Origin of the sequence: Paraburkholderia sp. BCC1884 (genome assembly GCF_900996225.1) — a bacterium.
Lineage (GTDB): Bacteria > Pseudomonadota > Gammaproteobacteria > Burkholderiales > Burkholderiaceae > Paraburkholderia.
In genome coordinates, this window is record NZ_CAAJGL010000068.1 from 740,700 (window position 1) to 856,042 (window position 115,343).

A 115,343-nucleotide genomic window follows, 5' to 3' on the forward strand; every position below is an offset into this window, starting at 1 on the left:
GACATCCGCTACCGCGAGCCGGTCTATCAGGAAGTCGGGAAGTGGTTGAAAGGCGTATTTCCGATTTCGACCGGTTTGGTGGTGGTCGCGCTGGGTCAGCCGCAGTGGCTGATGGAGATCGACGTGATTGCCGTGATTCCGGACGGATGGGTGCGGCCGCAGGCTTAAGGAGCAAAACATGACATTTTCTATCGTCGGACGTTGTTCACGGACGGGACAACTCGGTATCGCGATCAGTTCCTCGAGCATCGCAGTGGGCGCCCGATGCCCGTGGCTGCGGACAGGCGTCGGCGCGGTGGCGACCCAGAACGTCACACTGCCTGCACTCGGCCCGCAGGTTCTCGATCTTCTCGAGAGCGAGTCTCTCGATCCTGCCGCCGCATTGGACCGTGCGCTCGGTGCGAGCGACTGGCGTGAATACCGGCAGGTGACGGTGATCGACAGCCAGGGCCGCACGGCGTTCTTCAGCGGCAAGGAAGCCTTGGGTACGTATCACGCCGTTGCCGGCAATCAATGCGTTGCCGCGGGCAACATGCTCGCCGGGACCGAGGTGATCGAGGCGATGGTGCCGGCGTTCGAACAGGCGCCGGGCGCGCTCGCCGATCGCCTGCTCGCTGCGATGCATGCCGCGATGGCTGCCGGCGGGGAAGCGGGACCCGTGCATTCGGCGGCGCTCAAGATCGTGGGTGAGGTGAGCTGGCCGATGGTCGATCTGCGGGTCGATTGGGCGGAGGACGATCCCATCGGGCAACTCGACGGTTTGTGGCAGGCATATCGACCGCAGATGCAGGACTACCTGACCCGGGCGTTGAATCCGACCGTCGCGCCGAGTTATGGAGTGCCGGGCAATGAATGACAGATCCAGCCGTGCGGTGCTCGAGAAGCTGATCGGGTTCGCTACGGTCAGCCGCGATTCCAACCTGGACATGATCGCGTTCATTCGACAGTACCTCGAGGAACTCGGCGTCGAGAGCGAACTGTTCTATAACGACGAGCGCACCAAGGCGAATCTGTTTGCGACCATCGGTCCGCGTGAGCGAGGCGGCATCGTCCTGTCCGGTCATACCGACGTGGTGCCGGTCGATGGCCAGGCGTGGAGCGTCGACCCATTCCGTCTTACCGAACGCGATGGCCGTCTGTATGGGCGCGGCACCGCTGACATGAAGGGCTTTATTGCATCTGTGCTGGCGGCGGTGCCCCTGTTTCTCGAGCGCGAGTTGAAGCGGCCAGTGCATCTCGCCTTTTCGTACGACGAGGAAGTCGGATGCCTCGGCGTGCGCTCGATGCTCGCGGAGTTGGAGCGGCGTCCGCATAAGCCGATCCTATGTCTGATCGGCGAACCGACTGAACTCAAGCCGGTGCTGGGTCACAAGGGCAAGCTCGCGATGCGCTGTCAGGTGAAAGGCGCCGCTTGCCATTCGGCTTATGCGCCATACGGCGTCAACGCCATTCAGTACGCGGCGCGGATGATCGCCCGTCTGGAAGCGATCGGCGAGGAACTCGCGCAGTCCGCGTATCGCGACGAGCGATTCGATCCGCCGTTCTCGACCGTGCAGACCGGCGTAATCAAAGGTGGCCGTGCGCTCAACATCGTGCCTGCGGAATGTGAGTTCGACTTCGAAGTGCGCGCGCTTCCGGGTTTCGACGCTCACCAGGTCGCCGACGAATTGCAAACCTATGCCGAAACCGAGTTGCTGCCGAAGATGCGCGCCGTGAAGTCCGACGCCGACATCCGCTTTCAGTCGCTCTCTGCTTATCCGGGGCTGGCCACTTCGCCCGACGGCGAAGCCGCGCGTCTGTTGGCTTTGCTTAGCGGGTCCGATGAATTCGGCACGGTCGCTTTCGGTACGGAGGGCGGGCTCTTTGCGCACGCGGGCATTCCCGCCGTGGTCTGCGGACCCGGCAGCATGGACCAGGGACATAAGCCGGATGAATTCGTCAGCGTCGAGCAATTGAGCGACTGCGATGCAATGCTGGCTCGGCTGGTGAATCACCTATCAGCCGATTGTTGAGACCAATGCATCGAAGAGGCGCGGCGGTAGGCGTGGATCAGACACGCACTCACTCGCCGGGCCTTACTCCGATCGACAAGGAGACGAACTTGAATACCTCGCAACACAATGCTTCGCCATTGATCGAAAAACACACCATCGGTTACGTGCCGCCTGAAGATCGCCACGGCAAAGTGCGCGATCTGTTCACGCTATGGTTCGGCGGCAACATCGCGCCGTTGCCCATTGTCACGGGTGCGCTTGGCGTGCAGATCTTCCACCTGAATTTGCTCTGGGGCATCGTCGCGATCGTCGTCGGTCAAGCCATTGGCGGTGTGCTGATGGCGCTGCATTCGGCGCAAGGCCCGCAAATGGGTATTCCACAAATGATCCAGAGCCGCGCGCAGTTCGGTTCATGGGGCGCGCTGCTCGTCACCGTGATTGCGGGCGTGATGTACGTGGGCTTCTTTGCGTCCAATATCGTACTCGCCGGAAAGTCACTGCATGGCATCGAGCATAGCCTTCCGGTGCCCGTCGGCATTGTGATCGGCGCGTTGGGTTCGGGGCTGATCGGGATCATCGGCTATCGGTTCATCCATATCCTGAACCGGATAGGAACGTGGGTGCTGGGTATCGGCATCTTCATCGGTTTCGGCTATATCCTCACGCATATTTCCACCGACGACTTTCTCACGCGCGGCGGGTTCAATATCGCCGGCTGGCTCGCGACCGTTTCGCTGTCCGCGCTCTGGCAGATTGCATTCGCCCCGTACGTGTCCGACTATTCACGCTATCTGCCGGAGAACGTGCGGGTTGCATCGACCTTCTGGGCGACCTACCTCGGCTGCACGATCGGCTCGACGCTCGCGTTCACTTTCGGTGCGGTGGCCGTGCTCGCGGTGCCGCCAGGGGCCGACGCCATGGACGCCGTCAAGCAGGCCACCGGACCGCTCGGGGTGCCGATGCTCGTCCTCTTCCTGTTGAGCGTGATCAGCCACAATGCACTGAATCTCTATGGCGCCGTGCTCGCGGGCATCACGTCGCTGCAGACGTTCGCCTATCGGTGGATTCCTACGGCAAAGTCGCGCGCCGTTCTGTCGATTGCGGTTCTCGTCGCATGTTGTTACGGCGCGATTGGCGCTTCGACGGATTTCGTCGGCAATCTGGTCGATCTCGTGCTCGCGCTGCTGGTCGTGCTGGTGCCGTGGACCGCGATCAACCTCATCGATTTCTACGTCATTCACAAGGGGAAATACGACATCCAGTCGATCTTTCAGGCGGACGGCGGCATCTACGGCCGCTTCAATCCGCAGGCGCTGATTGCTTATGGGATCGGGATCGTCGTGCAGATTCCGTTCATGAATACACCGATGTATGCGGGCCCCGTGCCGAAGTACCTGGATGGAGCGGATCTCTCCTGGGTAATCGGTTTGCTCCTGACGTCGCCGCTATATTATTGGCTGGCGTCGCGAGACACCAACTACCGCCGCAGACAGGCGGGTGCCGGTGTCACGCATCGCCCGGCGAGGCAGTCGTAAGCGCGATCATGCCGCCCGGCTTGCGCGGCGAAATCGGTTTGCCCTACTAGCGCTGCTCGGGTGGAATCGCTTTGATTGGCGCAGAAAATTGCGCGTGGAGGACTGGATCGACTGGACGGTGTTTAATCGTCGTACTGGCCGGATCGTTGGCGAGACAATTGCCGTTTTTCCAGTTCTGCGATGGTCTGATCGGCCGCGGTACAAAACCACCCCCGCAATTTGGACAGACATTGCTCAAGACTTCGTCGACGCACGACATGCAGAATGTGCACTCGTACGAGCAGATTCCAGCTTCAGTTGAATCTGGCGGGAGGGCCTTGTTGCAGTGCTCACAACTGGGTCTGAGTTCAAGCATCGCTGTTTTCCTCGCTGCTGGCGAACGGATTGGTAAATTAGCTGCCATCGTAGTTTGACGGAAGGACGGCAACAATCCGAAAATATGCCTGGAATAGAAAAAAAGATGCCATCATTGCCTCCGAACGAATCGGGGGTTTGGCGCAATGCAGGCACAGCATCTGGCAAGTCGCAAGGAGATGAGGCGGGTCTTTTTCGTCGTTCCGCCGCAGGTTCACATGCTGGACCTCGGCGGACCACTACAAATATTGAGTTCACTGTCGGCGCTGGGCATTGCACCGATCGAGACGGTCTGCGTCGGTCCGCAAAAAGAAATAAAGAGCTTTCAGGGCGTGACGCTGAGTGCCGTGCGGCCACTACCGGCGCGTCTGGGGTCCGGTGATGTTGTGATTGTCGTTGGCTGTAAGTTTTCGCTCGACGAACCGTTCACTCCTGCGCAGAGTCAGATAGTCAAATGGCTCCAAACCGTGGTGAAACCACTGCTGGGCGACATCGTGCTCGCCAGCGTATGCACGGGGGCGTTTCTGCTTGGCGCAGCCGGCCTGCTCGATCAGCGCGACTGCACTACTCACCATGATCACCTGGCGCGGTTGCAGCAGCGTCATCCTGATGCTCACGTGTTGTCCAACCGGCTGCTGGTCGAGGACGGCGCGTTGATAACATCGGCTGGCGTATCGGCAGGCATCGACCTTGCCCTTCATCTGATTGCCTGTCGCTTCGGCGCAGCTACCGCAATCCGGGTCGCACGTGAAAACGTGGTGCCATTCCGCAGGATGAGTCGCGACCCGATTCTCGACGTGCAACTACGCTATCGTGACCATAACCACCTGGCTATCCATGCAATACAGGATTTTCTGACCGAGCAGCCGGGTTGCGCGTTGCCCTACCAGGAACTGGCCAGCCGTTTCGCGCTTAGCTATCGACACCTGGCGCGCCTGTTCCAGCAGGAGTGCGGCATCACGGTAAAGAAATATCAACAGCAATTGCGGCTGGCTTTGGCCCGCAGACTGCTGAAGTGTAGCAGTTTGCCGATCGAGAGAATCGCCGAACATTGTGGCTTCGCCAGCGTGCAAGCTTTCCGCAGCGCGTGGCGTCAGGAGGAAGTGTTGGCACCCTCGCTTTGGCGGATCGAGTGAGAGGGTAGGAAGGTCGTCTCGGGCCAGGTGGGATCGCCGATTAGCCTTGATTCTGCTACAGGGATCGTTCGTTTCAGAAAAATGCGTGGCATTGTCGCCATCTCTACTTCGTCGATCCGCATAAGATGACACGTGCAGGATCGAAGCGAAAGACGGTGCTGATTGCCTATCTATTGCCGTCGAACTTTTCTGCACCGACAAACGGTGCGACGGTTTGGAAGGCAATTCCGCAAACTGTCCGACATTCAAGAAGCAGTCTCCGAGTTCCATGTCGGTCTTATGTCTTCACATAGGGAAGGTGGCAACCATGGCAAAGCAGAATCTGACTTTTCTTCTGAACAGGAATCTGGATTTCCCCGTCACCGATGAACCTTGGACCACCCTCTGCTCCGAGGCCGGCATGACCGCCGAGGTGACAACGGACCTTCCGAAGATGAACCAGGTGATCCAGGAGGGCGGGCCGAATATGGCGTATGTCCCAGGGGCCGCTTTCTGCGTGATGATGAGAAAGCAGAATCCGCACTATCGCGGCCTTGTCATCGCAACGTCGAAGTTCACCGGCCAACCCGCTCAACGCACACTGCTTGTGGTTCGCCATGACGATCAGGCAAATAATCTCGACGACCTCGAAGGGTCAACGTATGGATACCTGAACCGGTCCTGTTCTTCGAGTTTTTTTCCGCCCGCGATCATGTTGAATGAGAAAGGAAAGAAGCTCGAAACTTTCTTCGAACTCAAGCAGGTTGCTGGATGGCAGGATCGGGTCGACGCCGTTCTCGCGAAGTCCGTTCGCGCAACGATGATTCTGGAAGACGTATGGAAGACGACACCTGGGAATGCGCAGACGACGAAGGTTATCGGCGAATATGACACTTGTGTACCAGCAGTCCTGATCGTACGCAAGGATCTCAGTCCGGACGTCGTGACAACATTTCGAGAACATCTCCTGAGCTATATGCCGGACTGGAAAAACGTCTATGGGGCGTTTCGGCCGTTTTATTTCGCTGATATTCAAACCTTTTATCACCAACTTTGCCAGTTGCCTGAAGACGAGGTTTGACCCGTGTCGGCAGGTATTGCGGTCTGCACGGCGGGACCAGGCAGGGGGTAGCGATCGACGTACAGACCGGCGATAACCAGAAGGGTCATGATCAACCCGGTGAGCGTCAGCGCGGCTACCCATCGTTGGGCGTCCAGATCGCCAGGGTTCTACATTTGGCAGCGCCGACAGTCAGCCTTCACATTCAGGAACTGGAGGAGCGCAATGGTGCGCCGCTTCTGTCACGCAAGCGCGGACACGTGCAACCGACGGCGATCGGAGAGACGCTTCTGAGAAAGGCGCGGCACCTGCTTGCCGATGCCGCGCAGGCGCTGGACGATGTCCGGCGGCAAGTGCAGGGGCTCGAGGGCCGTGTCGACCTGGCGCGTCGACGGGCGCAATAGCAAACCTCTTTCCGCAAGCGCTCGAAGCGTTGGGGCAACAGCATCCCGCGATCGATGTCCAGATCACGGTGATGACGTCACAGGGCACGCTCAGCCGCCTCGCGGATGGGTCGCTGGATATCGGACTGGTCGCGCGACTCTAGGAAAATCGCGTGCGGCACCCTGATTGTTCTGGGCAGGTCGATCAGAAAAAGTGCTGTATCCCCGCTGAAGCTCCGGAGACATTTGACGAAGCCGGACAATCATGAATCGACTGATTGGCTGACCATGTCGGCGCGGCGGCAGAATATATGACCGTGAAAACGATCGTGCGTAGCAGAGGCGTTGACGGTCAGATATTTGACCAACTTGCCGGTCTGGAACCGGTGCAGCCGACCTTCACGTCGGAGTTCAACCGACTGCACCTGCAACAGGCTCAACTAAAGCGTGAGGAAATAGCGCCCAGGCGATAGCCCAGGCGTTGCCCACCGTATAAGCCGCTCAGGCCTTGATAAACGCAAGCAGATCGGCGTTGATCTGCTCGGCATGCGTAGTAGGCATCCCGTGCGGCAATCCTGGATAGGATTTGAGCGTCCCATGTTTCAGAAGCTTGACGGACTTTGCTCCAGTCGTCGGGAAGGGGCAGATCTGATCGTCCTCGCCGTGCATCACCAGCACCGGCACGTCGATCAACGCGAGATCGTCGTAGAACTCGGTTTCCGACAGTACCTTGACGCAATCGTATTGCGCCTTGATGCCGCCCATCATGCCCTGCCGCCACCAGTTCTCGCGAATGCCTTCGGAGATCGTCGCGCCTGGCCGGTTATAGCCATAGAACGGCATGGTGATGTCCTGGTAGAACTGCGAACGATGATTCGCCGTGCCTTTGCGGATCTCATCGACAACCTCCTTCGGAACACCGTCCGGGTTCTTTTCGGACTTCATGAAGAGTGGCGGAATTGCGCTAATGAGTACCGCTTTCGCTACCCGTCCGTTGCCGGTGCCGTGCCGGGCCACATAACGCGTGACCTCGCCGCCGCCAGTGGAATGCCCGATATGGACCGCGCTCCTGAGATCGAGCACCTTGACCAGTTCGGCGACGTCGGCGGCGTAGGTGTCCATGTCGTTACCGCTCACAGTCTGTGTCGAGCGCCCGTGGCCACGGCGATCGTGAGCGATTACCCGATATCCCTGATCCAGAAAAAACATCAGTTGGGCATCCCAATCATCGGCGGAAAGCGGCCACCCGTGATGAAACACCAATGGTTCTCCCGAGCCCCAGTCCTTGTAGAAAATCTCGGTTCCGTCTGCCGTTGTGATGTATCCACTTCCCGTGTTCGCTTTCATCTCGTATCCTTTCAGAGTCGCTTCAAAATAGAGGGATGAATGTTTGATCAGCGCTGACATGACTTCTGGAAACCAGTCCTTCGGTATCGATCCAGACAACGGAATTGCAATGGACCGGTGGCCTGGAACGTGGGCACACTGACTCCCCGGCCGTCCTACCCCGGTTTGTCGAAATTGTCTGCCGCTGTCAGCGTATTCGGCTCGCCTCGCCACCACAACGGACGAATGTGACAAAAAACATGGCAAAAACGGCACCGGCGTCGGTGCCACGCATGGATATCGGACTCGCGTGCGATGCGGGCACGTCGAACGCGGGTATCTACGGACTGACCGATCTGTTTACGTACGCAGGAGAGTTTGCGGCGAAGCGGGAAAACGGCAGGACGCAACCCCCTGTGCGAGTCACGCACTGGCGAGCGGATGACGCTGCTACCAGGGTCCGGTGTACTTATGACAGTTGCCCCGGTTCGCCGCACGCGTTGTCGCTGGTGGTGATTCCAGGAAATGTACGAGCTCCTGAGAAGACCGAAGAAGATGGTCCGATGCTCGACTGGCTTCGGGAAAAGCACTCGGAAGGCATCGTGCTCGCCGCAGTGTGCGGTGGCGTCTTTATCCTGGCAAGGACGGGTCTTTTAAGCGGCCGGCAGGCGACCACACACTGGTCATTCAGCGATCGGTTCGCCCTGCAATTTCCAGACGTGCTTACTGAAACCGATCATATGGTCATTGACTATGGAGACGTTGTCACCGCTGGGGGTGTGCTCGCGTGGGCAGACCTCGGCCTGCGACTCACCGAGAGATTTCTAGGCACCGCAGTCATGCTGGAAACAGCACGTTTCATGAACGTCGATCCACCAGGACGCGAGCAGCGCTTTTATTGTGAATTCGATCCGCGAACGAAACACGGCGATCGAACCATATTGAAAGCGCAGAAATGGCTCCTCACCCAGCGCGAGTGTCCGGTCAGCGTGGCGGACGTTGCACGGTATGCCGATCTCGAACCCCGCACGTTTCTGCGCCGCTTCGTTGCGGCAACCGGGATGAAGCCAAGTGAATACCAGCAGAGGCTGCGCATTACCCGGGCGCGCGAAATGCTGGAATTCTCGCAGGCAAGTATCGAAGAAATTTCGTGGAGCCTCGGCTATGGCGACGTCGGCGGGTTTCGTCGCGTGTTCCGCAAAGTCATGGGCCTAACTCCTTCAGACTACCGGAGACGTTTCTGCCAGCCGGGTTCGCAGCGGGCCCCATCGAGTTCCGATGGTTCCGGTCACGGATACCCGTTGTCAGCGGTGACTCCGGAACATTCCTGACCGGAGCACCAAACGCCAACCGCGACTCAGAGCAAACAAACCGAGCCCCCGTTGGCGGGAATAGTCCGGAGCGCCGAGATCGACCACCGAACCAGGCCTCATCAATCAGCCTGCTTCAGCACGGAATCGATCGACCCGGTCGCAAGTGCGAGCGCTGCAGCCGCCGACAACGCACCGCTGTAACTATCGGCTTGCGCGTTCTTCGCTGCCAGCAACTGATTCTGTGCGAGCAGAGCGTCAGTCACCGAGCCGACGCCTTGCCGATACGCGCCGATCGCCGCGTCATACGTCGTCTGCGCGGCGGCGAGCAACTCTATGGCCGCAGCGTGCGCGCTCAGACTCGTTTGCAGTGCGTTCTGCGCGCTCACGATTTGCCGAACGGCTTCTTCGCGGCTGCGCGCGAGGCGGGTCGATGCGCTGTCGGCATCGTTGCGGGCCTGCGCAAGCACGGCCGAGCGAAAGCCGCCGTCATACAGTGGAATCGTGACGCCGACGATCACGCTGCCGCCGTAATGGCCGCCGCTCAGATTCACCGTGGGCAGTTGCTGGCCGACAGGTGGCACCGCCGAGATCGATGTATTGCCGCGGTTGTAAGCGCCTGTCGCCGAGACGAAGACCTTGGGCATGAATTCCGATTCGGCGGACTTCACTCTCGCGAGATTGACTCGCTCGGCGGCGTACGCACTCAACACGTCGGCGCGCTGTGCGATCGCGGTAGAGACGATCTGGTCGATCGAGTCATCCATTTCCTTCGGCAGTGCGCGCGCCGGCATCTCGGCGATGTTCGGTTTCGATAGCGGAGAGATTCCCATCGCCGAGATGAGTGTCAGATAAGCATTGCTGACGGCGCCCTGCGCTTCGACGAGCGTGAGCCTGGCCTGGGCCCGATTCTGATTGGCCTGCGCCACTTCGATGACGGTGCCGACACCATGCCTGTAACGCGACTGCGCAGCGGCGAGGATCGCGTCGGCATTCTCGAGCCCTTGCTTCGTCGTAGCGAGGCGGGCACGCGCGGCCTGGTAGGTATAGAACGCGACACTGACGTCGAAGATCACCTGCTGATGGACTGCCGTGAAGCCGATGTTGGCGATCACCGACGCCTGCGACGCTGCTTCGACACGCGCGGCTCGTCCGCCAAAATCGAACAGCAGCCACTGCAGCGCCAACACGCCGGTGGCACCGTGCCCCGATGCACTAGACGACGAATCGCCGAGCGCGGACGTATTCGAATCGTGCAAACCTGCGTACTGGCCCAGCGCCGCAGCGGACAGTTGCGGAAGATAGGCACTCTTCGCGATGCCGGCGGCGAGCGCCGCATTGCGTGCGTCGTTCCACGCGATGCGGGTCAATGGGTTGGCCGACTCCGCCAGATCGATCAGGTCCGGCAGCCCATAGGCACGGGTGTCGTCCAGCGCTGGTGGCGGCGGTACTGCGGCAAGCGCCGGGTTTGCGGGCAACCGGTAGCCGCCCTGCGACGACATACCCGACGCCGACGCCGGCCCCGGCACGATGGCGCCGCTCGCATCGGTTTGCGGTTGCCACGGACGGTCCGGGCGGTCCGGCGCCATGTCCAGTGACGACGTGGCGCAGCCGGCCAGCGTCGCCGTGGCCAGGATCGCAAGCGCGAAGAGAGAGTTACGCCGGCGCATGAGTCGTAAAGTCCTTCGACGCGTCGGCCGACGCGGCATGGTCGAGTTCAGCGAGGCGGGCATCGCCGAGCTTTAGCAACGCGGCGCGCGCGTCGTGGTCGATCGCGGCGTCCGGCGGACGTGACTCCGCTTGTGCGGCGGGTTGCGCACCCGCAACCGCAGCCGTACCGCTATCGGGCGAAGTCAGCGGCGGACTGTCGCCAAGCCGTCTGAGCCAGCCCTCGATTGCGCTATCGCCGGGAGCGCGTTCGGCAAGCAGGAACATCGGCCCTTCGATTGCGCGGAACTCCGCCAGCACGGCCCGATGCTCCGTGATCCACTGTGCTTCAGGGCGGACCCATGAGGGCTCGTAGTGCATCAGCGCCAAGTCGTCTTCGAGCGCGCCGCGTCGCGCCATCGCGGCTGCCGCCTGCACACGGCGAGCGCCGGGGTGCGCCAGCGCGGCTAGCTGCGTCCATTGCTGCCGCAGCGCGCTCAGCGTGGCATCGACCCGCGCGGCGACGCTGTAAGGCCAGACGCGGGTGAAAATCAGATAGACGACGACATTGCCGAGCAAAATCCCGATCGTGCGGTCTCGCGCGAGCGTCAGATCGAAGGCAGGCGCCGCGCCCTGGATCACGCACAGGAAAAACGCGAAGGCGACCTGAAATCCGGCATAGGCAATTCGGGGCGAACCGAAGGCGATCCACGCCGACATCAGCGCACCGGCGAACGCGAGCGCCATCAGCTCGAAAACGGAGGTCAGCATGGGCGTTACGAACACGATCGCCGCCGTGCCGATGAGCGCGCCGAGCAGGCAGCCCACGATCCGCAGCGTCATTTTTTCGACGGTTTCGGCGGTGGTGCCGAGCGACACCACATAGACGGTGATGAAGCAGGTGTGGATGCCGGGCCAGTCGAGTTGCGAGTAGAGCAGATAGCAGAACATCGCCGCGGCGGTGGTCTTCAGCGCGTAGCGAATGTGATCGCGATTCGAGAACGCGTCCGGTAGAAAAAAGCCGCCGCGTTTGGCGGCGGGCGGCGCAGGTTCGGCATCGACTGGCGTTTCCGCGAAGCGGGTGATCGCATCGTGCAGCGTCGCGCTGACGGTTCGTGCGAGCGGCGTGAGGTCCGTCGCGGCGGGCAGGTCGAGCTCGATGTCGACGGGATAGCCGCCTGCCTCGAGCATCCCAGCCATGGTCTCCAGTGTCTGTGCGACGCTGCGGCCAAACAGTGCAGGTAGTCGCGCCGACGGTTCGCGCGCGACCAGATCGGCTGCGACGAGAATCGCGACGGTAGATGAAGCGGCTTGCCGGAGCGCGGCGACATCTGCACGCGTGGACGATCCGTCGAGCACCGACAGCTTGAGCCACGTGCCGATCTGCTCGTCGCCTTCGCGCAGACAGACGGCGAGCCCATCGCGCGCCGCGTCGGGCGCGTCCAGGCCAGTCGCCGCGAGTCGCAGGCGCCTCGCCAGTTCACGGTTGGCCAGCCGGCGTGGCGACGGTCCCAACACCAGGTTCACACAGATCGATACGCCAACCGGAATCGCGACCATCAGCCACGCGTAGAGCAGGGCGCGCGTCGCCACTTCGCCGAACGGTACGCTGCCGAGCTTGTCGAGTGCATAGCCGACGATCAACGCGATGATCGCTCCGACCGGCCGCAACTTGCTCGCCGACGTCAGAAACAGCAACCCGAACGACAGCACGGCAATGCACGACACGCGCCAGACAGGTTCGTCGAGCGCAAAGATAGCGACGACGAAGACGAGCCCGATGATCAGGGTGACGAGCAACAGCAGCACCGAGCTGAGGATCACGCTGAGCACCCGGTCGGGCCGGTTCAGAAAAAAGACGACGTATGCCGAGAGCGCCGCGTCCGGCGTGCCGTAAGCGCTCGCCACGAGCACCGTCAGCGCGCAGATCAATGCGACGCGCAACGCCATCTCCGCGCGCCCAGGGTGAGGCGCCAGCAGTTTCAGGAGTTCGGCGGCGCCGGGGCGGCCCAGATCAGCGGCAGGCTGCGCCATGCCGGACCTCGACGATTGCGCTTGCACCGACACGGACGAGCCGTCCAGCCGGCTCGTCGAGACGTACACGCACCGGAAAACGCTGGGCGACCCGCACCCAGTTGACGGACTGCTGCACGATCGGCAGCGCGCGCGGCAGGTTGATCCGGTCGGAATCGGACACGCCGGCACCGATGCCGACCACTTTGCCGCGCATGGCCTGGCTGCGGTCGATCATCGAATACACCGTCGCACAATCGCCGGTTTCGATGCGAGCCAGCGCTCCTTCACGAAAGTTGGCGACCGCGAACCATTCGTCCGCGTTGACGAGCGTGAAGATCGACTGGTTCGGCGCAACGGTTTCGCCGGCGAGCACGGAGAGACCCGTGACGTAGCCGTTTTGCGACGCCCGCACCACGGTGTCGTCGAGACCGTGCTGGGCGAGCGCCATCGCCGCCTCGCGTGCATGCACCATGGCGATCGCGTCGGCTTCGTCGCCGATGGTCTGCGCGCTGGCCTGCTTCTGTGCTTGTGCCTGTCTCAGCGACAACGCGGCGTCGCGTTGGGCAACCTGCGCCTGGTCCAGTTGCTGAACGGGAACGTAGCCCTTCGCCGCCAGCGGCGCGAGTCGCTGCACATTGCGCGCCGCCAGATCGTAGTTGTGCGCGGCTTTACCCGTCTGATCGCCGGCGATGACCGAGTTCGCGCGTTCTCCGACGATCGTCTTCCTGCGCGTGTCGAGCGCCGCGCGCGCCAGTTCGAGATCCGCCTGGGTTTGCGCGAGCGCGAGACGGTAGGGAACCGGGTCGATCTCGAAGAGCACGTCGCCCCTGGCGACCCGCTGGTTCTCCTGCACCGCGAGTTTGACGATGCGGCCGCCCACGCGGGATGCCACATGGACGACGTCGGCATCGATCGTCGCATCGTCCGTCGACGGGAAACGCGTGGTGCGGTCGTAGGCATAGACCGCTGCCACGATGCCGATTGCAATGATCACGCATGCAATCGCGCGGCCCTTGAAAGAGGCGGTGCGCAAACCGGCGATTTTCATAAGAGCAATCCTGTTCCCGAAAGCCAGAAAAGCACGGCGAGCACCAGGCCGACGGCAAGGCACACGAACAGCTGATACGGGACGACCTGCATCCATCCCGTCGAGAGAAAAATTCGATGAACGATCAGCGCGCCGACAAGGCCGATTAGCGCGCTCAATAGCCAGAGCGGAAAGTAAGCGCCAAAGATTTCATACGATGGCGCGCCGCGCAGCGCGCAACCTTGTAAGGACAGACTTAATACAGCGATGGCCGGAACGTGCCGCAGACGGCGCACGATCGAGTCGCAGGCATTCCTTAAAATAAACTTGAAAGGCATTGCGGCTTGGGCAGAGTGTTGAACACGTTATCGTCGTGTCAGGCTGACATGCGATCATACCTGCCATCGGCAAGCGAGCTTTGCTACGGTGCCGGATCGCCGGAATTATGTCGAACCCGACAATCTCAGCAGGAGCAGACCGTCATGGCAGAACCGCAAACCATTACCCCGGATCGCCCGAAGCTGGTCTCCATCGACGAGATCGTGAATGTTCTGTCTCATCGTCCCACCGCGACCACGCGAGAGCGTGGCTGGAGCGGCGTGACGGTCGATCTGTATCGGCCGCTCGTGAACTGCTCGGAGCGCTATCCCGCGCTTGATCACCATCTGATCTGCTATTGCCCTTCGGGCAGGGCGAAACTGGTTCAGGGGCGCGATGGCGTGTTTCATGAAGGCGTGATTTCGACCGGGGTCAGTCTGCTGATGCCCGCCGGATACGATTCGATCTGGGAGGGCAACGCGGCAGCCTCGGCGCGGCTGCGCATCCCGACCTCGCTCATCGCCTCTGCCGGCGAGCAACTCGGACAACGCAACGTCTCGCAGTTCGAGATTCGCAATGTGTTCGAGACGCGCGATCCGGTGATCGCTAACGTGGCGCAGGTGCTGTTGGGTGAGCTTGAACGCAAGCCGCATCCCGCCCAGGCGCTGATCGTCGACCAGGTCTCCTGCGTGCTCGCGGCGCACCTGCTGCGCAGTTACAACGCGTTCGAGCCGATGAGCGAGTTTCGGGCCCCGCCATTGGGAAAAGCCGAGTTGGCGCGACTGACTGCGTTCATCGAAGACAACCTCGATCAGACCATCGGACTTGCCGAGCTCGCGGCCATCGTGAATGTAAGCCGCTTTCATTTCGCCCGTCTGTTCAGGCAGAGCATGGGCATGACCGCCATCAGCTTTGTCGAGCAATGCCGGATTCGCCGGGCGCAATCGCTGATCGCCGAAACGGACATCCCCCTTGCCCAGATCGCGCTGATGACGGGCTTTGCCGACCAGAGTCACTTTACGCGGCGTTTTCATCGGCACGTCGGTTGCACGCCGGCCGTATTTGCGCGCGAACGTGGCCGGCGCCGCCCGACTCGTCGCCTGTCCGGCTAGCGGGTCGTCGGCTGGCGGGACACTGAACTGTCATGCCAATACCCGTGGCCGACGTCTGCGCAGACTCGAGTCGATGAGATGATCGAGCGATAGCGCACCCGGACCCCATGCAAGGATAGCCACGGCGAGGCTTGCCCAATAGAGGTGGAAGTTTGCCCAGCCGTCAGGAAACACCAGTTGGATCACGCCCGTCATGAGCAGCAGGGCAAGCGCGCTGAAGCGGCTGGCGAGGCCGATCACCAGCAGCACCGGTAGCGTGATTTCGGCGACTCCAACGGCGAACGCCACGATATCGGGCGCGGGAAAACCGACGAGCTTGCCGAACAGGTGAAGCTTGAACTGGTTCTCGAAGAGATAGAGGGTGCCGCCGGAGAGCGACAGAAAGCCATCCCAACGCGTGAGGCCGGAGCGAAAGAAGGGCAGTGCGAGTGCTACACGCAGCAAGGGCGGCGCTGCGATTCGGGCGACGCTCTCCAGCCTGTCGAGAACCAGCCGGATGAATCGCTCGAATCCGTTCTGCGGCGACGGCGCGACGGCGCTCATGCTGCACGCTCCGCATCGGTATGGAGCGGCGCGCCGAGCTCGTCCCATCCGACAACGAGGCGAGCGTCCAACAGGATCGCCAGCGCGTGGCTCAGGTCGAAACGAGCGTCGTCGTCGAGCGCCGCCTCCGTCGCGCGGACGATCTGCGCGTTCGCTGCCAGCGCCGCGATGAACGCCGCCATCCCCGGCGGCAACACGCGCACCTCCACTTCGGCTCTCGGCCGTGCAATGAGTGCGTCTTCGCCACCGGCATCGATATCGACGATCGTCGGCACGCCGTCTTCGATATTCATTTGCCAGATGGTGACCACGGGAAACGACGATCGGACCACGCGGGCCGAAGGGTGAAGTGCGAGGCGGATCGATGGCACGTGTTCCGGCGCGATACGCGCGAACGCCGCAGGCTCGAGCGGCAAGGCCTCGGCGGCGTGATAGGCCTCCGCCCACGCGCGCTCCAGGCGCGCGACGTCGCGCAGATAGGGGAGCGAAGCGGCCGGCTCGAAGGCACCAACGAAATCGGCGAATCCCACGCCATAATCAAGCATGACCGGCGAGCGCGGCGGCTCGTGTACGACATGAATCCGGGCCATCGCAGCGAAGAATTCATCGCCGACGATGCGACGCGTTACTGGGAACGCAGCCTTCAGCGCTTCGCCGAGGCCGGCGACGACATTGTTTCTGTAGACCGCGAAGCGCCTCTCGGCAGGCTCGCCATCGGGGCCGTTCAAACCGCGCGGAAGCGGACAGGCTGGATCGAGGATTGCCCTGGCAAATTCCAGTTGGCGCTCGCCGAGCGGCTGATAGGCGTTTTCGTGTTTCATCGGCTTCTCACGATCTGGCAGGCCGTTGAACGACGTTCGACCACAACTGCCGCAGACTGTCGACGCCGCCCGCGGTCGAACTCCAGAGCGTCGCGTCGCTGACGAGCAGACTGCCGGGGAACGTGTCCGGCTTCGATTGAAGCAGCGCATCGAAAGCGGTGTGCTCGCGCGCGAAGGGGTGAGGTGGTGCGTTCAGATCGATCTTCTGCCGAGCCAGCACGTCCAGTTTCGCGAGCGCGTCGCCCAACCGTTCGAAATGCGGCAGATGCGGATGCAGATTGAACGTATCGACGCCGCGCAGAAGGCTCAGGCGGTCGAGCGCCGATTCGGCATCGATGGCAGCGGGTGATCCGTCGGCATCGACAGCCGGGTGGAGTCCGAAGCGGTTTTGCACAGGTATCCCCAACCCGGCCAGCAACGAGCGCGCGAATCCGCCAAAACGTTGTTGAGGCGGCAGCGACCTGTCGCCGTGATGAAGGAACTCCGCCACCTGACGTTGCAGCCGCTCGTCATGCGAAAGCTCGGGCACGTCGCCGATGTCGTGATGCGGGCAAATGAACAGGAGATGGTCCGGCTGCGCCAGAAAGCGGCGTACGGCGGACAGTTCTATGTCGCTCGCAATCTGGTTGGTCCGAAACGAGTCGAAGCTGATGACGATGACCGTGTCGACGTTCTCGAGAACGTCCGAATCGAGCGGAGTCGGACGACCATCGTCGACGACTCGCTCGACCTGTACCACCGGTTCGCCGGTCTGCGCGCCGGCAAACTCAACGAAAGCGGCGAAGTTCGGCTTCATGATGTGATCGAGAAAACCCGCCACACTCTGGTCGAAGCCGGCTGGATCGGACAACTCTTCGAACCTTGGATAAGCCAGCCGACGGCTCTCGAAGAGGGTCGGAAACCGGTTCTCGATGACGCCCAGCGGCGCCTCGATCTCGCCGGGTCGACTCCAGGCGTAATAGACAAGTACCTTGCGTTTGATCATCGTATTTCTCTTCTCGCTCGATAGTGGCGCGTCAGCCAGGTGACAGCGCTGTTCTTTGCGCGGTTATTCGCATGGTGTGTCCGGCGCTGCGCGCTGGTTCCTGCAGGATCGCTTCGGCGCGCTCCGCTTCCGCTTGCAACGTCGGCCAGTCGGGTACATTGGCGTCCCATTCGATCAATGCCGGCAGCGGTCCCGTCACCTCACAGGCATAGGCGAATAGATCCCAGACCCTGGCGTCGACGTGCCGATCGTGTGTGTCGATGAGCAGCGCCCGGCCTTTTTCGTCGACCTCACGCGCATGTCCGGCGAGATGGAACTGCTGGACCTTCGCGAGCGGATAGGCGTCGATATAGGCGAACGGATTCCACCGCTGGTTGACCGACGAGACGAGCACGTTGTTGATGTCGAGCAGGAGCCCGCAATCGGTTCGCCGCACGATTTCGGCGATAAAGTCGGTCTCCGAATAACTGCTTTCGGCGAAGGCAAGATAGGTCGAGGGATTTTCCAGCAGCATCTGCAGACCCAGCGCCTCCTGCACCTGGTCGATATGATCGACGACACGATGCAAGGTCTGCAACGTGTAGGGCAAAGGCAGCAGATCATTGAGGAACCCGGCGTCGTGGCTCGACCATGTGAGATGCTCCGAGAACAGTGCGGGAGCATAGCGTGCGATCAGTTCCTTGAGGCGTCGCAAGTGCTCCGTATCCAGAGGCCGATCACTCCCAATCGACAAACCGACCCCATGAAGCGACAGCGGATAGCGCTCGCGCACGGCCGACAGAAAGCGATGGGGCGGACCGCCGGCTCCCATATAGTTTTCGGCGTGCACCTCGAAAAAACCGACATCAGGTTGCGTTTCTACGATCGTGCGGTAGTGCTCCGCTTTTAAGGCGACGCCGCCGCGATGCGGCATTTTTCGGGTATCGGAAGCAACGGACGGCGCGCGCACGGGCGTCTCTCAGGTAAGCAGGGAAACAAGCCGGGGCACGCTTGCGCCCCGGCCGATCAGGATAGCTTCAGACCTTGGGTGTCAGGCTGCCGGCCCCATTCGGCGTGGACATCGCGGTGCAGGTGCCTTTCGGCACCAGCTTGAATGCGTTGCCCTGGTAATCCGTGCTGCTGGTTCCGGCGCAGGTCGTACCGGCACCGGCGTAGCAATCGTTTTGTCCTTTCAGTGCGGTCCCGAAGCAGGGTTCGACCTTGCCCGATTTGACGAGTTGAGTATGCTCCGCCTGGATTTTTTTCTGCGCGGCAGTGAACTCCTGGGCGTCGGCCGGGACCGCGGAAAGCGCACCGAGTGCCGCGGCAAAAGCGCTAACTACGAAAGCAGACGTTTTACGATGGGACATGCTGTTTCTCCAGCTATTAAGGTTGGGAGTCGCGATTTTGGCGTTCTACGACGGTTCTCCTTACCGTCGGCGTAAAAATAGCGGATTGGCAGTCGTGGAAGATTGAACGATGTTGCGCTCGTTGGTTTCCGATTGCTCGGCTGCGTCGAAAGGGGGCGCTGACGTTTGCCTGGCGCCGACAGGAGCGTTCGACTGAAGTGGTGCTTTGTGGTGCGCTGCGGCACCCGGGTCTGCCGCAGCGCATACGGCGGGGGAAAAACTGTTTGCTGCCAGTGAGGCATTGTTGGGCGAGACCCGCTTTCGGGCGTGGCACTGCGCAGGGGCCGATACTTTGGCGAGCGTGCTAGGCGTGCGTCTTATACGCCGGCAGTTCTTTCCCCAATCGCGCGCCCATCTCCGCGCCAAGAGCCTGCAGGCCGCTTAGCGGCCGCACCATGACTTCGAATTCGACGATCTTCCCCGTCTCGTCGAAGCGGATGAAGTCGATGCCTTTGAGCGACTTGTCGCCAACATGCGCGCTGAACTCCAGAACCACGTTCAGCCCATCGTCCGATGCGAGTTGGCGATGGTAAGTGAAATTTTCGAATACCTGAATGACCGTGCCCAATACAAGCGATAACGCGGGTGCCGACACATAAGGCGAGGCGGCCATCGGCGAACGGAATACCACGTCCGGATGCGTGATCGTGCCGAGTTCGCTCAGGTCGCGGCGCTCGATCATCGCGTGCCAATGGGCGAGCGACGGTGCAACGGCGGGATGCAAACCGGCAGGCGAAGGAGAATGAGCGGGAGGAGAGGTCATGGTGGTTTCCTGCCTTGATGTCGTTCAGTGTGATGAATGGCGAAATGGATCGAGCGCACGCGGCGTTCGCCTAGATATTCGCGGCCAGTACGGTGCCCTGATGAATCGCGCGCTTCGCATCCAGTTCGGCGGCAACATCGGCGCCGCCGATCAGGTGCACCGAACAGTTGGCGGCGCGCAGGCCGTCGTATAGCTCGCGCTGAGGGTCTTGCCCGGCACAGACTACGACATTGTCGACCGGCAGAATGTGTGGCTCGCCGTCGATTAGCACTTGCAAACCGGTGTCGTCGATCCTCTCGTAGACGACGTTCGACGACATGGCCACACGGCGTGCCTTGAGTGATGTGCGATGGATCCAGCCAGTCGTTTTGCCGAGTTGCTCGCCGACCTTCGACGCCTTGCGCTGCATGAGATGCACCCGCCGTGTAGAGGCTTCGACGCGTGGCGAGCCTAAACCACCGCGCTCGCCGTACTCTGTGTCGATACCCCATTGCGAGTAAAAGTGCGCGGGTGTCGCGCTGTCGCTATCGCCCTCGTGGGTCAGGTATTCGGAGACATCAAAGCCGATTCCGCCCGCGCCGATTACTGCCACGTTGGTGCCGACCGGCTTGTCGTCGCGCAGCACGTCGAGATAACCCAGCACGCTCGGGTGATCGATGCCTTCGATTGCCGGCACCCGCGGCACCACGCCCGTGGCCAGCACGATCTCGTCGAAGCCGCCGTCGACCAGTTGCTGCACATCCACGCGCGTACCGAGATGCACGTCGACATCGTGCAACTCGAGTTGGCGCCTGTAATAACGGAGCGTTTCGTAAAATTCTTCCTTGCCTGGCACTTTCTTCGCGATATTGAACTGGCCGCCGATTTCCGCCGCAGCTTCGAACAGGGTGACCTGGTGGCCGCGTTCGGCAGCGGTGATCGAGAAGCTGAGGCCGGCCGGACCGGCGCCGACCACCGCGATTTTCCTGGGCTGCGCAGCCGCTTCAAGAACCAGTTCCGTTTCGTGACAGGCGCGCGGATTGACGAGGCACGAGGTGATTTCTCCCTTGAACGTATGGTCGAGGCACGCCTGGTTGCAGCCGATACAGGTGTTGATCTCATCCGCGCGACCCTCGCGTGCCTTGCGAACGAAAGCCGGGTCGGCGAGAAACGGTCGCGCCATCGACACCATGTCGCAATAGCCGTGCGCGAGCAGTCGTTCGGCGACATCGGGCGTATTGATCCGGTTGGTCGCGACGAGCGGAATGCCCAACTTGCCCATGAGTCGTTGCGTCACCCATGCGAAGGCGGCGCGCGGCACCTTGGTCGCGATAGTGGGAATGCGCGCTTCGTGCCAGCCGATGCCCGTGTTGACGATGGTCGCGCCCGCCGCTTCGATCGCTTGCGCCAGTTGGATCACTTCCTCGAGCGTCGAGCCGCCTTCGACGAGATCGAGCATCGACAGCCGATAGATCACGATGAAGTTGGTGCCCACCCGTTCGCGCACACGCCGGACGATCTCGACCGGAAAACGGATGCGGTTCTCATACGCACCGCCCCACGCGTCGTCGCGCTGGTTCGTGCGTGCCGCGATGAACTCGTTGATGAGATAGCCTTCCGAGCCCATGATCTCGACGCCGTCATAGCCCGCATATTGCGCGAGTTCGGCGCAACGGACGAAGTCGGCAATGGTCTGCTCGACCTCGTCGGCGCTGAGGGCATGCGGCGTAAACGGATTGATCGGTGCCTTCAGCGCGCTTGGCGCCACGAGCGCCGGATGGTACGCATAGCGGCCGAAGTGAAGGATCTGCATCGCAATCTTGCCGCCCTCCGCGTGTACCGCACGCGTTACGATGCGATGGCGCTCCGCTTCTTCTTCGCTGGTGAGCGCCGCGCCCGCGCCCATCGGCCGGCCGCGCTCGTTCGGCGCGATGCCACCGGTCACGATCAGGCCAACTTCACCACGAGCCCGTTCCGCATAGAACGCCGCCATGCGCTCGAAGCCATTCGGTGCCTCCTCAAGGCCGACATGCATCGAACCCATCAGCACACGATTGCGTAGCGACGTAAAGCCGAGTTCGAGCGGTGCGTTCAGGTGAGGGTAATGGACCATCGGTAAAGTTCCTCGTTAATGCAACTGGTTGCATTAATATAGCGTCGCCGAACGGAATAATGCAACCAGTTGCATAGATGGAGACTTCAAGGAAAACCCTGTGGCCCCACTATGGCATGATGCAAACCTTGCCCAGCCTTCCACCGATTGACTATGTCTCTGCCTCACGCTCTTCTCACTGCGCTTGCCGAGCGGCCCGGCTCTGGCTCGGAACTGGCAGGCCGCTTCGATCGGTCTATTGGTCATTTCTGGCACGCCACGCATCAACAGATTTATCGCGAGTTGGGCCGTCTCGAGGAGGCCGGATGGGTCGAGTCACTGCCGGCGGAGTCGGGACGCGGACGCAAGCGCGCTTATCGACTGCTGCCTGCCGGGAAGAAAGAGTTGCGGCGCTGGGTTGCCGAAAGCAAAGATCCGATGCCGCAGCGCGACGAACTCATGGTGCGGCTGCGAGCGGAGGCCGTGCTCGGCGCAGCTGGTCTGGAGAAGGAAATCAAGCGGCGCCTCAAGCTACATGAAGAGAAGCTCGATCTTTATCGCCGCATCGAGGTGCACGATTTTTCGATCAATGTCGAATCGCGGGCGAAGCGCTTGCAGCATCTGGTGCTCAAGGCGGGCATTGCTCAGGAGCAGTTCTGGGTCGACTTTTCCCGTGAGGCGCTCGACATTCTGAAGGCGAAGCAGTGACGGCGATGGCGTAGGTTGATGGGGACGCGTATCGGCCTATCGCATTGATCTGCCGACGCATGCCGTTGCCGCGCGCTACCTGAATGGCGGCCTCTGCCATAAGAGGCCGCGGTGCGTGAGTTAGAACCGCGTGCGCAAACCGACCGTGCCGACGACCTGATTGGATGTCGAAGAAGCGCCGCCGGCGGTATTGATGAACGCCACATAATCGTGGCCGATGGTGTGTTGATACATTCCCTCGATATAGACGTCAGTGCGTTTGGACAGTAAATACACCGCTTGCAGGTTGATCTGATTCCATTTCGGATTGGAGCCATACGCGGTGTTACTTCCATTGCCGACATGTCCGTCCGTGTAGGTATCGGCGATACCCAGATTGACGGCTGGTGTGAGCGCGTACTTGGCGTTCAGTTCGTAGTTGTCGAAGCGCATCGAGCCGCTGTTGTTGATATTGACCTGTCCGAACGACGTGGTCCCCTGAAACTGGCTATGGGTGTAGACAAAACCGACGACCGCCGGTCCGAACTTGTAGTTCAGCCCCGCGCCGATCGTTCGCTGCACGTCGGCACCAAGGCTGAAGCCGCCCGTGCCGTTTGCCGTCGATTCGTTGATATCCACGGCGCCTGGACTACCCGAGGTAGTGCCAGTGGATCCGTCGATCTGCAAATAGCCCGCGGCAAAGTTTATCGGGCCGAATGCATAACTGGCGCCCACGCTATACACGCGATTGGCTGAAAACTCCGTGCTATTGGAGAACGCATAAAGGCCGCCAAATGTCAGACCCGCGTAGTTGGCGCTCGTGTACTTGACTGCGTTGTTGATCCGTATCGAGTGGTTGAGGTTGTCGTTGTCGAATGGATGCGCAAAACCGGTATCACCAAACGTTCCCGCCGTGCCGGACAAAGGCGAGACGAAATCGACCAGTGAATCGTATTGGCGTCCTAGCGTGACGGTGCCGTATTGTGCGGCGCTGAGGCCGACGTAAGCCTGGCGACCGAACATCCGGCCATCTTGCCCGAGCTTGCCGTTCTGCACATTGAAGCCATTTTCGAGTACGAAGACGGCCTTGAGTCCGCCTCCCAGATCCTCTGCGCCGCGCATCCCGAAGCGGCTGCCGTTGATGTTTCCGCTGGTCGCCTGGAATAGCGAGCCATGCGTCCCGCCTTTCGATACGTTGTTGGTGTACATGAGACCTGCGTCGATGAGGCCGTAAAGCGTCACCGAACTCTGTGCATGTGCGGCCGACGAAACCAGTGCACCAGAAAAAATAATCACGACGGGAATTCTTTTCACGAGCGCCTCCTTGGACGGAAACCGGACAAAACGGTTTTCAAAGTGTAAGGACGCTCGCCATTATTCAGATTGCATTCCCAGCATGAGACGGCGAGTTGACTATAAGAGGTACCTGTCACATGCCGGTCAAAATCTTTAAGCGGTAAGGCAGACCGGTCGGGCCCTTGAACACTTGACCGAACCCGGCGGCTGTTCCTCGTTGTACGAATGAAACAGAAGCGATCGAGTAGGCATCGTAGAACCGTGGCTGGTTGGCGGCATTGGCCAGATAAGGCGGTGCAGCCTTTCGAAGGAAATATTGCTAAAAGTTTGTATAGATAGAATCCCACGCGAAAAAAATCAGACGGGCAAACAATCCGCCCGTAAAACTCGGGGTTCCAATGAATAACAAAAAGTATTGGTTGATTTCGGCACTGGGCATCCTTGCAGGCGTCGCCCATGCGCAAAGCAGCGTGACGCTTTACGGATCGATAGACGAAGGTCTCGAATCGTCGGCAGACAATCAGACTGTGGCACGAGTGGGAATCTGCACATCGTTCTAACCCGATTGACGGAAAACCGGCAGGCCCCACGTGCCGCCGCTAAAGCCGGTTGCTGCCTGATCGATCCAGCGGCTGCTATTCGTACACCGGTGAACAACGAAAGTACTTACAGAGAGTGCTCGATGGCCTGCCCGAGCAGAGTCAGGCCCAGATCGATTTCTCCTTCACTAACGGTCAACGGTGGAGCGATGCGGAACACGCCGCCCATACCCGGCAATTGCACGATGTTCATGCTGAGCCCGAGGTTCATGCACTCGCGTGTGATCTTGGCACCGAGGCCATCGGCAGGCTCCTTCGTGCGGCGATCCTTGACGATCTCCATGCCGAGAAGTAGTCCGCGTCCGCGAATGTCGCCGATGCACTCGAAGCGCTCCATCAGGTCCAGCAGTCCGCGTCTGAGGCGGTCGCCCATCAGGTTTGCCCGCGCCACCAGACCATCACGCTCGACCACATCCAGCACTCGCAAACCGACCGCGGCGGGAAGAGGATCGGAGACATGGGTCGTATAGAACAGATAACCCAATTCGTGAGCCCGCTCCTCGATCTGCGCGGAGGTCACGACGGCCGCAAGCGGCAGACCGGCGCCGAGCGTCTTCGACAAAGTGAGCATGTCGGGCGTGACGCCATCGCGTTCACAGGCGAACATCGTGCCGGTGCGCCCAATGCCGGTTTGCGCTTCGTCGAGAATCAGCAACATGCCGCGCTCTTCGCACTTGCGTTTCAGCGCGGCCATGTAGCCTTCCGGCAATTCGATGATCCCGCCGGAACTGAGGATCGGTTCCGCGATAAAGGCGGCCAGATTGCCACTGGACTGACGGTCGATGAGATCGAACGCGTAGTCCAGTTCCGCCAGGTAGTCGTATTGACCACTGGTCCCGAAGCGTGGCCGGTAGGGGAACGGGGCAGGGATCGCGTACGATCCCACGGCTGCGGGACCGACGCCTTTGCGACCCGCGCTGTAGGTAGCGGACGCCGCGTTCCCCGTCATACCGTGCCACGACTGCGCAAAGCCGACGATTTCATATTTGCCCGTGACCAGCTTCGCCATGCGAATCGCGGCTTCGTTCGACTCCGCGCCGGTACTGAGCAGGAGCGCCCGGTCGAGCCCGTCAGGGGTGATTTCGGCGAGACGCGTCGCGAGGTCGACGACCGGTCGCGAGAGCATGCCGCTGAAAAGATGGTCGAGCTTGCCGGCGTACTCGTTGATGACCGACACGATCGCCGGATGGCTGTGCCCGAGTACCGCGCTCATCTGCCCCGATGTGAAATCGAGGATGGCGCGTCCATCGGCGTCATAGACAAAGCTCCCTTGCGCGCGCTCGATGATCAGCGGCTCGAACGTGCCGCCATAGCGAATCAGGTGCTGCCTGGCATTGCGCCAAAAAACTGCATCTTGGTTCAGGGACACCTTGCTTCTCCTTGACTGGTAGCGGGAATAGCTTGCAGTCTAGAGGCCTCTCTGGTTTCATAGAAACGAATAGTTCTTATCGAAGATAGAAGCGGGCCTTATACCTTGAGCCTTTCCCTCGAAATCGATCTGCTGCGTTCGTTTGCGGTCATCGCCGAAGTGCGGGCGCTCAGCCGAGCGGCGAACCGGATCGGCCGCACCCAGTCCGCGCTCAGCCAGCAGATGAAGCGTCTCGAAGCGATCGTCGACCAGCCGCTGTTCCAGCGGACGGGGCGTGGCGTGGTGCTGACCAATCCCGGCGAACGCCTGTTGATCCATGCCCAGCGCATCCTGCGACTGCACGACGAGGCGATGGCCGATTTGTCCGGTAAAGGCCTGTCGGGAACGATCCGCTTCGGTTGCCCGGACGACTATGCCGCCGTTTTCCTGCCGCAGTTGCTGCGCCAGTTTTCGAGTCTTCATCCGCATGCACTGGTGGAGTTGGTCTGCGCCCCGACGCCGCGTCTGCTGGAGCAACTGGAGATGCATGCGCTGGACCTCGCCATGATCTCCCGCCCCGAAGACGACGGGAACGACGGCATCATTCGCCGCGAACCGCTGGTCTGGGTGGCTTGCGCGGGACTGGAGTCCGCGCATTTCGACCCGCTGCCGCTGGCGCTCTCCGATGCGGACACGCTCGACCACGTAGCGGCTTGCGACGCGCTGCAGCGTGCGGGCCGGGCCTACCGCGTCGCGTATGCGAGCAGCAGTCTGGCTGGGCTTACGGCGCTGGTGCGATCGGGACAGGCATTCGCGGTCCTTACGCAGACCGCAGTTGCGCCGGATCTTCATATCCTCACCGACGATCCCGACCTGCCGCCTTTGCCGACCATCGGACTTGCCCTGAGATTCGAGCGCGAGCGGCCTGCGCATCTGGTCACGGTATTCGCGGAGCACATCCGGCAGACCCTGCCGCTACTATGAATCCGTCAATGCGAGGCTTCGATCACGCTCCAGATCCGTTCGTCGGCGTCGCCCGTGAACTGTCGGGCGATCACGGCCTGGCAACGGGTGCAGCGATAATGTTCGAGCGCGAGCGTGCCGTTGCATTCCGCAACGCCGATCAGGGTGAGGTCGTCTTGCCGTTGAACATGGACGGGGCGGCCATCGATGTCGGAACAGCCGTCGCAGACTTCCATGGTGCCTCCTGCCTCGGATTGCGGGGCGGCCGGCTCGGTGTCCGCGCCCTTCGGCCAAAAGGAGGCCGCGCAGGGCGGCCTAAGACTGATGCACCCGCCGAGGAGACAATGCGGGCCACTTGAGTATCCGACCCGGCGCCAGGCTCGCGCAAGCGCAAAAAAATAAATCGCGGCAGGTTTAGACCTGCCTGTTGCCGACTCGCACGAATACGACCGTTTATATCCGCAAGTATTGTCCTATCATTTTCGGAGAGCTTGATAAGCCACGCTTGCATCAGGAGGGAGCACCCAAAAACCGCGTGGGATGGGACTGCATCACCATTTAGCCCGGATTTTTTGCCAACAAGAGGTCTCTGTCATGCAAACAGATGGATCGTTAGGCGTGCCTCGTCTGCTTAGTGTCGTGTTCGCGGCCTTGTCCGGCCTGTATCTTCTGATTGGTGGAATCTGGCTGTCCTCGCTCGGCGGATCGCCTTATTACGCTATCAGCGGCATCGTTTTGCTGGTGATCGCGATACTTCTCTATCGTCGGCGAGCGGCGGGGCTGGGGCTCTATGCGCTGTTGCTTCTGTGCACCGTCATTTGGGCCGTGTGGGAAGCCGGGTTCGATTTCTGGGCGTTGGCGCCGCGCCTGGGTGTACTGGTCGTGTTCGGAGTCTGGTTGCTGCTGCCCTTTGTCTATCTGCGGCTCAACGCGCCCGGAAAGCCGGTGGCGCTGGCTCTGGGGGCGGTCCTGATCGTCAGCGGTCTCGTGCTCGTCTATGCGTCTTTCAACGATCCCCAGGAGATCAATGGGACGCTCGCATCGAGCGAGACGCCGCCGGCGGCGGCTGCGGCGGCCAGCAAGGCGGACGGCGATTGGCCTGCTTACGGCCGCACGCAAAGCGGCACACGCTATTCGCCGCTAAAGCAGATCAACTCACAGAACGTGAAGGACTTGCAGATCGCGTGGACGTTCCGCACGGGCGATATGAAGCGGCCGACCGATCCTGGCGAGATAACCGACGAGGTAACGCCGATTAAGATCGGCGACATGCTGTATCTCTGCTCGCCGCATCAGATACTGTTTGCGCTGGACGCCGCAACCGGCAAACAGATGTGGAAGTTCGACCCGGGTCTGAAAACCGATCCCTTGTTCCAGCACGTGACCTGTCGCGGAGTCTCCTACCATGACATGACTGCGGGAGCCGGTGGCGAGAACGCGTCGGCGTCCGCCAATCCCGCGCTCTGCTCGCGTCGCGTGTATCTGCCGGTCAACGACGGCCATCTCTACGCACTCGACGCGCTGACGGGCCAGCGCTGCCCGGCCTTCGGCAACAACGGCGATCTCGATCTGCAGCACGGCCAGCCGGTGACCACGGCGGGTCAGTACGAGCCGACCTCGCCGCCGATCATCACCGACAAGGTCATCGTCATTGCGGGCTCGGTGACGGACAACTATTCGACCCGCGAGCCGTCGGGCGTGATCCGGGGCTTCGATGTGGATACCGGTAAGTTGCTCTGGGCATTCGATCCGGGCGCCAGGGATCCGAACGCCGTTCTGGGCGATGGGCAGCACTACACGTTCAATTCGCCGAACTCATGGGCACCGGCTGTCTACGATGCAAAGCTCGATCTGGTCTACCTGCCGATGGGCGTGACGACACCGGACATCTGGGGCGGTAACCGCACGCCGGAGCAGGAGCGCTATGCAAGCGGCCTGCTTGCGCTGAACGCGTCGACCGGCAAGCTGGCCTGGTTCTATCAGACCGTGCATCACGATCTGTGGGACATGGATCTGCCGGCCCAGCCGACCCTGGCCGACATCACCGACAAATCGGGCAACGTCGTGCCGGTGGTCTACGCGCCGGCGAAGACCGGCAACCTTTTTGTGCTCGATCGCCGCACCGGCGCGCTCGTCGTTCCCGCACCGGAACAGCCGGTTCCGCAGGGCGCGGCGCAGGGCGATCACGTGTCGCCGACACAGCCGTTTTCCGAGTTGACTTTCCGGCCCAGCAAAAAACTGACGGGCGCCGACATGTGGGGCGCAACGATGTTCGATCAACTCGCGTGCCGCGTGATCTTTCATCAATTGCACTATGAAGGCACGTTTACGCCGCCGTCGGAGCAAGGCACGCTGGTGTTTCCGGGCAACCTCGGCATGTTCGAATGGGGCGGTCTGGCCGTCGACACGGATCGTCAGATTGCGATTGCCAATCCGATCGCCTTGCCGTTCGTGTCGAAGCTGCTGCCGCGCGGTCCCGGCAACCCGATCGAGCCCGCCCCGGAAGACAAAGGCGGGACCGGCACCGAGTCGGGTATCCAGCCGCAATATGGCGTGCCATTCGGCGTGACGATCAATCCGTTCCTGTCGCCGATCGGATTGCCGTGCAAGGAGCCGGCTTGGGGCTACGTCGCGGCGGTGGATCTGAAAACCAACCAGATCGTGTGGAAGAAACGCATCGGCACCGTGCGCGACAGTTCGCCGATTCCGCTTCCGTTCAAGATGGGCATGCCGATGCTGGGCGGCCCGATGACGACCGCGGGCGATGTGTTTTTCATCGGCGCGACGGCGGACAACTATATCCGCGCTTTCAGCACGAACACAGGTGAGCAGTTGTGGGAGGAGCGACTGCCCGCGGGCGGCCAGGCAACGCCAATGAGTTATGAAGTCAACGGCAGGCAATTCGTGGTGATTGCCGCCGGGGGCCATGGCTCCTTTGGCACCAAGCTGGGCGACTACGTGATCGCCTATGCGCTGCCCGACGCAAAATGATTCGATGAAATGGCGATTGCGGTTCAATGCCAGACGATTGGCAACCGCGATCGCTAGTCGCCGGGTGTGCGCTCGACGATAAACGGGCGCACAAAATAACAACGCATCGCACCGTCGTGGGACGAGCCGTCTGGCGGACGAATGGCGTTTGCACCGACTTGGACGCCGCAAACGCGGAAAACGCGGGAAACGGCCAATGGCCGGCACTTCTCACTGGGCATAAAAGTCGCTTGGCGAATGGGTCTTCCTCTGCGCGCAAGGAACCCCCACGATGTCCAGCTCAGCGAATGCCGTCGATGAAGTCCTGCCGTTCCCGCGCATGTTCGCGCTAGGTCTGCAGCACGTTCTCGTGATGTACGCGAACGCCGTGGCGGTCCCCTTGATAATCGGCGCCGCGCTTCATTTGCCGAAAGAACAGATCGCGATGCTGATCAACGCCGACCTGTTTGCCTGCGGAATCGCGACGTTGATCCAGACGATCGGCTTCGGGCCGTTTGGGATTCGCTTGCCCATCATCATGGGCGTGACGGCTGTATCCATCTCACCGATGCTCGCGATGGCGGCGATGCCCGGAGTGGGTTTGAACGGCATCTACGGCGCGGTGCTCACCGGCGGCGTCTTCGGCCTGCTCGTCGCGCCGCTGATCAAGTACGTGTTGCGATTTTTTCCAGCCGTGGTGACGGGGTCCATCATCACGATGATTGGCGTGTCGCTGATGCGGGTGGGAATCAGTTGGGCAGGCGGCGGCGCGGCCGCCGACTTTGGCGCGGCCAGGTACCTCGGGGTCGCGGGTCTGGTGCTGCTATGCATTCTCGTCGTGCTCAAATTCGGGCGCGGATTCGTGGCGAACCTCGCCGTGCTGCTCGGCATCGCAGTCGGCTATATCGTGACGATCGCGCTGGGCTGGACCGATTTCTCCGGCGTCCATGCTCAGCCATTCGTGCGAGTCGTGCTACCGTTTCAGTTCGGCTTGCCCACCTTCAGTCTGGTCCCGTGTCTGACGATGTGTCTCGTCATGACCATCGTGTTTATCGAAGCAACCGGCATGTTTCTCGCGATGGGCGCCATGACGGGGCGCCCGATTGGCGCAAAAGAGATCACCCGGGGACTGCGCGCCGATTCGATCGGCACGCTGATCGGCGGTCTGTTCAACACGTTTCCCTACGTGTCGTATTCGCAGAACATTGGCCTGGTCAGCGTGACGGGGGTTTATAGCCGCTGGGTCTGTGTGACGAGCGGTGTCATCATGCTGTTCCTCGGCCTCGTGCCCAAGGTCGCTTATATCGTCGCCTCGGTGCCGCAATGTGTGATCGGCGGCGCGAGTCTCATCATGTTCGGCATGGTCACCGCGACGGGCATCAAGATCTTGTCGACGGTCGATTACGCTGCCCAGCGGCACAACGTTCTGGTTGTCGGTACATCGATCGGCTTCGGGATCATTCCGATCGTGTCGCCGAATTTCTTTCGCATCATGCCGACCGTCCTGCATCCCATCTTTGGCGATCCGATCATGATGACCTCGATCACCGCCGTGTTGTTGAACGCGTGTCTCAACCGGACTTCGACTGCAGCGGCGAGTCTCGATGCCATGCGAGCTGCCGAAAGCGCCGAAGCGATATGAACGCACAGCAGCATCGAGTCGTGGCGTGGCGACTTTGAGTCGCATTTATTTCGCGTTGGTATGCAGCCGTGCGGCGCGCACGAAGCTCTCCACCCGCGCTACCGGAAAATCTCGGCGATGAGATTCGCCACGGTCCGGATGCGCTCGCTGTCGCGCAAAGCCGGATGCAGCACCATCCACACGTCCTGGTCGAGCGCCTTGATGTGCTTCTCGATGCAGACCAGATCGCTCGTCGTGTCACCGGCGAGTTGCGCCAGTATGCCGAGACCGGAGCCGCCGAGCACGCCGTCGAATACCCCCATCCCATAGCTGCTGCGCAGCGATGGCGCGGGCGCGCCGGGCAGCGCTTTCAGCCACTGCGTGGCCGGATGGTCGGGCTGCCGGTCGTCGTAGCCGACGAACGAGAGCTTGTCCCATTCCTTCTTCACGATCGCCGCTTTGTGGCGCAGATAATAATCGCGCGAGCCGAACAGCCCGAAGCGGATCTTGCCGATCCGGCGAACATAAAGGTCGCCTTCTTCCGGACATTCGGACCACAGGGCAATGTCCGCTTCCCTCCGCGCGAGGCTGTACGGGCGCCGCGACGTCAACACTTCGATGGCGAGTCCGGGCAGGCGGTCCTGAAACGAGCCGAGCAACTTCAGCAAAATATACGACGGCCACTCGACCGCGTTGATCCGCACCGTGCCATGCGCGGCTGCGCCGCCGGTCACGTCGGCGGCACGTTCGATACGATGCGCCAACTCTTCCATCTGCTCGGCCCAGGCCAGTACGCGAGCGCCGAACGCCGTCACGGTACAGCCCGACGGCACCCGGTCGACGAGCGGTTCGCCCAGCCGCCGCTCGAGTTCGGTGAGGCGGCGCGACAGGGTCGGCGCGCTCAGGTCACAGGCGGCAGCCGCCGATCGCATGGTGCCGCCTCGTGCTATCGCCACCAGAATTCGAAGGTCGTCCCAGTCTACGTGTTCCATTTTTGAAACGATAAGTTTTGAAATTTGGCATAGCATAACCCAGTCCCCAAGGATAGGATTGGATCTGACCATACTTGCCCAGCGTTGCGCGAAGAGGCCTGACGGATTCGGCAGACGGTGGCAAGTACGGCATTCCTGCCCATCACACGACTCAACGGCTCCCAGTAGACCGAATGAGCGATACGGAGACATCAATGATTCGCCATTTCCAACCGGCGCGGCGCCGCGTCATCGTAGCCAGCGCTGCCTTCCTCGCCGTGTCGATCCTGCCGATGCCGGCAGCCTTTGCCCAGACCGCCCATAAGCCGAAAGTCGCGCTCGTCATGAAGTCGCTGGCGAACGAGTTCTTCCTGACCATGGAAACCGGCGCGAAGGATTATCAGAAACAGAATCCCGCCAAATTCGACCTGATCACCAACGGCATCAAGGACGAAACGGACACCGCGAACCAGATCCGCATCGTCGAGCAGATGATCGTGTCGAAGGTCGACGCGCTGGTGATCGCACCGGCTGACTCCAAAGCACTGGTGCCGGTCCTGAAGAAGGCCGTCGACGCCGGCATCATCGTGGTGAACATCGACAACAAGCTGGACACCGACGTGCTCAAGTCGAAGGACCTGAACATCCCGTTCGTCGGTCCGGATAACGCGAAGGGCGCGCAGAAGGTAGGCGATTACCTCGCCAAGCACCTCAAGTCGGGCGACAACGTCGGCATTATCGAAGGCGTGTCGACCACGACCAATGCGCAGCAACGTACGGCCGGCTTCAAACAGGCCATGGCGACGGGCGGCATGAAGGTCGTCTCGCTGCAATCGGGCGACTGGGAAATCGACAAGGGTAACGCGGTCGCGAGCCAGATCCTCAATGCGAACCCGGACGTGAAGGCTTTGCTGTGCGGCAACGACAACATGGCGATCGGCGCGGTTTCCGCCGTGCGCGCAGCCGGCAAGCAGGGCAAGGTGCAAGTGGTGGGCTACGACGACATCAATGCAATCAAGCCAATGCTCGCGGACGGCCGGGTACTCGCCACGGCCAATCAGTACGCCGCCAAACAGGCTGTGTTCGGTATCGACACGGCTTTGAAGGCGCTCTCCGAACACAAGAAGCAGTCTGAATTGTCGGGCGTCGTCGAAACGCCGGTCGATCTGGTCACCAAGTAAGCCTTCTCGTGTAACGCGTGGCCCGCCCAGGTGGGGGGCCGCGCCGTCTGATTCCTGTCCAGCTTTGTCAATCCGATGTCCACTCCGATCCCATCCCTTGCTGATACCCCGGCCGTGCTGCGTGTTCAAGGCATCGGCAAGACCTACGCCGAGCCCGTGCTCGCCGACGTATCGCTGGAACTGCACGCGGGCGAAGTGCTGGCGCTGACCGGCGAAAACGGCGCGGGCAAGAGTACCTTGTCCAAAATCGTGGGCGGCCTCGTCACGCCGACCACTGGCTCGATGACCCTGGCCGGCGCGGCCTACACGCCGGCCAGCCGCAAAGACGCCGAGGCGCTCGGCGTGCGCATGGTCATGCAGGAACTGAACCTGCTGCCCACGCTCTCGGTCGCGGAGAACCTCTTCCTGAACCGCTTGCCGCAGCGCGGCAAATTCGGCTGGATCGACCGCGCCAGGCTGCGCGAAAACGCGCGGCACGCCATGGCGCAAGTCGGGCTCGACGCAATCGATCCCGACACGCTGGTCGGCACCCTGGGCATCGGGCATCAGCAGATGGTCGAGATCGCGCGCAATCTGATCGGCGACTGCCGCGTGCTGATTCTCGACGAACCCACCGCCATGCTGACCGCCCGCGAAGTGGACCTGCTATTCGAGCAGGTCGAACGGCTCAAGGCGCGTGGCGTGGCGCTCGTGTATATCTCGCACCGGCTGGAAGAATTGAAGCGCATCGCGCGGCGCGCCGCCGTGCTGCGCGACGGCCGGCTCGTGCATGTCGACGAGATGGCCAATCTCAGCACCGACCGTCTCGTCACTCTGATGGTAGGGCGCGATATCGGCGACCGGATCGATCTGGGCGAACGACGCATAGGCAAGGTCGCCTTCAAGGTCAGCGGCATGACCCGCGAACCGGCGGTGCGCGACGTGTCGTTCGACGTCAAGGCCGGCGAGATTTTCGGCATCAGCGGACTGATCGGCGCGGGCCGCACGGAGTTGATGCGGCTCATTTATGGCGCGGATCGCGCGGACGCCGGCAGCGTGTCGATCGGGCGCGAGGGCGCGGCGCCCACGCCGGTGACGATCGCCTCTCCGGCGGACGCCGTGAAGCACGGCATCGCGCTGATTACCGAAGACCGCAAGGGCGAAGGTCTGCTGCTGAGCCAGCCCATCGCCGCCAACATTTCGCTGGGCCATCTGCGCGCGGTGTCGAACAAAGGCGTGGTGGACGGCCGTCGTGAAGCGGCATTGGCGCGTCGGCAGATCGAGGCCATGAGCATCCGCAGTTCGGGGCCATCGCAGCCGGTGTCGGAACTGTCGGGCGGGAATCAGCAGAAGGTGGTGATCGGCCGCTGGCTCGCGCGTGATTGCAACGTGTTGCTGTTCGACGAACCGACGCGCGGCATCGACGTCGGCGCCAAGTTCGATATCTATGCCTTGATGGGCGCCCTGGCGCGCGAAGGCCGCGCGCTGGTGGTGGTGTCGAGCGATCTGCGCGAACTGATGGCGATTTGTGACCGGATCGGCGTGATGTCGGCGGGCCGCATGACGGGTCTGTTCGAGCGCGGCGAGTGGACTCAGGATGCGTTGCTGGCGGCGGCCTTTGCAGGTTATGCCCGGCGCGACGATCTGCTGCAGGAGCCCATCGAACCCGACGCCAAGGCACCCGACGACAAAAGTAAATTAGTGGAGTATCGAGCATGACCGTACAAACCAGCCTGCCTACCGTGCAGAACGAACCGCCCAAGAGCGCCAAGCCGATCGGCACGCGTCTCGGATTCTCGAACTATCTCGGCTTGCTCGGCGCATTGCTGGGAATGATCGTGCTGTTCTCGTTGCTGAGCTCGCACTTTCTGACCTACGACACCTTCAGCACGATTGCCAACCAGATCCCCGATCTGGTGGTGATGTCGGTCGGCATGACCTTCGTGCTGATCATCGCCGGTATCGACCTGTCGGTCGGCTCGGTGCTGGCGCTCGGCGCGGCGCTCACGAGCATCGCGGCCCTGCAGTGGCATTGGCCGGCGCTGCCCGCCGCTCTGCTCGGCATGGCGGGCGCGGCCCTGACCGGCTGCGTGACCGGCGCGATCACCGTGGCCTGGCGCATTCCGTCGTTCATCGTCTCGCTCGGCGTGCTCGAAGCGGCCCGTGGTCTCGCCTATCAGCTGACCAACTCGCGCACGGCGTACATCGGCGACGCCTTCGACTTTCTCTCCAACCCGATTGCGTTCGGTATTTCGCCGGCCTTCCTGATTGCAATCGTCGTGATGATCGCCGCGCAGTTCGTGTTGACGCGCACGGTGTTCGGCCGCTATCTGGTCGGCATCGGCACGAATGAAGAAGCGGTGCGGCTCGCGGGCGTCAATCCGCGCCCCTACAAGATCGCCGTGTTTGCGATGATGGGTCTGCTGGCCGGCCTCGCCGCGCTGTTCCAGATTTCGCGGCTCGAGGCCGCGGACCCGAACGCCGGCTCGGGCATCGAGCTGCAGGTGATCGCGGCGGTAGTGATCGGCGGCACGAGCTTGATGGGTGGGCGTGGTTCGGTGATGAGCACCTTTTTCGGCGTGTTGATCATTTCCGTGCTGGCCGCGGGCCTTGCCCAGATCGGCGCGAGCGAACCGACCAAACGCATCATTACCGGCGCCGTCATTGTCGTGGCGGTCGTGCTGGATACCTATCGAAGCCGGCGTCGCGCCGCCTAATTCGACCGTTCGGTGAACGGTCGGCAGGAGAATCAACGTGTCAAAAGAAAACAGGCAAGGCCGCGTGCTCGTGGTCGGCAGCATCAACACCGATCTCGTCGCGCGTGCGCCGCATTTGCCGCGCCCCGGCGAGACGATCGGCGGCCATGAGTTCTCGCAGGTCGCGGGCGGCAAGGGCGGCAATCAGGCGGTCGCGGCGGCACGCATCGGCGCACAGGTGGCGATGGTCGGTTGCGTCGGTAACGATGCGAACGGCGCGCAGCGCGTCAAGGATCTGGAAGCGGAAGGCATCGACTGCAGTGGGGTCGAGATTCACGCGACGTTGCCGACCGGCGTAGCCATGGTGACGGTGTCGGACGATGGACAGAACACCATCGTCGTGGTTGCGGGCAGCAACGGCGAACTTACGCCGCAGAGCGTGGCACGCCACGAAGCCGCCATCAAGGCCTGCGACGTGGTGGTGTGCCAACTCGAAACGCCTTGGGATTCGGTTCACGCGACGCTCGCGCTGGCTCACCGTCTCGGCAAGATCACCGTGCTGAACCCGGCACCCGCCACCGGTCCGCTGCCGGCGGAATGGCTGCCGCTGGTGGACTATCTCGTGCCGAACGAGGTCGAGGCGGCGATTCTGGCCGGCCTGCCGGTGGAGTCGGAAAGCGGCGCGCGCCGTGCCGCGACGGAATTGCAGCGTGGCGGCGCGCGCAACGTGATCGTCACGCTTGGCGCGCAGGGGGCTTATCTGTTGGTAGAAGGCGGCGAAGGCACGCATTTTCCAGCACCGCAAGTGCAGGCAGTCGACACGACCGCCGCTGGCGATACCTTTATCGGCGTGTTCGCCGCGCAGCTCGCGTCGCGGCAACCGCTGGAAGGCGCAATCAGCCTTGCGCAGCGCGCGGCGTCGATTTCCGTGACGCGTGCCGGCGCGCAGCCTTCGATACCGACACGCGCGGAAGTCGAGCGCGCGGCCTGACCGGGTTGCCGGTTGTGATGTGAGGCAGTCCGTATTGCCACCTGCGGGTGGCTCGACGTTGATTTATCGGCACCATCTCGCGATGGTGTTCCTTCGTTAATCACGCTCCAGCATGGACGAAACATGAAATCACAATACGTAGGCATACTAATGGTGTCGTCGGCGTTGACGGCATGTGGTGGCAGCATTTCGCCGAACGATCCGCTCGCCGGCGCGCCGAAAATCATCATCGATTCCGACTTCAACACGATGGGCGACGACGGCCAGCTGTTTGCCATGACCACGCAGTTGATGGGGCAGGGCAAGGTCAATCTGCTCGGGCTTACCGTGGTCACCGGCAACGACTGGCTGATTCAGGAGGAGTCCGACGCGCTCAAGGCCGTCGAACGCATGGGCGTGCAAAACGTGGTGGGCGTCTACGGCGGCGCGGACTACCCGTTGCAATACGACGTAGCGAGTATTCGCGCGCAACAGGCCGCCAATCCGCAAGGTTATTTCGGCGCATGGAGCCGTCCCGAACCGACCCAGCAGTCGCAACTCGTCGCGCCGCCGGACGGCTTCGCGGTATCGACCAAACTGCAGACCCTGGGCGCCGCGGATTTCATGATCCAGACGATCAAGCGCTATCCGAACCAGGTCACCATTCTCGAAGTCGGACCGCCCACCAATCTCGCCACGGCAATCATGAAGGCGCCGGAAATCGTGCCCTTGATCAAGCGGATCGTCTACATGGGCGGCGCGATGGCCGTGCCGGGCAACGCCAATGCCGTGGCGGAACTCAACTGGTGGTTCGATCCGCTGGCCGTGCGCACGGTGCTGCAGACCTCGATTCCCCAAGCCGTCATTCCGCTCGACGTGACCAACACCGTGCCGTTGACGCAAAGCGTGTACGACCAGATCGTCAACAACCCGGCCAAGCAGACCGCAGTGACGAAAGCGTACGGCATTGCCAACGCGGGTGCCTTCGCCACCAACACCGATCTGTTCGACACGCTGACGATCGCCTATTTCCTCGACCCGACCTACGCGACGCAAACCCGGAGCGCCTACCTCGATATCGACACCGCGAGTGGGGAAGATCAGGGACATGTGACGGTCTACCCGGATCAGCCGGCCTCGGGCGCTTCGCCGCAGAAAATCACCTATGTCACGCAATTCGACAACAACCGGTTTTTCAGCCTGTACGTCGATCTGTTGACGCGCCCCGTGCCGATCACGCTGCCATAACCGGGATATACCGCCCGCGCCTTGCATGACAGCCGATTTGACGTGCTCCCGCGTCTTTAACCAGACGACGGGATTCGCGAAGCACAGTTGTCGCGCGGCACGTTGCGCGTCGGTCGGCTGCCGGCTTTTTCCCGCGCACGAGCGGGGCGCGAAGGCGTAAGCGCGCCCCGAGGCGTCTATGGAGCGACCCGAGAAAAACAGCGTGGTACGCCGTTTGCTGACCGCACATGTTTTTATTGCAAGTTGCCGCCCATGTCTCGAACACACTCTACGTGCAAACGGTGGAGCGCCCGCGAGGTTCGGGTACTACACGAAACGCCGCGCGTGCTCGTCATCGACGATAACGTCAACGCCGCCGAAGCACTCGCCACGTATCTCTCCTACGAAGGCGTGGAAGCCCGTGCCGCCAACGGTTGCGAGCAGGCGCTGCGCTGTGTGAAGGACTGGGTTCCGGACGTCGTCGTGCTCGACATCATGATGCCGGAGCGCGACGGCTACGAAACCGCCATCGCACTACGCAGCTATCTGCCGACCCACAGTCTGGGCATCGTCGCCTTCACGTCGCTCGACGAAGACCACGTCAAGGAGACGGGGACGGCGCGTCATAATTTCGATGGCTATTGTCAAAAAGGCACGACCCCGAGCGCCTTGCTCGCGCTCATGCGCAAGCTTTGGCGCGAGTAGCGCATCGCTTCAGGCCGGCTCGCTCGCAACCGGCTCCTCGACCATCTGCTTGATGATCGCGTCCATCAGGCCGGGAAAGCGGCGATCCAGCTCCGCGCGACGCAGCGAATTCTGATGCACGGTGCCGGCCACCCGCGTGCGGACCAGACCGGCCTCGCGCAGGATACGGAAATGATGGGACACGCTCGACTTCGGGCGGCCGCCGTCCAGATCGCCGCAGGTCGCTTCGTCGACGGACGACAGGCGGCGGACGATTTCCAGCCGGACCGGATCGCTCAGTGCATGAAATAGCCGTCCGAGCGTGAAATCCTCAGCGGCGGGATGGGTATAGGTGCGCATCCTGCAAATGATAAAGCTTTCTGCGATACTTGGTTATTCGATGTTTATCGAAATAACGTACAAGCCTATCCAGAAGGAGTTGAACCTGATGTCTGCATTGTTCCAGCCGTACAAGCTCAAGGACGTGTCCTTGCGCAACCGCATTGCCATTCCGCCGATGTGCATGTACACCGCCGAAGAAGGTCTGATCAACGACTGGCATCGCGTGCACCTGGCCGGTCTGGCGCGCGGCGGTGCCGGCCTCGTGATCGTCGAGGCGACCGCGGTGTCGCCGGAAGGCCGCATCACGCCGGGTTGCGCCGGTATCTGGAATGACGAGCAGGCTCAGGCGTTCGCGCCGGTGGTGGCGTCCATCAAGGCTGCCGGTTCCGTGCCGGGCATCCAGATCGGTCACGCCGGCCGCAAAGCCAGCGCGAACCGTCCGTGGGAAGGCGACGACCACATCGCCGCCGACGACAGCCGCGGCTGGCAGACCATCGCGCCGTCGGCCGTCGCGTTCGGCGGCAACCTGTCCAAGGTGCCGAAAGCCATGACGCTCGACGACATCGCGCGGGTTCGCGAAGACTTCGTCGCCGCGGCCAAACGTGCCCGTGACGCGGGCTTCGAATGGCTCGAACTGCACTTCGCGCATGGCTATCTCGGCCAGAGTTTCTTTTCGACGCACTCCAATCAACGCGACGACATCTACGGCGGCAGCCTCGAGAACCGCAGCCGTTTCCTGCTGGAAACGCTGGCCGCGGTGCGCAAGGTCTGGCCGGAACACCTGCCGTTGACGGCGCGTTTCGGCGTGCTCGAATACGACGGCCGCGACGAGGAAACCCTCGCTGAATCGATCGAACTGGCAAAGAACTTCAAGCGCGAAGGGCTCGATATGCTGAGCGTCAGCGTCGGCTTTTCCACGCCGAAGGCCGCGATTCCATGGGCGCCTGCGTTCCTCGCGCCGATTGCCGAACGCGTGCGCCGTGAGGCCGGTATTCCGGTCTCGTCGGCATGGGGAATCGATACGCCGGAACTGGCCGACCGCTCCGTGAAAAACGAGCAGCTCGATCTGGTGATGGTGGGTCGCGCGCATCTGGCCGATCCGCATTGGCCGTACCACGCGGCGAAGAAACTCGGCGTCGAGCGTCCGTCGTGGACGTTGCCCGCGCCTTACGCGCACTGGCTGGAGCGCTACGCCGTCGCGTAAATGCGGGCATGACGGCGCGCAGTCGGTCGCCGTCCGCGCTAGACCGACTGCAGCGCCCTCAGCATTTCATGGCCGAGCGCCCGTCCGCTCAGCCATGCGCCTTCGACGCGGCCGCCATTGAGCCAGTCGCCACACAGCCCCAGGCCATCTATATCGCGCCACACATAGCCCGGCGCGGGATCGCGCTCGGGCGCGACATCCGCGTGACGCCAGCGATGCGCGGTCCACGCCGCCGGCGTCGGTCCGCCGCAGCGCGCAAATGCCTCCAGCAGCGCCGCCGCTACTTGCTCGGCCGGCGTGTCGAGATGCGCTTCACTCCACTCGGCGGTAGCGTGCAAAAGCCACGTTTCCGGGCCGCCGCGTCCCGGCTTGCTGCTGTCGCGCGCCATCCAGCGCAGCGGGCCGTGATTGACGAAGGCGGCGTCGAACGTGAGCGGCACTTCGTCGTCGAAACGCAGCATCAGCGCCCAGCAGGCCCGCATTACGGTGCTGTGCGCCATCGCGGCGAGTTCAGGCGCCGGCGCGCGCAGCAACGGCGCGACTTGCGGCGCGGGCATGGCCAGCACGATCGCATCGAAGTTGTCGTCGATCGCGCCGTGCTCGGTCGACCACAAGCGCCAGCCTTGCGGCTCGCACAGTACTTTCTCGATCGTGCAATCGGTGGTCAGCGGCAGCGTGTCGGCGAGCAGGCGAGCCGGCGCGCTCATGCGCGGCGTACCGACAAAACGCTCGATATGCGTGGTATGCGCCTTCGGGCTGGGCTCGTCGAGCACGGCAAGGCGCGCGGGCCACGCCGCCGCCGCGCCGGCCCGCTGCCAGCGCGCCACTTCGGCCCGGAACGCGCGATCTTGCGCGGTGAAGTACTGCGCGCCGTGGTCGCACTGCCAGTCGTTCTCGCGGCGCGCGCTCATTCGGCCGGCGGGGCCGCGGCTTCGATCGAAGAGACGCAACCGGCAGCCCGCGTCGCGCAGGGTCGTGGCGCAGGACAAACCGGCAATGCCGGCGCCTACGACCGCGATACGGGGACGGGAATCTGAAATGTTCACGGTGCGCAGCCAGAAAAGGATCGGAAATACGACTCAAAGCATAGTGCATCAAAAAAGTCGTTTCAATTCAGCGCTATGAATCACCAATTCGTTTCACTGTGTCGCAAAGTCGCGTATGCTTGACACGAGAATGCGATCTTGGAGAGTTTCATGGTGACTTCATCTGGCGAGCCGACTACGGCGCAGCAGGGCTACAGGAGCGGCGAGGCGGCGCGTATTGCAAAAATGCCGGTCACCACGTTGCGGATCTGGGAGCGTCGCTACGGTGTAGTCGGTCCGGCCAAAACCGCGTCAGGCCAGCGTCTGTATACGGAAGACGATGTCAGGCGACTCACTTTGATCAAATTGCTGGTCAGCCGTGGCCATGCCATCGGCGCCATCGCGCGGCTCGACCGCGAGCAATTGCAGTTTCTGGCGGCGCGCAACGCCCGCGAAGCCGGCATCACGCTTGACGCCGGCCTCGTCGAGGGAATGGAGATCCGGTTGGGGCTGGTCGGCGGCAATCTGGCGCAGCGGCTGCAGGGCAGTGGCGTCGATCTACGGCCTTATGGCGTGAGCGAGCTAACTCTGTTTGCCGATCTCGGTGAGGCGAAGCAGGGCAGCGAGAACCGCGCGCCGATCGACGCACTGCTGATCGGCGTCGACTCGTTGCAGGACGACGTCGCCGCCCAGATCGTCGCGCTCGGCGACGCGGTGCGCGCGAAGGCGATTGCGCTGGTCTATAGCTTCGGTACCGGCTCGGCGGCCGAGATTTTGCGGGTGGCGGGTGTGCGGCTCTATCGCGAGCCGGATAGTCGCACCGAATTCCGCCAGATGCTCGGCGACCTCTGCGAGCGGGTGCAGATTCGCGACCGCAGCGGCGACGAAGCCGGCTGGTCGCGTGTGCGCCGCCGCTACGACGACCGCGAGCTGGAGGCGATTGCCAACCGATCGTCCACGATTGCCTGCGAGTGTCCGCGACACCTGGCGGAGCTGGTCATGAAGCTGTCGGCGTTCGAGCGGTACAGCGACGAATGCACGTCGCGTTCGGTACAGGACGCCGCGCTGCATCGCTATCTGGGCGACGTCAGCAATCGTGCCTGTGCCATGGTCGAAGCCGCGCTCGAGCGGGTCGCGCGGGAAGAAGGCTGGTTTGCCGGGCCGCCGCCAGAGCCGCCGCAAGCCGTTCAGGAATAACGCGCGTACTGCCGTGGAGGATGCCGGATGCAACCCGATGCTGCGACGGACGCGACTGTCCGCACTCCCACCCCGGATGAGAAAAACGCGCATCTCGCGGCGCTCATCCAGCGCGTGTCGAAACACGACGTCCGGGCGTTCGAAACGCTTTACCGCGCTTCGGCACCTTGGCTGTTCGGTCTCGCGGTGCGCGTCACTCACACCAGAGAGTCCGCCGAGGACGTGGTGCAGGACGGCTTCATCAAGATCTGGCGTTTTGCCGACTCGTACGACCCGGCCCGATCTTCGCCGTCCACGTGGATGTCGGCCATCGTCAAACATCAGGCACTCGACTATTTGCGGCGCAACGCGTATTCGGCGGTGTACGTCGAGGAACTCGACGAGCGCAGCGCGCCGCTCGAAAGCGACGCGGACCCCTGGACGTTTTTCTCGCTGGATGCCGAACGTCTCGACTTCTATCTCGGCCGCCTGACGCCGGTGCAGCGGCAAGCGATTGCGCTGGCTTATTTTCGGGGTCAATCGCAGGCGGAAATCGCCCGCACACTCGACGCGCCGATCGGCACCGTCAAATCGTGGATCAGCCGTGGGCTTGAATCGCTGCGCACGATCATCGATACGCGGCACGCTCCGCCTCATGGCGGCTTCTACTGATTCCGTGCGCCGCGGCAACGGCGCCACCGCAACACTTTATTTTCTGGTCTGCCAGGCTGGCTGGTTCGTCTGCGTGCTGAGCGCGGCGCGTGGGGCGGCGTGGCTCGGCCTGCTGTTCGCGGCATGCGCTGTCGCCTGGCATCTGGCGCGCGTTCCTGAGCCGGGCCGTGAAGCACGTCTGCTGGTGGTGAGCGTGGTGCTCGGCATGGGGTGGGAGAGCGTGCTGGTTTATTCAGGATTGCTTGCCTATCAGACGGGTACGTTGGTCGAAGGAATCGCGCCTTACTGGCTCGGTGCGCTGTGGGCGTTGTTCGCGATTCAGTTCAACGTCGTGTACGTCTGGCTGCGTGGTCGACCGCTGCTTGCCGCGATCCTCGGCGCGGCGGCCGGGCCATTGTCGTTTCGCGCCGGCGCCGCGCTCGGCGCAGTGCATTTCAATCGGCCTGTCGCTGCGTGGATCGTGCTCGCGCTTGGCTGGGCCGTGCTGTTGCCGGTGCTGTTGCGGCTTGCGCAGCATTGGGACGGCGTGCACGGCGCACGCGTGAGCGACTGAAGCGCGCGCGGCACGGCACGAGACGGCGGCAGCACGCGGATGCCATGTGTGGATGCAATGCGTGGACGCGGAACGGCCCTTGCTGGAAAGTCGTCTGGTTGACGTTCCCTTGACCTTCCGCCTATCCGCACCGCGCTAAAGGAGCCGCAAACTATGAAGCCCTATATCGTCGCCCACATGATGTCCTCGCTCGACGGCCGCAGTCTCACCGACGGCTGGCATCTCGACTATGCCTCCGACCTTTATGAAAGTACCGCTGCCACCTTCGAAGCCGACGGCTGGATCTGCGGACGCGTGACCATGCAGGAGATTTCGCACGGCACGGACTATCCGCGCGGGCTCGCCAAAGGCACCGTGCCGCGCGTCGATCACTTTGTCGAGCGCAAGGCGTCGCAATACGCAATATCGATCGATCCGCAAGGGAAAGTCATGTGGAAGAGCAACACGGCGCTCAAGTCGCACGTGATCGAAGTGCTGACCGAACAGGTCGCGGACGACTACCTTGCTTACCTGCAGTCGATCGGCGTGTCCTATGTGTTCGGCGGCAAAAGCGAGATCGATCTCGACAAGGTGATGCAAACCTTGGCGCGCGAGTTAGGCGTAAAGAAGCTGATCGTGGAAGGCGGCTCACACGTGAGCGGCGCATTCGTGAATGCAGGTCTCGTCGACGAAGTCAGCGTGCTGATTTTGCCCTTGGTGGATGGCCGGACCGAGCACCCGTCTTCGTTCGAAGTGGCGATGGACAAATGGCAGGCGCCTGCCTATCTGAAGCTGGCGTCGGTGGAGAAAACGGAGCACGACGCGGTTTGGCTGCGTTATACCAGGCCGTGACAGTCAAGCACGGAGACGCCGTGTAGAGCGGCGTCAATTCAGAGCGAGTTTGATGATGCAACCAAGGACGAACACGAGCAGGACGGCGGCAACGGCCATATTCAGCGGGTAGCGCATGCTTCACCAGAGACTAGCGTTTCGGTGCCCCTATCCTAATCACCTGACGGAAGATGAAAAGTGGTCAGTGACTCGGCAATGTGGGACAACTAACGCAGCGAGCGCATGGACCGCTCACCCTCGTGGCGGGAACGCTTCCACGCGTGGTGGTAAGTGTCAAACTTGCCGTGGCCCTTTTTTCGGCCGGAAAAAATAGCCGCCGGCTCGAACCGGATCACCCGCTTCAGCGGGTACTTCATTTAGCTGGCGAGCCACGCCGTGCCGGCCGCTTTCATGTCGATCTCCAATTGGCTGCCTTTCGTGGCAAAGACACGCTGTACCGGAAAACCGCTTTTGTCGAGGAGATAAGCAAGCGGCGCGTATTCGCGCGGGTAGTGGTCAACGGTCGCGCTATCGATATCGACCACGCCGCGTGGAAAACTAAACGATCCCATGTCGTAAATGCTCTGGCGTTTGATGATTTTCCACGCGCCGTTGCGCTTTTCGACGAGATCGAAGAAGCGGTTGTGCGAACTGCATCCCAGATGCAAATGCACGTTTTCGCCGACGATCACTGCGTTGGTTTCGACAATCGCCTTGTCGCCATTAAACGTCACGACTGGCGAGGCGACGAAGTGCTTGGTGCGCAGGTCCGATTCGCCCATGCGCATCGATGCGTCGATGAATTCGCTGGCGAGGCCTTCGAACCACGTCACCTCGATTTCGCCTTCCGGATGAAACAATTCACGCAACTGGTCCCATTGCGCGAGATCGCGGTGAATCCAGCCGGTCATCAGATCGGCGATCTTCTGGCGGTCTTCCAGGCGCGTTTGAGTGTCGGTGCTTTGCATGATGAATTCTTCTCCGTAAGTGGCGCGCGATCGTGCGGGCAATGTGTCGTCGACCCATAGCCTGGCTGCGAATCGACATCAACTCAAATAGATTGATATGATCGATCAATCAAATCGGATGATCGATCAAATGGACTTGCGTCACCTTCGTTATTTTGTCGCCGTCGCCGAAACGGGGCATTTCGGGCGCGCCGCGCAGCAATTACACATTGTGCAGCCGGCTTTGAGCATGCAGATTCGCGCGCTCGAAGAGGAGATCGGCGGCGCGCTGTTCGTTCGCACCAGCCGGCGCGTAGAGTTGACCGAGGCGGGCGCGTTGCTGCTGGTCGAAGCGCGCCGCACGCTCGCCCAGGCCGAGCGCGCGAAGAACATCGTGCAACGCTCGCTGCGTGGCGAAGCGGGCCAGGTCCGAGTCGGCTTTGCCGGCAACGCCGTGCTCGCCGGCAAGCTGATGGACGATCTGCGCGAATTGCATCGCTGCTATCCGGAAGTGGAACTGGAACTGGTCGAAATGGCGCCGCGGTTGCAATGCGAGGCGATTCTCGCCGGCGAACTCGACGTCGGTTATTGCCCGAGCATTGGCTTCGCACTCGACGCGCAACTGAGCGCGCAAACCATCGGCGTGTGGCCGATGCTGGCGGCGATGGCCGACACGCATGCGCTTGCCGCAAGGAAGCGCGTGTCGCTCAAGTCGATCGCCGCGCAGCCGCTCATCACCTATGCGGCGGATGAGGGCGAAGATATCGCCGCGCTGCTGCATCGGCAATACGGTTTCGACGTGAAGGTGGCGCATCGCGTGTCCAGCACGCTCAGTGTGCTGGCGCTGGCCGCGGCGGGGCTGGGCATTGCGCTCGTGCCCGCGCCGCTCGATCAGGTGGCGATCCCGAGCCTCGTCTATCGACCGATCGTGGAGAAGGATCTGAGCGCCGATCTCCTGTTGGTGAGCCGCGTGAACGAGACGGATGGCGCAGTGCGCGCGTTTCTCGCGCTTACGCGTGGCGTCGAGGCCGTATCAGGAAAGCCCGCGCGCAAGGCCCGAAGCCGCACCGCGCAATGAGATCGGCGGCCCGTCCGGGCCGATCGAAAGCGCTGCGGGTCCGCGTTGGCCACCGCAGCGCCGGCACTTACTGCGGCTGAGCCGGCGGCGGCATGCCGGGGGGCTGCCTGTTCGCCACCGCAAGGTCTTCCGACAAACTGGTGCGTAGTGTCGCGATGGCCTGGTCGGGATTGGCAGGCTTCAACTGCTCGCGCGCCAGCGAGTCATACACGTAGTGGCGCAGCATCGGATCCTGGGTCTTGTTCAAGACGTCGTGATACACGGCGACGATCTCGCTTTCGTGTCCGTTCAGCGAATAGAGACGGCGCAGTTGTTCCAGATCGTTGATCACCGCGAAGCTGGCGCCGTGCGGTCCCATCGGACCACCCATCGGACCACCCATCGGACCACCCATCGGACCGTGCGGACGCTCGCCATGTGCCTGATCGCCGTGCGCATGCGGCGCGTCGGGCGGCGCAGACGCTTCCTGGGCCAACGCGGCCGTCGCGGCCACAGTCAGAAGAGCGGCCAGCGCCGCGCGCAAGATTTCTTTTTTCATGAGGTTGCTCCCATTGAGACGGCACCGGCACTACAGTGCGCCGGTGCATGAGCAAAGATAGTCGAGTTGCCGTTTCGCAGGGTTACTGAAGCCGTCTTGTAACTTACCAAACCTTGCAGACGGCCGGCCGTAACGCGGCGACCTGCTCCGCGAGAGCCAGGGTGTGCCCGCTGGCGCAATGCCTCCGGATAGCGCATGATTGATCCGATGTGCCGTCCGACCCCAGAACCAGCAGGGGACGCGCGGCGCAACCCACGCCACGTGTGCAAGCGTCACAGCGACACTCGGCAACCCACGGCGCTGCACCGCCGGCGAGTCATGAACCGTTAAGGAGGATTTCGCATGGACCGACCTGACGCCGCCAATCCGTTTGGCGATTTCACCAAAATGCTGGAGCAGTTCAAGCTCCCCGGCTTCGATGTACCCGCCATCATGGAAGCGCGACGCAAGGACATGGAAGCACTGGTTCAGGCGAATCAGACCGCTTTCCAGGGAATGCAATCGCTCGCGCAGAAACAGGCTGACATGCTACGCACGACACTGGGCGAAATGCAGTCGCTGACGGGACAGTTGTCGACGGGCGGAGGCACGCCTTCGGCGAAAACCGCCGAGCTGATCCAGCAGAGTCTGCATAAGTCGCTCGCCGACATGCAGCAACTGGCGCAAGCCGCGTATCAGACGCAGGCCGAGTCGTATGCGGTGATCGCAAAACGCGTAGAAGAAAACGTGCAGGAGTTGAAGTCGCTTTTGCAGCAGCAGAAAAAGTAGTGCGCGGCAGCGCGCCGGGACGCTCGCAATGAGCGCTGCGCGTTTCGCAAACTGATCGATGCCGCGAATGACCTCACCGTCATTCGCGGCATTTTTTTATGCGCACGAAATCGGCCGCGCGCCATCAGCTTCTCTTCACACGAAAGCGCGAATGACGCGCTCTTTCATCCGATGAAAACGGCGGTTTGAGCAAAACTTTTCAGCGTGTACTTACATTCTCCGGGCAATGCCAATCGCATCGGAAATAATTTGCTGTGGCCCTGTTATTTCGTACCGATGTTCGCTTTAAACGGGTGGCATCGAAAAAAACGTACGTCTACACAGCGCCCCTCGGCGTTCCAGAGTTCGAAACTCAAACGCGCTCGAACGGCGGCTTGTCCGGCAAAGGTTTAAATCGTCCCGCAAACGATTGCAAGCCGGCCGCGCACTCGCTAAAGTTTCGCGCCGCCACTCCGTAGACGCATTCACGCAGCCCGACTGACGTGATTGCCCTACCGGCACCGTCAGTGCGGAGTGCGCCCCTGGTTTCCCCGCTCGTGATTGGCGCAATACCTCGTCACGAGCGTTTCACCTCGAAGGAATTCTCTTGAAACCGATGCTACCAATCAGCAGCATTGCTCGCGCAATGCTCGGGGCAAGCTGCGCGCTGTCGTTTGCCGCGCATGCCACGCTCGGCCAGAACGTCAGCACTGTGAATGGCGACCAGGCTCGCCTGCGCGCAGTTGCTCACACGGCCACTACGCAAAACGCGTATTCCGTACACCTGATGACGTTGCCCTCAGGCACGGTGGTGCGCGAATACGTCGGTGCCAACGGCATCGTGTTCGGCGTGGCATGGGAAGGCCCGACATTGCCCGATCTGAAAGCCATGCTCGGCAATTCGTTCGATGTCTACGTCGCCGCCACCGCCAGGCGCGGCGGCTCGCCGCTCGCCGTGTCGAATGGCGATCTGGTGGTGTACTCCGCCGGTCATCTGCGCGCCTTCGTCGGTCACGCCTATCTGCCGCAAGCGGTGCCGGCGGGTGTCGACGTCAGCGTCATTCAATAACGGAGCGAATCATGCGTAAGACGTCTTCGTTCATCACGATCCTGTCCGCGACGCTGCTTGCGTTGCTCGTTGCTGCCTGTGGTGGTGGTGGCGGTGGTGGCGGCGGTTCCAGCACGTCGACGAGTGCGTCGGCCGGTTCCACCGTGACCAATATTTCGCCTTCGCCGCAGGTGGTGGCTGCCAATGCGGTGCAGGTCAGCGTCGACTCCGGTGTGAGCAGCGTGCCGAACATGCCCTTCGTGAGCATCACGATCTGCGCGCCGGGCACGACCCAGTGTCAGACGATCGATCATGTGCTGGTGGATACCGGTTCGTGGGGCGTGCGGATTTTTGCTTCACAACTTCCCGCATCGATGTCGCTACCGCAGCAGAAGGACGCCTCGGGCAATCTGGTCGCCGAATGCATGCAGTTCTTCGACGGCCACACGTGGGGCTCGGTGAAGCTCGCCGATCTGCAGATTGCCGGTGAAAAAGCCGCTTCGCTGCCGATTCAGGTGATGGATTCGAACTACGCTTCGATGCCTGCCGAGTGTGCGACCTACGGCACCGAACGCGACACGCCGGCGACCTTGCAGGCCAACGGCATTCTGGGCATCGGCGTGTTCAAGCACGACTGCGGCGCGAAGTGCGTGCAGCAGGCCGTGACCGGCACGTACTACGGTTGCAACGGCAGCGCCTGCACGTCGATTCCGCTGGCCGAATCGCTGCAGGTCGCTAACCCGATTCCGTACTTCACGACCGACAACAACGGTTCGATGCTCAGCCTGCCGACGGTCTCGGGCGGCGCGCAGTCCGTCACCGGGCAATTGGTGTTCGGCATCGGCACGCAGACCAACAATACCTTGGGCGGTGCGCAGGTGATCGGCGTTAGCCCGTCGACGGGAACCTTCACGACCGTGCAGGGCAGCACGTCCTATTCGATGAGTATCCTCGACAGCGGTTCGACCGGTTTGTTCTTCGGCTCTACTGTCATGCCGGTGTGTGCGTCGCCGAATAGCGCTTACTACTGCCCGTCGTCGACCCAGCAGATGAGCGCGATGATTCAAGGTGTGAACGGCGTCAACAGCGCGGTCAACTTTAGCGTCGGCAATGCGGCGTCGATCGCGCAGACGTACTCCGGCGAGTCGGCGTTGCCGTTACTGGCGGGACCGTCTTTCGTGCAGTCGCCGGTGTTCGACTGGGGTCTGCCGTTCTTCTACGGGCGTAACGTGTATGCCGCCGTGGAGCAGCAGGCCACGCCGGGCGGAACGGGGCCTTACGTGGCGTATTGAGCACGAGCCGGAACGCGTCGTGACAGAAAGAAGCCCGCTGCCGGGAATCCGGCAGCGGGCTTTTTCGTCGGATACTCGTCGCATTTCAGGTGCGGGCGGCCGCGCGCTCATGGCGCGAACCGTTTAGCCGCGTTTAGCCGCGTTTCGCCGGGCGTTTGGGCGAAGCGCGCTTGTCCGCAGTGGGTTGCGGTTGAGGCGCAGGCGGAACGTTTTCCCCAGCAGGTGGCGGCGCATTAGGCACTGCGGGTTGCGACACCACATTGCCGGCCATGACAGCCTGTGCAGTCGGCTGCGCGGCCGACTCCACATCCGGCGAAAGAGATGGCGATGCAGGCAGCGGCGCCGGCTGAGAAACCGGCTGAGAAACTGGCTGAGAAGCCGGCTGAGAAACCGGCTCGTCGGCAACCCCGGCGCGCGATTCAACTGCAGTCGCCGCCAGCACTTCCGCACCCTCGGTCGGCGGCGTCGCCGCTTCGCGCGGCCGCGATTTGTCGCCCGTTTCGGCGATCACGCGATGCACGAAACGCAGCTTGTCCAGCACCGGCGCGGCCAGCGTGAACGGATAACCATCCGCCATGCCGAGACTGCGGTTCAAGCTGTTCAACGCGTAGGTGAGCGGAAACCAGCGCTTCATCAGATTTTCGAAGCTCGCGTCTTCGACCGGTGTGCGGTCGGTGAGCGTCGGCTCGCTCGGGTCGTCGGGCAACAGCGCGACGCCGTAGGCGGTCGATGTGTCGAGCACGTCGACGATTAGCATGTAGTGCGCCCACGTCTCGGCCCAGTCTTCCCATGGATGCATCGTGGCATACGCGCTGATGTACGACGCCTGCCAGTCGGCCGGCGCGCCGTCGCGGTAGTAGGCGTTCAGCGCTTCGCCGTAGTCGACGCTCTCGTCGCCGAACAGCGCGCGGAACGGCTCGAGCCAGTGCGGATCGTGCTCCACCAGCTGGCTGAAGTAGTAATGCCCCGTCTCATGACGAAAGTGGCCGAGCAGCGTGCGATACGGCTCGCCCATCGCGGTACGCACCTTCTCGCGGTAGGCGTCGTCCGCTTCGGCGATGTTCAGCGTGATGAGGCCGTTGTCATGCCCGGTCATGACGCGCGAGCCGTCGCCGCCGTCCTCCAGGAACTCGAACGCGAGGCCGTGTTCGGGATCGGCCTGGCGCGACTTCACGTCGAGACCCAACTCGGCGAGCGTGTACAGCAGCCGCCGTTTCGCCATTTCCAGCCGATACCAGTAGAGCCGGTTGTCCGGCGCGCTCAGGTTCGGAATCGTGCGTGTCAGCTGACAGGCGCGGCACAGCACATCGGGCGACTCGGCCGGGATCATCCAGTTGCAGACGTTTTCTACCGCGTAGTTATGGCACTGCCGGAATAACGCGCCGTCGGCGGTCGGGTGCAGGCTGCGCCAATTGCCCTCGCCGGCGTCTTCGAAGGCGCTGATTTCGGCCAGTTCAGGCACGTAGCCCAGCAGGGACTCACAGCGTTCGCAACGAACGTTCTCGTAAAAGACCAGGTGCGAGCAGTGATTGCAGTGGAAGGTTTTCATCGATCGGGACCGGGTGGTGGAGAGCAGTCGTGGGCGAACACCGGCCGCAATCTTCATGCCGCATTTGCCAGACGTCACTGGTTTAACGCACATTACGTGCATGATCGTGCATTCATGCTGCGCCGCTTTGGTGCGTGGCGCGGAAAAAAGCGGGAGAGGTACGCGTTATTCGGGCGACCGGACGTCCGGCAAACGCGGGATAGTTCGCAGCGGGCAATGATCCGGGCTGTGCAGGCGGTTTACGTGGTTTTCTGCGCGGCTTTCACAAACGGCATGAAGCTTGCTTTTTGGCGGGCTGCCATCCTTCGTCCAGGAGTCAGGTGTGTCCATACGCGTCGCGTTGCATCATGTCACACATTACCGCTACGACAGGCTGGTATCGCTGTCGCCCCAGGTCGTGCGTCTCAGGCCTGCGCCGCATTGCCGGACCCCCATCCTGTCCTACTCGATGCGGGTCGAACCGGCGGAACACTTCATCAACTGGCAGCAGGATGCGTTCGCCAACTATCAGGCACGCCTCGTCTTTCCGGAGAAGACGCGAGAATTCAAGGTGACCGTCGATCTGATCGCCGAAATGGCGGTCTATAACCCGTTCGACTTCTTTCTCGAACCGTCGGCCGAACAATTCCCGTTCGACTACGATCCCGGCCTCGCGCTGGAACTGGCGCCGTACCGCGTCAAGCGTCCCATGACGCCGCTGTTCGCCGACTTCGTCGCGAGCATCGACCGCACGCCGACCGCCACCGCCGACTTTCTGGTCGCCCTGAACCAGCGGCTGCAGCACGAGATCCGCTACCTGATCCGCATGGAGCCCGGCGTGCAGACGCCCGAGGAGACGCTCGAAAGCGCAGCCGGTTCATGCCGCGATTCAGGCTGGCTGCTGGTCGAGACCTTGCGGCAACTGGGGCTGGCGGCGCGTTTCGTATCGGGTTATCTGTTGCAGCTGGCGCCCGATGTGAAATCCATCGACGGCCCGAGCGGCACCGAAGTCGACTTCACCGACCTGCACGCATGGTGCGAGGTCTACCTGCCGGGCGCGGGCTGGATCGGGCTCGACCCGACGTCCGGGCTGCTGGCCGGCGAAGGTCACATCCCCGTCGCCTGCACGCCCGAGCCGGGCAGTGCCGCGCCGATTTCCGGCGCGGTCGATGAGTCCGAGGTCGAGTTCGAGCACACCATGTCGATCGAACGGGTGCTGGAGACGCCGCGCGTCACCAGGCCGTTCAGCGAAGCGGTCTGGAACGACGTGCTGAAAATGGGCGCTCAGGTCGACCAGCAACTCGCCGACATGGACGTGCGTCTGACGATGGGCGGCGAGCCCACCTTCGTGTCGGTACGCGATCGCGACGCCGACGAATGGAACACCGACGCGCTCGGCCCGACCAAGCGCGGCTACGCGGTCGCGCTGATGGACAAGCTGCGCTCGCGCTACGGTGCGAACGGCTTCCTGCACATCGGCCAGGGCAAGTGGTATCCGGGCGAGCAGTTGCCGCGCTGGGCCATGTCGCTGTACTGGCGTGCCGACGGCGAGCCTTGCTGGCAAGACCCCGCGCTGTTCGCCGACGAGCGCGAGCCCGGCAACTATACGGCAGCCGACGCGCAACGCTTCCTCGCGCATCTGGCGGGCAAGCTTTCGCTGGAGACGGACGGCATTCAGCCCGGTTTCGAAGACGTCTGGTATTACCTGTGGCGCGAGCGTCGTCTGCCGGTCAACGTCGATCCGCTCGACGCGCGTCTCGACGACGAACTGGAACGCGTGCGCCTGCGCCGCGTGTTCGATGCGGGCCTTGGCGGCCCGACAGGTTACGTAATGCCGCTCGGCCGTGAGCGCGACACGCCGCACGAAGCGCCGAAGTGGGTCAGCGGGCGCTGGTTCTTCCGCGATGAACGCATGTTCCTGATTCCGGGCGATTCGCCGATGGGTTATCGCCTGCCGCTCGATTCGCTGCCGTGGGTATCGAAGACCGACTATCCGTATCAGCACGCCCACGATCCGTTCGCACCGGCCGTACCCTTACGCTCGGCCACGCAGTTGCGCATGCAATACGACGGCGAACAACGCACCATGAGTGCCGCCGATGCGCGGCAAGTGGCGGCGCTGTCGTCGTCGGCGGCGGATTTGCTGAGCGGCATGCCGGGCAGCGGGGCGCTCGCCTACGCACGCGGCGGCCCGGAGGCGGCTGGCGGTACGCCGCCGGCGCGCGGGGTGTCGTCGAAGGAAACCTTGCGCACGGCGATCTGCGTGGAAGCGCGCGACCCGAAACGCGCGGCCGGCCCGAAGGCCGAAGTCGAGGCGTTCGGCAGCGGCCGCACGCTGTTGCATGTGTTCATGCCGCCGCTCACCGAACTCGACGACTATCTCGACCTGCTTGCCGCGATCGAAGCAACGGCGTCCGAGTTGAAGATGCAGGTCGTGCTCGAAGGCTACCCGCCGCCGCGCGACGCGCGTCTGAAGGTGTTGCAGGTGACGCCCGACCCCGGCGTGATCGAGGTGAACATTCACCCGGCGTCGAGCTGGGACCAACTGGTCGATCATACGGAGTATCTGTATCAGTCCGCGTCGGAAAGCTATCTGAGCAGCGAGAAGTTCATGACCGACGGCCGGCATACGGGAACCGGCGGCGGCAATCACTTCGTGCTCGGCGGCGCGACGCCCGCCGACAGTCCGTTCCTGCGGCGTCCCGATCTGCTGGCGAGTCTGATTGCGTACTGGCACAACCATCCCTCGCTGTCTTATCTGTTCTCGGGTCTGTTCATCGGACCGACCAGCCAGGCGCCGCGTATCGACGAAGCGCGCAACGATCAGGTGTATGAACTCGAAGTGGCGTTTCGCGAGTTGCAGCGGCAGATCGATCTGCTTGGCGGGCGCGAGAGCGCGAATCTGCCGGCGTGGATGATCGACCGTTCGCTGCGCAATATCCTGATCGACGTGACGGGCAACACGCACCGCGCTGAGTTCTGCATCGACAAGCTTTATTCGCCCGATGGTCCGACCGGGCGCCTCGGCCTGCTCGAATTGCGCGGCTTCGAAATGCCGCCGCACGCGCGCATGAGTCTCGTGCAGCAGTTGTTGCTGCGCGCGCTGGTGGCGCGTTTCTGGCACACGCCGTACACGCAGCGGCTCACCCGCTGGGGCACTGAATTGCACGACCGCTTCCTGCTCGGCACCTTCGTGAAGATGGATTTCGACGACGTGCTCGGCGAACTGAACCGCACAGGTTTCGCATTCGATAGCGAGTGGTTCGCGCCGCACTTCGAATTCCGCTTCCCGCTGGTCGGCGCGACGACCGTCGACGGCGTGTCGCTGACGATCCGCAACGCCCTCGAACCCTGGCATGTGATGGGCGAGGAGGGCTCGGCGGGCGGCACGGTGCGCTACGTGGATTCGTCGGTGGAACGCCTCGAAGTGCGTGCCTTGGGGCTCAACGACAACCGTCACGTGGTGACCGTGAACGGCGTGCCGGTGCCTTTGCAGCCGACCGGCCGCGTCAGCGAATATGTGGGCGGCGTGCGCTTTCGCGCGTGGGCGCAACCGTCGGCGCTGCATCCCACCATTGGCGTGGACGCGCCGCTCACTTTCGACCTCGTCGATACATGGACCGGGCGCTCGGTGGGCGGATGCCAGTATCATGTCGCTCATCCGGGCGGGCGCAACTACCAGACCTTCCCGGTCAACGCCTACGAGGCGGAAAGCCGGCGGCGCGCGCGTTTCTTCGCGTCGGGTCATACGCCGGGGCCGCTCACGGTCGACATGCCGCAGCGCAGTCTGGAGTTTCCGTTCACGCTCGATCTGCGCTACTGGTAAACCGCCCACACTTAAAACGACACGACCTTGGCCTTTCAATCGACTTTTCCCTTCGAGACGTCCGCCGCGCGCGCGGACGCATCGTCCCTGTTGCGCCTGTTGCCGGCCTACGAGGGACACTGGGACGAGTTGCGCGACGCGTCGGGGGCGTTGCGCGAGCCGTGGCGGCAATTCTTCGAACGGCTCGGCGAAGGCGGGATCGCGCGGCTGGACGATCACCGCGCGTCGATCGCGCAGCAGATCCGCGACAACGACATCAGCTACAACGTCTACGCGGACAACGGCGAGCCCCGTCCCTGGGCGCTCGATCTGCTGCCGTTCCTGATCAGCGAGGAAGAATGGGCGCATATCGAACAGGGCGTGACACAGCGCGCGCATCTGCTCAACGCGATCGTCGCCGATATCTACGGGCCGCAGACCTTGTTACAGCGTGGGCAACTGCCGCCCGCGCTGGTGTTCGGCCATCCCGGCTATCTGCGCCCGGTGAAAGGCTACACGCCGCCCGGCGGGCAGTTCCTGCAAGTGGTCGCGGTCGATCTGGCGCGCACGCCGGGTGGCGACTGGACCGTCATGAGCCATCGCACCGAGGCGCCGTCCGGGCTCGGCTATGCGTTGGAAAACCGCCTGATCGTCTCCGCGCTGTTCGCCGATCCGTTCCGTGCGCTGCGGGTGAGCCGACTGGCACCGACCTATTCCGCGCTGATCGCCACGCTCGTGCAGGCGGCGCAAGCGACGATGCGGCCGGACAGCGAAGGTGCGCAGACCTCGCCTCATATTGCGCTGCTTACGCCGGGGCCCTTCAGCGAAACCTATTTCGAGCACGTATTTCTGGCGCGCTATCTCGGCGTCACGCTGGTCGAAGGCAAGGACCTGACCGTGCGCGACGACAAGCTGTTTCTGAAAACGCTCGGCGGACTCGAGCGGGTGCATGTCGTACTGCGCCGTCTCGACGACGCCTTCTGCGACCCGGTGGAATTGCGCGCCGATTCGAGCATCGGCGTGCCCGGTCTGTTGCAGGTGATGCGCGCGGGCAACGTGATTGTCTCCAACGTGCCGGGTTCGGGCTTCGTGGAGTCGCCGGCCTTGCACGGATTCTTGCCCGGCATCGCCGAAGTGCTGCTCGGCGAAGACCTCGTGTTGCCGAGCGTGCCGACCTGGTGGTGCGGCGAAAAAGCCGCGCGCGAGCACGCGTTCGCGCGTCTGGACGAAGGGTTCATCGTGCCGACCTGGCCGGTGGCCGCGCGCGATGCGCCGCCCGGTGTCGAGCAGGGCAGGCAGAAGCTCGCCACGTGGCGCGAGCGCATCGAAGCCATGCCGGACGCCTACACGATCCAGCAACCGCAGCGCTTCTCCAGCACGCCGCGCTATGAGGACGGCACCATCGGCCGTCGCCCGTCGGTGCTGCGCGTCTATGCGATTGCCGATGCCAATGGCGGCTGGCATGTGATGCCGGGCGGCTTCACGCGGATGGCCGCCGAACGCCAGACGACGGTGTCGATGCAATACGGCGGCAGCAGCGTCGACACGTGGGTCTTGTCGAGTCAGCCGACTTCGACTTTCACGCTGCTGCCTTCGCCGATGCAGCCCGCCGATCTCGCGCGCAAGCATCGCACCGTGTCGAGCCGCGCGGCGGAAAACCTCTTCTGGGCGGGCCGTTACGGCGAACGCGCCGAAAACAACGTGCGCCTGATGCGGCTGATTCTCGGCTCGCTGGAAGGCAACGACGCCGACGCGATGTTCCCCACCCTGGTCGAACTCGCCATGTACTGCGGGCTCGTGCAGTCCGGCGACCTGTTCTCGCCGCATTCGCCACAAGCCTTCGAGCGCGCGCTCGTCGCAAACCTGAGCGAGAGCACGGGAGCGGCGAGCATCGGCCAGAACCTGAACTGTCAGGCACGCTCGAATGGCGAGGTGCGCGGCCGGCTGTCGAACGACCATTGGCGCACGATTCTCGCGGCGCGCAATGACTTCCGCGATGCGCTGCAGACGCTGATGCCGACGCCGGGATTCAGCGCCGCAGGTTCGTCGGGCAATGGCAACGGTTCGAGCAGCCGCTACGATCGTTATGACCGCATCATCCTGATGAACGCGCTCGAGCGGCTGTCGGTGCAGCTATCGGCGATCAGCGGGGCGCAAGGCGATCGCATGACGCGCGACGAAGCATGGCGGCTGCTGTTCGTCGGACGGCATATCGAACGCGTATCGGCGATGGCGGCGATTTTGCGTGTGGTCGCCGATAACGGCCAACTCGCGACGCCCGCGGGTTTCGATCTGTTGCTGCAACTCTTCGACAGCACGCTGACTTATCGTTCGCTCTATCCGGGCCGCTTCGAAGTGCCTGCATTGCTCGATCTGCTCGTCATCGAGCCGACCAATCCGCGGGGTCTGTATGGCGTGTACGAACGTCTGCGTAAGAAGCTCGATGAGATCGCGGTGTCGGCAGGCAGCATGCGACATCGTCCGTTTGCGGAATTGATGCCGCCCGCCGCGTCCTTGCCGACGCTGGAGGCGCTCTGCACCGTCGACGAAAACGGTGTCTACGCCGACCTGATTGCGGTTTGCGATCAGATCGGCAGCTATGTCGGCGCGGCCGCGCATGAAATCAGCGCGCGCTATTTCAGTCACGCAAGCACGGTCGCCTCGCAGGTGTGGTCATGAAGAACGCGCCGACCGTGCTGTCCGTCTCGCATCGCACCACCTATCGCTATTCCACGTACGTGGAGACCGCGCAGCATCTCGCCACGATCCGGCCGATTGCCTGCTCGTGGCAACGCGTGGTGTCGCACAGCGAACAGATCGAGCCCGAGCCGTCGTATCTGACCAGTCGCATCGACGCCTTCGGCAACGACGTGCTGTACTTCGCGCTCGACGCGCCGCACGAGCGCCTGCAACTCGTCAGCGAAACCACGGTGGCGTTGACGCCGCGCTGGACCGACCTCGATGTGGACGCGACGCCGAAATGGGAAGACGTGGCTACCGCGCTGCGATTTCGCGTCGGCGGTCAATTCCGGCCCGAGGTGCAGTTCTGTTTCGCGTCGCCGAACATCGTGCCGCGGCCGTCGCTACGCGCCTATGCGTTGCCGAGTTTTCCGCCCGGCATGCCGATCGCCGCGGGCGCGATCGATCTGATGCATCGCATTCACGAAGACTTCGCCTACAAACCGTCCGCGACGATGTTCGATACGCCCGCCGAGCGCGCCTTCGAACTGAAGAGCGGGGTATGCCAGGATTTTGCACAGGTGATGATCGGCTGCCTGCGCTCGCTGGGGTTGCCGGCGCGTTACGTGAGCGGCTATCTGCGTAACGATCCGCCGCCTGGCCAGCCGCGTCTGATCGGCGCGGATGCGTCGCATGCGTGGGTGTCGGTGTATTGCCCCGGCAGTGGCTGGATCGACCTCGACCCGACCAATGACGTGCTGGCCGATATGGATCACGTGACGCTGGCAATCGGACGCGATTACAGCGACGTATCGCTGCTGCGCGGGATGATTCTGGGCGGCGGTGCGCATCGGGTGGAAGTCGGCGTGACGGTGCTCGCGCTTTAGAGCTTCCTGCGTGCCGCTTTCTCGTCCGAGGAATTGCGTCGACGCTGGCGTCCGATGCCCGAAACTCGCGCATTCATCCTTCTCGGGGGAAAACCCTTGCCGCTCATTCCCATTCAGCGGGAATCCGATTTTTGAAATTCGAGAACGTTCTGGCATTCTGAGTCCGTGATTGATTGCGGGCGGTGTCATCGTGAATGCGGAACAGGGTGTGACGGGAGCTGAACGGGTTTTGCTGGTGCTGGCCGCGCTCGCGAGCCACGGCAAGGCTATGTCGGTGAAGGATCTGCTGGCCGTCACGGGACTCGCGCAAAGCACGCTGTACCGGCAGATCGCCTTGCTCAAGCGTTGGGGTTTCGTCGCGGAAAACGCGGGACATTACGCGCCGGGCCCGATCAGCTTGCAACTCGCTCTCGGTTTCGATGTGAACTCCTTGCTGGTCGAAGCGAGCCGCAGCGAGATGCAGCAACTGGCGCGCGCCTCGCAGGAAAGCATCGGGCTGGTGGTGGCCGTCAAGCATCAGGTGATGTGCCTGGAAATGGTCGACAGTCAGCATTCGCTGCGCTGTTCGTTTGAGAAAGGCCGAGCCGTTCCGCTCAAAGCAGGCGCTTCCGCCAAATCGCTGCTGGCCTTCATGGCCGATAAGGCCCGCACCGAAGTGCTCGATATCGCCTTCGACAACGACCCCGCCGGTCGTGCCGCCATTGAAACCGAACTCGAACAGATTCGCGCCCAAGGCTACGCGGTCAGCGACAGCGAAGTCGACCCGGGCGTGTGGGGCGTGAGCGCGCCGATTTTTCATCGTAGCGGACGCGGCGTCGGCAGCAGCGCGTCGATCACCTTGATGGCGCCGTCCACGCGCGCCCTGGGCCGCGAAAACCTATTCATCGACGGGACGCTACGTACGGCCCGCGCTATTTCCGAGCACATGCAAACCGATTGACCGGACGATACCCTTTACCGCGGGGAGTCAATCCGGATTCCGAATCAACTGATCGAACCATATAAATCGCAAGGAGCCTACCCATGAAGCTGAAACGACTGTTGTCTCTCGCCTGCGTCACGTTTGCCGTGAGCCTGGCCGGATTCTCCGGCGCCGCCTCGGCACAAACGTCGGACGTGCTCAACGTCGCCACCGACGCCACTTTCCCGCCGATGGAATTCACCGAAAACGGCGCACGCACCGGCTTCGACGTGGACATCATGAATGCGCTGGCCAAGGCCATGGGCAAACGCGTGCAATGGACCGACATCGACTTCAAAGGCCTGATTCCGGGCTTGATCGCGCATCGTTTCGACGCGGCGATTTCCGGCATCTACATCACCGACGAACGCGCGAAAGTGATCGACTTCACCGAATCGTATTACGCGGGTGGCCTCGTGGTGCTGGTGAAAAGCGATTCGCCGATCAAATCGGTGGCGGATCTGAACGGCAAGAAGGTCTCGGTTCAGGTGGGCACGAAATCGGTGAACTTCCTGCGCGACAACTTCCCGCAGATCAATCGCGTCGAAGTGGAAAAGAATCAGGAAATGTTCGACCTGGTCGGTATCGGTCGCGCCGACGCTGCGGTGACCGGCAAGCCGGCCGCCTACCAGCTCGTCAGAACGCGCGGCGGTTTCCGCGTGCTCGACAAGCCGCTCACGACCGAAGCCTACGGTATTGCGGTGCGCAAGGACGAGCCGGAATTGAAGACCTCGTTCAATACCGCGCTCGCCAGGATCAAGGCCGACGGCACGTATGCGGCAATCGTCAAGAAATGGTTCAGCGCTAGCGCGCAATAACCGGCTGAGCAAACGAAATGGAACTCGATTTTTCGCCTGTGATTGCCGGCTTGCCGGACATCATGCATGGCGCCCTGGTGACGGTCGAAGTGACCGCCGCCTCGCTCGCGCTCAGTTGCGTGCTGGGTCTGCTGATCGGTATCGGCCGGCTCACGCCGCAGCGGCGCATCGTATATGGCCTGTGCACCGCGTATTTGACGTTTTTCCGCGGCACGCCGTTGCTCGTGCAACTGTTCCTGCTGTTTTTCGGCTTGCCGCAATTCGGCATTCTGCTGCCGGCGTTCGTGTGCGGCATGCTCGGGCTCGGTCTGTATTCGGCGGCGTATGTGTCGGAGATCGTGCGAGGTGCGATTCAATCGGTGGATCGCGGGCAGATGGAGGCGGCGCGCTCGATCGGCATGTCGTCGGGCCAGGCCATGCGCGCGATCATTTTGCCGCAGGCCATCGTGCGGATGATTCCGCCGCTCGGCAACGAATTCATCGCATTGATCAAGAACTCGGCGCTGGTGTCGTTGCTGACGATCGACGATCTGATGCATGAAGGTCAGAAAATCATCAGCGTGTCGTACCGCTCGCTCGAAGTGTATCTGGCCATCGCGCTGGTGTATCTGGTGTTGACGCAGGCGACCAATTACGCGCTGCATCGTGTGGAGCGTCGTTTGCGTGCGGGAGGGATGGTGCAATGAATACAGTGGCCAACATCAATCAGCCGATCGTCAGCATTCGCGGGCTGACCAAATCGTTCGGCACGCATACCGTGCTGAACGGTATCGACTTCGATATCCAGCCGCAGCAGGTGGTGGTGGTGATCGGGCCGAGCGGTTCGGGAAAGAGTACGTTTTTGCGCTGCTGCAACGGACTTGAGCAGGCGGAAGGCGGCACCATCGATATCTGCGGGCATCGGCTGGTCGATCAGGGCGCAATGCTCAAGGAGCGTTCCCTCAACGCGCTGCGCACGGAAGTGGGCATGGTGTTTCAGTCGTTCAATCTGTTCCCGCATCTGTCGGTGCTGCATAACATTACCGTCGGACCGCGCATGCTGCGCGGCGCCAGCAAACCGGAAGCCGAAGCGGCCGCCATGGCGCTGCTGGAAAAGGTCGGACTTGCGCATAAGGCGGACGTGATGCCGGCGAGTTTGTCCGGCGGTCAGAAACAACGCGTGGCGATTGCTCGCGCACTCGCGATGCAACCGCGCGTGATGTTGTTCGACGAGCCGACTTCCGCACTCGATCCCGAACTGGTCGGCGAAGTCCTGCAGGTGATGAAACTGCTGGCAAGCGAAGGTATGACGATGGTGGTCGTCACGCACGAAATGGGCTTTGCAAAAGAAGTGGCCGACGTGGTGGTGGTGATGGACGGCGGCGCGATCGTCGAAGCGGGGCCGCCCGCCGAGATCTTTTCGGCGCCGAAGCAGCCGCGCACACAGGCGTTCCTGCAGGCGGTGCTGTCGCGCGCATGAGAGTTCCATTCGATGAGAAGGTCTGGGCCGGCCGCTGCGACGACGGCGAGCCTGGCGATACGCGACGCGTATTCAACCAGGTTGTGCCGTTCGGCGATGCCCTGGAGACGCGTGGCGACACGCCGGTGATCGTCGGTTTCGGCTCTGACGAAGGTGTGCGTCGCAATCAGGGTCGTGTCGGCGCTGCGCACGCGCCTAAAGAGTTGCGGCGCGCGTTGGCGGGCTTGCCGGCGAGGCTGTCGATGGCGTCGCTTGCCGATGCGGGCGACGTGGTTTGCGACGACGGCGACCTCGAAACCGCGCAGAAGGAACTCGCCGAGGTGGTCTGCGACGTGCTGACTGCAGGCGCGCGACCGATCGTATTCGGCGGCGGCCATGAGGTTGCATGGGGGACGTATAGCGGTTTGCGCTTGCATCAGTCCCGCACCAATGCGGCCGCACCGGGCACGCGCAAGTTACTGATCATCAACTTCGACGCGCACTTCGATCTGCGCCAGAAGCGTCCGGTGAATTCAGGCACGCCGTTCGATCAGATCGCGAACGACTGCGCCGAACGTAGCGTGCCGTTCAACTACGTTTGCTACGGCGTCAGCGATCTGGGCAATACCGCTTCGCTGTTTGCTCATGCGGAACGGCTCGGCGTGCATTACGTGCTCGACGTCGACATGCAGGAGGCGCTCCTGCCGCGTCATCTGCGCGAACTTCAGCAAAAGCTGGACGCAGTCGACGACGTCTATCTGACTATCGACCTCGACGTTCTGCCCGGCGCCACCGCACCCGGCGTGTCTTCACCCGCTGCGTTGGGCGTGCCCTTGCTGGTGGTCGAAGCGATGGTGCAGCGCATCCGCGCGTCCGGCAAGTTGCGCGTGGCGGATATCGCGGAGTACAACCCATCGCTCGATCAGGACAAGCGCACGGCGCGGGTTGCAGCGCGGCTGGCTTACCGGTTGCTTTAACGCACGCCATTCGTATCGTTTAGCGCATGGATGAAAAAACGGCTCGCCGGAGTAGTAGTCCGGCGAGCCGTTTTTTTGGCGGTTGCCTTCGCCGGGAAACGATTGGGTATGCTTCGCGCAACACTGTGGTTCACAACTAAACTTGACGCTGTGTGTATGCACATCTAGACTTCGCATTATGAACCGTCCTCTCTCCTACGATGAATGTAACTGCTTCGCGCTGCGCCAGGCGGCACGGCACGTCACGCAAATCTACGAACGCCATCTGGGCGGCGTGGGTTTGACGGCGGCGCAGTTCACGATTCTCGCCAAGCTCGCGCGCACGCCCAATCTGCCCATGGTCGACCTTGCGGACGCCATGGTGATGGAGCGCACCACGCTGGTCCGCGCCATGAAGCCCTTGCAGCGCGACGGTCTGGTCGTCGCGGAGTCTGCTGAGCACGACGGCCGCACCTTCCTGTTCAGTCTTACGGAGAAGGGCGAAGCAACCTTCGATCAGGCGGCCATCGCTTGGCGTGCCGCGCAAGATGAATTCGAAGCACAGTTCGGGCGCGGGCGCGCCAAAACCTTGCGCGCCGAATTGTTTGGCATCACCGGTTAATTAAAGCAGGCAATCGCTCCAACGGCTTTTGCCGCAGCTATCAATGTGCGTATGCACTTATAGATGAAGAGGCGCTGAGATGGAAAGGCTATTCGACGACGACTGCTTTGCGATCCGCCAGGCCGCGCGTTATGTCTCGCAGATTTACGACCGCCACCTGGCGAATGTTGGACTCACCATCACGCAGTTCTCGTTGCTAGGCCGCGTGAAGCGCACGGGGCCATTGACGATGAAGCAACTTGCCGAAGCCATGCGCATGGAACGCACGACCCTGGTCCGCACGATCCAGCCGCTGCGCCGTAATGGCCTGGTGCGAAGCGATGCGCCGGGAGCGGACCCGCGTGCGTTGTCGATTGAAATTACGCCGGCCGGCGCGACACGCCTGGAAGCCGGACGCGCACACTGGCATGCGGCACAAGCGGAATTCGAACACCGGTTTGGCGAACGGCGCGCGGCTGCGCTTCGTAGCGAACTGTTTGCCATGACGCAGGATTGAGCTCGAAGCCAGAGTCGACATCTGACAATAGACGACAGGCGCGACGCGCCGTTTTTTTCAACTTAGCGAGTGCATACGCACATATCGATACCATGTCCACTACCCCTTCGACTATCGCACCGCCGAGCGCGGCGCAGACCGCCGCACCGGCGCGCCGCATTCCGTGGATGCTGCTGGCGGTCATCACGGTGCTGGTCGTGCTGGCACTTGCCATCTCGTACTGGTTTTTCGTCGGGCGCTTCGTCGAGACGACCGACGACGCCTATGTCGGCGGCGATGTCACTGTCATGGCGCCCAAGGTGAATGGTTTCGTGACGGACGTGCTCGTGCAGGACAACCAGTTTGTTCACGCTAATCAGGTGTTGATCCGGCTCGATGCACGCGACTACGACGCACGCCTCGCGCAAGCCAGCGCGGAAGTACAGAGCGCGCAGGCCGCCGTGACCGAGTTGCAAGCGAAGAAATCCCTGCAGCTTGCCACCATCAACGAGCAGGCCGCCGAAGTGCGTGCCTCCGGTGCCGAGTTGACGCGCAGTGCGGCCGATCAAACCCGTTACCGCGAACTGGTGAAGGACGACGCGGTGTCGAGCCAGGTCGTCGAAAAGGCGGACGCCGATCTCACCAAGGCACACGCTGCCGTGGATCGCAGCAGTGCGGCGCTGACGGCGGCGCAGCGTCAGATTGCCGTGCTCGACGCGCAGATCGGCGACGCCGAGGCGCGCATCGCCACCGCCCAGGCCGCACAACGTGTGGCGGCATTGAACGTCGAGTACACGACGATTCGCTCGCCGATCGACGGCTATGTCGGTAACCGCACGGCGCGCGTAGGTCTGCTGGCGAATGTCGGCGTCTCGTTGCTGACGGTGGTACCCGCGAGCGGGTTGTGGATCGACGCGAATTTCAAGGAAGACCAGTTGAAGAAGATGCAGGTCGGCGACCGCGTCGACGTCGATCTCGACGCCTCGAGCAAGCCGATGCGCGGCATAGTGGAAAGCCTCGCGCCGGCCACGGGCGCCACCTTCAGCGTATTGCCCGCAGAGAACGCCACCGGCAACTTCACGAAGATCGTGCAGCGTGTGCCGGTGCGTGTCCGTCTCGACGTGCCGAAGGACCTGCAAGGCGTGCTGCGCCCCGGTCTCTCGGCTACCGTGAAGGTGCATCTCGACGCGGCCTCGCCGGCGCACGACTGAGCCGATCATGACTGAAGTTCTCGCCAATCCCGCCGACTTGCCGACACGCACCAAAGTCCTGGCGTTCACCTTGATGTGCCTCGGGTTTTTCATGGCGACGCTCGATATCCAGATCGTGGCGTCGTCGCTCAAGGATATCGGTGGCGGCTTGTCCGCGAGTCAGGACGAACTCTCGTGGGTGCAGACCTCGTACCTGATCGCCGAAATTCTGGTGATTCCGATGTCCGGCTGGCTGACCCGCGTGTTCTCGACGCGCTGGGTGTTCGCATTCTCGGCACTCGGCTTCACGATCACCAGCATGTTGTGCGGTCTCGCGTGGGACATCAACTCGATGATCCTGTTTCGCGGTTTGCAAGGCGCGCTCGGCGCCGCGATGATCCCGACGGTGTTCACCACGGCGTTCGTGCTTTTCCCCGGCAAGCAGCGCCTGATTGCGTCCACCACGATCAGCGCGCTCGCCACGCTCGCGCCGACCATCGGCCCCGTCATCGGCGGATGGATCACGTCGCAATGGTCGTGGCACTGGCTGTTCTATCTGAATCTGGTGCCCGGCCTCGTCGTGACGGTAATGGTGCCCAAGTACGTGCACTTCGACAAAGTCGATCTGAAGCTGCTGAAATCGGGCGATTACCTCGGCATCCTGCTGATGTCCGGCTTTCTCGGTTGCCTCGAATACGTGCTCGAAGAAGGCCCGCGCAAGAACTGGTTCGGCGACGACGTGATCGTCTTCTGCACGTGGGTGTCGGCGATCTGTTTTTTCCTGTTCATGGTGCGCGCGTTCACGGCAAAAGAACCGATTGTCGACTTGCGCGCCTTGGCGATCCGCAACTTCGGTATCGGTAGTCTGCTGTCGTTCATCACCGGCATCGGGATTTTCTGCGCGGTGTTCCTGACGCCGGTATTCCTGTCCCGAGTGCGTGGCTTCGATTCGTTGCAGATCGGCGTGGCGTTGCTGTCCGTCGGTTGTTTCCAGCTGATCGCGATGGTGGCGTATTCGCTGGTCGCGCGTTTTATCGACATGCGCGTACTGCTGGTGTTTGGTCTGGTGCTGTTCGGTGTCGGCTGTTACCTCTACGTGCCGCTGACCAATCAGTGGGGCTGGCAGGAGTTGCTGATCCCGCAGGCGTTGCGCGGTATCGGTCAGCAGTTCTGTATTCCACCGATCGTAACGATGGCGCTCGGCTCGCTGCCGATGTCGAGGCTGCGCTCCGCAAGCGGACTGTTCAACCTGATGCGTAATCTCGGCGGCGCAATCGGTATTGCCGTGAGCAGCACGATGCTCAACGATCGTTTGAACCTGCATTACGAACGTCTCGATGAACATCTGAGCGCGGGTCGGCCGGCGGTCGAATCGATTCTGCAGCAACAAGCGGCGCATTTCGCGGCCGTCGGCGGCGATGCGTTGAATGCGGCCAATGCCGGGCTCGGCTCGCTGCATGCGCTGCTGATGCGCGAAGCGCTCGTGCTGACTTTCTCCGACACCTTTCTCGCCCTGTCGCTGTGTTTTCTGGTGGGCTTGCTGAGCGTGGCGTTCTCGCGTCCGTTCGGCAACACCGCGCCGCCTCCCGATGCCCATTGAGGAACTCAACATGAAACCGATGCTTATCAAGGTACTGGCGAGCGCCGCATTGCTGACGCTCGCAGCGTGCGCGGTGCAACCGGCGACACACGCCGATTTGTCGAAAACGGTCACGACGGTCGCGCCGACGCAGTGGAGCGTCGACGCGCCGCAGGACAGCGTCAACGCCAACACTTGGTGGACGCAGTTTGGCGACCCGGTCATGCACCAGCTCGTCGAATCCGTGCTGACCAGCAATCTGGACGTGCAGGCGGCCGTGGAACGCGTCAAGCAGGCGCAGGATCTGGTGACGCAGAACCGCTCGGCCTTGTTACCCGAGCTGGACGCCGGCGCTACCGCTTCCGACTCGCGTCAGAACGCGCCGCCGCCGCTCGGCTACGTGCGTCAGGCCGGTGTCGGCGTGACGGCGAGCTGGACGCCCGATGTGTTCGGTGGCGAGCGTCTTGCCGTGCTGGTCGCGCAGGCGCAGGTGTCGGGTCGTCAAGCGGCATTGAACCAGGTGCGGCTCGCGCTCGCGGCCAACACGGCGGCCGCGTATATCGATCTGCGCTGGGCGCAATCGCAATTGCAGATCCTCAACGACAACGAGCAGATTCGCGCCCGTGCCTTGAAGCTCACGCAGGAGCGTTTGCACTATGGGTTGTCCACGCAACTCGACGTCGCGCGTGCGCAGAACCAGCTGGAAGATCTGCAGTCGCAAATTCCGCGGGTGCAGTCGGCGGTGCAGCATCAGTTGAGTCTGATCGCGGTGTATTCGGGCCGCACGCCGGAAAGCGTCGACGCTTTATTGCTCGCCAATGCCCGCGAGATTCCGGTGCCCGCGCAAAGCGTGCCGCAGATACTGCCATCGGAGGCGTTGTTGCAGCGGCCCGATGTGCGCACGGCTTACGCAACGGTTGAACAACGCGCCGCGGAAGTCGGCGTGTCGAAAGCGCAGCGCTACCCGCAGTTCAAGATCAATCTTGCCGACGGTTTGCTCGCCGCTTCTTATGTCGGGTTGCCGACGCTCACCGACAATCTTTTTAGCGCCGCATTGAGCGCGACGAGCCCGATCTTCAACGCCGGCCGCATCACCGCGAATATCGACGCGAGCGAGAGCCGCATGCGCGAATCGCAACTCGGCCTGCAGCAGACCATGTTGCAGGCGCTCAAGGAAATCGAGGACAACCGTAGCGATCTGGTGAGCGGGGACGTGCAGGTGCAACGTCTGGGCGGCGCGCTCGATGCGTCGAACCATGCGCTGCATCTGTCGACGGAGCTGTACAAGAACGGCGCGTCCAGCTTCCTCGATGTGCTCGCCGCGCAGGAAGCGTATCTGCGCGATTCGGAGTCGTTGAATCAGGCCAAACGCGAGCACGCGCTCTCGGCGGTGGCTTTGTACCGGTCGCTTGGCGGCGGCTGGGATGTGCCTGAAACGGTCACGGCGGTATCGGCGAACAACTGATCGGCGTCGATGCCGATATCGATGCCGCGGCCGGTCAGGCCGCGCAAGCAGTGTTGACTCAACTGGAGAGAAACGATGACGGGCAAACGAGACGTAGTGATCTGCAATCCGGTGAGAACGCCGATCGGCGCATTCGGCGGGTCGCTGAAAGAAGTGCCGGCAACCGGGCTCGGCGCAGTTGCCGTGCGCGAGACGCTGCGCCGCAGCGGACTCGATGCGGCCGCGCTGTCGTCCGTGGTGATGGGTAACGTGATTCAGGCAGGCAACAAGATGAACCCCGCGCGGCAGGCCTCGATCGGCGGCGGCGTGCCGGTAGCGGTGCCCGCGTTGACGGTGAATCGCGTGTGCGGGTCGGGTGCGCAGGCCATTGCTTCGGCGGCGCAGGAAATCTGGCTGGGATTCGGCGACGCCGCGGTTGCGGGTGGCATGGAGAACATGGACCGCGCGCCGTATCTGCTCGACAACGGCCGCTGGGGTAATCGGATGGGCAATGCGCAACTCCACGACAGCCTGTTGCGCGACGGTCTGAACGACGCGTTTTCAGGCGAACATTCCGGCTGGCATACCGAAGACCTCGTGAGCCAGTTCGACATCACGCGTGAAACCCAGGACCGTTGGGCCGCGCGCTCGCAACAGCGGTTTGTCGAAGCGCAGGAGCGGGGCGAGTTCGCGGCCGAACTGATCGCGGTCGAGACGCCGGGGCGCAAAGGTTCGCTGCACTTTACGCGCGACGAGCAGCCGCGTCCGGACACCACCTTCGAAACGCTGGCCAAATTACGGCCCGCGTTCCGCCCGGACGGCACCATTACCGCGGGCAACGCGCCGGGGCTGAACAGCGGCGCGGCTGCGATGCTGGTCGCTGAACGCGGTTTCGCCGAGGCGCGCGGCATCGAACCGTTCGCGCGCCTGGTGGCGTGCGGCGTGGCGGCGGTCGAGCCGGGCATGTTCGGCCTCGGCCCCGTGCCCGCCGTGCAGATGGCCCTGGCACGCGCCGGTTGGCAATTGGCGGAGGTCGAGCGCTTCGAGATCAACGAGGCGTTTGCGGCGGTGCCGATCGCAGTGGCGCGCAGGCTCGGTATTGCCGATGAGTTGATCAATGTACAAGGCGGCGCCATCGCACATGGTCACCCGATCGGCGCAACCGGTGCCGTGCTGACAACCCGCCTCATCCATTCGATGCGCCGCGATGGTTTGAAGCGGGGCATCGTCACGCTGTGTATTGGCGGCGGCCAGGGAATCGCGTTGGCATTGGAAATGCTTTAAGCGAAACTGCGGCTTGTCGGTCTCGGCGATGCGTGGCGCCCGAATGCGTCACGCATCAATCGCGAATCATTCTTCTGCCTTGGCGAAGCCGCCTTCCATTTAAAGCTTTTGCAGCGGCTTCAGTTTCGTTTAGCATCATTGCCACTTTCACAACGACATCATGAGACATGGCACTGATCGCCCGGAACATCCTTGGCATTGCCGTATTGCTGCTGATCGCCTTTATCTTCTCGACCAATCGCCGCGCCATCCGGATGCGCACCGTCATCAGCGCCTTGCTCGCGCAGATCGGGATCGGCGCCTTCATTCTGTTCGTGCCGCTGGGCAAGTCGATCCTGTCGGGCGCCGCCTCCGGCGTGAATCACGTGCTCGGCTATGGCAATGCCGGCATCGAGTTTCTGTTCGGCGGCCTCGTGCAGTCGAAAATGTTCGAGCTCTTCGGCGACGGCGGTTTCGTGTTCGCCGTGCGCGTGCTCCCCGCGATCATCTTCGTGACCGCGCTGATTTCCGTGCTGTACTACGTTGGCGTGATGCGCTGGATCGTGATCGTGCTCGGCACGCTGTTCCAGAAGCTGCTCGGGGTATCGAAGCTCGAATCGTTTTCGGCGGTGACCACCATTTTTCTCGGGCAGAGCGAAATGCCCGCCGTGGTCAAACCATTCACGCGCGACATGACCGGCGCCGAACTGTTCGCGGTGATGTCGAGCGGCATGGCGGCGGTGGCCGGCTCGGTGCTGGCGGGTTACGCCGGGCTCGGCGTGCGGATCGACTATCTGCTCGCCGCGTCGTTCATGGCCGTGCCGGGCGGCTTGCTGTTCGCGAAGATCATTCATCCTTCCACCGAGCCGAGCCGCGTGCATCTCGAGAACCTCAATTTCGACGAGAAGCGTCCCGCCAACGTCATCGAAGCGGCCAGCTCGGGCGCGACCGTCGGCCTCAAAATCGCCGTGATGGTCGGGGCGATGCTGATCGCCTTCGTCGGGTTGATCGCGTTGCTCAACGGCATCGTGGGTGGCATCGGCGGCTGGTTCGGCCATCCGCAACTATCGATGCAGTCGGTGCTCGGCACCGTGTTCGCCCCACTCGCGTATCTGATCGGCGTGCCCTGGAACGAGGCGGCGATCGCCGGCAATTTTCTCGGCCAGAAGATCATCCTCAACGAGTTCGTCGCGTATGCATCGCTCTCGCCCTATCTGAAAGATGCGGCGAGCGTAACGGCGGCCGGCCTGCACGCGCTCGATCCGCGTACCATTGCTATTCTGTCGTTTGCGTTATGCGGCTTCGCGAACTTTGCGTCGATCGCGGTGCTGACGGGCGGCTTCAGCGCCGTCGCCCCGGAACGCCGCGCCGAAGTCGCGCGCTACGGCCTGCGTGTCGTGCTCGCCGCAACGCTCTCGAACCTGATGAGCGCCACGATTGCGGGCATGTTCGTTACGCTGAATTGAATCGAGGATCGCTGCATGAACATGGAACAACTGCTGGAACGCGCCGGTGTCGCGCGAGAAAAGGCCTATGCGCCTTATTCGAAGTTCAAAGTCGGCGCGGCGCTGCTGACCAGAGACGGTCGGGTATTCGACGGCTGCAATGTCGAGAATGCCTCGTACGGCTTGTGTAATTGCGCCGAACGGACCGCGTTTTTCAGCGCGATCGCCGCGGGCTATCAGCGCGACCAGTTTGCCGCGCTCGCCGTGATCGGCGATACGGACGGCCCGATTGCGCCGTGTGGCGCGTGCCGTCAGGTGATCATCGAACTGGGTGGGCCGGAATTGCCGATTCGCCTCGGCAACCTGCATGGCGCGGCGCGCGATACGACGGCGCGCGAACAACTGCCGGACGCGTTCTATCTATGAGCAAGCACAAGGTCATCTACGACACCGACCCTGGTGTGGACGATGCAATGGCGCTGGTGTTTCAGGCCTTGCATCCGGATATCGAACTGCTCGGTCTGACGAGCGTTTTCGGCAACGCGACAATCGAGACGACCACGCGCAATGCGCGCTTTCTGGCCGGCCGTTTTGTCGCGGGCGTGCCGGTCGCGCAGGGTGCGGCGGCGCCGCTCGAACGCACCGCGCCGGACCCGCTCGCGTGGATTCATGGTGACAACGGTCTTGGCAATATCGCGCTGGATATGACGGACGAAGCGGAACTCGATCCGCGTTCCGCGCATCGTTTCATCGTCGACACGGTGCGTGCGCATCCCGGTGAGGTCACGCTGATCGCCGTCGGCCCGCTGACCAACCTTGCGTTGGCGCTGGCGGAAGATCCGCAGATCGCGACGCTGGTCAAACAGGTGGTGATCATGGGCGGCGCGTTCGGCACGGACGGCGTCCTCGGCAACGTCACGCCGGCCGCGGAGGCCAATATCCTCGGCGATCCGCATGCCGCCGATATCGTGCTCGGCGCGGCGTGGCCAGTGGCGATCGTCGGTCTGGACGTGACGCAGCCCACCATCATGAGCCACGAGTATCTGGCCTCGCTGCGCGATCGCGCGGGCCACGCGGGGCAGTTCGTCTGGGAAGTGTCGCGGCACTACGAAGCGTTTCACGAACAGAGCGCGCAACTCGCGGGTATCTACGTGCACGATTCGTCGGCGGTCGCTTACCTGCTCGCGCCCGAGCTTTACACGACGCGCAGCGGTCCCGTGCGGGTGGTGACCGAAGGCATTGCGATCGGTCAAACCATCCAGAAGCCGTCCACCATGCCGGTGCCTGCGCCGGAGTGGGACGATCGTCCCGAGTGCAAGGTCTGCCTGGGCGTGGATGTGCCGGGCATGCTGGCGCTTTATGAAAACACTTTGTGCGGCACGCTTTGAAGCGGGCGAGGCGCAGGGCAACACGCACTGCGCTTGCGCCTTCGGCGCGACGATTGTTCTGACATAAGCCATACGGGGGGCATTGCAACACGCTGCGCCACGCAATCGCGGACGATGCCGATCGTCAATCTTTGCTACATTCTGCACACGCACTGCGTGAGCGTCCCTGAAGCTTCTCTTCACTGGCGCGCCGTGGGCGACCGAAATCTATCGAGAGGCGAAAGATGCGAATTCTAGTAGTAGGGGCGGGCGCCGTAGGCGGCTACTTCGGCGGGCGTCTCGCGGCAGCGGGTCAGGACGTGACCTTCCTCGTGCGTCCGGGCCGCGCCGACAGGCTCAAGCGCGACGGACTCGTGATCAGCAGCGCACGCGGCGATCTCACGCTGAGCGAACCCAGGACGATTCTCGCGGGCGTCGACACCGAGCCCTTCGACCTCGTGCTCCTCAGTTGCAAGGCCTACAGTCTCGACGACGCCATCGATTCCTTTGCACCGCTGGTCGGCGAATCGACGGTGATCCTGCCGTTGCTCAACGGCATGCGCCATATCGACGTGCTCACGGAAAAGTTCGGCGCGGCGCGCGTGCTGGGCGGTCAATGCGTGATCGCCGCCACGCTCAACGCCGAGCAGCACATCGTCCATCTGAACGAGATGCACGCCGTCACGTTCGGCGAACTCGCGGGCGGCACCTCGGAACGTATCGCGGCGATCGAAGCGGTGTTGTCGTCGGCGAATTTCGATGCCACGGTCAGCGACAACATTCTGCTGCGCATGTGGGAGAAGTGGGTGTTCCTTGCCACACTAGCGGCCAGCACGTGCTTGATGCGGGGTTCCGTCGGCGATATTCTGGCTGCGCCGGATGGCAAGCGTGTGATCGAGAACCTGCTCGGCGAGTGCCGGGCGGTGGCGGAGAACAAGGGCTTCACGATGGGCCCGGACTTCGATGCCCGCGCCACGCAAACGCTCTTCACGCCGTCGCCGCTCACGGCGTCGATGCTGCGCGACGTGGAAAACCACTCGCATACCGAGGCCGATCACATTCTCGGCGATCTGATTTCGCGTGGCGGCGACGCACAAAAGGGCGAGCACGGATTGTCGTTGCTGCGCATCGCCTATAGTCATCTGAAGACGTATGAAGCGAGGCAGGCCCGCACGTCCTGAAAGATTGCTGTAGCTAGGCAAGGGCGCGAGGGTCGAGCCGCGATGGCCTAACGATCGGAGGTGAAGCATGCCGAGTCCAACCGGATCGGTGCCCGCGCTGAGCAGCGCGTCGGCCACCATCTTCTCGATCGGCATCGTTTTTCTCGGCTATTGGGGCATGTACGAGCCGACCAAATGGCGGGTCGCCGACCACATGGTGGTGGTGATCGCCCTGATCGGTTTCGGTTGCCTCGGGCTCGTGCCGTGGATGGCGACCAGCCCCGTCGAGCCGGAAACGAACGACGCGCGCATTCGCGTGGCGCGCCATCTGTTTCTCGCCGGCGTACTGGCGATCTGGCTCGCGGTGGCGGTGTCGCTGCTCTTTTGAGGCACCGATCCGGCAATCTGAAGTCCATCAAAAAACGCGCGCCTTGCAACAGCCGGGCGCGCGTTCCTTAACAAGCACGCAGACGCTTAACGCTCGATCTGACGATTCGTCGGCCCATGCATGGCTTGTCGCGTGCGATGACCACTGAGCGCATCGTCGGCGAAAACTGAACGAGGCAGGCGTCACGTCGTGAGCACTGACGCGACGCCCCCAGCGTGGTCAGGGCGAGACGCGAATACACGCCACCCGCGTCGCGCTCGTGCCGTGCGTGACCGGCTGGGGAATTTCCGCGGCGCACGCATCGATCGCATCCGGACAGCGCGTGCGAAACGCGCAGCCGGAAGGCGGATTCAACGGCGAAGCAATCTCACCGCGCAGCAACAGATGGCGGCGCGCACGCTCCACCGCCGGATCGGGCACCGGCACGGCGGACAGCAAGGCGCGCGTGTACGGATGACGCGGCGTGCCATATACCTCGCGCTTGTCGCCGAATTCCATCACGCGTCCCAGGTACATCACCAGCACGCGGTGGCTGATCGCCTTGACGACCGCGAGATCGTGCGCGACGAACAGCAGCGAGAGCGACAGTTCGCGTTGCAGATCGCGCAGCAGATTGACGATCTGCGCCTGGATCGACACGTCGAGTGCGGACACCGGCTCGTCGCAGATCACCAGTTGCGGCTCGCCGATCAGCGCGCGCGCAATCCCGACGCGCTGACACTGGCCACCCGAGAACTCGTGCGGATAGCGGCGCAGATGCTGCGCATTCAGGCCGACGCGTTCCAGCATGGTGAGCACGCGCCGTTGCACGTCCGCGCGCGCGATCTTCTGGCCGTGCGTCAGGAGGGGTTCGGCGACGATCTGTTCGATCGTCATGCGCGGGTCGAGCGAGGCGAGCGGGTCCTGGAAAATCATCTGTACATCGCGGCGCAAGTGCGAGGTGTCGCGACGCGCGCTGGGCAGGACGGTTTCGTCGCCGAGCCAGCGCACACTGCCGCTCGCCACCGGCGCGAGCCCGACGATAGCGCGCGCGAGCGTGGACTTGCCGCAACCCGATTCGCCGACGAGCCCCACGGTTTCGCCGCGCCGCACGTTGAACGACACGCCGTCCACAGCGCGCAACGTGGCTTTGCCGGACCACGGATAGCCGCCGCGCGGCACGCCGAATTGCACCTTGAGATTCTCGACCGACAGCAACGTGGCGGCGTCCTGATTAGCGATAGGAAGGGCGTTCATACGTGTTGAGCCTCGAGGATTGCACCCACCGGCCGGAAGCAGGCGCGCAACGCGTCCGGATCATCCTGTTCGGCGACGAGCGCCGGGCGCGACTCGCGACAGCGCTCGTCGCTGAATGCGCAGCGCGGCGCGAAGGCGCAGCCCGCGCCGACTTCGCCGGGCAGTGGCGGGTTGCCGGGAATGGTTTGCAGGGGCCGGTCGTCGTCATCGTCGCTCAGGCGCGGCAGGGCGTTCAGCAAGCCGAGCGTGTACGGATGCGTCGGCGCGGCGAATAGCGCGGTCGCGCTGGCCTGTTCGACGGTCTGGCCGGCGTACATCACCATCACGTCGTCGCATAAGCCAGCGACGACGCCCATGTCGTGCGTGATCAGAATGATCGCGGTGCCGCGCTCGCGGTTCAGTTCGCGCAGCAATTCGATGATCTGCGCCTGCACGGTCACGTCGAGCGCGGTGGTGGGCTCGTCGGCGATCAGGATTTCGGGCTCGGAGAGCAGCGCCATTGCGATCATCACGCGCTGGCGCATGCCGCCGGAAAACTCGTGCGGATACATGGTGATGCGACGCGCGGCGTCGGGAATACGCACCGCTTCGAGCGTCTCCACCGCGCGGCGGCGCGCTTCGCGGCGCGACATCTTGCGGTGCAGTTGCAGTGTCTCGGTCATCTGCCGCTCGATCGTGAGGAACGGATTGAGCGAGGTCATCGGATCCTGGAAGATCATGCCGATACGGTCGCCGCGAATCTTGTTCAGCGCCGCTTCGTTCATCGTCAGCAGGTTTTCGCCACGATAGGTCGCCGAGCCCGACACCTTGCCGTTGCCGGCGAGCAGACCGAGCAGCGCCATCACCGTCTGGCTTTTGCCCGAGCCCGATTCGCCGACGATACCGAGCGTGCGGCCCGCCTCCAGTGAGAACGACACGCCTTGCACCGCGTCGACGGGGGCGCCTTCGCGACGCGTAAAGCGCACGCTGAGGTCTTTGACTTCGAGTAGCGGCATGTCAGCGGTCCTTCGGATCGAATGCGTCGCGCAAGCCGTCGCCGACGAAATTCACGGCATACAGCGTCACGCACAGCATCACAGCGGGGCAAAGCAGCAGCCAGGCCATCGAATCGAGCTTCTGCGCGCCGTCCTGAATCAGCACGCCCCAGCTCGTCATCGGTTCCTGCACGCCGAGGCCGAGAAACGACAGTACCGATTCCGTCAGCACGATATTGGGCACCGTCACGCTCGCATACACGACGACCACGCCGAACAGATTCGGCACGATATGGCGCGCGATGATCGAGCGCGAACTTACGCCGATTGCACGGGCGGCGTCGATGAACTCGCGCGAACGCAGTGACAGCGTCTGACCGCGCACCACGCGCGCCATGTCGAGCCATGAGAACGCGCTGATGGTCAGCACGACCAGATAGAAGGCGCGGCCGAACATCGTCATCATCAGGATGGCGATCAACATGTAGGGGATCGCGTACATCATGTCGACGATGCGCATCATCACTGCGTCCACGCGGCCGCCCAGATAACCGGCGGTCGCGCCGTACGCGACGCCGATCAGTCCCGACACCAACGTGCCCAGCAAGCCGACTTCGAGCGACACGCGGCCGCCCTGCAGCGTGCGCGCGAGCAGGTCGCGGCCGAGTTCATCGGTGCCGAACCAGTGCATGTTCACGAGCGTGGGTGCGAGACTGATCGCGCTCCAGTCGCTGTCGATAGGATTGTTCGGCAGAAACCACGGACCCGCCACGCAGGCGATCACAATCACGAGCAGCACGATGAGACTGGCAAAAGCCGCGCGATTGCGCACGAAGCGCGCGGCGGCCGTGGCGAGCGGGCCGCGCGAACGCGGCGCTGTCGCGATGGCCGCGAGCGGATCGAGCGCCGCGACAGTCGATTGAATAGAGCGGGGCATGGATCAGTACCGGATGCGCGGATCGAGCCAGGCGTACGCCAGATCGACCAGCAGATTGAACAGTACGGCGACGGCGGTCGTCAGCACGACGAGGCCGAGCACGAGCGTGTAGTCGCGATTGATGGCGCCGTTGACGACCAGCTGGCCGAGACCCGGCAGCGCGAACACCGATTCGGTGACGATCGCCGCGGTGATCGACGAAATACAGATCGAGCCGAGCAGCGAGACGACCGGCATCAGCGCCGGCTTCATCGCGTGACGCAGCACGATCGTGCGGCCCGGCAAGCCCTTGGCGCGCGCGGTGCGGATGAAGTTGCCCGACAGCACTTCGATCATGCTGCCGCGCATCACACGCGCAATGCCGGCCACGTTGATGATCACGAGCAGCACGATCGGCAGCACGCGATAGCGCCACTCGCCGTCGCCCCAACCGCCGGCGGGCAGCCAGCCGCGTCCTTCTGACGTTTTCAGCAGGATCGCGAAGACCCACACCAGCACGGGTCCCAGCACGAACGGCGGGACCACGTTGCCGATATTGCCGAGCACCATCACGAAGTGATCGATGAAGCGGTCACGCCGCACCGCGGCCAACGTGCCGAGCGTGACGCCGATCACGAGCGCGATCGGCACCGACACGCCGCCCACGCCGAGGCTCACCGGCAGCGCTTTCCAGACCAGATCGTTGACGCTCCAGTCGGCATAGCGGAACGACGGCCCGAGGTCGCCGTGCAGCAGCGAGCCGAGGTAATGCAGGTACTGCAGCCACAACGGCTCGTCGAGATGATATTTGGCGTTGAGGTTCGCGAGCACGGCCGCCGACAGGTGTTTCTCCGTGTCGAACGGACCGCCCGGGGTGAGATGCAGCAGCAGATAGCACGCGGTGATCACGGCGAGAATCGTCGGGATCGCCCAGAGCGTGCGGCGCAGCGTATAAGCCAGCATGACGGTGCTCCTGCGCTTAGTGCTTCATCAGATACATGTCCTGGGTGGCGCGCTGGTCGACGTAATTGGTCAGCGTATAGCCCCCGACGTACGACTTGACGAGCCGGTCCGCCGAATACTGGAAGAGCGGTATCAGCGGGTAGTCGTTCATGGCCAGATCGTGCGCCTGGGTGAGCAGGGCGGTGCGTTTGGCGTCGTCGAGTTGCTGGTTGGCCTGATCGACCAGTTTGTCGACTTGCGGATTGCAGTAGCGCTGGTCGTTTTGCAAGCTGTTGCAGCGGATCAGGTCGAAATACGACATGGCGTCGTTGTAGTCGACGAACCAGCCGTCACGCGAGGCCTGCACCTTGCCGTCGTGACGCTGCTTGAGCAGCACCTTGTATTCGACGTTTTCGAGCTTGGCAGTCACGCCGAGCTTGGTGCGCCATTCCGACGTCGCGAATAGCGCGACCTTCTTGTGCAGGTCGTTGGTGTTGTAGGTGAGCGTGAAGGTGAGCGGTTTCGCGTCCGAATAGCCGGCTTCCTTCAGCAGATTGCGCGCGTAGTCGACGCGTTTGGCCATCGGCCAGCTTGCCCAGTCCGGCGTGAATACGGCCGCGCCTTGCGTGCCCTTGGCGATCAGACCGTACATCGGCAATTCGCCGTCGGCGGTCAGACGCCTGGTCAGCAGATCGCGGTCGAGCACCATCGAGAGCGCCTGGCGCACGCGCTTGTCCTTGAAGGCGGGGTCGTCGTTGTTCAGGCTGTAGTAGTAAGAGGCGATCTGCAGGCCGGTTTTCAACTCCGAGCCGAACTGCTTGCTCATCTGCGCGTAGATGCCCGAGGGAATCTGATAGGTGTAGTCGAACTGGCCGGCCTGATACATCCGCAGCGCCGTTTCGTCGTTTTCGATCGGCAGATAGGTCACTTTCGTGATGACGACCTTGCTCGCGTTCCAGTACGTCTTGCTCTTGACGGCTACCAGGCGATTGTTCGGCTGCCAGTCGCTCAGCGTGTACGGGCCATTGCCGACCAGGTTGCCCGGGCGGGTCCAGTCGGCGCCGAATTTCGCCACCGTGTCGCGATTGACCGGCGCCATGCTCGGCATGGCGACCAGTTGCGGGAAGAAGGTGGCGGGGACGTCGGTGGTGACTTCGAGCGTGTACGGATCGACAGCGCGCGCGGCGAGGCTCGTCAACGGTGCTTTGCCGGCGAGAATCGCCTTGGCGTTCTTCACGAATTCCACCAGTACGGTGTACTTCGAACCGGTTTTCGGATCGAGCACGCGTTCCCAGGCGTAGATGAAGTCGGCTGCCGTGACCGGCTGACCATTGCTCCAGCGCGCATCGTGGCGCAGCTTGAAGACCCACGTGTCGGGTCCGGTCCGGGTCCACGATTCGGCGACGCCGGGCACCACCGCACCGGCCGCGTCGATACGCGTGAGGCCTTCGAACATGTCGAGCGCGATCGTATTGCCGGTCCACGATTCGATGTGGGCGGGATCGAGCGACTCGGTTTCGCTCGGCACCTGACGGGTCATTTCCTGGCTGGCGGCGAGCGTGACGCCGGCGGGCACGTTAACGGCAAAAGCGCTGGGGGCAAATGCGAGGACGAGCGCGGACAGCGCCGTTGCGTAGACGAACGGGTTTTTCATCGGTTGAAATCGCAGGAAAGGTCGAGAGGAGAACGCGTGGCGCAAAGCGCCGGTTAGCTGCGTTGCCCGGGCCAGGGCGGCCCTTGTTGCTTGTCCGACATGCAGGAATCCTTACATTGCGTAATGCAAGCAATTCCTGGCCGGGTCGACCGGAAGAAGTGCCTGCTCTTTAAAACAGTCTCGGCGTGCCCACCCAGACAACCACCGACTCGACGCGCGCGGTGTTCACCCAGCTGTGCGGCACCGTCGATTCGTAATGCGCACTGTCTCCCGCGTGCAGCACGAACGTCTTGCCTTCCAGCGTCAACGACACTTCGCCGTCGATCACATACACGAATTCTTCGCCGGCATGCGTGGTTACTTCGGAGCGCTTCTGCCCGGGCGGCATCCTCACGAGGATCGCTTCGAGCTGACGGCCGCCCGTCAGATTGGTCAATCGCGCAAACAGATTGGCCGAGTCTGCAAAACCAAAAAATCTCAACTGATCGCCACGACTCACGCAGCGCTCTTCGCTAGGTGTGTCGACGAAATACTGCACCGTCACCCCGAGCGCGCCGGCAATCCCGGCCAGCGACGTGATGGACGGCGATGCCAAACCGCGCTCGACCTGCGACAGAAATGGCTTGGAAATACCCGCGGCGGTTGCTGTGTCATCCAACGTGCGCTTGAGGCGCTGCCGCAACGCGCGGATCTTGCTGCCAATTTCAAGTGCCGGATTGCTTTTTTGAATTGTCGTGACCATAGCAGGAGGAAATTAGCCCGTCAAAAATTGTTTGATATAAGTAAATATGGTTTGATTCGTCTTCAAGCCGTAGCTGCGGGCCGTTCAGCCTCGGCGATGCAAAGGGACCGGATTTCGAGACAAGTCTCTATGTTGCCAGAATCGAAATGATCTCCGGCCGAATTGACTGGATCATTCCGAGAAACCGCAGCTAAATGCGGTAAAAATTACTCTTTTTATGCCGGGTGGCGTTAATTTTGGTGAACGGGTCACCAGCATACGCAAAGCGGTGACATGAAACTTCTAATTTTGGGCCTAGGCGATGCCCAAGCCAGGCCGTCTGTCTCAGATCGACGGAAGATTGACGTGAGATCAGTGAATTCCCTTAGTGACGCGACATGCATCTGTTTGGACAATCTGCCCCGCTTGCGGACCGGCCCACGTGTACCCATCACACGCTCGTCCGGCCGCTATTTATCATTCCGCCCGCAGCGATCCTGCGCGGTGGAGCATTGTTCGGCGCGTTCCACCCGAGTCGCGGCCGGCGAAAGGACATCACTATCACTGCCGATTTTTCCCCTTGCGAGCCCCCGGCCTCGCGCCGCGCAGTGCGACCACGGGCCGCCGTCCGCTGGAGCACGCGGCGATCCCATCCCCGATCTTTCGCTGGTCCCGGCGCATGAACCTGTCCGCTAGCGCACTGGCTATGGCGCAAACGCTCATGCCCGGAAGCGCCTGCATTGCCGTGCGTTTTGCCAGTTTCCGTATTTCGCGGCGCGCGCCCCGTTCGCGCGCCGCCGCAACCGTTTGAACAAGAGGTACACGATGAATTCATCCAATCCGCAGGACGCGCGCGTCTCGCAGACCCGTTCGTTTTCGACGGTTTTCCTGATCGAAATGTGGGAGCGTTTCGGCTACTACGGCATGGCCGCACTGCTGGTGCTGTTCATGATCGACAAGCTGCAATTCACCGACAGCCACGCCACGCTCACATGGGGCGCATTTACCGCACTGGTGTACGCGGCGCCTTCGATCGGCGGCTGGATCGGCGACAAGATTCTCGGCGCGCGCCGCACGATGATCTTTGGCGCGGGCGTGCTGTCAGCCGGTTATTTCATGCTGGCGCTGCCCAATGAGCAACTCGCCTATATGTACGCGTCGCTCGGCGTGATCGTGGTGGGCAACGGCCTCTTCAAGGCAAACGCGGCGAACCTCGTGCGCCGCATTTATGAAGGCGACGACGCTCGCATCGACAGCGCTTTCACGATCTATTACATGGCGGTCAATATCGGCTCGACGGTGTCGATGCTGGCGACGCCGTGGATCAAGGATCATTGGGGCTGGCATACCGCGTTCGCCGTCTGCTGCGCGGGCATGCTGTTGTCGATGCTGAACTACTTCATCATGTTCCGCACGCTCGCGCATATCGGTTCCGCGCCGGACGCCGAACCGCTGCGCTGGAAGCGCGTTGGCGCGATCGCGCTGGGTGGCATAGTGCTCGGCACGGTGACGATGTTCGTGCTGCAGCACAAGGCGATCGCGGTGGCCTGCGTGTACACGGCGGGCGTCGCGATTCTGGCGATCTTCGGCTACATGCTCGTCAAGTGCGAGCGCTCGGAGCGCTCGGGCCTGGTCGCTGCGTTGATCCTGACGGCGCAAGTGATCCTGTTCTTCGTGTTTTATGTGCAGATGTCGACTTCGCTTACGCTGTTCGCGCTGCGCAATGTCGACCCGCGATTCATTCTGTTCGGCCAGACGTGGTTCACGTGGAGCGCCGCGCAGTTTCAGGCACTCAATCCGATCTGGATCATGCTGATGAGCCCGCTGCTCGCGCTGCTTTACACGAAGCTCGCGAAGAGCGGCAAGGACGTGCCGGTCGCGGTCAAGTACGCCTTCGGCTTCGCGGTGGTGGCGGCCGGCTTCTTCGTGTACGCCGCGAGCGGCAATTACGCGGTGAATGGGCGCGTGTCGTCGTGGTTCATGGTGGGCGGCTACGGCCTGTATTCGCTTGGCGAATTGCTGGTCAGCGGGCTGGGTCTCGCGATGATCGCGCGCTACGTGCCGGCGCGTATGAGCGGCTTCATGATGGGCGCTTACTTCGTGGCGACCGGCGTATCGCAGTATCTGGGCAGCGTGGTCGCGAACTTCGCGCAGATGCCGGCGGGCAATCTGGATCCGCTCGAATCGCTGCCGCTTTACACCCGGCTGTTCACCGGCCTCGGCTGGCTCGCCGCGGCCGGCGCGCTGGTGGCGGTGCTGCTATTGCCGCTGATGCGCAAGCTGTCGCGCGAGCATCAGCGCTGCAGCGACGAAGCGCGTGAAAACGCACGCGAAAGCGCCGCACTCAACCGGGGCGTGACCGAATAATCCGTCGGTCTGTTGCAAGCTCGAAAAGCGGCGCGAAGGCGCCGCTTTTTACGTTTACGCCGGCATTCTCAAAGCCGCACACGGCACACGGTCCAGGCGCTTGCGTCGCCGGCGTGGCGTGGCGCTGTTCGCGGCGATGAAGGTAAGCTTACGGTCGTCGCTGCTCTTTCAAAATAACGCTATCCCCGGATAGTCGAGGTAACCACTCGTATGGACATCCATATCGCGGTCGAGGGGCATCACGATCTGGCCGGACAGATCTATCGCCAGTTGCGTGCGGGCATCCTCGAAGGCCGTCTCGCGGGCGGCACGCGTTTGCCGTCCACGCGCGATCTCGCCACGCAACTGGGCGTATCGCGCAAGACTACGCTGGACGTGTTCGAGCGTCTGCTTTCAGAGGGTTATCTGAGCGCTCGCGCCGGTTCGGGGACCTTCGTCGCCGACGGCCTGGAGCGGCTACCGGTGGAGCAGTCCGCGCATGCGCGCTCGGTCGAGTCGTCACGCGAGCGCGTCAAGGCGAAGCCCAAAGCCGCCGCGCGCGCTCTGCCGCTGTGGGAGGAGATGCCTGAGAGCCTGCCCTTGCCGCGACCGTCAGTGCCGTCGCCGGAGGACTTCATCGGCGGCGCGACCGACAAGTCGCTGTTTCCCTTCGACGTCTGGCGACGCTGTGTGAACCACGCGCTGCGTTCCCAGGCACGCGGAACCGGCACGTATCGCGACGCCGCCGGCGAGCAGGAGTTGCGTCTCGCGATCTCGCGCTACCTCGCTTTTAACCGCGCCGTGTCGAGCAACTGGGAAGACGTGATCGTCACGCAAGGTGCGCAGCATGCGCTCGATCTGCTCGCGCGCATTACGCTGCGCCCAGGTGAAATCGCCGCGATCGAAGACCCCGGCTATCCGCCGGCGCATGCGTGCTTTACGGCGACCGGCGCGACAGTGGTGCCCGTGCCGGTCGACGAAGAAGGCCTGATCGTGAGCCAGTTGCCGGACAAGGCGCGGCTTGTCTACGTCACGCCTTCACACCAGTTTCCGCTCGGTATGCCGATGAGTCTGGAGCGCCGCGTCGAACTGCTCGAATGGGCGCAGAAACGCGGCGCAGTGATCATCGAGGACGACTACGACTGCGAGTACCGCTTCGAAGGGCGTCCCATGGAGCCGCTAAAAAGCCTGGATCGCGCCGGGCTCGTTGCCTATGTCGGCACGTTTTCGAAAACGATTTTTCCGGAATTGCGAGTGGGTTACGTGGTGCCGCCAGCCTCGCTGTTCGGACCGCTTTTCAAGGCGCGGCAGATTGCCGACTGGCACGGCTGCACGCTCACGCAAACCGCGCTCGCTTCCTTCATGCTCAACGGCGATTTCGCCAAACATCTGCGGCGCATGCACAAGATCTACGCGACGCGTCGCGCGATGCTGCTGCAGCATCTGCAAGGCGACCTCGCGCCCTGGTTGGATCCTGTCGTGCCGGTGGCGGGCATCCATATGACAGCGCGTCTGAAGGTGCCGTTGACGGAGCAGGCGGTGGTAAGCGCGGCGCATGAAGCCGCAATCGGACTCTATGGGATCGCGCCGTTCTATCAGCGCGTGAAGCCGCAACCCGGTCTGATGTTCGGCTACGGCAGCATCGCGGTCGAGCATATCGACCGTGCGATGACGAAGCTCGCCGACATTTTGCCGCGTCTCGTACGCTGATCGACGCGCCCGTCAGGTGAAGAAAGTGCCTTGAATCATGCGGCGAAATGACTTGTAACCTGCGTTACGTGTTCGTCTTGCGGACCCCTTCGACACACGTTTACCCTTTAAAACAAGCATCAAAATGTGTTGCGCAGTCTGCGGCGCGCAACAAACCCTGGCTGTTATACACAAAAGATTCGCGCAAATCGCATTGGCGCTTGTAGAATCCGGCGTTGAAGCGTGTACATACCGTGTGCGCTTCGTGCAATTCACTGACCACAACAGGTAGGAGAAACATGCCGACTTCCGCAAAAAAGGTGGCCAAGAAGGCTGCTGCCCCGGTACCGACCAAGAAGGTTGCTGCAAAGAAAGTTCCTGCGAAGAAGGCCGTCGCAGCTAAGAAGGTCGCCGTGAAGGCTTCCAGCGCTCCGTCGCCGATCAAGGACACCTTCACGAAGGCCTCGCTGGCTGCACACGTCGCTGAACGCGCTGCTGTGGAACCGAAGACTGCCAAGGCTGTTCTGGCCGCGCTCGAAGACACGATCCTCGGCGCCGTGCACAAGAAGGGCGCTGGTGAATTCACGCTGTCGGGTCTTCTGAAGATCGTCGTGCAAGCTGTGCCGGCGAAGAAGAAGCGCTTCGGCAAAGACCCGTTCTCGGGCGAAGAGCGTTGGTTCCCGGCCAAGCCGGCTAGCGTGCGTATCAAGGCACGTCCGCTGAAGAAGCTGAAAGACGCTGCTGCAGGCTGATCGATCGGGCTTCTTGCGTCGCCTCGGTATTTGACCGTTGTCGACGCCTGAGCGGATCTGCAACGCGCGTTATCTGAATCCCCGTGGGTGTGAATCCACGGGGATTTTTTATGCGCGTTCGCTGCGGCGCCCAATCTGGACCGAGACGCACCGCGCTGTTGCGGATGCACCGTACTAGCGCATCATGGGCCGCCGCAGTACGATGGCACCGAAGCCATGCCGGCCGGGATGCGCTGTTAGCGTGCATGTCTTGCGATTCGCACGCAAAAAGCTCAATGGCATAGCGCTTGCTTGATCGATTGTCGAACACCGAATGCGCAGCGCATTCGCCTTCTATCCGACAACAAGAGCGGGGCGTGACATGCGATGCTATGACGAGATGCGTCATCATGACGATGCCGTGCGACCACACTACGCGCGCTTTGAGCGGTGGCTGGTGAAGCAGGGCAACGAGGCGATCGCACGCAAGCGTGCGGAAGCCGACCTGCTGTTTCGCCGGGTCGGCATTACCTTCGCGGTGAATGGCGACCTGTCGGGTACCGAGCGGCTAATTCCGTTCGACCTGATTCCGCGCATCATTCCACGCAGCGAATGGCAGACCCTCGAAGCCGGCTTGCGGCAGCGGGTGCAGGCGCTCAACCTGTTCATCCACGACGTCTATCACGATCGCAATATCGTGCGCGCCGGCATCGTGCCGGCCGAGCAGGTCTATACCAATGCGCAGTACCGGCCGGAAATGCAGGGCGTGAATGTGCCGCTCGGTGTTTACGCGCATATCGGTGGAGTCGACGTGGTACGCGCGGGCGACGAGGGCGAGTTCTACGTGCTCGAAGACAATCTGCGGGTGCCGTCGGGCGTCTCCTACATGCTCGAAAACCGCAAGATGATGATGCGGCTGTTCCCCGAACTGTTCGTGCAGAACCGTATCGCGCCGGTCGCGCATTATCCCGATCTGTTGCTCGATACGTTGCGCTCGGTAGCGCCGGAAGGCGTCGACGATCCGGTAGTCGTGGTGCTCACGCCGGGCATGTACAACTCGGCGTACTTCGAGCACACGTTTCTCGCGCAGCAAATGGGCGTGGAACTGGTGGAAGGCAAAGATCTCTTCGTCGACGACAACTACGTGTTCATGCGCACTACGCAAGGACCGAAGCGCGTGGACGTAATCTACCGCCGCGTCGACGACGACTTTCTCGATCCGCTCGCGTTCCGCAACGATTCGGCGCTGGGCGTGCCGGGTTTGCTGACCTCGTATCGTGCCGGCCGCGTGGCGCTCGCCAACGCCATGGGCACCGGTATTGCCGACGACAAATCGATCTACCCGTACGTGCCGGAAATGATCGAGTTTTATCTCGGCGAAAAGCCGATTCTCAACAACGTCCCCACTTTCCAGTGCCGCAAGCCTGACGATCTCGCCTACACGCTCGCGCATCTGTCGGAGCTCGTCGTCAAGGAAGTGCACGGGGCGGGCGGCTACGGAATGCTGGTGGGCCCGGCCTCGACGAAGGCGGAAATCGAGTCGTTCCGCGAGCGGCTGATCGCACGGCCGGCGGGTTATATCGCGCAGCCCACGCTCGCGTTGTCCGCCTGTCCGACGTTCGTCGAGGCGGGCATCGCGCCGCGTCACATCGACTTGCGTCCGTTCGTGCTGTCCGGCAAGACCGTCACGATGGTCGCCGGCGGCCTGACGCGGGTGGCCTTGCAGGAGGGCTCGCTGGTCGTCAATTCGTCGCAGGGAGGCGGGACCAAAGATACGTGGATGGTCGACTGACGCAGTTGCCTGTTCTTACGTTCAGGCAACCGCTCCGCCACCCAGCGCACCGGAGCCGCATGCAGCACGCAGAACGCGCCCGGCGCACAAGGATAACCGGCGCGAGCTTTCGTCTTCGATATCGATTTCGACGAAAGTCTCGCGTCATCAGATACGGAATGCCGTCATGCTAAGCCGCACCGCCGATCACCTCTTCTGGATGGCCCGCTACATGGAGCGCGCGGAGAATACTGCCCGCATGCTCGATATCAATCTGAAGGCGCTGCTATTGCCGCAGACGCCCGAGCAGGAAGCGCGCGCGCAACGCTCGGTGCTGCGCATCTCCGAACTCGAAACCGCGTTCGCGCAGCGCTACGACGAACCGACTCGCGAACACGTGCTCGACTTCATGGTGGCCGATTCGACCAATCCGTCGAGCATCCATTCGTGTTTGCAGGCGGCGCGCGAAAATGCCCGCGCCGTGCGCGGCACCCTGACCACCGAATGGTGGGAAACCATCAACGACACGTGGCTTGTCTTCAATGAGCGGACCGCGGCGGGGCAACTCACCGCGAATCCGGATGAACTGTTCGAATGGGTCAAGTTTCGCTCGCATCTGTCGCGCGGCGTGACGATCGGAACTGCGCTGCAGGACGACGCGTTCTTCTTCACGCAACTCGGCACCTTTCTGGAACGGGCGGATAACACCGCGCGGATTCTCGACGTGCGTTTCGCGGATGTCGAACCCAACTCACGCGATGCCGCCCGCCAGCTCGAAGATTTCTATTACTGGACTTCGATTCTGAGTTCGGTGTCGGCGCTGGAAATCTATCGCAAGGTGTATCGCGATGTCGTCACACCGGCGCGCGTGGTCGAGCTGATGATCCTGAATCAGCAGATGCCGCGCTCTTTGCTGGCGTCGCTGGAAGGCGTCTGCGCGAACCTTGCGATGTTGCGCACCTCGGGCTCGAACCAGTGCGAACGTTTTGCCGGCAAGTTGCGCGCCGAACTCGTGTACTCCGACATCCGGCAGATTTTCGAAGCCGGCCTGCACGCCTATCTGACGCAGTTCCTTGCTCGCGTGTTCGAGCTCGGCAATCTGGTTGCGCGTACCTATCTGATGCTGCCAGTCGCCTGACGGAGTTTTTTTATGTACCTGACGATCCGCCACGACACGTCCTATCGCTACGAAGCGACGGTCCATTATTCGATCCAGCAATTGCGTCTGACGCCGGCAAGCGGCGCTTCGCAGGTGGTGCGGCGCTGGAGTATCGACGCGCCGGGCAAGCTCGACTCGACCTTCGACGCCTACGGCAACGCGCTGCACACGCTGGTCATCAACAAACCGCATGGCGAGATTCGTGTGCATGTGTCCGGCGAGGTGGAGACGATTCCGCTGGTCGACGGCTTTTTGCCCGACGGCGTCGGTCCGATTCCGCTCGAGCACTTCACCTGTTCGACGCGGTTGACCGAGGCCGATGCGGCGATCCGCGAACTGGCGGCAACGGTGCCGACGCTGACGAGTTCGGCGAATCTGCTGGAACTGTCCGAGCAGATCGTGCAGCGTGTGAAGTACAACCCCGGCATCACCGAAGTCACCAGCACGGCTGCGCAAGCGCTCGAGCTCGGTAACGGCGTGTGTCAGGATCATGCGCACCTGATGCTCGCGTGCTGTCGCGTGCGCGGCATTCCGGCGCGCTACGTGAGCGGCTATATCGAACCCGGCGACGTCCCGCACGGTGCGAGCCACGCCTGGGTGGATGTCTGGCTCGAAGGCAAGGGCTGGATTTCCGTCGACGTCACGCACGCCGCGTTTGCCAGCGAGATCTATTGTCGCCTCGCCGTTGCGCGTGACTACGAGGCGGCTGCGCCGGTACGTGGCAGGCGTATAGGCGGTCTGGAGGAGCAGTTGAAGGTGTCCGTGACGGTGAGCGCGCAGCAGTCGCAATAAGCGGCGCGAGAGGTGCTGTGAGCGAGTGTCACCGCTCATAAGGATTCAGTTTGCCTGCGCGTGGGCCGATATACGGAATAGAGGCGCATGCGCGCCGCATTACAATAGCGCCGTTCAGCTGGTTTTTTGCGGGTACTTTTTCTTATGACTTACTGTGTCGCGATGGCCGTCGACGACGGTCTCGTGTTCCTCTCGGACACGCGCACCAATGCGGGTGTCGATCACATCAGCACTGCACGCAAGATGTCGGTGTTCGAGCAGCCCGGCGAGCGCATGCTCGTGCTGCTCGGCGCCGGCAATCTGTCGCTCACCCAGGCGGTGCTGCACGAGCTCTCCGAGCCTACCGATCCCTCTTTGCCCACGCTCTGGAACGCGCCGACCATGGCGGACGCGGCGCGCGTGATCGGCCGCGCGGTGCGCAGCGTGCACCAGCGCGAGGCGGAGGCGTTGCAGGAATTCGGCGTCGACTTCAATTGCAGCTTTATTCTCGGCGGGCAGATCGCGGGTAACCGGCCGCGTCTGTTCATGATTTACGCGGCGGGCAATTTCATCGAGGCGTCCGCGGTAAATCCGTATTTTCAGATCGGCGAGGCCAAATACGGCAAGCCGATCATCGATCGCGTGTTGACGCCGTCCACGCCGCTCGACGAAGCCGCCAAGTGTGCGCTGATTTCGATGGATTCCACCTTGCGTTCGAACCTGTCGGTTGGGCTGCCGCTCGATCTGCTGGTCTATCAGAAGGACGCTTTGCACGTCACGCGATTCGTCTCGATCGATCACGACAACGCGTACTTCGAAATGATCCATCGCACGTGGGGTGAGCGACTGCGTCAGGTGTTCGGCGAGATTCCCGATCCGGACTGGCAGGATTCGCCGAATGTGCCGCTGCTGCAGCGCGAGCGGGCGCTGGTGCTGCATCGCGCGCCGGTGGGCGCGGACGGCATCGAGCACGAACTCGCTGCGAAGCCGGCACAGACGCTGGCGCAGGCGGAGAAGGGCAAGAGTCAGCGAAGGTAGGCGTGCGCGCGGCCAGCCGATGAGGAAGGCCGTGAGAGCACGGTTGTCTGGTCAGACGCCGCGCACTGGGTGGTGCACACGGTAACGAGGTCGTCACGAGCCTGATTTGGGCTGGCTGACGGCCTTTTTCTTTTGTACGCAATGCGACACGCCACGACGCTACGCGTCGAAAGCACGAAAAAAAACCAGCCACCGGCTGACGCCCGTGGCTGGTTTTAAACTGCGTGTTGCTTCAGCAGTCCGTCAAGTTCGATTAGAACTTGTGGCGGATGCCTAGGCTGACCAGTTCTTGCGAGCTGGAAGCCGAGTCGTAGCTGTACGAACCGATTGCTGCGCCAGCGTCGACGAGCACGCCGTTGATACGCTGTTGGCCGCTTGCGTGCTGATACGCGCCGACCAGGTAGATGTCCGTGCGCTTCGACAGGTTGTAGTCGCCGCCCAAGGAAACCTGGTGATACGTTGCGCCCGAATCGCCGCTAGACTTCGTGTAGATGTAGCCCACGCCAACCAGCATTGCCGGCGTTGCCTGGTAACCCAGGTATGCGCCACCAATGTTGTACTTCTCGGTCGAACCGAAGCCCGAGAATGCATCCGGCTTGTACTGTGCGTTGCTGTAACGCAGGTTGGCCGTGAACGGGCCTGCCACGTATTGCACAGCGACCGAAGCGATGCCGATCGACTTGGCAGCAGCGTAAGCGCCGTTGACCTGGTTGTCGAACGTGCCGTCCGACGTGCTGCCGTTCCAGCCCGGCGTTGCCGGCGTGCCACCGAGGCGGCTAGCCAGCGTATTGCCGTTGTCTGCGCGGAAGTAGCCTGCAGCGATGCTGAACGGGCCCGTGCCGTACGTTGCAGCGCCCGACCACGTTTGACCCGAACCCGTCTGACCTGCTACGCCACCCAATGCGTAGAAGCCTTCGAACTGGAAGCCGCCCCACACCGGCGAGGTGTACTTGACGGCGTTGTTCGTGCGCGAGGAGTTGTCGTTGTTGTCGACGTCGCCCGGCGTGGTGAAGGTCGAACCGAAGTAGTTGTCAGCCGTCAGCGGCTGAACCAGGTCAACCAGCGGATCGTACTGACGACCCAACGTGACCGTACCCCACTGATCGCCCGTCAGGCCGACGTAGGCTTGACGACCGAACATCTTGCCGCCTTGACCCAGCTTGCCGCTGTTCACGTCAAAACCGTTTTCCAACTGGAAGATTGCCTTCAGGCCACCGCCGAGGTCTTCCGTGCCCTTCAAGCCGAAACGATCGCCCTGAAGGTTGCCGGCGTACATTGCGACCAGATTCTTGTTCTGGCCGGCGCTGTTCACCGTGTTGTGAGCGTACTGGATCGATTCATCGATCAAACCGTACAGGGTAACGCTGCTTTGAGCATGTGCCACGCCAGTGACGCCGAGGAGCGCCAGCGAGAGGGTAGACAGTGCGATTCGTTTCATCCATTTCTCCACGCAGATGATTAGTTTCGTTGTTGCGGGAAGGAGAATAGCTCAGGCCTCTAATCGACACGACCTGGAAAAAAAAGACTGTCGTCAAAAACTGACAAAACACGCAACGCCTTGTATTTAAAGCGCGTTAACGATTGTTTCTATTTCCGCAATATTAATTCGTTGACTGCGCATTATTGTTGTTTTGTTGACAGTGACTGCTTCGGTACCTGCGTTTTCGCCACTTGTTTGTGGGTTGTTTGTAATCAAGTCGTCTAATCGCCGGGATGCGGTGCAGCAACCACGTAAAAAAGGGGTGCCGCTTCGGTTGACTTGCGCGCTGGACAGAAGTCCGGGCTTGTGTCCAGGCGCAACTCATCAGGCGCTTTCGGCGCAACCATGTGGGTTGCACCAAGGCCAGCCAACGCGTGCGAGTCAGGTGTCGCTGCCGTCGGAATGCCGGCGGGCGACCGCCGCGGCGGCCAGTCCAGCGGCTGCCGCGAACAGGACGGACGTCCACGGATGGCGCCTGACGTAGCGGTCGGCCGCCACGGCCTGGCGGCTTGCGCTGACGAGCGTAACGGCGGCGATGCGGGTCGCCTGTGCTTCGGCCAACACGACGGTGCGGCCAACCTGAAGCGCAGCGGCGCGTGCTGTCGCGCGCCTGCGAGGTTGCACCCGAAAAGCAGCGGCGGGCGATGCCGCGGAGGATCGTCCGTTTGCCGCCGCCGCCGCCGCCGTCGACGCTCGCCTTGCGGTGGCCGCATCGACCCCGAGCGTGGCTGCTTCCGCGCGCGACGCCGCATCGCCGGATACCGTCGATGCCGCCAGCACCGAGGCCAGCTTGGCGCGACTGCCGGGCGGCACGTTATCCTGCATGCCCCACTCGCCGCGCGGATCGTGCATGCGTCCGCGCGCCGCCGAGAATTCCGCGCCGAGCAGCAACACGGCGGCCGAGAAGTACAGCCACATCAGCAGCACCGCGAGCGAGCCCGCCGCGCCGAACGAACTGGCCATGCCGGCGTGCGCTATATATAAGGCAAACAGTTTCTTGCCTGCCGAGAACAGCACGGCGGCGACGATGCCGCCGACAATCGCGTCGCGCCAGCGCACCTTGTCGTCCGGCAGAAACTTGAGCAGGCCGGCAAACGCGAACGCCAGCACCAGCAATCCCACGCCCAGCTGCAGCAGATTGCCGATCACCACGTACGGCGAGTCGCCCCACAGCCACTTGCCGATAAACGTGATCACCGTATCGAGCACCAGCGAAACGATCAGCAGAAAGGCCACGCCCAGCACCAGTCCGAACGAGATCAGCCGCACGCGCACCATCGCCACCACGCTCGACGAACGCGGTCCGGTATAGGGCCACACTATATTGAGTGCGCTATTGAGCGACGAGAAAGTAGCCGACGCACCGATCGCCAGCATCGAGAACGAAATGATCGCCGCGATACCGCCGGCGCTGCCGCTGTGATGCGCATTCTCGACGATGGTCTGCACGCCCGCGGCAGCCTGGTCGCCGAGCAGGCCGTGAATGTGATTGAAGAGTTCGCCGCGCGCCGCTTCGGCGCCGAAGAACCAGCCGGCGACCGCGATCACCATGACGAGCGTCGGCGCGAGCGAGAAAGCCGCGTAGAAGGCGATGCTGGCGGCCATCGCCGCGCAGCGGTCTTCGGCGAACTGTTTGAACGCGCCGATGGCCCAGTTGGCCTGGCTGCGGGCGACGTGCTGGAGGTTGTCGGCGGAAAGCGTATTGATGTCCATGATCGTATTTCTCAATGGAATACTGGCGTCGCGTATGGCGTGTGCGAGCCATTTTGGGTGGCCGCGCCGAAGTCTTTGCACCCCTGCCTTTCGCAAAGCCTGTGCCTGTCACTATAACAAGCGTGTTGCGCGCGCGCCGGGCGTGCGCAGTCGGCGCAGCGCACCGTTAGAATGCCGGAGGACTTTCATAGAGCTATTCACCATGCACTCGCACGAACTCCCGCCGCAACTGGACATCATTCCGACTGAACAATGGGGCGCGCATTTACCTGCGCACGTCGTCGAGCAACTGCCGCGCGAAGGCGTGACGGTGTTCGCCGTGACCGACGACGCCTCCGACACCGCCGAATTCAGCGCGCGTTATGGCTTCGGCCTGGAAGATTGCGCCAACACGATCGTGATCCGCTACAGGAAAGACGGCGCCGAACATTACGCCGCGCTGGTTTCGTTGGGCTCGCTGCGGCTCGACATCAACGGCGCGGTGAAGGCGGCGCTCGGTGCGCAACGGCTCTCGTTCGCGAAGCGGGAAGCGGCGGTGGAGCACAGCGGCATGGAGTTCGGCGGCATCACGGCGTTCGGCTTGCCCGACGACTGGCGCATCCTCGTCGATGCCGCCGTGATGGAGCGCGCCCAGGTCGTCGTGGGCGCGGGCATTCGCGCGGCCAAGCTGCTGCTCTCGCCCGATGTCCTGAAGCAGTGGCCGCGTGTCGAAGTCGCGCCGTTGACGCTGTCCTGAGCGAGGCCTCGGCGCGCTCCGAGTCGGCCTGCCAGCCCTGAAGTTTTTCTCCGTTCCGCCGTTAATCCCTGAATAGACGTGAACCGCTGCGGCGCTCGCCCGCGCGGCACCTCGATCACAAATACAAAGGGATTCGGAGATGGAACGGTTTCGCCTGAAGGTGCGGCTTTGGCTGGCACTCGCGGTCATGTGCATGGGAATCCTGGCGATCGGTCTGTGGGGCGCGTTCAAAACGCGCGACACAATGATCGCCGACCGCCAAGCCGAACTGAAGAGCGTGGTCGGTGTCGCGTATAGCGTGCTGGATCGCTACAACGGCCTCGTCGCATCCGGCGCCATGCCGCTCGCCGACGCGCAGCGCACGGCGATGTCCGATCTGCGCGCCATGCGCTACGACGGCGCGGGTGGCTACCTCGTGCTCGAAGACGCGCACGCTCGCGTGCTCATGCACGGCGTGCGCGCCGATCTCGAAGGCAAGGACATGAGCGGCTTTACCGATCCACAAGGACGCCACGTGTTCAAGGACGGCTCGGACCTCGCCGAGCGCGACGGCGAAGGCTTCATCCATCTGCAGTTTCTGAAACCGGGTACCAACGAGATGGCGCCGAAGATCAACTTCGTGCGCCTCTACAAACCGTGGGACTGGACCATCGTCACCGGCGTATTTACCGACGACATCGACGCCGCTTTTTACACGACGCTCGTGCAATACGTCGGCGCAGCGCTGATTCTGTGTTTGCTGGTGTCGGTCGTGATCGGGGTGATTCTGCGCAGCATTCTGCGGCAACTCGGTGGCGAACCGGCGTACGCGGCACAAATCGCATCGTGTATCGCAGATGGCGATCTCGACGTGGTCGTCGATACGAAGCCCGGCGACGAGACCAGCCTGCTCGCCGCGATGCAGCGTATGCAGCACCGGCTCGCGCAAGCGATCACGCAGATCCGCAGCGGCGCGACCCTGATTTCAACCGTTTCCAACGAGATCGCCGCCGGCAATGCCGACCTGTCGCGTCGCACCGAGCAGCAGGCCACGGCACTCGGCGAAACCGCCTCCAGCATGGAACAGATCACCGCGACGGTGAAACAGAACGCCGATAACGCCAGACAGGCGAGCCAACTGGCTCACAACGCCTCGGAAACGGCGGCGCGCGGCGGCCAGGTGGTGGGTCAGGTGGTCGACACGATGCGCGGGATTTCGCAGTCGTCGCACAGGATTGGCGACATCATCGGCGTGATCGAAGGGATTGCGTTTCAGACCAACATCCTGGCGCTGAACGCGGCGGTCGAGGCGGCGCGTGCCGGCGAAGAAGGGCGCGGTTTTGCGGTGGTGGCGGGCGAAGTGCGCACCCTCGCGCAGCGCAGCGCGGCGGCCGCCAAGGAGATCAAGGCGCTGATCGAAGAGTCGGCCGCGCAGATCGAAGGCGGCTCGCAGTATGTGGGCCGCGCTGGCGAAACCATGCAGGAAGTGGTGCAGGCCGTGCGTCGCGTGACCGACATCATGGGCGAGATCAGCGCGGCTTCGGTGGAGCAGAGTTCGGGGATCGAGCAGGTCAACATCGCCGTGGCGAGCATGGATCAGACGACCCAGCAGAACGCCGCGCTGGTGGAGGAGGCGAGTGCGTCGGCGGAAGTGCTGAAGGCGCAGACGGGGCAACTGAGCGCTGCGATCGCCGTGTTCACACTGCCGGCCGGACGGTAATCCGGATGGTGAGTCGAGCGCTTCAGGACTTGACGAAATAACCCTCGAGAATATCTACCACGCGCCACAGCGAGCAGGGACGCCGGCAATGACCATCGAAGCCGGCGTCTTTCAGCGGGCCGATCGGATCGGCCGGCCAGATATTGCTCATGGCCAGCATCAGCATGTCGACGTTCGAGGGTTCGGCGCGCACGGTGCGCACGAATGCGTAGTCCGCAATGGAGTCGAGCCGCGTGTCGAGCAACAGCGCATGCGGCCGCCACCACGTCAGAAACGATCTCAGCCGGACCAGATCGGCGGCGTGGATCGCTTCATAGCCCTTCAGTGACAGCAAAAGCACGAGCGATTCACCGATCGCCCGGTCGCGATGTCCGATCAGGATGCGTCGCGTTTGCGTCGCGTCCGCTTTGCTGCGTTGCTTCCAGATCGCAAACTCAGTTTCATCGTCAAGCGATACGCGTCTTGTCACGGTGGCCTCCGTAATATTGCGCGCGAGCAATTCAATGCAAGGAACTCGGTTCTATTTTAGGCAAATTCTACCTGCATTCCGCCAGAGCCAGGCGGTGTCCGTATGTTTTACCCGGCCGACATGCCTGCGCGCAGCAGCAGGTGACGATTGCGCTCCGACAGATTCTTCATACGTAGCTGCTTGCCGGCTTTGCGATAGCGTTCGATCAACCCTTGCAAGGCGGCTAGCGCGGAATGATCGGCGAGCAGCAGGTGAGCGCAATCGAGCGTGACCTGGCTGGGATCCTTCGCCGGGTCGAACAACTCATGAAAACGCGCGGTCGACGCGAAAAACAGCGTGCCGCGCGTCACGTAGATTTTGTCCTCGGGATGATCTTCCACGTGCACGTGAATTTCGCGCGCATGCTGCCAGGCGAAGTTGAGCGCGGCGATCACGATGCCGCATAACACGGCGATCGCCAGATCGGAGAACACCGTGATGATGGTGACCGCTACGATCACCAGCGCGTCGTTGCGCGGCACCTTGCCGAGCACGCGCAGCGAACCCCACGCGAAGGTCTGCTGTGCCACCACGAACATCACTCCCACTAGCGCCGCCAGCGGAATGCGTTCGATCAGCGGCGACAGGAACAGGATGTACATTAGGATCATTACGCCGCTGACGACGCCAGAAAGACGCGAGCGTCCGCCCGAATTCAGATTGATCATGGTCTGGCCGATCATCGCGCAGCCGCCCATGCCGCCGAACAGACCCGAAGCGATATTCGCCGCGCCCAGGGCCACGCATTCGCGATTCGGCTGGCCGCGCGTCCCGGTGATTTCGTCGGTCAGATTGAAGGTGAGCAGCGTTTCCAGCAAACCGACGATCGCGATCAGCACCGCGTAAGGCAGCACGATGCGCAGCGTGGTCAGATCGAAGGGGACGTCGGGCAGATGCAGGCTCGGCAGGCCGCCGGCAATGTGCGCCATATCGCCGAGCGTGCGGGTAGGCAAGTGCAGCAACTGGGTGACGATGCCCACGCCGATGATCGCGATCAGCGCGGGCGGCGCGGCGCGAGTCAGACGCGGCAGCAGATAGACAATCGCCATGGTGAGCGCGACGAGTCCGCACATCATGGCCAGCGCGCTACCGTGCAGCCATTGTTCGCCTTGCGGCGTGCTCTGCCGGAAATGCGCGAGTTGCGCCATGGCGATCACGATCGCGAGGCCGTTGACGAATCCCAGCATGACCGGATGCGGGACCATGCGGATCAGTTTGCCGAGCCGTAGCACGCCGAACAGCACCATCAGGATGCCGCTGAGTACCACGGTGACGAGCAGATATTGCGCACCGTGCTGCGCGACCAGCGCGACGATCACGACCGCCATCGAACCGGCCGCGCCGGAAATCATCCCCGGCCGGCCGCCGAACAGGGCGGTGATGGTGCAGATGAAGAAGGCACCGTACAGGCCCATCAACGGATTGAGGTGGGCAACGAGGGCAAAGGCGATGCACTCCGGCACGAGCGCGAACGACGAAGTCAGGCCTGCAAGGACATTGCTTCTGATGCCGGCGAGCTCGGTGAGCCGGCCGTGAGTGGGACTAGCGGTGTTCATTTTTCAACGAGGGAGAGAGAGGGGCGACGTCTTGCGTGATGGCGCGTAGGGCTACGCACGGCAAGGGTGTCGGGCCCGAGGCGGAGCAGCGGTTGCCGCGCTTACCGTTGAGCAAGCTTGCAAAAGGCCTGAATTTTACAGTAGTTCGAAGGTTCGGGCCGGGCGGCCGAACCGTGGTGTCGAACCGCCATGCAGCCCGGCGGCTGCATGGCAGGAAGCGCGCGCGCCTAGATCATCAGACGGGAAACCTTGGTGCCTTCGAGCGAGACGCCCGCCATCAGGCCGCCATTCGTGAGTACGAAGGCTTCGACCGGGCTCGTAGCGGTCGATGTATCCACCGCGCCGTTCGCGCCGACCTTGAGGACGGCGACCGTTGCGTCCGCACCTGCTGCCCAACCTTGGCTGCCGAGAAATTTGTCGAGTGCGTCCTGCGTCATGAACAGGAACACGAGCGCTTTCGACTGGGCGCCGATCTGCAAACCGAACGAGCCGGCGACCGTGCTGTAGTAGCCCGTCGTGTGGCCGCCGACGCGCAGCGCGCCTTCGCCGTACTGTCCGCCGACCCAGAACCCCGCCGAGATCACGTTCGGGAACACGAGGATGCCGCGCGCCTTGCCGACCAGTTCGCGCGAACCGCTCACGTTGGCAAAGAGGCGCGACAGCGTGGAGTCGACCCCCGCGTTGATCGTGTCACGCTTGCCGGCATTAGCCGACGGCGATGCGCTCGAGGAAGGCGACGTGGTCGTGCAGCCCGCGAGTCCCAGGCCGGCAGCAGCGAGAGCGGCACTGGTCGTCGTGATGAATTGTCGTCTGCGCATGATTGTTTTTTTCCTTTTCTACGTTATGGAAGTTACGTTTTCTCGTTTTTAGATCGAGCGGTAGTGCCGCGACGAGGGCAAGGCCACGCGTCAATGGCCTATCAGCATATAACGTGCCTGCCCTCGCTGCTCGCTCGTTGTCTACGACTCCATCGCGGGCCGGATGTTCTGATTGTGATGAAAGAGATTGTGCGGATCGTAGTGGCCCTTGACCACGACGAGCCGTTCGTAGTTCGGCCCATAGGCGTCGGCGACACGTCCGGTTTCCTCCTGCGTCATGAAGTTGACGTAGACGCTGCCGAGCGCGAAAGGTGCGGACGCATCGAAAAACGCGCGGGCCCAGGCGATGCAGCGTGCGTCGTCGCTTGCCTCGTCCCAACGGCCGTGGACGTTCATGGCGTACTGCGCGTCGCGGGCTGGATAGGCGGTGGCATCGACGGCGACGCGCTGCGTCTGCGCACCGATCTGGCCAAAGAAAATTTCGCATTGCGGCGAGGGCAGCTCGGCAATCGCATGGATCAGTGTGTCGATCAGGCCGTCCGATATTTCCGCGAGATTGTGCGATTTCCAATAGTTGCGCGCGCCTGGCGTGAGTAGCGGATCGAAGGCCTGTTGCCACATTTCGTAGGGCATCGGCCCCAACTGTTCGCCGACTGGTGTGCCGAAGGCGCGAATCGACGCCACTGTCGCGGGACCGTTTTCGAGCGGGCCGGAGTAGCAGATCGCGAAGACGATCACGGGTTTGCCATGTATATCGGCCGGTAGAAACGGCAACGGGGGCGCAAGTCGCGACACGACCCACACGCTGAGATCGTCCGGCATGCTCGCCGCCGCCGCGCGATATTGAAGGAGCGCCTGTTTCGCCTGAGCGAATGGCAGGACGACGAGCCCACCGTACACCAGCGGTCCAACCGGATGCAGCGCGAACTCGAATCGCGTGACGACACCGAAATTGCCGCCGCCGCCGCGAATCGCCCAGAACAGGTCTTCATGCGAGCCGTCGCTGGCGTGGAGCAATTCACCGTCGGCGGTGACGACGTCCGCTGAAATCAGATTGTCCACCGTCATGCCGTATTTGCGGCTCAGCCAGCCGAAGCCGCCGCCGAGCGTCAGACCTGCGATACCCGTGGTCGAGTTGATGCCGAGCGGAGTCGCGAGCCCGAAGGCCTGAGCTTCGTGGTCAAAATCATGGAGCGTCGCGCCAGGTTCGACATAGGCGCGCCGCGCGGCCGGGTCGATGCGCACCGATTTCATCAGCGAGAGATCGAGCACCAGGCCGTCGTCGCACAGCGCGCTGCCGCCGATGTTGTGGCCGCCGCCGCGAATCGCCAGTGGCAGACCGTTTTCGCGCGCGAACGTCACGCCCTGGCGGACGTCGGCGACACCGGCGCAGCGCACGATCATCGCCGGATGCCGGTCGATCATTGCATTCCAGATGCTGCGTGCGGCGTCGTAATCCGCATCGCCGGGTACGAGGAGTTGGCCCCGGAGGGTGGCTTTCAGTTCGTCGACGGCGCTGCTGGACACATTAACCATGGTTGATCTCCTATGGAGTAGTGGGAACGCTCTCAGTTCGCCAGCGCGATTCGCTTCTCGATTGCGAAGAAGCATTGAAAGTGAATTGAGAGGTTTGTCTGCGACCAGTAAACGGAGCGGCTCCCCGAAGACAAAGCAAGGTATACCCGCATTTTTGCGGCAATTTGCGCGAGAGCCAGCGCAGCGGCCATCGTCGGGCCTGACAAGCGATCGCCGGACAGGCTCACGCGATGGATGGTGGAAATACTTCGGAAAAAGATGGTGCGCAGAAGTGTTGGATGAGCGGCGATGTGGTGGTTGTCTTACGACAGTTTGGCCGGGCGCGCCGATCCCGGTTGTTTCAATCGCCGGTTTGAGCCGTCATGAAATCAGGGGAAACACGGAGCAGCCTGAAAGCCGGGACGAGCGGTGTCTGTGCTGTTGGCCGCATTCACATTTGAACAGTTTATCTCGCGTGTGCGGAGAGGCACTTTCGTAGTGCGATTGCATAGGTTCTGAAGTCGTTGTCCTCGTTAAATGCGATTGTCTTTGTTGAACCTAATCGGGTCGACGTTGTTCGATTCATCTGATGAAGTGAATGGAATGCGGTCGTGGAATATTAGTTGGGACTGCGTATCTAAAGAAATAATGTCCGGTAATTGGGTCACGTCGGTAATTGACGATCTCTGACAGTTCGGTCGCGCAATTAAACAGCAAATAGCCGGCAATCCTGCATTGCGTGGGTTAGCGCACGGTCAACGCACGACGCTCCGCATAACTTCAACGTCCATCAGGCCACGCTGTGTTGCTTTCGCGATTGATTCGAAACACAGCGGGTTGAGTCTCTCTAATCACGTCAAATCGGACCGGGGATTTTCCGCGTGGGAGAGGTTCGACGTCATGTCTATTTGACGTGGCGTCGGGCAATGTCAACTGGGCTTTGACGTTTCATTTTTTGAAGATGACTACAGATTCGCTCTTAAATTGGCCGGTCTTTCAAGATGCATGGTTAGGAGAATGAAATGAAAAAATCAAACGGGGACGCTCGGGTATTGGGTACGCGTCAGGCGGTGTTGGCGGTTGCCGTGAGTCTTTATGCGGCAATGGCGGGTGCGCAAACGAGTTCCGCGCCTTCTGTTCCCACTACCGCAGGCTCGGGCAAAGTGATGATGGCGCAGTCATTGCCGATCGATTGTCCGTCGTACGACACGCTGGGCTGCAAAAAAGAGAGCACTGGCTTGCTGGCGTCCGGCGAGATCGGCATTGCCGCGGCTGCGGGAGGCTTGGATTCGGTATCGGCTGCGGGTTCGCAGGGCGCCGGTGGGGGCGTGGCCTCGTCGAGTGGCGCGGGCGAAGGCGGCGGCAGTGGCGCGAATGGCTCCGCTGGTTCGAATGGATCAGGCTCGGCCGGGTTGGGTGCAGCGAGTGCCGGGAGCGGCACCGGTGGTGGGAATGGTGCGGGCAGTAGTGGTGGCAGTGGCGGCGATGGTAAGGGCGGGGCAGGGTCGAGTGGCGGAGCAGGTAGTGGGGGAGCGGGAAGCGGAGGGAGCGGGGCGGGAGGAAATGGTAGTGGGGGCGCGGGTAGTGGAGGTAGTGGGAGTGATGGGTCCGGTAACGGAACAAGCGGTAGCGGCGGGTCGGGTAGTAGCGGAAACGGTAGCAGTGGGTCCGGCGACGGAGGAAACGGAAACGGGGGGGCCGGTAGCGGTGGCTCCGGTAGCGGTGGTGATGGCGGTGGCGGCAGCGGTGGTCATGGAGACGGCGGTCACGACGGCAGCGGTCATGGAGACGGTGGCCACGACGGCAGCGGCCATGGAGATGGTGGCCACGACGGCAGCGGCCATGGAGATGGTGGCCACGACGGCAGCGGCCATGGAGATGGTGGCCACGACGGCAGCGGCCATGGAGACGGCGGTCACGACGGCAGCGGTCATGGAGATGGTGGTCACGACGGCAGCGGCCATGGAGATGGTGGTCACGACGGCAGCGGTCATGGAGACGGTGGCCACGACGGCAGCGGTCATGGAGATGGTGGTCACGATGGCAGCGGCCATGGAGATGGTGGTCACGACGGCAGCGGTCATGGAGATGGTGGCCACGACGGCAGTGGCCATGGAGACGGCGGTCACGACGGCAGCGGTCATGGAGATGGTGGTCACGACGGCAGCGGTCATGGAGATGGTGGCCACGACGGCAGCGGTCATGGAGACGGCGGCCACGACGGAAGCAGTCATGGAGACGGCGGTCATAACGGCAGCGGTCACAGCGGCGACGGCGGAAAGGGCGACAGTGGCCCTGGCGGAAGCAGCGGCGGTCAGGGTTCCGGTGGTCCTGGTGGTTCCGGCAACTCAGGCCACGGCGACGGCGGCAAGGGCGGCGACGGCGGCAAAGGCAGCAGCGGTCCTGGCGGAAACGGTGGCGGCCAAGGTTCTGGCGGTCCTGGCGGTTCTGGCAACTCGGGCTCCGGCCACGGCGACGGCGGCAAGGGCGGCGATGGCGGCAAAGGCAACAGCGGTCCTGGCGGAAGTAGCGGCGGTCAGGGTTCCGGCGGTCCCGGCAACTCCGGCTCCGGCCACGGTGACGGTGGCAAGGGCGGCGACGGCGGCAAAGGCAGCAGTGGTCCTGGCGGAAACAGCGGCGGCCAAGGTTCTGGCGGTCCCGGCGGTTCCGGCAACTCCGGCTCAGGCCACGGCGACGGCGGCAAGGGCGGCAGCGGTCCTGGCGGAAACAGCGGCGGCCAAGGTTCTGGCGGTCCTGGTGGTCCCGGCAACTCCGGCTCCGGCCACGGTGACGGTGGCAAGGGCGGCGACGGTGGCAAGGGCGGCGACGGCGGCGACGGCGGCAAAGGCGGCGATGGCGGCAAAGGCAACAGCGGTCCAGGCTCAAGCAACGCCGGCCAAGGCCACGGCGGTTTTGGCGGCGGCTTCGGCGGCTTCGGTTCGGGCCGCGGCGGCAGCAATGGCGGCGGCTACGGCGGCGGTCATGGCCACTAAAGCGGCCTGAAGCAGCGAGTCAGCGGCAGCGCATGGAGGTCATCAACCTCCCACGCTGCCGCTGACCGAACGATCAGAGCGGACGGGTCATCGCCCCGTCCGCTTTTTCCATTAGAAAAACATCCACAGCGCGACGGCTAATAACACGCGAGCAACGTCAACAACCCCCAAAGAACCTCAAGCGCAAACCAACTTTTCCCCATCACCCCCCAACCTCAATCACCCGCTCCTGTACCACCAGAAAAACCTTCTCCCCCGCCACATCTCCATCTTCACGCGCTCCCCCGGTAAAACTACCGAACGCAGGCAGCACCCCACACGCCGCACCGAACCTGAAACACGGAACCCGCACCGAATCGTTGCGCGTCGTCACCCGATAAACCGGATGCACGTGCCCCGCGAGCGCATAGGCGTCCGTCACTTTTTGCGGGTAATGACACAACGCCCACGGCCCCAGTCGCCACGGCTCCTGCACCGTCTCGACATTGAGCGTTTCCGGCAACCCACCCGCATGCCGATCGTGATTCCCTTCGACCAGCACGACGCGCAATGCCGCGTGCCGCGCGCGCCAGACATGCAACGCGTCGAGCGTCTCGCGCGCGTGCGCTTCGCGCGCATGCAGCAGATCACCGAGAAACACCAGCATCGCCGGTTCGAACTCCGCGATCAGAACATCGAGACGCATCAGATTGTCGGCGGTCGATCCAATCGGCACTGGAATGCCGCGCGCACGAAATACCGCGTCCTTGCCAAAATGCGCGTCGGCGACGAACAGGCAACGCAGCACGGGATCGAAACTCGCGCGCAAGCTCGACAACATCAGTGAATGCCCGGCAATCTCCACGGATAACGACTCAGGTCTCATACGCGCGCCGCCTTCTCGAGTTCGGCGAGCATCCGCTCGACACGATCCGCCAGCTTCTCCGTACTGACCTTCTCACGCAGACGTCCGACGATCAACGGAAACGCAAACGGCGTCGGCTTCTTCGGTCGCGTAACGATCACCCGGCTCGCGCTCATCCGTTCGAGCGCGAGGCGAATGCGCTGGGCGTCGAGTTCCTGCAGCAGCACTTCGGTATCGGCCTGATTGAGCAGCAGATTGCCGCTGTCGTGATTGCGGAAGATCTCATAGAAGAGTCCACTCGATGCCTGCAATTGACGCGCGCTCTTCTGTTGTCCGGGATGTCCCTGAAACACCAGTCCCGATACGCGCGCAATTTCCCGGAAACGCCGCATCGAGAGCTCGGATGAGTTGAGGCTCGCGAGAATATCGTGATCCAGGCGCTCCGGCGAGAGCAGGCCGCGCTCCAGTTCCGCGGTCCAGTCGAATGGTTGCGCGGACAACAGCTCGAATCCGTAGTCGTTCATCGAGATCGAAAAAGTACCAGGCTTCTCGCGCGCGACCCGCCATGCGAGCAAGGCGCCTAAACCGATATGCGCCGTGCGCCCCGCAAACGGATAGCAGAAGAAGTGATGCCCCTCGCGCGATTTCAGCAGTTCGACGACCAGCACGCCAGGCTCGGGGAGGGCAGACCACTTCTGCTGCAATTCGAGCAACGGCCGCACGGCGCGCATTTCCGGCTCGTCGTAGATCCCGGCGACGGCGCGCGCGAGCATCGTCAGTGTCGCGTCGGCGAGTTCGGAAGACAAGGGCATGCGGCTACCGGCCCATTGCGGCATGGCTCCGCGTGACGACGTCGCGCGACGTACCCACGCGGTCATGTCCTGCACGCGGATCAATTCGAGTGTGCGACCGCCGAAAGTAAAGATATCGCCGGGTTTGAGCCGTGAAATGAACGATTCCTCGATTGCACCAATCCGGCCGCCCGAGAGATAAGCGACATGCAAGGTGCCGTTCGCGACGATCGTCCCGATGTTGTTGCGATGCCTGCGCACGAGATCTTCGCGTGGCACGCGGAAAAGCCCGTCGCTTTCCCGCACCACGCGATGGTAATCGGGGTAAGCGCGCAAAGCCGTGCCACCGCCTTCCACGAAGCCGAGCGCCCAGTCGAATTCGCTCTGCGTCAATTGTCGATAGGCATAGGTACTGCAAATTTCGCGGTACAGTTCACGCGCTTCGAAGCCTCCGCCGATGGCCACGGTGACCAGATGCTGCACCAGCACGTCGAAGGGTTTCTCCGGCGCTTCGCGTCCTTCGATCTGCCGCTTCTCGACGGCCTCGCGCGCGGCAGCGGCCTCGACCAGTTCGAGCGCATGCGTCGGCACGATCGTCACGCGTGACGGACGCCCCGGCGCGTGTCCCGAGCGTCCCGCGCGCTGCATGAGTCGCGCGACGCCTTTGGGCGAACCGATCTGGAACACACGTTCCACCGGCAGAAAGTCCACGCCCAGATCGAGACTCGACGTACACACGACCACCTTCAGCAACCCTTCCTTCAGGCCACGCTCGACCCATTCGCGCACCTGCTGGTCGAGCGAGCCGTGATGCAACGCAATCAGACCCGCCCATTCGGGGCGCGCTTCGAGTAACGCCTGATACCAGACCTCGCATTGCGAGCGTGTATTGGTAAACACCAGCGAGGTCCGCGCTTCACCGATCGCGTCGGCCACGGGACCGACCTGGCGCATACCGACATGGCCGCCCCACGGAAATCGCTCGATGGTGTCGGGAATCAGCGTATCGACGATCAGCGCTTTGGGCAACGCGCCGTGCACGCTCACGCGCTCCGTTTTGACAGGGGCGAGCAGGACGTCGGCGGCAAAAGGCAGATTCCCGAGCGTGGCCGACAATCCCCATACCTGCAACGCGGGACGCCAATGCGCGAGACGTGCAAGCGCGAGTTGCGTTTGCGTGCCGCGCTTGTTACCCAGCAACTCATGCCACTCGTCGACGATTACCAGCTTCACATGAGCCAGCACGTCGCGTGCATCGGGCCGCGTGAGAATCAGCGAGAGACTTTCCGGCGTGGTCACCAGCGCCGACGGCATGCGCCGGTTTTGCCTCGCGCGCTCGGCGGACGACGTGTCACCGGTCCGCAGGCCGACGCTCCACGGCACGGCGAGTTCGACCGCCGAGCTCTGCAAGGCGCGTGCGGTATCCGCGGCGAGTGCACGCATCGGCGTGATCCACAGAACCGTGAGCGGTTCCGGCTGAGTACGCGGCACGCGGTTGCGTGCCGACGATGTCGGCGATGCAAAAGCTGCCAGTGCGCCGAACCACACAGCCCAGGTTTTACCGGCGCCGGTCGTGGCATGCAGTAAGCCGCTCGCACCTCTGGCGATTGCTTGCCAGACTTCGCGCTGAAAATCGAAGGGCTGCCAGCCGCGCGCGGCGAACCACGCGTCGAGCTTCTCGGCGAACGGGCGGCGCGCGGCGTCGGCGTCGAGTGTGAAGGGAAGCGGTTCGAAGGCCGGTTCGCGCGCGTCCAGGCGTGCCTGTTGCTCGCGACTGCGCGGAATTCGGCGTGGCCGGGGCGCACGCCGCCGCTCGTTGGCGGGTGGCGGCGACGGAATCGCGTTCTCGTCGGGATCAGGCGGCTCGGTCATCGAAAGCGCTCTTTGGCATCGGATACGCAGGTCGGAATGAATCGCAGGCGATATTCTGAGTGGACCGTCCTGGAGCGCCAGTGGTTCACGAGCCGACCCGGCGCGTCGCCAGCAAGTGGCAGGAATCGCCGTGACGGCTGACGCCAGAGTGCCACAGGCGATCCGTTACAATGGCCCGCACTACCCATCTGGAGACTTGCTTTGAAATCTATTGTTGCTTTGGTTGCTGCTGCCGTTCTGTCTACGACCGCAATGGCCGCTGCGCCGACCACTGAAAAACTGCCTTCCGGCGTGATCGTCGAAACGCTGAAGCAGGGTACGGGCGCTCAACCTGCTGCTGACGACGTCGTCACGGTCAATTATCGCGGCACGCTGGCCAACGGCACCGAGTTCGATAGCTCCGCAAAACACGGTGGCCCGGCAACGTTCCCGCTGAATCGCGTGATCCCGTGCTGGACGCAAGGCGTGCAGAAAATCAAGGTGGGCGGCAAGGCCAAGCTGACCTGCCCGTCGGCGACCGCTTACGGTGAACGTGGCGTCGGCCCGATTCCGCCGAATAGCGATCTGACGTTCGAGGTCGAACTGGTCAGCATCGGCAAGTAACGAGCCGCGAACAATACAGCGCGAAACGCGCTGCGAAAAAGCCCCGATGCGGTCAACGCAGCGGGGCTTTTGTTTTGTGGGGCTGCAATACCTTGAAAAGATCGCAAGACGCCGCGTGAATCATCGCCGCGATGTCGCTCTGGTTCTCCCGGTTGTCGGGTTTGCAGTGAACATTTACCGCGCTACGATCACCGGCGTCTCGCACTCGAGTCATTGAACTCACGGTGGAGTGGCCGGCCGAGTCCCGCTCACTCCGGCGGCGCGAAAAGCATCGAAATATAAAGAATGGTGGAGACGACGATAATGCCGACTCCGACCAGCACTTTGGTGCGATTGAATTCCAGGCCGCCATTGATGGCGACCGCAATCCCGACGACCGACGACAGCGTGCCGACTGCGGCCAGCACGACGTGAACCTTGCTGCGTATCAGTTTTCGCCGTTCCGGACTTGCGCCTTCTTTCCATTTTTTGAGTGTCATGGGAAGCATCCTTTGCGTGGGTTCGCGTTGGCGTGCAGGGGCGAGACGCTTTGAAAACGAACTGCACGCAGCCGGACATGCCGGCTGCGTATTACAAATCGATCACAGTGGCACCCAGCATATAGGAGTCGCCTGATCGTGCAAATAATAAAGTCGAGAAATAAAGCCTAAGCTTGTTTCAGGTCGATTGGCGGCGCGGGCCGGCAAACGTCCGACTGCCGTTTCTCAGGCGAACCACGTTTAAAGCGGCGGCGCGCTGAGTCGTTTACTAATGACCTGATTGTTCGCGCACGAGGAGCGCCTGTCATGAATATCGACTTTCATTATGGCGTGGTCTATATCGCCGCTCGCACGGCCGGCATGCCGGCCGCGCAGGCGGTCACCGTCGCCCACGCCTGCCAGTACATCGACGATGCTACTACGGCGGGAATACTGCGCTTTGCCGGCGGCGAGACTTTCGAGCGGTTTGCCACAGCGCACAAGATGTTTGATTACGCCAATACGGAGAACGACCAGAACCGGCTGGTGTGGGCGCCATTTCATTTCCTTCCGGCCGGTGAGGGCGCGACGCTGGAGGAAAAAGCCGTGTGCCGCGCCGACAGCACCGTCGCGCGCGAAGTCGTGCGGCGCGCAATCCGGCAGCGCAACGCGCAAACCTGTCTGCATCGCCTGGGTGTGACGCTGCACACGTATGTCGATACCTGGGCGCATCAGGGCTTTTCGGGTATTGAAAGTCTGTGGAATCGGGTCCGGCTTCTGGAGTCGCAAGATTGCACGCGCAAAGGCTGGCTTGCCAGGCTGACTAGCGCATCGAAGCATCTGATCGAGCGGATTGAAGAAGATGTACTGACGGCGGCGTTGCCGGTCGGTCACGGTGCGGCCTTGCACTATCCGGATCAGCCGTGGGCCAAATGGACGTACATCGACGGTCGACACGAGTTGATTGAGCGGGACAACCTGCCGGCATTCGTGACGGCGGCCGATATGAGCTGCCGCGTGGTGCGTGCATATCTGGCAGGACGAGAGGATTTCGAAACTCAGGCCGGCTTGCCGACAAACGTGAAAGACGCCCTCACGGATCTGCTGGGCACCAATCAGGATCTGGACGACAACCGGCGCCTGCTGAACATTTGCGATCTGGTAAAAGCCGGCGGGATTCCCGGTTTGAAAGAATCGATTCCGGCTTATGTGCCCAAAGGCTCAGGTTCATGGAAGCATCTGGCAACCGGCTTGCTGGCCGACGACGACTCGGGCGATAAGCCTGCGTGGACGGACGCCTTTGAAAAGAGCGATTACCGTCTGTTTCACGACGCGGTCAAGGAGCACCGCTTCGTGACCACGCAGGAAATCCTGCCGTTTTATGGATTGCGAATCGCGTGATCGCGCAGCGTTAGCCGCTGTTATTGCACTCTCGTTTGCTGACGCTGCGCCGCTTCTTCCTGCGCGTGCTTCTTAGCCAGATGGCGGCCGACCAGGCAACCGCCCACGGCACCGATGACTGCGTGGTGTCCGGCGTAATGTCCCGCGACGCCGCCCACAACCGCCCCCTTCACGCAGCCTGCCGCGTTGGCCGTGCCCATTGCTGCCACTGTCACTGTCACTGCCGCGAGTGCGGTTTTGAAGCTTCCTGCTTTCATCTGAAAGTACCGTGCTATTGAGTTGTTAAAAAAGTTGTCCAAAGATGGCGCCGGCCGACTTCTTTTCAATAGCCGCCTTAACGAAGCTGCTCTCGCCATTCGCCGGCGACAAAAAAAGAACGCTAATCCTTTGAATCCGCGAATGCTTGCCTATAGTAGAAGCGGTTATTGCCGCGATGCACAGCGGCGGCCCTTCTTGACGCGCTCGACGGGGAAACGGATATGACGTCATCGAATGCTGCAGTCTATCAGTCCCAGGCCTGCACGCCGGACTCGCTTCGAACTCTGGCCGGCTACCTCGAACGGGCACTCGACGAAGGCGAAAGCGTGATCCTGATGCGAATCGGCATGCAGGTGCGCAGTGTTTATGTCGGCGATCCGTCGGGTGCTTTCGAAGACTTGAAGGATTACGGCGTAGTCGCTGCTTTCGAGGCAGACGAAATGCTGACACTGACCCGGCTGGGACTCAACCGGATCACCGCCGACGAGCAGCAATACCGTTTTGTGCGCAGCGTCCGATACATTGCCGATCGCCAGGCAGTGGTTTTTACCCCGACTTGAGTGCGCGGAAAAGATTCGGCAAGGCGAACGAAAAGGCAGAAGGATTGACAAAGAGAAGAGTCGACATCCGGGTTATCGAGTAGCGAGTCCGAAAGTTTCGTACTCCACGTGGATGTAAAAAAACGTGTTGGTCTCTTTATCGCCACGCGGGTCTGCCTTTCTCGTGTTATTCATGGCATAGTTCGTTCGATTACCACATAAGGAGCAATCAAATGCCTACGTTAGAGCAAATCCAAGCAAAGCTTAAGAAGCTCCAGGCTCAAGCTGATGTCCTTATTGCAAAAAAAGCGCAAGTCGCAGTCGACCAGATTCGCGACTTGATGCTCAAGCATGGCCTCACCACGACAGATATCGAAGCAAAAGCAAAAGCGCGCCGTGCCGCGAGAGGTTTGAACGGTCACGCAGGCAATGGCCGCTCGAGTACTGCGGGTGTAGCCAAGTACCGCGATCATAAAACCGGGGCGACCTGGACCGGCCACGGCCGTGCGCCGGCCTGGATTGCCAGCGTGAAAGACCGCACTCAATTCCTCGTCGAAGGTGCGAGCGAGTTGAAATCGACGGTCAAGGCGGCACTCACACATGCCTCCAGCAGCAAAGGTCAGCCTAAAGGCGCACAGCCGGCCAAGTACCTCAATCCCAAGACTGGCGCAACCTGGAGCGGCCGTGGTCCGGCGCCCGCATGGCTTGCAACGGTTAAAGACCGCACCAGATTCCTGATCGACGGCGCTGCCGCGGCGGCGGGCAAGGCGGGTCACCAGGCTGCAAAAAAGGCCGGCAAGGTGAAGTCGGCGGCAGCTAGCGGTGCTGTGAGCAAGAAGGCTGCGGCCAGGAAAGTCGTCGCGAAGAAGGCGGCTGCTACGAAGAAAACGGCTGCCAGGAAGGTCTCGGCAGTCAAGAAAGTGGCCGCCAAGAAAGTCGTAGTCAAGAAAGCGGTGGCAAAGCCCGCAGCGAAGAAGGCGAAAGCGGCGGTAAAGAAACCCGCGGCCAGGAAAGCGCCGGTGCGCAAAGCGGCCGCTCCAGGCAAAACCGCTACGGCGAGTCCTGCGGCAGCGCCGCAAACTCCGGCCACGTCAGTCAGCGCGTAAGCGCAACGGAGTCTCGAAGTCGATGACCAGTACGCTCGAATCACCCCAGCAGGAAGACCAGGTCGTCCTGCTGGACTCCGTTCCACGTCCGGCGGACGACGCCGCCGAGCCGTTCATGGTGGTCAGCGACCGTCGGGTTATTCTGGCTTACCCGATTGCGGAAGCCGACTTCGAGCGGTTTGGTCCGTTCGACACCGACGACGATCCCTTCTGCGCAGTGCTGTTCGCGGACTGCGTGTTTCATCGTCTGGGGCCACCCGGGGAAGGCGATCTCGAGATTCATCCGCTCGCCTCGCAAGGGTTGGTCGGTTGCTCGGCTCACGAAGTCATCCACTCATCGCTCGCGGCTGAAATCGCGGCGCTGGCTTCTCCGGGACTCACGCCGCGTCATTTCGTCATTACGTTTCAGGCATCGACATTTGAATGCGTCGCGTCCGACTACACCGTAGTCGGCGTCTATGGCGCGGGAGAAATCGCCAGTCGGGAAGCGTTCTCGCTCGTCCGGTAGTCGCCCAACTCCCGGTACTAGCAAGGCGCGGTCCCGCATTGGGCACGCGCCGTGCGTCCTGCGTTCGAGGTAAAGCTCGGGCTCTTCGCGGCCCGCAATCTCCGTCAACCCGCAGGGCGGCCATGCAAAGCGCCCGCTGATTAGCATCGAGGCCACGCATGCTGACGATTCCGATTACCGCCTTCGTCACGCTTATCATCATTCTGGTCATTGCGAATTTATCGAGTGGCGAGAAGAAGATCGAGCACAAAATCGAACGGCTCTACGCGAGTGACGATCCACAATTTCTCCGTTCCATGGGGTTGTTGCTTGGGCCGCCGGTTCTCTCGGGCAATCGCTTCGAGATGCTCGTGAATGGCGACCGGATCTTTCCTTCGATGCTGGAGGGGATTCGCTCGGCGCGCCGTTCCATTACCTTCGAAACGTTCATTTACTGGTCCGGCCCAATTGGCGAGCAGATTGCACAGGCTCTCGCCGATAAAGCGCGCGAAGGTATCGCCGTGCATGTTCTCCTCGATTGGGTCGGCTCGTCGAAAATGGACAAGCGCTATCTGGGTCTGCTACGCGACGCAGGCGCAAAAGTTGTCCAGTATCACAAGCCTCATTGGACCGGGCTGGGCCGCATGAACGATCGCACGCACCGCAAGCTGCTGGTGATCGACGGCCATATAGGTTTTACGGGCGGCGTGGGTATTGCGCCCGAGTGGACCGGTCATGCGCAGGACGAAAAGCATTGGCGCGATACGCATTTCCGCGTGGAGGGGCCAGTGGTCGGACATATGCAAGCGGTGTTCATGGACAATTGGGTGAAAGCGACGGGCAATGTACTGCACGGCCCCGACTATTTTCCGGCCGTCGACCCGGTTGGAGATGGCCTCGCGCACATGTTCAGCAGTTCACCTTCGGGCGGCAGCGACGACATGCAGTTGATGTATCTCATGGCGATCACTGCGGCGACGCATACCATCCACCTCGCAAGCGCGTATTTCGTACCCGACAAACTCACGATCAACGCAATTGTCGAAGCGGCGAAGCGCGGCGTGAAAGTGCAGGTCATCACGCCGGGAAACCATATCGACACGCACACAGTGCGGGAAGCGTCGCGTGCATGCTGGGGCGATCTGCTCGAAGCGGGTGTGGAGATGTTCGAATACCAGCCGACCATGTTTCATTGCAAACTACTCGTGGTCGACGAGTATCTTGTTTCGGTCGGTTCGACCAATTTCGATAGCCGGTCTTTCAAGCTCAACGACGAAGCCAATCTGAATATTTACGACTACGAGTTCGCGAAGTTGCAAACATCGGTATTCGCCAAAGATATCGAGAAGTCGGAGCGCATCACGCTGGAGGCATGGAAGCGGCGTCCGCTCAAGGAACGGCTGATTGAAAAAATCGTGCCGTTGCTGGACACGCAACTCTAATAAATATCGCTAATTGCCTGGATTGAACACGGGTTTATCCGGATCGGCGAGTGTCTTATAGGGGAGTTGCGCGGCACGAGGGTTAGGCGTCGTATCGTCGATGACACGATCCACGTCGGCGGTTTTCGCGAGCTCGCCGAGAAAAGCCGCCTTGTCGAAACCGGGCGCAACGCAGCCCTGCACATAAATAAAACGGCGTTGTAGCGTAAGCCAGAGTGTCGACTGTTCGCGCCAGTGCGTGGCGTAGTTGATATTGGCTAAACGACGCTGAACCGCGTCGGCGATTTCGGCGTCATATAGATAAGCGTTCGACAAACGGCAACGTCCTTCCACCCAGCAGCTATTGCCGCGCTCGATCCGGTAATGGCTGTCGTCGAGCCATTCCTGCTCGGTTTCTAGCGGACCGAGCGGCACGGGGCAATCGCCGATCGCTTTGGATATCTGGAAGAACGGATCATGGCCGCGATTGACGCGCGGCTGTTGCGCATGAGCCTGTATCTGACCCAAGCCCGCACTCGCGCAGCATAGCCAGATTAGAAGTTTGACCCGCCGCATAGAGATTGCACGCTTCATTCTCATCGGCTCCTGTTTCAGCGGTGCGAGCGCCGGTTTTCAACCGCGAACTTGATCAGTTCCGCCTGACCTTCGATGTCGAGCTTACGCTTCAGATTCAGCCGATGTGTTTCCACCGTGCGCACCGACAGCTCGTTACGTTGCGCGATCTGCTTGCTCGACAGACCTTCGGCCAGCGCGTCGAGAATGTCGCGCTCGCGCGGCGTGAGCCGTTCAACCGGCGATTGGATCGCGGACGCCTGAATCAGGCGCGCGCCCAACCCCGCGCTGAAAAACTGCTTGCCGTCGAGCACCGCGTCGATGGCCTGAATGATTTCGGTGGCAGGGGAGTCTTTCAGCACGTATCCGCTGGCGCCCGCGCGCACTGCCTGCGTCACGTATTCGAGGTTGTCGTGCATCGACAGCATCAGCACGCGGATGGCTGGAAAACGCTCATGAAACAGGCCGGCAAGCGCGATGCCGTTCATGCCATTCATACCGACGTCCATCAACACCAGATGCGGCTCTTCGCTCGCAGCAAGTGCGAGCGCTTCCTGGGCATTGCCCGCTTCGCCTACTACTTCGATGTGGCGCACGGCGTCGAGCCGTGCGCGCAAGCCATCGCGCACGAGCGGATGGTCGTCGACGAGAATCAGGCGGGCGAGGGTGGTGTCGTTCATGGTCAGATTTCCTGCAGGGCCGGCGAATGCGGCTCGTGCATGTCCAGCGGCACGTGCGCGGTGAGGAGGGTATGGCCGGCCTGTGAACTGAGCGAGAGCTTGCCGCCGAGCGCGTCGAGCCGTTCGTGCATATTGCGCAGGCCCACACCGGAGCGCCGCCCGACGAAGGCATGCGTTACGTCGAAACCGCGCCCATTGTCCGCGATCGTCAGCGTGACGGCGTCGCGCGAGCGTTCCAGCGTGAGCGCCGCGCTGCTTGCTTTCGCGTGACGCACGATGTTCGTCAGCGCTTCTTGCGCGATGCGGAACAGGACCGTATTCACCGCATCCGGCAGGATCGCCGCGTGCGTATGCGCAATCTGCGTGAAGCCGATCTCGATGCCGGACTGTTCGCTGAGCTCGCGCGTGAGTTGTTCGAGCGCCGCCGCCACGCCGAGATCGTCGAGCATCGAGGGACGCAGTGCGTGGGAAATGCGGCGCACTTCGCGCAGCGTGTCGCCAAGGCGCGTGAGGCTCGTGGAAAGCGCGGCTTCGGCGGCGGGTTCGCGCACTTCACTGCGCTCGAAGCGCGCCAACGCCGATTCGAGCAGCAACTTCACGGAGACCATCATCTGGCTGATGCCGTCGTGCAATTCGCGCGACAGTCGCGCTCGCTCGTTTTCCTGCGATTCGACCACCTGCTGCGTGAGGCGCTTGAGTTTGGCGTCGGCGCTACGGTATTCGGTGACGTTGAGCACGAGCGCGCACAGCGCGATCACGGCGAGGCCGGCCATGGCGATGCCGTCGATCCACTTCATCGTGCGATCGATATTGGCCGCGGCCCCTTCGTCGATATGCGCGAGTGTCGTGTCGACGTCGTCGAGATAGATGCCGGTGCCGATCATCCAGCCCCAGCGCTGCAGCGGCACCACGTAGCCGAGTTTCGAAGCGAGCTTGCCGGTCGACGG

General features: G+C 62.4%; 103 protein-coding genes and 2 pseudogenes (2 of these 105 cut by a window edge). 64 read left to right on the forward strand and 41 right to left on the reverse strand.

Annotated elements, in window-relative coordinates; translation table 11 throughout:
• From FQ705_RS10240 to FQ705_RS10255, 4 genes are all read left to right on the forward strand, one after another.
• On the forward strand, positions 1–168 hold the final stretch of the coding sequence (locus FQ705_RS10240; protein WP_144140403.1) for a RidA family protein. Its footprint begins 270 nt before the window's first position; 168 of the gene's 438 nt are visible here — the last part of the coding sequence; the start codon falls outside the window, past its left edge; it ends in the stop codon at positions 166–168.
• A 10-nt stretch (positions 169–178) separates the two neighbouring features.
• Positions 179–856: a DUF1028 domain-containing protein gene (locus tag FQ705_RS10245; protein WP_144140405.1), complete on the forward strand. Its 678-nt coding sequence runs from the start codon at positions 179–181 to the stop codon at positions 854–856.
• A complete protein-coding gene (argE, locus tag FQ705_RS10250; RefSeq protein WP_144140407.1) occupies positions 849–2,012 on the forward strand; it encodes an acetylornithine deacetylase in 1,164 nt (387 codons plus the stop codon). The genes FQ705_RS10245 and argE overlap by 8 nt, the downstream gene beginning before the upstream one ends.
• A gap of 89 nt (positions 2,013–2,101) precedes the next feature.
• Positions 2,102–3,529: a purine-cytosine permease family protein gene (locus FQ705_RS10255; RefSeq protein ID WP_144140409.1), complete on the forward strand. Its 1,428-nt coding sequence runs from the start codon at positions 2,102–2,104 to the stop codon at positions 3,527–3,529.
• Between the two features lie 46 nt (positions 3,530–3,575).
• Here the strand turns inward: FQ705_RS10255 and FQ705_RS10260 are convergent, their stop codons facing one another.
• A complete protein-coding gene (locus FQ705_RS10260) occupies positions 3,576–3,884 on the reverse strand; it encodes a DUF1272 domain-containing protein (protein ID WP_144140411.1) in 309 nt (102 codons plus the stop codon).
• 145 nt (positions 3,885–4,029) lie between these two features.
• Here FQ705_RS10260 and FQ705_RS10265 point away from each other — a divergent pair, with 145 nt between their 5' ends.
• From FQ705_RS10265 to FQ705_RS10275, 3 genes and pseudogenes are all read left to right on the forward strand, one after another.
• A complete protein-coding gene (locus FQ705_RS10265) occupies positions 4,030–5,019 on the forward strand; it encodes a GlxA family transcriptional regulator (protein ID WP_260854435.1) in 990 nt (329 codons plus the stop codon).
• A 307-nt stretch (positions 5,020–5,326) separates the two neighbouring features.
• Positions 5,327–6,079 (forward strand): phosphate/phosphite/phosphonate ABC transporter substrate-binding protein, encoded by a 753-nt coding sequence (locus FQ705_RS10270; RefSeq protein WP_144140413.1) that lies wholly within the window; start codon positions 5,327–5,329, stop codon positions 6,077–6,079.
• Between the two features lie 140 nt (positions 6,080–6,219).
• Positions 6,220–6,596 (forward strand): annotated as a pseudogene (locus FQ705_RS10275) (LysR family transcriptional regulator); the annotation flags it as partial.
• Between the two features lie 346 nt (positions 6,597–6,942).
• Here FQ705_RS10275 and FQ705_RS10280 read toward each other — a convergent pair.
• Positions 6,943–7,788: an alpha/beta fold hydrolase gene (locus FQ705_RS10280; RefSeq protein ID WP_144142310.1), complete on the reverse strand. Its 846-nt coding sequence runs from the start codon at positions 7,786–7,788 to the stop codon at positions 6,943–6,945.
• A 272-nt stretch (positions 7,789–8,060) separates the two neighbouring features.
• On the opposite strand from FQ705_RS10280, the gene FQ705_RS10285 reads away from it, so the two are divergent.
• Positions 8,061–9,098: a GlxA family transcriptional regulator gene (locus FQ705_RS10285; RefSeq protein WP_222105638.1), complete on the forward strand. Its 1,038-nt coding sequence runs from the start codon at positions 8,061–8,063 to the stop codon at positions 9,096–9,098.
• A gap of 101 nt (positions 9,099–9,199) precedes the next feature.
• Here FQ705_RS10285 and FQ705_RS10290 read toward each other — a convergent pair whose 3' ends face one another.
• Genes FQ705_RS10290 through FQ705_RS10305 form a run of 4 tightly spaced genes read right to left on the reverse strand, consistent with a single transcriptional unit; the run spans position 9,200 to position 14,105 of the window.
• Entirely contained in the window at positions 9,200–10,747 is a 1,548-nt protein-coding gene (locus FQ705_RS10290) for a TolC family protein (RefSeq protein WP_144140417.1), read from the reverse strand.
• On the reverse strand, positions 10,734–12,758 hold the full coding sequence (locus FQ705_RS10295) for an FUSC family protein (protein WP_144140419.1): 2,025 nt from the start codon (positions 12,756–12,758) through the stop codon (positions 10,734–10,736). Before FQ705_RS10295 ends, FQ705_RS10290 begins: the two co-directional genes overlap by 14 nt.
• On the reverse strand, positions 12,739–13,788 hold the full coding sequence (gene mdtN, locus FQ705_RS10300; protein WP_144140421.1) for a multidrug transporter subunit MdtN: 1,050 nt from the start codon (positions 13,786–13,788) through the stop codon (positions 12,739–12,741). Before mdtN ends, FQ705_RS10295 begins: the two co-directional genes overlap by 20 nt.
• Positions 13,785–14,105, reverse strand: a complete 321-nt coding sequence (locus tag FQ705_RS10305; RefSeq protein WP_144140423.1) for a YtcA family lipoprotein — start codon at positions 14,103–14,105, stop codon at positions 13,785–13,787. The genes mdtN and FQ705_RS10305 overlap by 4 nt, the downstream gene beginning before the upstream one ends.
• Before the next feature lie 144 nt (positions 14,106–14,249).
• Here FQ705_RS10305 and FQ705_RS10310 point away from each other — a divergent pair, with 144 nt between their 5' ends.
• The gene (locus FQ705_RS10310) at positions 14,250–15,197 is read left to right on the forward strand and encodes a helix-turn-helix domain-containing protein (protein ID WP_144140425.1); all 948 of its coding nucleotides are present in this window, start codon (positions 14,250–14,252) and stop codon (positions 15,195–15,197) included.
• A gap of 30 nt (positions 15,198–15,227) precedes the next feature.
• Here the strand turns inward: FQ705_RS10310 and FQ705_RS10315 are convergent, their stop codons facing one another.
• From FQ705_RS10315 to FQ705_RS10345, 7 genes are all read right to left on the reverse strand, one after another.
• Positions 15,228–15,740 carry a DoxX family protein gene (locus tag FQ705_RS10315; RefSeq protein WP_144140427.1) on the reverse strand — a complete coding sequence of 171 codons (513 nt, stop codon included), beginning with the start codon at positions 15,738–15,740 and terminating at the stop codon, positions 15,228–15,230.
• Entirely contained in the window at positions 15,737–16,561 is an 825-nt protein-coding gene (locus tag FQ705_RS10320; protein ID WP_144140429.1) for a DUF2063 domain-containing protein, read from the reverse strand. Before FQ705_RS10320 ends, FQ705_RS10315 begins: the two co-directional genes overlap by 4 nt.
• Before the next feature lie 7 nt (positions 16,562–16,568).
• The gene (locus FQ705_RS10325) at positions 16,569–17,546 is read right to left on the reverse strand and encodes a hypothetical protein (protein WP_144140431.1); all 978 of its coding nucleotides are present in this window, start codon (positions 17,544–17,546) and stop codon (positions 16,569–16,571) included.
• A gap of 31 nt (positions 17,547–17,577) precedes the next feature.
• On the reverse strand, positions 17,578–18,459 hold the full coding sequence (locus tag FQ705_RS10330; RefSeq protein WP_144140433.1) for a DUF692 domain-containing protein: 882 nt from the start codon (positions 18,457–18,459) through the stop codon (positions 17,578–17,580).
• 103 nt (positions 18,460–18,562) lie between these two features.
• Entirely contained in the window at positions 18,563–18,895 is a 333-nt protein-coding gene (locus FQ705_RS10335) for a DUF2282 domain-containing protein (protein WP_144140435.1), read from the reverse strand.
• Between the two features lie 343 nt (positions 18,896–19,238).
• Positions 19,239–19,697: a nuclear transport factor 2 family protein gene (locus FQ705_RS10340; protein ID WP_144140437.1), complete on the reverse strand. Its 459-nt coding sequence runs from the start codon at positions 19,695–19,697 to the stop codon at positions 19,239–19,241.
• 70 nt (positions 19,698–19,767) lie between these two features.
• A complete protein-coding gene (locus FQ705_RS10345; RefSeq protein ID WP_144140439.1) occupies positions 19,768–21,789 on the reverse strand; it encodes an FAD-dependent oxidoreductase in 2,022 nt (673 codons plus the stop codon).
• A 153-nt stretch (positions 21,790–21,942) separates the two neighbouring features.
• Between FQ705_RS10345 and FQ705_RS10350 the strand changes: the two genes are divergently transcribed.
• Positions 21,943–22,476, forward strand: coding sequence for a PadR family transcriptional regulator (locus FQ705_RS10350; RefSeq protein WP_144140440.1), 534 nt, complete (start codon positions 21,943–21,945; stop codon positions 22,474–22,476).
• A 120-nt stretch (positions 22,477–22,596) separates the two neighbouring features.
• Here the strand turns inward: FQ705_RS10350 and FQ705_RS10355 are convergent, their stop codons facing one another.
• On the reverse strand, positions 22,597–23,769 hold the full coding sequence (locus FQ705_RS10355) for a porin (RefSeq protein WP_144140442.1): 1,173 nt from the start codon (positions 23,767–23,769) through the stop codon (positions 22,597–22,599).
• 380 nt (positions 23,770–24,149) lie between these two features.
• Between FQ705_RS10355 and FQ705_RS10360 the strand changes: the two genes are divergently transcribed.
• Entirely contained in the window at positions 24,150–24,311 is a 162-nt protein-coding gene (locus FQ705_RS10360) for a porin (protein WP_409934690.1), read from the forward strand.
• 106 nt (positions 24,312–24,417) lie between these two features.
• On the opposite strand, the gene FQ705_RS10365 is transcribed toward FQ705_RS10360, so the two are convergent.
• Positions 24,418–25,719 (reverse strand): aspartate aminotransferase family protein, encoded by a 1,302-nt coding sequence (locus FQ705_RS10365; protein WP_144140444.1) that lies wholly within the window; start codon positions 25,717–25,719, stop codon positions 24,418–24,420.
• 105 nt (positions 25,720–25,824) lie between these two features.
• On the opposite strand from FQ705_RS10365, the gene FQ705_RS10370 reads away from it, so the two are divergent.
• Positions 25,825–26,682, forward strand: coding sequence for a LysR family transcriptional regulator (locus FQ705_RS10370; RefSeq protein WP_144140446.1), 858 nt, complete (start codon positions 25,825–25,827; stop codon positions 26,680–26,682).
• Between the two features lie 5 nt (positions 26,683–26,687).
• On the opposite strand, the gene FQ705_RS10375 is transcribed toward FQ705_RS10370, so the two are convergent.
• A complete protein-coding gene (locus tag FQ705_RS10375) occupies positions 26,688–26,897 on the reverse strand; it encodes a hypothetical protein (RefSeq protein ID WP_144140448.1) in 210 nt (69 codons plus the stop codon).
• A gap of 358 nt (positions 26,898–27,255) precedes the next feature.
• On the opposite strand from FQ705_RS10375, the gene FQ705_RS10380 reads away from it, so the two are divergent.
• Both FQ705_RS10380 and FQ705_RS10385 read left to right on the forward strand, forming a co-directional pair.
• A complete protein-coding gene (locus FQ705_RS10380) occupies positions 27,256–29,652 on the forward strand; it encodes a glucose/quinate/shikimate family membrane-bound PQQ-dependent dehydrogenase (protein WP_144140450.1) in 2,397 nt (798 codons plus the stop codon).
• 271 nt (positions 29,653–29,923) lie between these two features.
• Positions 29,924–31,273, forward strand: a complete 1,350-nt coding sequence (locus tag FQ705_RS10385) for a nucleobase:cation symporter-2 family protein (protein WP_144140453.1) — start codon at positions 29,924–29,926, stop codon at positions 31,271–31,273.
• A gap of 98 nt (positions 31,274–31,371) precedes the next feature.
• Here the strand turns inward: FQ705_RS10385 and FQ705_RS10390 are convergent, their stop codons facing one another.
• Entirely contained in the window at positions 31,372–32,244 is an 873-nt protein-coding gene (locus FQ705_RS10390; protein ID WP_144140455.1) for a LysR family transcriptional regulator, read from the reverse strand.
• Between the two features lie 194 nt (positions 32,245–32,438).
• Between FQ705_RS10390 and FQ705_RS10395 the strand changes: the two genes are divergently transcribed.
• The 6 genes from FQ705_RS10395 to FQ705_RS10420 all read left to right on the forward strand — a co-directional run bounded on the left by FQ705_RS10395 (position 32,439) and on the right by FQ705_RS10420 (position 38,981).
• Positions 32,439–33,404, forward strand: coding sequence for a sugar ABC transporter substrate-binding protein (locus FQ705_RS10395; RefSeq protein ID WP_144140457.1), 966 nt, complete (start codon positions 32,439–32,441; stop codon positions 33,402–33,404).
• Between the two features lie 75 nt (positions 33,405–33,479).
• Positions 33,480–35,102: a sugar ABC transporter ATP-binding protein gene (locus tag FQ705_RS10400; protein ID WP_144140459.1), complete on the forward strand. Its 1,623-nt coding sequence runs from the start codon at positions 33,480–33,482 to the stop codon at positions 35,100–35,102.
• Positions 35,099–36,100, forward strand: coding sequence for an ABC transporter permease (locus FQ705_RS10405; protein ID WP_144140461.1), 1,002 nt, complete (start codon positions 35,099–35,101; stop codon positions 36,098–36,100). The genes FQ705_RS10400 and FQ705_RS10405 overlap by 4 nt, the downstream gene beginning before the upstream one ends.
• 37 nt (positions 36,101–36,137) lie before the next feature.
• Entirely contained in the window at positions 36,138–37,070 is a 933-nt protein-coding gene (gene rbsK, locus FQ705_RS10410; protein ID WP_144140463.1) for a ribokinase, read from the forward strand.
• Positions 37,071–37,193: 123 nt separating this feature from the next.
• The gene (locus tag FQ705_RS10415) at positions 37,194–38,297 is read left to right on the forward strand and encodes a nucleoside hydrolase (RefSeq protein WP_144140465.1); all 1,104 of its coding nucleotides are present in this window, start codon (positions 37,194–37,196) and stop codon (positions 38,295–38,297) included.
• 252 nt (positions 38,298–38,549) lie between these two features.
• Positions 38,550–38,981 (forward strand): response regulator, encoded by a 432-nt coding sequence (locus FQ705_RS10420; protein WP_144140467.1) that lies wholly within the window; start codon positions 38,550–38,552, stop codon positions 38,979–38,981.
• 9 nt (positions 38,982–38,990) lie between these two features.
• Here FQ705_RS10420 and FQ705_RS10425 read toward each other — a convergent pair whose 3' ends face one another.
• A complete protein-coding gene (locus FQ705_RS10425; RefSeq protein ID WP_144140469.1) occupies positions 38,991–39,320 on the reverse strand; it encodes an ArsR/SmtB family transcription factor in 330 nt (109 codons plus the stop codon).
• 88 nt (positions 39,321–39,408) lie between these two features.
• Here FQ705_RS10425 and FQ705_RS10430 point away from each other — a divergent pair, with 88 nt between their 5' ends.
• Positions 39,409–40,506 carry an NADH:flavin oxidoreductase/NADH oxidase gene (locus tag FQ705_RS10430; RefSeq protein WP_144140471.1) on the forward strand — a complete coding sequence of 366 codons (1,098 nt, stop codon included), beginning with the start codon at positions 39,409–39,411 and terminating at the stop codon, positions 40,504–40,506.
• Between the two features lie 38 nt (positions 40,507–40,544).
• Here the strand turns inward: FQ705_RS10430 and FQ705_RS10435 are convergent, their stop codons facing one another.
• Positions 40,545–41,552, reverse strand: a complete 1,008-nt coding sequence (locus FQ705_RS10435; protein WP_313955665.1) for an NAD(P)/FAD-dependent oxidoreductase — start codon at positions 41,550–41,552, stop codon at positions 40,545–40,547.
• A 150-nt stretch (positions 41,553–41,702) separates the two neighbouring features.
• On the opposite strand from FQ705_RS10435, the gene FQ705_RS10440 reads away from it, so the two are divergent.
• From FQ705_RS10440 to FQ705_RS10455, 4 genes are all read left to right on the forward strand, one after another.
• Entirely contained in the window at positions 41,703–42,728 is a 1,026-nt protein-coding gene (locus FQ705_RS10440) for a MerR family transcriptional regulator (RefSeq protein ID WP_144140473.1), read from the forward strand.
• A gap of 27 nt (positions 42,729–42,755) precedes the next feature.
• Positions 42,756–43,379, forward strand: coding sequence for an RNA polymerase sigma factor (locus tag FQ705_RS10445; protein WP_144140475.1), 624 nt, complete (start codon positions 42,756–42,758; stop codon positions 43,377–43,379).
• Positions 43,363–43,932, forward strand: a complete 570-nt coding sequence (locus tag FQ705_RS10450; RefSeq protein ID WP_144140477.1) for a DUF2878 domain-containing protein — start codon at positions 43,363–43,365, stop codon at positions 43,930–43,932. The genes FQ705_RS10445 and FQ705_RS10450 overlap by 17 nt, the downstream gene beginning before the upstream one ends.
• 153 nt (positions 43,933–44,085) lie before the next feature.
• Complete coding sequence (locus FQ705_RS10455) at positions 44,086–44,763, forward strand: dihydrofolate reductase family protein (protein WP_144140479.1); 678 nt, start codon at positions 44,086–44,088, stop codon at positions 44,761–44,763.
• Positions 44,764–45,119: 356 nt separating this feature from the next.
• Here FQ705_RS10455 and FQ705_RS10460 read toward each other — a convergent pair whose 3' ends face one another.
• Positions 45,120–45,710, reverse strand: coding sequence for a nuclear transport factor 2 family protein (locus tag FQ705_RS10460; protein WP_144140481.1), 591 nt, complete (start codon positions 45,708–45,710; stop codon positions 45,120–45,122).
• Positions 45,711–45,807: 97 nt separating this feature from the next.
• On the opposite strand from FQ705_RS10460, the gene FQ705_RS10465 reads away from it, so the two are divergent.
• On the forward strand, positions 45,808–46,767 hold the full coding sequence (locus tag FQ705_RS10465; RefSeq protein WP_260854436.1) for a LysR substrate-binding domain-containing protein: 960 nt from the start codon (positions 45,808–45,810) through the stop codon (positions 46,765–46,767).
• 67 nt (positions 46,768–46,834) lie between these two features.
• On the opposite strand, the gene FQ705_RS10470 is transcribed toward FQ705_RS10465, so the two are convergent.
• A complete protein-coding gene (locus FQ705_RS10470) occupies positions 46,835–47,305 on the reverse strand; it encodes a hypothetical protein (RefSeq protein ID WP_144140483.1) in 471 nt (156 codons plus the stop codon).
• A gap of 342 nt (positions 47,306–47,647) precedes the next feature.
• Between FQ705_RS10470 and FQ705_RS10475 the strand changes: the two genes are divergently transcribed.
• The 3 genes from FQ705_RS10475 to FQ705_RS10485 all read left to right on the forward strand — a co-directional run bounded on the left by FQ705_RS10475 (position 47,648) and on the right by FQ705_RS10485 (position 50,392).
• Positions 47,648–48,073: a phasin family protein gene (locus FQ705_RS10475; RefSeq protein ID WP_144140485.1), complete on the forward strand. Its 426-nt coding sequence runs from the start codon at positions 47,648–47,650 to the stop codon at positions 48,071–48,073.
• 595 nt (positions 48,074–48,668) lie between these two features.
• Positions 48,669–49,121 (forward strand): DUF2844 domain-containing protein, encoded by a 453-nt coding sequence (locus FQ705_RS10480; protein ID WP_186307862.1) that lies wholly within the window; start codon positions 48,669–48,671, stop codon positions 49,119–49,121.
• A gap of 11 nt (positions 49,122–49,132) precedes the next feature.
• Positions 49,133–50,392, forward strand: coding sequence for a DUF3443 domain-containing protein (locus tag FQ705_RS10485; RefSeq protein ID WP_144140489.1), 1,260 nt, complete (start codon positions 49,133–49,135; stop codon positions 50,390–50,392).
• 484 nt (positions 50,393–50,876) lie between these two features.
• Here the strand turns inward: FQ705_RS10485 and FQ705_RS10490 are convergent.
• Positions 50,877–51,941: pseudogene (locus FQ705_RS10490) on the reverse strand (putative zinc-binding metallopeptidase); the annotation flags it as partial.
• A gap of 322 nt (positions 51,942–52,263) precedes the next feature.
• Between FQ705_RS10490 and FQ705_RS10495 the strand changes: the two are divergent.
• From FQ705_RS10495 to FQ705_RS10585, 19 genes are all read left to right on the forward strand, one after another.
• Positions 52,264–55,746, forward strand: coding sequence for a DUF2126 domain-containing protein (locus FQ705_RS10495; RefSeq protein ID WP_144140493.1), 3,483 nt, complete (start codon positions 52,264–52,266; stop codon positions 55,744–55,746).
• Positions 55,747–55,773: 27 nt separating this feature from the next.
• A complete protein-coding gene (locus tag FQ705_RS10500; RefSeq protein ID WP_144140495.1) occupies positions 55,774–58,404 on the forward strand; it encodes a circularly permuted type 2 ATP-grasp protein in 2,631 nt (876 codons plus the stop codon).
• Entirely contained in the window at positions 58,401–59,291 is an 891-nt protein-coding gene (locus FQ705_RS10505) for a transglutaminase domain-containing protein (RefSeq protein ID WP_144140497.1), read from the forward strand. Before FQ705_RS10500 ends, FQ705_RS10505 begins: the two co-directional genes overlap by 4 nt.
• Before the next feature lie 190 nt (positions 59,292–59,481).
• Complete coding sequence (locus FQ705_RS10510) at positions 59,482–60,231, forward strand: IclR family transcriptional regulator (RefSeq protein WP_144140499.1); 750 nt, start codon at positions 59,482–59,484, stop codon at positions 60,229–60,231.
• 83 nt (positions 60,232–60,314) lie between these two features.
• Positions 60,315–61,070, forward strand: coding sequence for a transporter substrate-binding domain-containing protein (locus FQ705_RS10515; RefSeq protein ID WP_144140501.1), 756 nt, complete (start codon positions 60,315–60,317; stop codon positions 61,068–61,070).
• 17 nt (positions 61,071–61,087) lie between these two features.
• Complete coding sequence (locus FQ705_RS10520; protein WP_144140502.1) at positions 61,088–61,756, forward strand: amino acid ABC transporter permease; 669 nt, start codon at positions 61,088–61,090, stop codon at positions 61,754–61,756.
• A complete protein-coding gene (locus FQ705_RS10525) occupies positions 61,753–62,529 on the forward strand; it encodes an amino acid ABC transporter ATP-binding protein (RefSeq protein ID WP_144140504.1) in 777 nt (258 codons plus the stop codon). Before FQ705_RS10520 ends, FQ705_RS10525 begins: the two co-directional genes overlap by 4 nt.
• On the forward strand, positions 62,526–63,485 hold the full coding sequence (gene hutG, locus FQ705_RS10530; protein WP_144140506.1) for a formimidoylglutamase: 960 nt from the start codon (positions 62,526–62,528) through the stop codon (positions 63,483–63,485). The genes FQ705_RS10525 and hutG overlap by 4 nt, the downstream gene beginning before the upstream one ends.
• A 178-nt stretch (positions 63,486–63,663) precedes the next feature.
• Positions 63,664–64,086, forward strand: a complete 423-nt coding sequence (locus FQ705_RS10535) for a MarR family winged helix-turn-helix transcriptional regulator (RefSeq protein WP_144140508.1) — start codon at positions 63,664–63,666, stop codon at positions 64,084–64,086.
• Between the two features lie 79 nt (positions 64,087–64,165).
• Complete coding sequence (locus FQ705_RS10540) at positions 64,166–64,582, forward strand: MarR family winged helix-turn-helix transcriptional regulator (protein WP_144140510.1); 417 nt, start codon at positions 64,166–64,168, stop codon at positions 64,580–64,582.
• Positions 64,583–64,674: 92 nt separating this feature from the next.
• Positions 64,675–65,772, forward strand: a complete 1,098-nt coding sequence (locus FQ705_RS10545; RefSeq protein ID WP_186307822.1) for an HlyD family secretion protein — start codon at positions 64,675–64,677, stop codon at positions 65,770–65,772.
• A 7-nt stretch (positions 65,773–65,779) separates the two neighbouring features.
• Complete coding sequence (locus tag FQ705_RS10550; protein WP_144140512.1) at positions 65,780–67,351, forward strand: DHA2 family efflux MFS transporter permease subunit; 1,572 nt, start codon at positions 65,780–65,782, stop codon at positions 67,349–67,351.
• Between the two features lie 10 nt (positions 67,352–67,361).
• Positions 67,362–68,795 (forward strand): efflux transporter outer membrane subunit, encoded by a 1,434-nt coding sequence (locus FQ705_RS10555; RefSeq protein WP_144140514.1) that lies wholly within the window; start codon positions 67,362–67,364, stop codon positions 68,793–68,795.
• A gap of 75 nt (positions 68,796–68,870) precedes the next feature.
• The gene (locus tag FQ705_RS10560) at positions 68,871–70,058 is read left to right on the forward strand and encodes a thiolase family protein (RefSeq protein ID WP_144140516.1); all 1,188 of its coding nucleotides are present in this window, start codon (positions 68,871–68,873) and stop codon (positions 70,056–70,058) included.
• A 167-nt stretch (positions 70,059–70,225) separates the two neighbouring features.
• Positions 70,226–71,503 (forward strand): NupC/NupG family nucleoside CNT transporter, encoded by a 1,278-nt coding sequence (locus tag FQ705_RS10565; protein WP_144140518.1) that lies wholly within the window; start codon positions 70,226–70,228, stop codon positions 71,501–71,503.
• 15 nt (positions 71,504–71,518) lie between these two features.
• The gene (locus FQ705_RS10570; protein ID WP_144140520.1) at positions 71,519–71,908 is read left to right on the forward strand and encodes a cytidine deaminase; all 390 of its coding nucleotides are present in this window, start codon (positions 71,519–71,521) and stop codon (positions 71,906–71,908) included.
• The gene (locus FQ705_RS10575; RefSeq protein WP_144140523.1) at positions 71,905–72,870 is read left to right on the forward strand and encodes a nucleoside hydrolase; all 966 of its coding nucleotides are present in this window, start codon (positions 71,905–71,907) and stop codon (positions 72,868–72,870) included. Before FQ705_RS10570 ends, FQ705_RS10575 begins: the two co-directional genes overlap by 4 nt.
• A 224-nt stretch (positions 72,871–73,094) precedes the next feature.
• Complete coding sequence (panE, locus tag FQ705_RS10580) at positions 73,095–74,030, forward strand: 2-dehydropantoate 2-reductase (RefSeq protein WP_144140525.1); 936 nt, start codon at positions 73,095–73,097, stop codon at positions 74,028–74,030.
• A 67-nt stretch (positions 74,031–74,097) separates the two neighbouring features.
• Positions 74,098–74,397 (forward strand): hypothetical protein, encoded by a 300-nt coding sequence (locus tag FQ705_RS10585; protein WP_144140527.1) that lies wholly within the window; start codon positions 74,098–74,100, stop codon positions 74,395–74,397.
• Positions 74,398–74,616: 219 nt separating this feature from the next.
• On the opposite strand, the gene FQ705_RS10590 is transcribed toward FQ705_RS10585, so the two are convergent.
• The 6 genes from FQ705_RS10590 to FQ705_RS10615 form a co-directional block, all read right to left on the reverse strand.
• Entirely contained in the window at positions 74,617–75,633 is a 1,017-nt protein-coding gene (locus tag FQ705_RS10590) for an ABC transporter ATP-binding protein (protein WP_144140529.1), read from the reverse strand.
• The gene (locus FQ705_RS10595; RefSeq protein WP_144140531.1) at positions 75,630–76,628 is read right to left on the reverse strand and encodes an ABC transporter ATP-binding protein; all 999 of its coding nucleotides are present in this window, start codon (positions 76,626–76,628) and stop codon (positions 75,630–75,632) included. The genes FQ705_RS10590 and FQ705_RS10595 overlap by 4 nt, the downstream gene beginning before the upstream one ends.
• A 1-nt stretch (position 76,629) precedes the next feature.
• On the reverse strand, positions 76,630–77,544 hold the full coding sequence (locus FQ705_RS10600) for an ABC transporter permease (RefSeq protein ID WP_186307823.1): 915 nt from the start codon (positions 77,542–77,544) through the stop codon (positions 76,630–76,632).
• A gap of 3 nt (positions 77,545–77,547) precedes the next feature.
• Positions 77,548–78,486, reverse strand: coding sequence for an ABC transporter permease subunit (locus FQ705_RS10605; protein WP_144140534.1), 939 nt, complete (start codon positions 78,484–78,486; stop codon positions 77,548–77,550).
• 16 nt (positions 78,487–78,502) lie between these two features.
• Positions 78,503–80,119 carry an ABC transporter substrate-binding protein gene (locus FQ705_RS10610; RefSeq protein WP_144140536.1) on the reverse strand — a complete coding sequence of 539 codons (1,617 nt, stop codon included), beginning with the start codon at positions 80,117–80,119 and terminating at the stop codon, positions 78,503–78,505.
• 169 nt (positions 80,120–80,288) lie between these two features.
• Complete coding sequence (locus FQ705_RS10615; RefSeq protein WP_144140538.1) at positions 80,289–80,861, reverse strand: cupin domain-containing protein; 573 nt, start codon at positions 80,859–80,861, stop codon at positions 80,289–80,291.
• 804 nt (positions 80,862–81,665) lie between these two features.
• Between FQ705_RS10615 and FQ705_RS10620 the strand changes: the two genes are divergently transcribed.
• The 7 genes from FQ705_RS10620 to FQ705_RS10655 all read left to right on the forward strand — a co-directional run bounded on the left by FQ705_RS10620 (position 81,666) and on the right by FQ705_RS10655 (position 90,345).
• Positions 81,666–83,207, forward strand: coding sequence for a peptide MFS transporter (locus FQ705_RS10620; RefSeq protein WP_144140540.1), 1,542 nt, complete (start codon positions 81,666–81,668; stop codon positions 83,205–83,207).
• A gap of 210 nt (positions 83,208–83,417) precedes the next feature.
• The gene (locus FQ705_RS10625) at positions 83,418–84,896 is read left to right on the forward strand and encodes a PLP-dependent aminotransferase family protein (RefSeq protein ID WP_144140542.1); all 1,479 of its coding nucleotides are present in this window, start codon (positions 83,418–83,420) and stop codon (positions 84,894–84,896) included.
• A gap of 278 nt (positions 84,897–85,174) precedes the next feature.
• Positions 85,175–85,627, forward strand: a complete 453-nt coding sequence (locus tag FQ705_RS10635; protein ID WP_007177969.1) for an HU family DNA-binding protein — start codon at positions 85,175–85,177, stop codon at positions 85,625–85,627.
• A 361-nt stretch (positions 85,628–85,988) separates the two neighbouring features.
• Entirely contained in the window at positions 85,989–87,398 is a 1,410-nt protein-coding gene (locus FQ705_RS10640) for a circularly permuted type 2 ATP-grasp protein (protein WP_144140546.1), read from the forward strand.
• Positions 87,399–87,564: 166 nt separating this feature from the next.
• Complete coding sequence (locus FQ705_RS10645; RefSeq protein WP_144140548.1) at positions 87,565–88,515, forward strand: alpha-E domain-containing protein; 951 nt, start codon at positions 87,565–87,567, stop codon at positions 88,513–88,515.
• Positions 88,516–88,527: 12 nt separating this feature from the next.
• The gene (locus FQ705_RS10650; RefSeq protein ID WP_144140550.1) at positions 88,528–89,328 is read left to right on the forward strand and encodes a transglutaminase domain-containing protein; all 801 of its coding nucleotides are present in this window, start codon (positions 88,528–88,530) and stop codon (positions 89,326–89,328) included.
• Between the two features lie 144 nt (positions 89,329–89,472).
• On the forward strand, positions 89,473–90,345 hold the full coding sequence (locus FQ705_RS10655; RefSeq protein ID WP_144140552.1) for a proteasome-type protease: 873 nt from the start codon (positions 89,473–89,475) through the stop codon (positions 90,343–90,345).
• A gap of 253 nt (positions 90,346–90,598) precedes the next feature.
• On the opposite strand, the gene FQ705_RS10660 is transcribed toward FQ705_RS10655, so the two are convergent.
• Together FQ705_RS10660 and FQ705_RS10665 are read right to left on the reverse strand one after the other, a co-directional pair.
• Positions 90,599–91,783, reverse strand: a complete 1,185-nt coding sequence (locus tag FQ705_RS10660) for a porin (RefSeq protein WP_144140554.1) — start codon at positions 91,781–91,783, stop codon at positions 90,599–90,601.
• Positions 91,784–92,206: 423 nt separating this feature from the next.
• Positions 92,207–93,538 carry a YihY/virulence factor BrkB family protein gene (locus FQ705_RS10665; protein WP_144140556.1) on the reverse strand — a complete coding sequence of 444 codons (1,332 nt, stop codon included), beginning with the start codon at positions 93,536–93,538 and terminating at the stop codon, positions 92,207–92,209.
• Positions 93,539–93,740: 202 nt separating this feature from the next.
• On the opposite strand from FQ705_RS10665, the gene FQ705_RS10670 reads away from it, so the two are divergent.
• Entirely contained in the window at positions 93,741–94,274 is a 534-nt protein-coding gene (locus FQ705_RS10670) for a YbaK/EbsC family protein (RefSeq protein WP_144140558.1), read from the forward strand.
• 139 nt (positions 94,275–94,413) lie between these two features.
• Positions 94,414–95,973 carry a methyl-accepting chemotaxis protein gene (locus FQ705_RS10675; protein ID WP_144140560.1) on the forward strand — a complete coding sequence of 520 codons (1,560 nt, stop codon included), beginning with the start codon at positions 94,414–94,416 and terminating at the stop codon, positions 95,971–95,973.
• A 22-nt stretch (positions 95,974–95,995) separates the two neighbouring features.
• On the opposite strand, the gene FQ705_RS10680 is transcribed toward FQ705_RS10675, so the two are convergent.
• From FQ705_RS10680 to FQ705_RS10695, 4 genes are all read right to left on the reverse strand, one after another.
• Positions 95,996–96,442: a histidine kinase gene (locus FQ705_RS10680; protein WP_144140562.1), complete on the reverse strand. Its 447-nt coding sequence runs from the start codon at positions 96,440–96,442 to the stop codon at positions 95,996–95,998.
• 107 nt (positions 96,443–96,549) lie between these two features.
• Positions 96,550–98,037, reverse strand: a complete 1,488-nt coding sequence (locus tag FQ705_RS10685; protein WP_144140564.1) for a SulP family inorganic anion transporter — start codon at positions 98,035–98,037, stop codon at positions 96,550–96,552.
• Positions 98,038–98,264: 227 nt separating this feature from the next.
• On the reverse strand, positions 98,265–98,855 hold the full coding sequence (locus FQ705_RS10690; protein WP_144140566.1) for a YSC84-related protein: 591 nt from the start codon (positions 98,853–98,855) through the stop codon (positions 98,265–98,267).
• 141 nt (positions 98,856–98,996) lie between these two features.
• The gene (locus FQ705_RS10695) at positions 98,997–100,391 is read right to left on the reverse strand and encodes an FAD-binding oxidoreductase (RefSeq protein ID WP_144140568.1); all 1,395 of its coding nucleotides are present in this window, start codon (positions 100,389–100,391) and stop codon (positions 98,997–98,999) included.
• A 1,431-nt stretch (positions 100,392–101,822) separates the two neighbouring features.
• Between FQ705_RS10695 and FQ705_RS34805 the strand changes: the two genes are divergently transcribed.
• A complete protein-coding gene (locus FQ705_RS34805; RefSeq protein ID WP_313955666.1) occupies positions 101,823–103,373 on the forward strand; it encodes a hypothetical protein in 1,551 nt (516 codons plus the stop codon).
• A gap of 192 nt (positions 103,374–103,565) precedes the next feature.
• Here FQ705_RS34805 and pdeM read toward each other — a convergent pair whose 3' ends face one another.
• On the reverse strand, positions 103,566–104,228 hold the full coding sequence (pdeM, locus tag FQ705_RS10710) for a ligase-associated DNA damage response endonuclease PdeM (protein WP_144140572.1): 663 nt from the start codon (positions 104,226–104,228) through the stop codon (positions 103,566–103,568).
• On the reverse strand, positions 104,225–106,870 hold the full coding sequence (locus FQ705_RS10715) for a ligase-associated DNA damage response DEXH box helicase (RefSeq protein WP_144140574.1): 2,646 nt from the start codon (positions 106,868–106,870) through the stop codon (positions 104,225–104,227). Before FQ705_RS10715 ends, pdeM begins: the two co-directional genes overlap by 4 nt.
• 252 nt (positions 106,871–107,122) lie before the next feature.
• Between FQ705_RS10715 and FQ705_RS10720 the strand changes: the two genes are divergently transcribed.
• Complete coding sequence (locus FQ705_RS10720; RefSeq protein WP_186307864.1) at positions 107,123–107,473, forward strand: FKBP-type peptidyl-prolyl cis-trans isomerase; 351 nt, start codon at positions 107,123–107,125, stop codon at positions 107,471–107,473.
• Positions 107,474–107,721: 248 nt separating this feature from the next.
• Here FQ705_RS10720 and FQ705_RS10725 read toward each other — a convergent pair whose 3' ends face one another.
• Positions 107,722–107,952: a DUF2964 family protein gene (locus FQ705_RS10725; RefSeq protein ID WP_144140578.1), complete on the reverse strand. Its 231-nt coding sequence runs from the start codon at positions 107,950–107,952 to the stop codon at positions 107,722–107,724.
• A 306-nt stretch (positions 107,953–108,258) separates the two neighbouring features.
• Between FQ705_RS10725 and FQ705_RS10730 the strand changes: the two genes are divergently transcribed.
• Positions 108,259–109,332 (forward strand): DUF6765 family protein, encoded by a 1,074-nt coding sequence (locus tag FQ705_RS10730; RefSeq protein WP_144140580.1) that lies wholly within the window; start codon positions 108,259–108,261, stop codon positions 109,330–109,332.
• Between the two features lie 20 nt (positions 109,333–109,352).
• Here FQ705_RS10730 and FQ705_RS10735 read toward each other — a convergent pair whose 3' ends face one another.
• Positions 109,353–109,589, reverse strand: a complete 237-nt coding sequence (locus FQ705_RS10735; protein WP_144140582.1) for a hypothetical protein — start codon at positions 109,587–109,589, stop codon at positions 109,353–109,355.
• Between the two features lie 222 nt (positions 109,590–109,811).
• On the opposite strand from FQ705_RS10735, the gene FQ705_RS10740 reads away from it, so the two are divergent.
• From FQ705_RS10740 to cls, 4 genes are all read left to right on the forward strand, one after another.
• Complete coding sequence (locus FQ705_RS10740; RefSeq protein ID WP_144140584.1) at positions 109,812–110,150, forward strand: hypothetical protein; 339 nt, start codon at positions 109,812–109,814, stop codon at positions 110,148–110,150.
• Between the two features lie 212 nt (positions 110,151–110,362).
• Positions 110,363–111,235, forward strand: a complete 873-nt coding sequence (locus tag FQ705_RS10745; RefSeq protein ID WP_144140586.1) for an H-NS family nucleoid-associated regulatory protein — start codon at positions 110,363–110,365, stop codon at positions 111,233–111,235.
• A 22-nt stretch (positions 111,236–111,257) separates the two neighbouring features.
• The gene (locus FQ705_RS10750) at positions 111,258–111,743 is read left to right on the forward strand and encodes a hypothetical protein (protein ID WP_144140588.1); all 486 of its coding nucleotides are present in this window, start codon (positions 111,258–111,260) and stop codon (positions 111,741–111,743) included.
• Between the two features lie 158 nt (positions 111,744–111,901).
• The gene (gene cls / locus FQ705_RS10755) at positions 111,902–113,164 is read left to right on the forward strand and encodes a cardiolipin synthase (RefSeq protein ID WP_144140590.1); all 1,263 of its coding nucleotides are present in this window, start codon (positions 111,902–111,904) and stop codon (positions 113,162–113,164) included.
• A gap of 9 nt (positions 113,165–113,173) precedes the next feature.
• Here the strand turns inward: cls and FQ705_RS10760 are convergent, their stop codons facing one another.
• The 3 genes in view from FQ705_RS10760 to FQ705_RS10770 are tightly spaced (at most 17 nt apart) and all read right to left on the reverse strand, a layout consistent with a single transcriptional unit that may run on beyond the window.
• Entirely contained in the window at positions 113,174–113,737 is a 564-nt protein-coding gene (locus FQ705_RS10760; RefSeq protein ID WP_144140592.1) for a hypothetical protein, read from the reverse strand.
• Positions 113,738–113,754: 17 nt separating this feature from the next.
• Positions 113,755–114,396, reverse strand: a complete 642-nt coding sequence (locus FQ705_RS10765; protein WP_144140594.1) for a response regulator — start codon at positions 114,394–114,396, stop codon at positions 113,755–113,757.
• A gap of 2 nt (positions 114,397–114,398) precedes the next feature.
• Positions 114,399–115,343, reverse strand: the 3' portion of a protein-coding gene (locus FQ705_RS10770) for a cache domain-containing protein (RefSeq protein WP_144140596.1). Its footprint extends 465 nt past the window's final position; only the last 945 of its 1,410 coding nucleotides appear in the window; its start codon lies off the right edge, out of view — the gene reads right to left on this strand; its stop codon occupies positions 114,399–114,401.

Coding starts and splice junctions, on each gene's coding strand:
- FQ705_RS10245 (WP_144140405.1), top strand. CDS start 179: ATGACATTTTCTATCGTCGGACGTTGTTCACGGACGGGACAACTCGGT.
- argE (WP_144140407.1), top strand. CDS start 849: ATGAATGACAGATCCAGCCGTGCGGTGCTCGAGAAGCTGATCGGGTTC.
- FQ705_RS10260 (WP_144140411.1), bottom strand. CDS start 3,884: ATGCTTGAACTCAGACCCAGTTGTGAGCACTGCAACAAGGCCCTCCCG.
- FQ705_RS10265 (WP_260854435.1), top strand. CDS start 4,030: ATGCAGGCACAGCATCTGGCAAGTCGCAAGGAGATGAGGCGGGTCTTT.
- FQ705_RS10270 (WP_144140413.1), top strand. CDS start 5,327: ATGGCAAAGCAGAATCTGACTTTTCTTCTGAACAGGAATCTGGATTTC.
- FQ705_RS10280 (WP_144142310.1), bottom strand. CDS start 7,788: ATGAAAGCGAACACGGGAAGTGGATACATCACAACGGCAGACGGAACC.
- FQ705_RS10285 (WP_222105638.1), top strand. CDS start 8,061: ATGGATATCGGACTCGCGTGCGATGCGGGCACGTCGAACGCGGGTATC.
- FQ705_RS10290 (WP_144140417.1), bottom strand. CDS start 10,747: ATGCGCCGGCGTAACTCTCTCTTCGCGCTTGCGATCCTGGCCACGGCG.
- FQ705_RS10295 (WP_144140419.1), bottom strand. CDS start 12,758: ATGGCGCAGCCTGCCGCTGATCTGGGCCGCCCCGGCGCCGCCGAACTC.
- mdtN (WP_144140421.1), bottom strand. CDS start 13,788: ATGAAAATCGCCGGTTTGCGCACCGCCTCTTTCAAGGGCCGCGCGATT.
- FQ705_RS10305 (WP_144140423.1), bottom strand. CDS start 14,105: ATGCCTTTCAAGTTTATTTTAAGGAATGCCTGCGACTCGATCGTGCGC.
- FQ705_RS10310 (WP_144140425.1), top strand. CDS start 14,250: ATGGCAGAACCGCAAACCATTACCCCGGATCGCCCGAAGCTGGTCTCC.
- FQ705_RS10315 (WP_144140427.1), bottom strand. CDS start 15,740: ATGAGCGCCGTCGCGCCGTCGCCGCAGAACGGATTCGAGCGATTCATC.
- FQ705_RS10320 (WP_144140429.1), bottom strand. CDS start 16,561: ATGAAACACGAAAACGCCTATCAGCCGCTCGGCGAGCGCCAACTGGAA.
- FQ705_RS10325 (WP_144140431.1), bottom strand. CDS start 17,546: ATGATCAAACGCAAGGTACTTGTCTATTACGCCTGGAGTCGACCCGGC.
- FQ705_RS10330 (WP_144140433.1), bottom strand. CDS start 18,459: ATGCCGCATCGCGGCGGCGTCGCCTTAAAAGCGGAGCACTACCGCACG.
- FQ705_RS10335 (WP_144140435.1), bottom strand. CDS start 18,895: ATGTCCCATCGTAAAACGTCTGCTTTCGTAGTTAGCGCTTTTGCCGCG.
- FQ705_RS10340 (WP_144140437.1), bottom strand. CDS start 19,697: ATGACCTCTCCTCCCGCTCATTCTCCTTCGCCTGCCGGTTTGCATCCC.
- FQ705_RS10345 (WP_144140439.1), bottom strand. CDS start 21,789: ATGGTCCATTACCCTCACCTGAACGCACCGCTCGAACTCGGCTTTACG.
- FQ705_RS10350 (WP_144140440.1), top strand. CDS start 21,943: ATGTCTCTGCCTCACGCTCTTCTCACTGCGCTTGCCGAGCGGCCCGGC.
- FQ705_RS10360 (WP_409934690.1), top strand. CDS start 24,150: ATGAATAACAAAAAGTATTGGTTGATTTCGGCACTGGGCATCCTTGCA.
- FQ705_RS10375 (WP_144140448.1), bottom strand. CDS start 26,897: ATGGAAGTCTGCGACGGCTGTTCCGACATCGATGGCCGCCCCGTCCAT.
- FQ705_RS10380 (WP_144140450.1), top strand. CDS start 27,256: ATGCAAACAGATGGATCGTTAGGCGTGCCTCGTCTGCTTAGTGTCGTG.
- FQ705_RS10385 (WP_144140453.1), top strand. CDS start 29,924: ATGTCCAGCTCAGCGAATGCCGTCGATGAAGTCCTGCCGTTCCCGCGC.
- FQ705_RS10390 (WP_144140455.1), bottom strand. CDS start 32,244: ATGGAACACGTAGACTGGGACGACCTTCGAATTCTGGTGGCGATAGCA.
- FQ705_RS10395 (WP_144140457.1), top strand. CDS start 32,439: ATGATTCGCCATTTCCAACCGGCGCGGCGCCGCGTCATCGTAGCCAGC.
- FQ705_RS10400 (WP_144140459.1), top strand. CDS start 33,480: ATGTCCACTCCGATCCCATCCCTTGCTGATACCCCGGCCGTGCTGCGT.
- FQ705_RS10405 (WP_144140461.1), top strand. CDS start 35,099: ATGACCGTACAAACCAGCCTGCCTACCGTGCAGAACGAACCGCCCAAG.
- FQ705_RS10415 (WP_144140465.1), top strand. CDS start 37,194: ATGAAATCACAATACGTAGGCATACTAATGGTGTCGTCGGCGTTGACG.
- FQ705_RS10420 (WP_144140467.1), top strand. CDS start 38,550: ATGTCTCGAACACACTCTACGTGCAAACGGTGGAGCGCCCGCGAGGTT.
- FQ705_RS10425 (WP_144140469.1), bottom strand. CDS start 39,320: ATGCGCACCTATACCCATCCCGCCGCTGAGGATTTCACGCTCGGACGG.
- FQ705_RS10430 (WP_144140471.1), top strand. CDS start 39,409: ATGTCTGCATTGTTCCAGCCGTACAAGCTCAAGGACGTGTCCTTGCGC.
- FQ705_RS10440 (WP_144140473.1), top strand. CDS start 41,703: ATGGTGACTTCATCTGGCGAGCCGACTACGGCGCAGCAGGGCTACAGG.
- FQ705_RS10445 (WP_144140475.1), top strand. CDS start 42,756: ATGCAACCCGATGCTGCGACGGACGCGACTGTCCGCACTCCCACCCCG.
- FQ705_RS10450 (WP_144140477.1), top strand. CDS start 43,363: ATGGCGGCTTCTACTGATTCCGTGCGCCGCGGCAACGGCGCCACCGCA.
- FQ705_RS10455 (WP_144140479.1), top strand. CDS start 44,086: ATGAAGCCCTATATCGTCGCCCACATGATGTCCTCGCTCGACGGCCGC.
- FQ705_RS10460 (WP_144140481.1), bottom strand. CDS start 45,710: ATGCAAAGCACCGACACTCAAACGCGCCTGGAAGACCGCCAGAAGATC.
- FQ705_RS10465 (WP_260854436.1), top strand. CDS start 45,808: ATGATCGATCAATCAAATCGGATGATCGATCAAATGGACTTGCGTCAC.
- FQ705_RS10470 (WP_144140483.1), bottom strand. CDS start 47,305: ATGAAAAAAGAAATCTTGCGCGCGGCGCTGGCCGCTCTTCTGACTGTG.
- FQ705_RS10475 (WP_144140485.1), top strand. CDS start 47,648: ATGGACCGACCTGACGCCGCCAATCCGTTTGGCGATTTCACCAAAATG.
- FQ705_RS10480 (WP_186307862.1), top strand. CDS start 48,669: ATGCTACCAATCAGCAGCATTGCTCGCGCAATGCTCGGGGCAAGCTGC.
- FQ705_RS10485 (WP_144140489.1), top strand. CDS start 49,133: ATGCGTAAGACGTCTTCGTTCATCACGATCCTGTCCGCGACGCTGCTT.
- FQ705_RS10505 (WP_144140497.1), top strand. CDS start 58,401: ATGAAGAACGCGCCGACCGTGCTGTCCGTCTCGCATCGCACCACCTAT.
- FQ705_RS10515 (WP_144140501.1), top strand. CDS start 60,315: ATGAAGCTGAAACGACTGTTGTCTCTCGCCTGCGTCACGTTTGCCGTG.
- FQ705_RS10520 (WP_144140502.1), top strand. CDS start 61,088: ATGGAACTCGATTTTTCGCCTGTGATTGCCGGCTTGCCGGACATCATG.
- FQ705_RS10525 (WP_144140504.1), top strand. CDS start 61,753: ATGAATACAGTGGCCAACATCAATCAGCCGATCGTCAGCATTCGCGGG.
- hutG (WP_144140506.1), top strand. CDS start 62,526: ATGAGAGTTCCATTCGATGAGAAGGTCTGGGCCGGCCGCTGCGACGAC.
- FQ705_RS10535 (WP_144140508.1), top strand. CDS start 63,664: ATGAACCGTCCTCTCTCCTACGATGAATGTAACTGCTTCGCGCTGCGC.
- FQ705_RS10540 (WP_144140510.1), top strand. CDS start 64,166: ATGGAAAGGCTATTCGACGACGACTGCTTTGCGATCCGCCAGGCCGCG.
- FQ705_RS10545 (WP_186307822.1), top strand. CDS start 64,675: ATGTCCACTACCCCTTCGACTATCGCACCGCCGAGCGCGGCGCAGACC.
- FQ705_RS10550 (WP_144140512.1), top strand. CDS start 65,780: ATGACTGAAGTTCTCGCCAATCCCGCCGACTTGCCGACACGCACCAAA.
- FQ705_RS10555 (WP_144140514.1), top strand. CDS start 67,362: ATGAAACCGATGCTTATCAAGGTACTGGCGAGCGCCGCATTGCTGACG.
- FQ705_RS10560 (WP_144140516.1), top strand. CDS start 68,871: ATGACGGGCAAACGAGACGTAGTGATCTGCAATCCGGTGAGAACGCCG.
- FQ705_RS10565 (WP_144140518.1), top strand. CDS start 70,226: ATGGCACTGATCGCCCGGAACATCCTTGGCATTGCCGTATTGCTGCTG.
- FQ705_RS10570 (WP_144140520.1), top strand. CDS start 71,519: ATGAACATGGAACAACTGCTGGAACGCGCCGGTGTCGCGCGAGAAAAG.
- FQ705_RS10575 (WP_144140523.1), top strand. CDS start 71,905: ATGAGCAAGCACAAGGTCATCTACGACACCGACCCTGGTGTGGACGAT.
- panE (WP_144140525.1), top strand. CDS start 73,095: ATGCGAATTCTAGTAGTAGGGGCGGGCGCCGTAGGCGGCTACTTCGGC.
- FQ705_RS10585 (WP_144140527.1), top strand. CDS start 74,098: ATGCCGAGTCCAACCGGATCGGTGCCCGCGCTGAGCAGCGCGTCGGCC.
- FQ705_RS10590 (WP_144140529.1), bottom strand. CDS start 75,633: ATGAACGCCCTTCCTATCGCTAATCAGGACGCCGCCACGTTGCTGTCG.
- FQ705_RS10595 (WP_144140531.1), bottom strand. CDS start 76,628: ATGCCGCTACTCGAAGTCAAAGACCTCAGCGTGCGCTTTACGCGTCGC.
- FQ705_RS10600 (WP_186307823.1), bottom strand. CDS start 77,544: ATGCCCCGCTCTATTCAATCGACTGTCGCGGCGCTCGATCCGCTCGCG.
- FQ705_RS10605 (WP_144140534.1), bottom strand. CDS start 78,486: ATGCTGGCTTATACGCTGCGCCGCACGCTCTGGGCGATCCCGACGATT.
- FQ705_RS10610 (WP_144140536.1), bottom strand. CDS start 80,119: ATGAAAAACCCGTTCGTCTACGCAACGGCGCTGTCCGCGCTCGTCCTC.
- FQ705_RS10615 (WP_144140538.1), bottom strand. CDS start 80,861: ATGGTCACGACAATTCAAAAAAGCAATCCGGCACTTGAAATTGGCAGC.
- FQ705_RS10620 (WP_144140540.1), top strand. CDS start 81,666: ATGAATTCATCCAATCCGCAGGACGCGCGCGTCTCGCAGACCCGTTCG.
- FQ705_RS10625 (WP_144140542.1), top strand. CDS start 83,418: ATGGACATCCATATCGCGGTCGAGGGGCATCACGATCTGGCCGGACAG.
- FQ705_RS10635 (WP_007177969.1), top strand. CDS start 85,175: ATGCCGACTTCCGCAAAAAAGGTGGCCAAGAAGGCTGCTGCCCCGGTA.
- FQ705_RS10640 (WP_144140546.1), top strand. CDS start 85,989: ATGCGATGCTATGACGAGATGCGTCATCATGACGATGCCGTGCGACCA.
- FQ705_RS10645 (WP_144140548.1), top strand. CDS start 87,565: ATGCTAAGCCGCACCGCCGATCACCTCTTCTGGATGGCCCGCTACATG.
- FQ705_RS10650 (WP_144140550.1), top strand. CDS start 88,528: ATGTACCTGACGATCCGCCACGACACGTCCTATCGCTACGAAGCGACG.
- FQ705_RS10655 (WP_144140552.1), top strand. CDS start 89,473: ATGACTTACTGTGTCGCGATGGCCGTCGACGACGGTCTCGTGTTCCTC.
- FQ705_RS10660 (WP_144140554.1), bottom strand. CDS start 91,783: ATGAAACGAATCGCACTGTCTACCCTCTCGCTGGCGCTCCTCGGCGTC.
- FQ705_RS10665 (WP_144140556.1), bottom strand. CDS start 93,538: ATGGACATCAATACGCTTTCCGCCGACAACCTCCAGCACGTCGCCCGC.
- FQ705_RS10670 (WP_144140558.1), top strand. CDS start 93,741: ATGCACTCGCACGAACTCCCGCCGCAACTGGACATCATTCCGACTGAA.
- FQ705_RS10675 (WP_144140560.1), top strand. CDS start 94,414: ATGGAACGGTTTCGCCTGAAGGTGCGGCTTTGGCTGGCACTCGCGGTC.
- FQ705_RS10685 (WP_144140564.1), bottom strand. CDS start 98,037: ATGAACACCGCTAGTCCCACTCACGGCCGGCTCACCGAGCTCGCCGGC.
- FQ705_RS10690 (WP_144140566.1), bottom strand. CDS start 98,855: ATGCGCAGACGACAATTCATCACGACGACCAGTGCCGCTCTCGCTGCT.
- FQ705_RS10695 (WP_144140568.1), bottom strand. CDS start 100,391: ATGGTTAATGTGTCCAGCAGCGCCGTCGACGAACTGAAAGCCACCCTC.
- FQ705_RS34805 (WP_313955666.1), top strand. CDS start 101,823: ATGGTGCGGGCAGTAGTGGTGGCAGTGGCGGCGATGGTAAGGGCGGGG.
- pdeM (WP_144140572.1), bottom strand. CDS start 104,228: ATGAGACCTGAGTCGTTATCCGTGGAGATTGCCGGGCATTCACTGATG.
- FQ705_RS10715 (WP_144140574.1), bottom strand. CDS start 106,870: ATGACCGAGCCGCCTGATCCCGACGAGAACGCGATTCCGTCGCCGCCA.
- FQ705_RS10720 (WP_186307864.1), top strand. CDS start 107,123: ATGGCCGCTGCGCCGACCACTGAAAAACTGCCTTCCGGCGTGATCGTC.
- FQ705_RS10725 (WP_144140578.1), bottom strand. CDS start 107,952: ATGACACTCAAAAAATGGAAAGAAGGCGCAAGTCCGGAACGGCGAAAA.
- FQ705_RS10730 (WP_144140580.1), top strand. CDS start 108,259: ATGAATATCGACTTTCATTATGGCGTGGTCTATATCGCCGCTCGCACG.
- FQ705_RS10735 (WP_144140582.1), bottom strand. CDS start 109,589: ATGAAAGCAGGAAGCTTCAAAACCGCACTCGCGGCAGTGACAGTGACA.
- FQ705_RS10740 (WP_144140584.1), top strand. CDS start 109,812: ATGACGTCATCGAATGCTGCAGTCTATCAGTCCCAGGCCTGCACGCCG.
- FQ705_RS10745 (WP_144140586.1), top strand. CDS start 110,363: ATGCCTACGTTAGAGCAAATCCAAGCAAAGCTTAAGAAGCTCCAGGCT.
- FQ705_RS10750 (WP_144140588.1), top strand. CDS start 111,258: ATGACCAGTACGCTCGAATCACCCCAGCAGGAAGACCAGGTCGTCCTG.
- cls (WP_144140590.1), top strand. CDS start 111,902: ATGCTGACGATTCCGATTACCGCCTTCGTCACGCTTATCATCATTCTG.
- FQ705_RS10760 (WP_144140592.1), bottom strand. CDS start 113,737: ATGAAGCGTGCAATCTCTATGCGGCGGGTCAAACTTCTAATCTGGCTA.
- FQ705_RS10765 (WP_144140594.1), bottom strand. CDS start 114,396: ATGAACGACACCACCCTCGCCCGCCTGATTCTCGTCGACGACCATCCG.